The 115,343-nt window shown below is 37.1% G+C and carries 104 protein-coding genes and 1 pseudogene (1 of these 105 running past the window's edge); 30 read left to right on the forward strand and 75 right to left on the reverse strand.

The window, feature by feature from the left end:
• Positions 1 to 105: 105 nt before the first annotated feature.
• The 3 genes from ACNSTQ_RS07895 to ACNSTQ_RS07905 all read right to left on the reverse strand — a co-directional run bounded on the left by ACNSTQ_RS07895 (position 106) and on the right by ACNSTQ_RS07905 (position 2,169).
• Positions 106 to 636, reverse strand: a complete 531-nt coding sequence (locus ACNSTQ_RS07895; protein ID WP_418199314.1) for an SDR family NAD(P)-dependent oxidoreductase — start codon at positions 634 to 636, stop codon at positions 106 to 108.
• A gap of 190 nt (positions 637 to 826) precedes the next feature.
• Positions 827 to 982, reverse strand: a complete 156-nt coding sequence (locus ACNSTQ_RS07900) for a YycC family protein (RefSeq protein ID WP_418199315.1) — start codon at positions 980 to 982, stop codon at positions 827 to 829.
• 281 nt (positions 983 to 1,263) lie between these two features.
• Positions 1,264 to 2,169 (reverse strand): LysR family transcriptional regulator, encoded by a 906-nt coding sequence (locus tag ACNSTQ_RS07905; RefSeq protein ID WP_418199316.1) that lies wholly within the window; start codon positions 2,167 to 2,169, stop codon positions 1,264 to 1,266.
• A gap of 182 nt (positions 2,170 to 2,351) precedes the next feature.
• Between ACNSTQ_RS07905 and gdhA the strand changes: the two genes are divergently transcribed.
• Positions 2,352 to 3,734 carry an NADP-specific glutamate dehydrogenase gene (gdhA, locus tag ACNSTQ_RS07910; protein ID WP_418199317.1) on the forward strand — a complete coding sequence of 461 codons (1,383 nt, stop codon included), beginning with the start codon at positions 2,352 to 2,354 and terminating at the stop codon, positions 3,732 to 3,734.
• Positions 3,735 to 3,810: 76 nt separating this feature from the next.
• Here the strand turns inward: gdhA and ACNSTQ_RS07915 are convergent, their stop codons facing one another.
• Positions 3,811 to 4,029 carry a hypothetical protein gene (locus tag ACNSTQ_RS07915; RefSeq protein ID WP_418199318.1) on the reverse strand — a complete coding sequence of 73 codons (219 nt, stop codon included), beginning with the start codon at positions 4,027 to 4,029 and terminating at the stop codon, positions 3,811 to 3,813.
• Between the two features lie 266 nt (positions 4,030 to 4,295).
• Between ACNSTQ_RS07915 and ACNSTQ_RS07920 the strand changes: the two genes are divergently transcribed.
• Positions 4,296 to 4,448 (forward strand): YjcZ family sporulation protein, encoded by a 153-nt coding sequence (locus ACNSTQ_RS07920; protein ID WP_275117958.1) that lies wholly within the window; start codon positions 4,296 to 4,298, stop codon positions 4,446 to 4,448.
• 293 nt (positions 4,449 to 4,741) lie between these two features.
• Entirely contained in the window at positions 4,742 to 5,950 is a 1,209-nt protein-coding gene (locus ACNSTQ_RS07925) for a two-component system sensor histidine kinase NtrB (RefSeq protein WP_418199319.1), read from the forward strand.
• Between the two features lie 60 nt (positions 5,951 to 6,010).
• Here the strand turns inward: ACNSTQ_RS07925 and gltD are convergent, their stop codons facing one another.
• Positions 6,011 to 7,489 carry a glutamate synthase small subunit gene (gene gltD / locus ACNSTQ_RS07930; protein WP_418199320.1) on the reverse strand — a complete coding sequence of 493 codons (1,479 nt, stop codon included), beginning with the start codon at positions 7,487 to 7,489 and terminating at the stop codon, positions 6,011 to 6,013.
• A 15-nt stretch (positions 7,490 to 7,504) separates the two neighbouring features.
• Positions 7,505 to 12,067 (reverse strand): glutamate synthase large subunit, encoded by a 4,563-nt coding sequence (gene gltB, locus ACNSTQ_RS07935; RefSeq protein WP_418199321.1) that lies wholly within the window; start codon positions 12,065 to 12,067, stop codon positions 7,505 to 7,507.
• Positions 12,068 to 12,202: 135 nt separating this feature from the next.
• Here gltB and ACNSTQ_RS07940 point away from each other — a divergent pair, with 135 nt between their 5' ends.
• Positions 12,203 to 13,105, forward strand: coding sequence for a LysR family transcriptional regulator (locus tag ACNSTQ_RS07940; protein ID WP_418199322.1), 903 nt, complete (start codon positions 12,203 to 12,205; stop codon positions 13,103 to 13,105).
• A 757-nt stretch (positions 13,106 to 13,862) separates the two neighbouring features.
• Here ACNSTQ_RS07940 and ACNSTQ_RS07945 read toward each other — a convergent pair.
• Positions 13,863 to 14,411: a hypothetical protein gene (locus ACNSTQ_RS07945; protein WP_418199323.1), complete on the reverse strand. Its 549-nt coding sequence runs from the start codon at positions 14,409 to 14,411 to the stop codon at positions 13,863 to 13,865.
• A 193-nt stretch (positions 14,412 to 14,604) separates the two neighbouring features.
• Positions 14,605 to 15,006, reverse strand: coding sequence for an acyl-CoA thioesterase (locus ACNSTQ_RS07950; protein ID WP_418199324.1), 402 nt, complete (start codon positions 15,004 to 15,006; stop codon positions 14,605 to 14,607).
• A 502-nt stretch (positions 15,007 to 15,508) separates the two neighbouring features.
• Here ACNSTQ_RS07950 and ACNSTQ_RS07955 point away from each other — a divergent pair.
• Complete coding sequence (locus tag ACNSTQ_RS07955) at positions 15,509 to 15,703, forward strand: helix-turn-helix transcriptional regulator (protein ID WP_418199325.1); 195 nt, start codon at positions 15,509 to 15,511, stop codon at positions 15,701 to 15,703.
• 1 nt (position 15,704) lies between these two features.
• Complete coding sequence (locus tag ACNSTQ_RS07960) at positions 15,705 to 16,187, forward strand: DUF3278 domain-containing protein (protein ID WP_418199326.1); 483 nt, start codon at positions 15,705 to 15,707, stop codon at positions 16,185 to 16,187.
• A gap of 176 nt (positions 16,188 to 16,363) precedes the next feature.
• On the opposite strand, the gene rbsK is transcribed toward ACNSTQ_RS07960, so the two are convergent.
• From rbsK to ACNSTQ_RS08000, 8 genes are all read right to left on the reverse strand, one after another.
• Entirely contained in the window at positions 16,364 to 17,275 is a 912-nt protein-coding gene (rbsK, locus tag ACNSTQ_RS07965) for a ribokinase (protein WP_418199327.1), read from the reverse strand.
• A gap of 305 nt (positions 17,276 to 17,580) precedes the next feature.
• Positions 17,581 to 17,823 (reverse strand): hypothetical protein, encoded by a 243-nt coding sequence (locus ACNSTQ_RS07970; protein WP_418199328.1) that lies wholly within the window; start codon positions 17,821 to 17,823, stop codon positions 17,581 to 17,583.
• A 124-nt stretch (positions 17,824 to 17,947) separates the two neighbouring features.
• On the reverse strand, positions 17,948 to 18,334 hold the full coding sequence (crcB, locus tag ACNSTQ_RS07975; protein WP_418199329.1) for a fluoride efflux transporter CrcB: 387 nt from the start codon (positions 18,332 to 18,334) through the stop codon (positions 17,948 to 17,950).
• Positions 18,331 to 18,738, reverse strand: coding sequence for a fluoride efflux transporter FluC (locus tag ACNSTQ_RS07980; protein WP_418199330.1), 408 nt, complete (start codon positions 18,736 to 18,738; stop codon positions 18,331 to 18,333). Before ACNSTQ_RS07980 ends, crcB begins: the two co-directional genes overlap by 4 nt.
• A gap of 447 nt (positions 18,739 to 19,185) precedes the next feature.
• Positions 19,186 to 19,353 carry a hypothetical protein gene (locus ACNSTQ_RS07985; protein WP_418199331.1) on the reverse strand — a complete coding sequence of 56 codons (168 nt, stop codon included), beginning with the start codon at positions 19,351 to 19,353 and terminating at the stop codon, positions 19,186 to 19,188.
• Between the two features lie 289 nt (positions 19,354 to 19,642).
• On the reverse strand, positions 19,643 to 21,055 hold the full coding sequence (locus ACNSTQ_RS07990) for an aromatic amino acid lyase (protein WP_418199332.1): 1,413 nt from the start codon (positions 21,053 to 21,055) through the stop codon (positions 19,643 to 19,645).
• A gap of 2 nt (positions 21,056 to 21,057) precedes the next feature.
• Positions 21,058 to 22,494, reverse strand: a complete 1,437-nt coding sequence (locus ACNSTQ_RS07995; protein ID WP_418199333.1) for a hypothetical protein — start codon at positions 22,492 to 22,494, stop codon at positions 21,058 to 21,060.
• 230 nt (positions 22,495 to 22,724) lie between these two features.
• On the reverse strand, positions 22,725 to 24,254 hold the full coding sequence (locus tag ACNSTQ_RS08000; RefSeq protein WP_418199334.1) for a BCCT family transporter: 1,530 nt from the start codon (positions 24,252 to 24,254) through the stop codon (positions 22,725 to 22,727).
• A gap of 234 nt (positions 24,255 to 24,488) precedes the next feature.
• Between ACNSTQ_RS08000 and ACNSTQ_RS08005 the strand changes: the two genes are divergently transcribed.
• From ACNSTQ_RS08005 to ACNSTQ_RS08015, 3 genes are all read left to right on the forward strand, one after another.
• The gene (locus ACNSTQ_RS08005; RefSeq protein WP_418199335.1) at positions 24,489 to 24,947 is read left to right on the forward strand and encodes a YtxH domain-containing protein; all 459 of its coding nucleotides are present in this window, start codon (positions 24,489 to 24,491) and stop codon (positions 24,945 to 24,947) included.
• Between the two features lie 276 nt (positions 24,948 to 25,223).
• A complete protein-coding gene (locus tag ACNSTQ_RS08010; protein ID WP_418199336.1) occupies positions 25,224 to 26,696 on the forward strand; it encodes a methyl-accepting chemotaxis protein in 1,473 nt (490 codons plus the stop codon).
• Between the two features lie 232 nt (positions 26,697 to 26,928).
• Complete coding sequence (locus ACNSTQ_RS08015) at positions 26,929 to 28,455, forward strand: catalase (RefSeq protein ID WP_418199497.1); 1,527 nt, start codon at positions 26,929 to 26,931, stop codon at positions 28,453 to 28,455.
• Between the two features lie 436 nt (positions 28,456 to 28,891).
• Here ACNSTQ_RS08015 and ACNSTQ_RS08020 read toward each other — a convergent pair whose 3' ends face one another.
• Both ACNSTQ_RS08020 and ACNSTQ_RS08025 read right to left on the reverse strand, forming a co-directional pair.
• Positions 28,892 to 29,653, reverse strand: a complete 762-nt coding sequence (locus ACNSTQ_RS08020) for a carbon-nitrogen hydrolase family protein (protein WP_418199337.1) — start codon at positions 29,651 to 29,653, stop codon at positions 28,892 to 28,894.
• Between the two features lie 84 nt (positions 29,654 to 29,737).
• Positions 29,738 to 30,382: a hypothetical protein gene (locus ACNSTQ_RS08025; protein ID WP_418199338.1), complete on the reverse strand. Its 645-nt coding sequence runs from the start codon at positions 30,380 to 30,382 to the stop codon at positions 29,738 to 29,740.
• Positions 30,383 to 30,836: 454 nt separating this feature from the next.
• Between ACNSTQ_RS08025 and hpaB the strand changes: the two genes are divergently transcribed.
• Positions 30,837 to 32,279 (forward strand): 4-hydroxyphenylacetate 3-monooxygenase, oxygenase component, encoded by a 1,443-nt coding sequence (hpaB, locus tag ACNSTQ_RS08030; protein WP_418199339.1) that lies wholly within the window; start codon positions 30,837 to 30,839, stop codon positions 32,277 to 32,279.
• A gap of 139 nt (positions 32,280 to 32,418) precedes the next feature.
• Here hpaB and ACNSTQ_RS08035 read toward each other — a convergent pair whose 3' ends face one another.
• The 3 genes from ACNSTQ_RS08035 to ACNSTQ_RS08045 form a co-directional block, all read right to left on the reverse strand.
• On the reverse strand, positions 32,419 to 32,742 hold the full coding sequence (locus ACNSTQ_RS08035; protein WP_418199340.1) for a hypothetical protein: 324 nt from the start codon (positions 32,740 to 32,742) through the stop codon (positions 32,419 to 32,421).
• A 74-nt stretch (positions 32,743 to 32,816) separates the two neighbouring features.
• Positions 32,817 to 33,029, reverse strand: coding sequence for a hypothetical protein (locus tag ACNSTQ_RS08040; RefSeq protein WP_418199341.1), 213 nt, complete (start codon positions 33,027 to 33,029; stop codon positions 32,817 to 32,819).
• 139 nt (positions 33,030 to 33,168) lie between these two features.
• Complete coding sequence (locus tag ACNSTQ_RS08045) at positions 33,169 to 33,663, reverse strand: tetratricopeptide repeat protein (RefSeq protein WP_418199342.1); 495 nt, start codon at positions 33,661 to 33,663, stop codon at positions 33,169 to 33,171.
• Positions 33,664 to 33,977: 314 nt separating this feature from the next.
• Here ACNSTQ_RS08045 and ACNSTQ_RS08050 point away from each other — a divergent pair, with 314 nt between their 5' ends.
• Positions 33,978 to 34,676, forward strand: coding sequence for a DUF1287 domain-containing protein (locus ACNSTQ_RS08050; RefSeq protein ID WP_418199343.1), 699 nt, complete (start codon positions 33,978 to 33,980; stop codon positions 34,674 to 34,676).
• Between the two features lie 229 nt (positions 34,677 to 34,905).
• Here ACNSTQ_RS08050 and ACNSTQ_RS08055 read toward each other — a convergent pair whose 3' ends face one another.
• Positions 34,906 to 35,733: a CPBP family intramembrane glutamic endopeptidase gene (locus ACNSTQ_RS08055; protein ID WP_418199344.1), complete on the reverse strand. Its 828-nt coding sequence runs from the start codon at positions 35,731 to 35,733 to the stop codon at positions 34,906 to 34,908.
• A gap of 140 nt (positions 35,734 to 35,873) precedes the next feature.
• Positions 35,874 to 35,999: a hypothetical protein gene (locus ACNSTQ_RS08060; protein ID WP_418199345.1), complete on the reverse strand. Its 126-nt coding sequence runs from the start codon at positions 35,997 to 35,999 to the stop codon at positions 35,874 to 35,876.
• Between the two features lie 291 nt (positions 36,000 to 36,290).
• On the opposite strand from ACNSTQ_RS08060, the gene modA reads away from it, so the two are divergent.
• The 3 genes from modA to ACNSTQ_RS08075 are packed head-to-tail and all read left to right on the forward strand — an operon-like array spanning position 36,291 to position 38,821.
• Entirely contained in the window at positions 36,291 to 37,073 is a 783-nt protein-coding gene (gene modA, locus ACNSTQ_RS08065; RefSeq protein ID WP_418199346.1) for a molybdate ABC transporter substrate-binding protein, read from the forward strand.
• A gap of 13 nt (positions 37,074 to 37,086) precedes the next feature.
• Entirely contained in the window at positions 37,087 to 37,758 is a 672-nt protein-coding gene (gene modB, locus ACNSTQ_RS08070; protein WP_418199347.1) for a molybdate ABC transporter permease subunit, read from the forward strand.
• Between the two features lie 7 nt (positions 37,759 to 37,765).
• Positions 37,766 to 38,821 (forward strand): sulfate/molybdate ABC transporter ATP-binding protein, encoded by a 1,056-nt coding sequence (locus ACNSTQ_RS08075; RefSeq protein WP_418199348.1) that lies wholly within the window; start codon positions 37,766 to 37,768, stop codon positions 38,819 to 38,821.
• 129 nt (positions 38,822 to 38,950) lie between these two features.
• On the opposite strand, the gene ACNSTQ_RS08080 is transcribed toward ACNSTQ_RS08075, so the two are convergent.
• From ACNSTQ_RS08080 to ACNSTQ_RS08100, 5 genes are all read right to left on the reverse strand, one after another.
• Positions 38,951 to 40,630 carry a glycerol-3-phosphate dehydrogenase/oxidase gene (locus ACNSTQ_RS08080; RefSeq protein ID WP_418199349.1) on the reverse strand — a complete coding sequence of 560 codons (1,680 nt, stop codon included), beginning with the start codon at positions 40,628 to 40,630 and terminating at the stop codon, positions 38,951 to 38,953.
• Between the two features lie 171 nt (positions 40,631 to 40,801).
• Positions 40,802 to 42,295, reverse strand: coding sequence for a glycerol kinase GlpK (gene glpK, locus ACNSTQ_RS08085; RefSeq protein WP_418199350.1), 1,494 nt, complete (start codon positions 42,293 to 42,295; stop codon positions 40,802 to 40,804).
• A gap of 62 nt (positions 42,296 to 42,357) precedes the next feature.
• A complete protein-coding gene (locus ACNSTQ_RS08090) occupies positions 42,358 to 43,188 on the reverse strand; it encodes an MIP/aquaporin family protein (RefSeq protein ID WP_418199351.1) in 831 nt (276 codons plus the stop codon).
• Positions 43,189 to 43,453: 265 nt separating this feature from the next.
• Positions 43,454 to 45,334, reverse strand: coding sequence for a molecular chaperone HtpG (htpG, locus tag ACNSTQ_RS08095; RefSeq protein ID WP_418199352.1), 1,881 nt, complete (start codon positions 45,332 to 45,334; stop codon positions 43,454 to 43,456).
• A 218-nt stretch (positions 45,335 to 45,552) separates the two neighbouring features.
• Positions 45,553 to 45,699, reverse strand: coding sequence for a hypothetical protein (locus ACNSTQ_RS08100; protein ID WP_418199353.1), 147 nt, complete (start codon positions 45,697 to 45,699; stop codon positions 45,553 to 45,555).
• A 468-nt stretch (positions 45,700 to 46,167) separates the two neighbouring features.
• On the opposite strand from ACNSTQ_RS08100, the gene ACNSTQ_RS08105 reads away from it, so the two are divergent.
• Genes ACNSTQ_RS08105 through ACNSTQ_RS08125 form a run of 5 tightly spaced genes read left to right on the forward strand, consistent with a single transcriptional unit; the run spans position 46,168 to position 51,457 of the window.
• Positions 46,168 to 46,380 (forward strand): hypothetical protein, encoded by a 213-nt coding sequence (locus tag ACNSTQ_RS08105; protein WP_418199354.1) that lies wholly within the window; start codon positions 46,168 to 46,170, stop codon positions 46,378 to 46,380.
• Between the two features lie 13 nt (positions 46,381 to 46,393).
• Positions 46,394 to 47,524 carry a GerAB/ArcD/ProY family transporter gene (locus ACNSTQ_RS08110; protein WP_418199355.1) on the forward strand — a complete coding sequence of 377 codons (1,131 nt, stop codon included), beginning with the start codon at positions 46,394 to 46,396 and terminating at the stop codon, positions 47,522 to 47,524.
• Between the two features lie 36 nt (positions 47,525 to 47,560).
• On the forward strand, positions 47,561 to 48,679 hold the full coding sequence (locus tag ACNSTQ_RS08115; protein WP_418199356.1) for a GerAB/ArcD/ProY family transporter: 1,119 nt from the start codon (positions 47,561 to 47,563) through the stop codon (positions 48,677 to 48,679).
• A gap of 1 nt (position 48,680) precedes the next feature.
• Complete coding sequence (locus ACNSTQ_RS08120) at positions 48,681 to 49,907, forward strand: Ger(x)C family spore germination protein (RefSeq protein WP_418199357.1); 1,227 nt, start codon at positions 48,681 to 48,683, stop codon at positions 49,905 to 49,907.
• A 20-nt stretch (positions 49,908 to 49,927) separates the two neighbouring features.
• Positions 49,928 to 51,457, forward strand: coding sequence for a spore germination protein (locus tag ACNSTQ_RS08125; protein ID WP_418199358.1), 1,530 nt, complete (start codon positions 49,928 to 49,930; stop codon positions 51,455 to 51,457).
• Between the two features lie 146 nt (positions 51,458 to 51,603).
• Here the strand turns inward: ACNSTQ_RS08125 and ACNSTQ_RS08130 are convergent, their stop codons facing one another.
• Positions 51,604 to 52,371, reverse strand: coding sequence for a SurA N-terminal domain-containing protein (locus ACNSTQ_RS08130; protein WP_418199359.1), 768 nt, complete (start codon positions 52,369 to 52,371; stop codon positions 51,604 to 51,606).
• A 193-nt stretch (positions 52,372 to 52,564) separates the two neighbouring features.
• Entirely contained in the window at positions 52,565 to 53,698 is a 1,134-nt protein-coding gene (locus ACNSTQ_RS08135) for a M20 peptidase aminoacylase family protein (RefSeq protein WP_418199360.1), read from the reverse strand.
• Between the two features lie 207 nt (positions 53,699 to 53,905).
• Between ACNSTQ_RS08135 and ACNSTQ_RS08140 the strand changes: the two genes are divergently transcribed.
• On the forward strand, positions 53,906 to 54,397 hold the full coding sequence (locus tag ACNSTQ_RS08140) for an RDD family protein (RefSeq protein ID WP_418199361.1): 492 nt from the start codon (positions 53,906 to 53,908) through the stop codon (positions 54,395 to 54,397).
• A gap of 451 nt (positions 54,398 to 54,848) precedes the next feature.
• On the opposite strand, the gene ACNSTQ_RS08145 is transcribed toward ACNSTQ_RS08140, so the two are convergent.
• From ACNSTQ_RS08145 to ACNSTQ_RS08160, 4 genes are all read right to left on the reverse strand, one after another.
• Positions 54,849 to 56,384: a hypothetical protein gene (locus ACNSTQ_RS08145; protein ID WP_418199362.1), complete on the reverse strand. Its 1,536-nt coding sequence runs from the start codon at positions 56,382 to 56,384 to the stop codon at positions 54,849 to 54,851.
• Positions 56,385 to 56,993: 609 nt separating this feature from the next.
• The gene (locus ACNSTQ_RS08150) at positions 56,994 to 57,680 is read right to left on the reverse strand and encodes a phosphoribosylaminoimidazolesuccinocarboxamide synthase (protein WP_418199363.1); all 687 of its coding nucleotides are present in this window, start codon (positions 57,678 to 57,680) and stop codon (positions 56,994 to 56,996) included.
• Between the two features lie 232 nt (positions 57,681 to 57,912).
• A complete protein-coding gene (locus ACNSTQ_RS08155) occupies positions 57,913 to 58,542 on the reverse strand; it encodes a cell wall hydrolase (RefSeq protein WP_418199364.1) in 630 nt (209 codons plus the stop codon).
• Positions 58,543 to 58,990: 448 nt separating this feature from the next.
• Positions 58,991 to 59,743: an SDR family NAD(P)-dependent oxidoreductase gene (locus ACNSTQ_RS08160; protein ID WP_418199365.1), complete on the reverse strand. Its 753-nt coding sequence runs from the start codon at positions 59,741 to 59,743 to the stop codon at positions 58,991 to 58,993.
• Between the two features lie 184 nt (positions 59,744 to 59,927).
• Here ACNSTQ_RS08160 and ACNSTQ_RS08165 point away from each other — a divergent pair, with 184 nt between their 5' ends.
• On the forward strand, positions 59,928 to 60,107 hold the full coding sequence (locus ACNSTQ_RS08165) for a small, acid-soluble spore protein, H family (RefSeq protein WP_418199366.1): 180 nt from the start codon (positions 59,928 to 59,930) through the stop codon (positions 60,105 to 60,107).
• Positions 60,108 to 60,288: 181 nt separating this feature from the next.
• Here the strand turns inward: ACNSTQ_RS08165 and nagB are convergent, their stop codons facing one another.
• Positions 60,289 to 61,047, reverse strand: coding sequence for a glucosamine-6-phosphate deaminase (nagB, locus tag ACNSTQ_RS08170; RefSeq protein ID WP_418199367.1), 759 nt, complete (start codon positions 61,045 to 61,047; stop codon positions 60,289 to 60,291).
• Between the two features lie 5 nt (positions 61,048 to 61,052).
• Positions 61,053 to 62,222, reverse strand: a complete 1,170-nt coding sequence (gene nagA, locus ACNSTQ_RS08175) for an N-acetylglucosamine-6-phosphate deacetylase (RefSeq protein WP_418199368.1) — start codon at positions 62,220 to 62,222, stop codon at positions 61,053 to 61,055.
• Positions 62,223 to 62,602: 380 nt separating this feature from the next.
• Between nagA and ACNSTQ_RS08180 the strand changes: the two genes are divergently transcribed.
• The gene (locus tag ACNSTQ_RS08180; protein WP_418199369.1) at positions 62,603 to 63,313 is read left to right on the forward strand and encodes a hypothetical protein; all 711 of its coding nucleotides are present in this window, start codon (positions 62,603 to 62,605) and stop codon (positions 63,311 to 63,313) included.
• A gap of 111 nt (positions 63,314 to 63,424) precedes the next feature.
• Here the strand turns inward: ACNSTQ_RS08180 and ACNSTQ_RS08185 are convergent, their stop codons facing one another.
• Both ACNSTQ_RS08185 and ACNSTQ_RS08190 read right to left on the reverse strand, forming a co-directional pair.
• On the reverse strand, positions 63,425 to 64,414 hold the full coding sequence (locus tag ACNSTQ_RS08185) for a sodium-dependent bicarbonate transport family permease (RefSeq protein ID WP_418199370.1): 990 nt from the start codon (positions 64,412 to 64,414) through the stop codon (positions 63,425 to 63,427).
• 133 nt (positions 64,415 to 64,547) lie between these two features.
• Entirely contained in the window at positions 64,548 to 65,609 is a 1,062-nt protein-coding gene (locus tag ACNSTQ_RS08190) for a sulfite oxidase (protein WP_418199371.1), read from the reverse strand.
• A gap of 161 nt (positions 65,610 to 65,770) precedes the next feature.
• On the opposite strand from ACNSTQ_RS08190, the gene ACNSTQ_RS08195 reads away from it, so the two are divergent.
• Positions 65,771 to 66,112, forward strand: coding sequence for a hypothetical protein (locus ACNSTQ_RS08195; protein ID WP_418199372.1), 342 nt, complete (start codon positions 65,771 to 65,773; stop codon positions 66,110 to 66,112).
• Between the two features lie 267 nt (positions 66,113 to 66,379).
• Here the strand turns inward: ACNSTQ_RS08195 and ACNSTQ_RS08200 are convergent, their stop codons facing one another.
• From ACNSTQ_RS08200 to ACNSTQ_RS08215, 4 genes are all read right to left on the reverse strand, one after another.
• Positions 66,380 to 66,781 carry a hypothetical protein gene (locus ACNSTQ_RS08200; protein WP_418199373.1) on the reverse strand — a complete coding sequence of 134 codons (402 nt, stop codon included), beginning with the start codon at positions 66,779 to 66,781 and terminating at the stop codon, positions 66,380 to 66,382.
• Positions 66,782 to 66,791: 10 nt separating this feature from the next.
• Positions 66,792 to 68,993 carry an MMPL family transporter gene (locus ACNSTQ_RS08205; RefSeq protein WP_418199374.1) on the reverse strand — a complete coding sequence of 734 codons (2,202 nt, stop codon included), beginning with the start codon at positions 68,991 to 68,993 and terminating at the stop codon, positions 66,792 to 66,794.
• Positions 68,994 to 69,303: 310 nt separating this feature from the next.
• Positions 69,304 to 70,704, reverse strand: coding sequence for a sensor histidine kinase (locus tag ACNSTQ_RS08210; RefSeq protein WP_418199375.1), 1,401 nt, complete (start codon positions 70,702 to 70,704; stop codon positions 69,304 to 69,306).
• Positions 70,697 to 71,392, reverse strand: coding sequence for a response regulator transcription factor (locus ACNSTQ_RS08215; RefSeq protein WP_418199376.1), 696 nt, complete (start codon positions 71,390 to 71,392; stop codon positions 70,697 to 70,699). Before ACNSTQ_RS08215 ends, ACNSTQ_RS08210 begins: the two co-directional genes overlap by 8 nt.
• A 472-nt stretch (positions 71,393 to 71,864) precedes the next feature.
• On the opposite strand from ACNSTQ_RS08215, the gene ACNSTQ_RS08220 reads away from it, so the two are divergent.
• Positions 71,865 to 72,128 (forward strand): hypothetical protein, encoded by a 264-nt coding sequence (locus ACNSTQ_RS08220; RefSeq protein ID WP_418199377.1) that lies wholly within the window; start codon positions 71,865 to 71,867, stop codon positions 72,126 to 72,128.
• A gap of 57 nt (positions 72,129 to 72,185) precedes the next feature.
• On the opposite strand, the gene ACNSTQ_RS08225 is transcribed toward ACNSTQ_RS08220, so the two are convergent.
• From ACNSTQ_RS08225 to ACNSTQ_RS08295, 15 genes are all read right to left on the reverse strand, one after another.
• Positions 72,186 to 72,932: a hypothetical protein gene (locus ACNSTQ_RS08225; RefSeq protein WP_418199378.1), complete on the reverse strand. Its 747-nt coding sequence runs from the start codon at positions 72,930 to 72,932 to the stop codon at positions 72,186 to 72,188.
• A gap of 431 nt (positions 72,933 to 73,363) precedes the next feature.
• A complete protein-coding gene (locus ACNSTQ_RS08230) occupies positions 73,364 to 73,504 on the reverse strand; it encodes a hypothetical protein (protein WP_418199379.1) in 141 nt (46 codons plus the stop codon).
• A gap of 110 nt (positions 73,505 to 73,614) precedes the next feature.
• Positions 73,615 to 74,085 carry a small multi-drug export protein gene (locus ACNSTQ_RS08235; RefSeq protein ID WP_418199380.1) on the reverse strand — a complete coding sequence of 157 codons (471 nt, stop codon included), beginning with the start codon at positions 74,083 to 74,085 and terminating at the stop codon, positions 73,615 to 73,617.
• Between the two features lie 65 nt (positions 74,086 to 74,150).
• Positions 74,151 to 75,005: an ATP-binding cassette domain-containing protein gene (locus ACNSTQ_RS08240; RefSeq protein ID WP_418199381.1), complete on the reverse strand. Its 855-nt coding sequence runs from the start codon at positions 75,003 to 75,005 to the stop codon at positions 74,151 to 74,153.
• Complete coding sequence (locus tag ACNSTQ_RS08245) at positions 75,006 to 75,404, reverse strand: GntR family transcriptional regulator (RefSeq protein WP_275118027.1); 399 nt, start codon at positions 75,402 to 75,404, stop codon at positions 75,006 to 75,008.
• A gap of 27 nt (positions 75,405 to 75,431) precedes the next feature.
• Positions 75,432 to 76,160 (reverse strand): hypothetical protein, encoded by a 729-nt coding sequence (locus ACNSTQ_RS08250; RefSeq protein WP_418199382.1) that lies wholly within the window; start codon positions 76,158 to 76,160, stop codon positions 75,432 to 75,434.
• 259 nt (positions 76,161 to 76,419) lie between these two features.
• Positions 76,420 to 77,163 (reverse strand): MerR family transcriptional regulator, encoded by a 744-nt coding sequence (locus ACNSTQ_RS08255; protein WP_418199498.1) that lies wholly within the window; start codon positions 77,161 to 77,163, stop codon positions 76,420 to 76,422.
• Between the two features lie 68 nt (positions 77,164 to 77,231).
• Positions 77,232 to 78,932, reverse strand: coding sequence for a methyl-accepting chemotaxis protein (locus ACNSTQ_RS08260; protein WP_418199383.1), 1,701 nt, complete (start codon positions 78,930 to 78,932; stop codon positions 77,232 to 77,234).
• Between the two features lie 969 nt (positions 78,933 to 79,901).
• Positions 79,902 to 80,594, reverse strand: coding sequence for a CDP-diacylglycerol--serine O-phosphatidyltransferase (gene pssA / locus ACNSTQ_RS08265; RefSeq protein WP_418199384.1), 693 nt, complete (start codon positions 80,592 to 80,594; stop codon positions 79,902 to 79,904).
• Positions 80,595 to 80,852: 258 nt separating this feature from the next.
• Positions 80,853 to 82,877 carry a DUF6449 domain-containing protein gene (locus ACNSTQ_RS08270; RefSeq protein ID WP_418199385.1) on the reverse strand — a complete coding sequence of 675 codons (2,025 nt, stop codon included), beginning with the start codon at positions 82,875 to 82,877 and terminating at the stop codon, positions 80,853 to 80,855.
• A complete protein-coding gene (locus ACNSTQ_RS08275; RefSeq protein WP_418199386.1) occupies positions 82,852 to 83,751 on the reverse strand; it encodes an ABC transporter ATP-binding protein in 900 nt (299 codons plus the stop codon). Before ACNSTQ_RS08275 ends, ACNSTQ_RS08270 begins: the two co-directional genes overlap by 26 nt.
• The gene (locus ACNSTQ_RS08280; RefSeq protein ID WP_418199387.1) at positions 83,744 to 84,133 is read right to left on the reverse strand and encodes a GntR family transcriptional regulator; all 390 of its coding nucleotides are present in this window, start codon (positions 84,131 to 84,133) and stop codon (positions 83,744 to 83,746) included. Before ACNSTQ_RS08280 ends, ACNSTQ_RS08275 begins: the two co-directional genes overlap by 8 nt.
• 512 nt (positions 84,134 to 84,645) lie before the next feature.
• On the reverse strand, positions 84,646 to 85,434 hold the full coding sequence (locus tag ACNSTQ_RS08285; RefSeq protein ID WP_418199388.1) for an arylamine N-acetyltransferase: 789 nt from the start codon (positions 85,432 to 85,434) through the stop codon (positions 84,646 to 84,648).
• A gap of 104 nt (positions 85,435 to 85,538) precedes the next feature.
• The gene (locus ACNSTQ_RS08290) at positions 85,539 to 86,552 is read right to left on the reverse strand and encodes a serine hydrolase domain-containing protein (RefSeq protein ID WP_418199389.1); all 1,014 of its coding nucleotides are present in this window, start codon (positions 86,550 to 86,552) and stop codon (positions 85,539 to 85,541) included.
• 25 nt (positions 86,553 to 86,577) lie between these two features.
• The gene (locus ACNSTQ_RS08295) at positions 86,578 to 88,161 is read right to left on the reverse strand and encodes a M3 family metallopeptidase (RefSeq protein WP_418199390.1); all 1,584 of its coding nucleotides are present in this window, start codon (positions 88,159 to 88,161) and stop codon (positions 86,578 to 86,580) included.
• Between the two features lie 361 nt (positions 88,162 to 88,522).
• Here ACNSTQ_RS08295 and ACNSTQ_RS08300 point away from each other — a divergent pair, with 361 nt between their 5' ends.
• Positions 88,523 to 89,779, forward strand: a complete 1,257-nt coding sequence (locus ACNSTQ_RS08300) for an ATP-binding protein (protein WP_418199391.1) — start codon at positions 88,523 to 88,525, stop codon at positions 89,777 to 89,779.
• A gap of 247 nt (positions 89,780 to 90,026) precedes the next feature.
• Positions 90,027 to 90,296, forward strand: coding sequence for a hypothetical protein (locus ACNSTQ_RS08305; RefSeq protein WP_418199392.1), 270 nt, complete (start codon positions 90,027 to 90,029; stop codon positions 90,294 to 90,296).
• Between the two features lie 265 nt (positions 90,297 to 90,561).
• On the opposite strand, the gene ACNSTQ_RS08310 is transcribed toward ACNSTQ_RS08305, so the two are convergent.
• From ACNSTQ_RS08310 to ACNSTQ_RS08325, 4 genes are all read right to left on the reverse strand, one after another.
• Positions 90,562 to 91,758, reverse strand: coding sequence for an MFS transporter (locus ACNSTQ_RS08310; protein ID WP_418199393.1), 1,197 nt, complete (start codon positions 91,756 to 91,758; stop codon positions 90,562 to 90,564).
• Between the two features lie 175 nt (positions 91,759 to 91,933).
• Positions 91,934 to 92,476 (reverse strand): manganese efflux pump MntP family protein, encoded by a 543-nt coding sequence (locus tag ACNSTQ_RS08315; protein ID WP_418199394.1) that lies wholly within the window; start codon positions 92,474 to 92,476, stop codon positions 91,934 to 91,936.
• 46 nt (positions 92,477 to 92,522) lie between these two features.
• A complete protein-coding gene (locus ACNSTQ_RS08320) occupies positions 92,523 to 93,032 on the reverse strand; it encodes a GNAT family N-acetyltransferase (protein ID WP_418199395.1) in 510 nt (169 codons plus the stop codon).
• 248 nt (positions 93,033 to 93,280) lie between these two features.
• Positions 93,281 to 93,721 carry a hypothetical protein gene (locus tag ACNSTQ_RS08325; protein WP_418199396.1) on the reverse strand — a complete coding sequence of 147 codons (441 nt, stop codon included), beginning with the start codon at positions 93,719 to 93,721 and terminating at the stop codon, positions 93,281 to 93,283.
• Positions 93,722 to 94,220: 499 nt separating this feature from the next.
• Between ACNSTQ_RS08325 and ACNSTQ_RS08330 the strand changes: the two genes are divergently transcribed.
• From ACNSTQ_RS08330 to ACNSTQ_RS08340, 3 genes are all read left to right on the forward strand, one after another.
• Positions 94,221 to 95,351, forward strand: a complete 1,131-nt coding sequence (locus ACNSTQ_RS08330) for a YeiH family protein (RefSeq protein ID WP_418199397.1) — start codon at positions 94,221 to 94,223, stop codon at positions 95,349 to 95,351.
• Between the two features lie 93 nt (positions 95,352 to 95,444).
• Positions 95,445 to 96,338, forward strand: a complete 894-nt coding sequence (locus ACNSTQ_RS08335) for a selenium metabolism-associated LysR family transcriptional regulator (protein WP_418199398.1) — start codon at positions 95,445 to 95,447, stop codon at positions 96,336 to 96,338.
• A 125-nt stretch (positions 96,339 to 96,463) separates the two neighbouring features.
• Positions 96,464 to 97,858 (forward strand): hypothetical protein, encoded by a 1,395-nt coding sequence (locus tag ACNSTQ_RS08340; RefSeq protein ID WP_418199399.1) that lies wholly within the window; start codon positions 96,464 to 96,466, stop codon positions 97,856 to 97,858.
• Positions 97,859 to 98,220: 362 nt separating this feature from the next.
• Here the strand turns inward: ACNSTQ_RS08340 and ACNSTQ_RS08345 are convergent, their stop codons facing one another.
• The 14 genes and pseudogenes from ACNSTQ_RS08345 to ACNSTQ_RS08410 form a co-directional block, all read right to left on the reverse strand.
• The gene (locus ACNSTQ_RS08345; protein ID WP_418199400.1) at positions 98,221 to 98,574 is read right to left on the reverse strand and encodes a Rieske (2Fe-2S) protein; all 354 of its coding nucleotides are present in this window, start codon (positions 98,572 to 98,574) and stop codon (positions 98,221 to 98,223) included.
• A 139-nt stretch (positions 98,575 to 98,713) separates the two neighbouring features.
• Entirely contained in the window at positions 98,714 to 99,784 is a 1,071-nt protein-coding gene (locus ACNSTQ_RS08350) for an amidohydrolase family protein (RefSeq protein ID WP_418199401.1), read from the reverse strand.
• Positions 99,785 to 99,828: 44 nt separating this feature from the next.
• On the reverse strand, positions 99,829 to 101,058 hold the full coding sequence (locus ACNSTQ_RS08355) for an alkyl sulfatase dimerization domain-containing protein (protein WP_418199402.1): 1,230 nt from the start codon (positions 101,056 to 101,058) through the stop codon (positions 99,829 to 99,831).
• Positions 101,051 to 103,177 (reverse strand): acetate--CoA ligase family protein, encoded by a 2,127-nt coding sequence (locus ACNSTQ_RS08360; protein ID WP_418199403.1) that lies wholly within the window; start codon positions 103,175 to 103,177, stop codon positions 101,051 to 101,053. Before ACNSTQ_RS08360 ends, ACNSTQ_RS08355 begins: the two co-directional genes overlap by 8 nt.
• A 63-nt stretch (positions 103,178 to 103,240) precedes the next feature.
• Positions 103,241 to 104,212 carry a TAXI family TRAP transporter solute-binding subunit gene (locus tag ACNSTQ_RS08365; RefSeq protein ID WP_418199404.1) on the reverse strand — a complete coding sequence of 324 codons (972 nt, stop codon included), beginning with the start codon at positions 104,210 to 104,212 and terminating at the stop codon, positions 103,241 to 103,243.
• Between the two features lie 84 nt (positions 104,213 to 104,296).
• A complete protein-coding gene (locus tag ACNSTQ_RS08370; protein WP_418199405.1) occupies positions 104,297 to 106,231 on the reverse strand; it encodes a TRAP transporter permease in 1,935 nt (644 codons plus the stop codon).
• 351 nt (positions 106,232 to 106,582) lie between these two features.
• Positions 106,583 to 106,705, reverse strand: a pseudogene (locus tag ACNSTQ_RS08375) (IS3 family transposase); the annotation flags it as partial.
• A 21-nt stretch (positions 106,706 to 106,726) separates the two neighbouring features.
• Positions 106,727 to 107,227, reverse strand: a complete 501-nt coding sequence (locus ACNSTQ_RS08380; RefSeq protein WP_418199406.1) for a hypothetical protein — start codon at positions 107,225 to 107,227, stop codon at positions 106,727 to 106,729.
• 492 nt (positions 107,228 to 107,719) lie between these two features.
• On the reverse strand, positions 107,720 to 109,672 hold the full coding sequence (locus tag ACNSTQ_RS08385; RefSeq protein ID WP_418199407.1) for a DUF4910 domain-containing protein: 1,953 nt from the start codon (positions 109,670 to 109,672) through the stop codon (positions 107,720 to 107,722).
• A gap of 205 nt (positions 109,673 to 109,877) precedes the next feature.
• The gene (locus ACNSTQ_RS08390) at positions 109,878 to 110,432 is read right to left on the reverse strand and encodes a DUF3231 family protein (protein WP_418199408.1); all 555 of its coding nucleotides are present in this window, start codon (positions 110,430 to 110,432) and stop codon (positions 109,878 to 109,880) included.
• A gap of 364 nt (positions 110,433 to 110,796) precedes the next feature.
• Positions 110,797 to 111,162 (reverse strand): hypothetical protein, encoded by a 366-nt coding sequence (locus tag ACNSTQ_RS08395; protein ID WP_418199409.1) that lies wholly within the window; start codon positions 111,160 to 111,162, stop codon positions 110,797 to 110,799.
• Between the two features lie 153 nt (positions 111,163 to 111,315).
• The gene (locus ACNSTQ_RS08400) at positions 111,316 to 112,878 is read right to left on the reverse strand and encodes a long-chain-fatty-acid--CoA ligase (protein WP_418199410.1); all 1,563 of its coding nucleotides are present in this window, start codon (positions 112,876 to 112,878) and stop codon (positions 111,316 to 111,318) included.
• Positions 112,879 to 113,038: 160 nt separating this feature from the next.
• On the reverse strand, positions 113,039 to 113,464 hold the full coding sequence (locus ACNSTQ_RS08405) for a DUF1284 domain-containing protein (RefSeq protein ID WP_418199411.1): 426 nt from the start codon (positions 113,462 to 113,464) through the stop codon (positions 113,039 to 113,041).
• 553 nt (positions 113,465 to 114,017) lie between these two features.
• On the reverse strand, positions 114,018 to 114,242 hold the full coding sequence (locus ACNSTQ_RS08410; protein WP_418199412.1) for a DUF3892 domain-containing protein: 225 nt from the start codon (positions 114,240 to 114,242) through the stop codon (positions 114,018 to 114,020).
• A 176-nt stretch (positions 114,243 to 114,418) separates the two neighbouring features.
• Between ACNSTQ_RS08410 and ACNSTQ_RS08415 the strand changes: the two genes are divergently transcribed.
• Positions 114,419 to 115,343, forward strand: partial view of an amino acid permease gene (locus ACNSTQ_RS08415; RefSeq protein WP_418199413.1) — the 5' portion only. 449 nt of this gene lie beyond the right edge of the window; the window shows 925 of its 1,374 coding nt (coding positions 1-925); it begins with the start codon at positions 114,419 to 114,421; its stop codon lies off the right edge, out of view.

The raw sequence follows: 115,343 nt of genomic DNA on the forward strand, positions 1-115,343 counted from the left end.
GATCTCTCTTTTTCTGTAAATATCTTTTTACTCATTTTGCGCTTCCCCAATCCTGTTTTATCTTTAAATATAAAAATACCCTACAGAGAGACTTTTTTAAAGTGTCTACTCTATAGGGTACATTTTATTCGTTTTAAAGGTCTCTTCCCACTGTTCAATTGAAATATCTAGTAAACTCTGTTTCACATATTGAACCGCATGATTATTCACTAGTATATCAATCGTCCCATACTGTTTAACGGTTTCGTTTACGATATATTCACAATGGGTTGGTTCTTTTAAATCGGATATATAAAGAAGACATTGTTGTCCCAATTCCTCTACCCGTTTTTTCGTGCGAAAGGCGTCTTCTGTCTCATATTCTTTAAAGTAAGGAATAACGACATTTGCCCCTTCTTTCGCAAAGGCAATCGCCACCGCTGCACCAATCCCACTATCGCCTCCTGTAATAATAGCGACTTTATCCTTTAATTTTTTACTTCCTTTGTAATACGGGTTTTCTATTATCGGCTTCGGTTCCATTGGCCCTTCAATACCAGGATGAATGTCTTGTTCTTGTGGCGGAAATGAAATGAGCTGTTCCTCACACGTTTCTTCGGTACCAAAATATGGATATTTAGGGTGTTTTTCTTGCATCGTATCCCCCCTCAGATCATCGTAAATTATGGAATAAAATAGGTATTCACCTATGAACTCTATACTCTATTCAAGAGGGGTTGTCCTGTGTATAATCAGCAATCCGAGTATTTTAATTGTGTTAACTTCCATGGTAACTTCCAAATAAAAAACCTAAGCTTATTTCAAATCAGCTCAGGTTTTCCTGGTTTTATTCTTTTGTTTCTTTCTTTTTTTCAGCTGCTTCCACTTCAGCCAGTTTGGCAACAAGGATATGTTGTGGCATATGCATAATTTGTTCTAGCGGGACATTTAATGTCTTCGCTAACTTTTGTGCTGTATCTGCTGAGATTTGTAATGGTCTCATCTATAACCCTCCAAAGAAACTTCATTTTTAAAACAAAAATATGGTACTAGTATATCACCTATCATTTCACAACCAAAGTTTGAAACTGGATCATTAAAATTTCCAATTTATAACTTTTAATAACTCGGTGTACTTCTTCAAGTTCACTAGTGGAAAGATCTTGTAAGTCATCCATGATTTCTCTGAGCAACATCATCACCTATTTTCTTCTAATAATAATGGGTAATGAAAGTATTTAACAATAAAACCATATTTTCCTGTTTTTAAGCTAAACAAAATTATTATTCTCTAAATTCATTTAATCTCGCAAAGAAGTCTTGTAAAAACTCATAAAATAATTGCTCTGTTGGAAGTAACACACGTTCGGTCGGTGTAATGACGCCCACCGTTCGTGTGACATTCGGTTCAATTAACGGTAATTTAACAGTTGAGCGAGGCAGACTGTCTACTAGTGTCACTTCAGGCATTAGAGTAACGCCAAGTCCAGCTGACACTAAACCTTTTAGGGCATCGATATCGTCACCTTCAAAGGCAACATGAGGATGAAAACCGAGCTCTGTACAAGCATTAACGACTATATTTCTAAACACAAACCCTTCTGGCAGTAAAACAAAAGGATCATCTTTTAAATCTATTAATTTGATTGAGGAACGATCGGCCAGTGGATGATGGATCGGCAAAAGCGCTACAACATTTTCTGTGAATAATATTTTGCTCTTTACTTTCTTTTCTTGCATCGGTACCGGACCAATTAATGCCATATTAAATTCGCCTTTTGCTACCCCGTCAATTAAATCGCGATAAAGGGCTTGTTTTAGCTGGAATTTCGCCTCAGGATATCGCTTTCGAAATGCATAAATAGCAGTTGGTAACGTATACGCTGCTAAACTAATAGGGAAAGCCACTCGAATTGTTCCTTTTTCAGGGTCTAAATACTCAGCTACTTCTCGTGTGGCATCATCTATTACATTCATTGCGTGTTTCATTCGTTCTAAGAACATTTTTCCAATCGGTGTTAACTTTACACTGCGCCCTTCTCGAATAAACAAGTCCACCCCTAACTCATTTTCCAAATTAAAAATTTGTCGACTTACAGCAGACTGCGCAACATGCAATGCTTCCGCCGCTTCTGTTACATGTTCTCGTTTGGCCACTTCCATAAAATATTTAATTTGTCTAATTTCCACTGAAAGCCCCCCACTTTTTCTATTCATCTAAAAAAAGCATGAACTTTATCGATTTTTGATATTGTTTAGATGATTTATTTAATTATAAAATAAATTACAGAAAAAAATCTCACAAACATAAATATAAATAATTTTTATAATTTTTAGATACATATATAATTACATTTTGGGGGTAGGGGTAAATGAAAACAATGGAGAAAATGAAGCAAACGTATACAAGAGAAGTCCAAGACTATGTCGATGCAGTCTATGAAACCGTAAAAAAACGTAACCCAAATGAAGAGGAGTTTTTACAAGCGGTTAAAGAGGTTTTTGACTCTTTAATTCCCGTACTAGCTAAAAATCCACAATACATTAAACAAGCGATCCTTGAGCGCATCGTTGAACCTGAAAGACTAATTTCTTTTAGAGTACCGTGGGTTGACGATCAAGGGAATGTTCAAGTGAACCGTGGTTTCCGTGTTCAATTCAACAGTGCGATCGGTCCATATAAAGGTGGATTACGTTTTCACCCATCCGTTAATGCTAGTATCATTAAATTCTTAGGCTTCGAGCAAATTTTCAAAAACTCTTTAACAGGCCAACCAATTGGTGGTGGTAAAGGTGGATCAGACTTTGATCCGAAAGGAAAGTCTGACGCTGAGATCATGCGCTTTACTCAAAGTTTCATGTCAGAGCTTAGCCGCTATATTGGTCCAGATATTGATGTTCCAGCTGGTGATATCGGTGTAGGTGCAAGAGAAATCGGTTATATGTTTGGACAATACAAAAAGATGCGTGGCGGTTACGAAGCTGGCGTACTAACTGGAAAAGGTATTGGCTACGGCGGTAGTTTAGCACGTAAAGAAGCAACTGGATATGGAACGGTATACTTTGTTGAAGAAATGTTAAAAGACAAAGGTTTAAGTTTTAAAGATAATCTAGTCACCGTTTCAGGATCAGGGAATGTTTCTATTTATGCGATGGAAAAAGCCATGCAATTAGGTGCTAAAGTCGTTGCATGCAGTGATTCTTGCGGATACATTTATGATAAAAATGGAATTAACTTAGATACAGTAAAACAACTAAAAGAAGTTGAGAACAAACGCATTAGTGAATATGTGAAAGAACATCCGGAAGCCCTTTATTTTGAAGGCTGTACCGATATCTGGTCTATTCCATGTGACATCGCACTTCCTTGTGCAACACAAAATGAAATCGATGAAAAATCTGCAAAACTTTTAGTTTCAAATGGTGTAAAAGCTGTGGGTGAAGGTGCAAATATGCCATCGACTTTAGAAGCAATTGAAGTTTTCTTAGATCAAGACGTATTATTCGGACCTGCGAAAGCTGCGAATGCTGGTGGAGTTTCTGTTTCTGCATTAGAAATGGCTCAAAATAGCATGAGACTTTCTTGGACATTTGAAGAAGTCGATGCGAAGCTTCACGAAATCATGAAAAACATTTACCGTGAAAGCGTAAAAGCTGCTGAACAATACGATGCTCCTGGTAATCTTGTCGTCGGTGCCAACATCGCTGGGTTTGTAAAAGTAGCAGATGCAATGATCGTTCAAGGTATTATCTAATCCATATAAGTAAAGCTGATGAGATTTAAACTCTCATCAGCTTTTTTGTCTCTTCGTCTTCGGAAGTTGTAATATCCTACAACTTCCCTACTCGGATCCACTGCCATATTTTATACGTCCCAAATAAAGCTACGAAGAATACCCCGATAAGACCGATCACCCAAATGGTTAACATATTTAACTCTTGTAATCCTTCTGCATTTAAAATAATAAATATTAAAATTCCAATAAACATGAGCCATGTCATTACAATAGGAACAATGTTAATGACTCGTAAGAATCTACCTTCATTCATAATATTCCCGCTTTCTATCCATCTCAATTTTAGATCATTATATGATATTTACACTTTTTTTATCTTAACATACCTCCTCTATTGATGAACATACTTAAACGAGAAATTTGAGTACGGTTTCAAACTACTTCTAAATAATGAAAATTGAATTCCATCTTCTCTTTCTTTTCATATGAACCTATTTCACTTTTACTCCATACCGGCCTATTCACGTATTGAGCTTTTTACATAGTATGTACTATCCGCTTAAGGAAGGTGGTGAAATTATGAGTTACTACGGAGGTTACGGCTGTCACTATGGTTATGCTCCTGTAGCTGGTGTTGCTCATCACGCGCCAGGAACAGGTTTTGCGTTAATCGTAGTATTATTTATCCTACTCATTATTGTAGGAACTGCGTTTACGCACAAGAAGTATTAATTTGATGAAAAAGCTTCTCTCCTTTTAAAGAGCGTCAATGAGTGGCGCTCTTTATTTGGTGATATAAGGTTTACATTTCCACATGGTCTATTGCGGTATGTGATGATTATTCACGGGCTACATAGTATAATTTAATTATTATTTTATGGCTCTTATCTATTAAATTGAACAATTTAATTACATAGATCAAAACATTATGATACGACTTTTTGATATAAATTATGATAACACTACTATTATTACTTAAATGATATCGATACAAGAGAGTCAAATACTTCATAGGAGCTTTAAAAATGCTTAAAAAAGATTTCGATAATTGTGACATTCAGAGAATTTTAAATGCGTTGCCATTTGGTGTGCTGATCGTTGATGCAAAAGGTGAATTTTTACACATCAATTCGAAGGTTTATGAAATTTGGGGTGTTGATCCAGCGAAGTGGGACAAACAAACGGTATATGCAGAATACAAAGGATATTATAAAGACACAGGGCAAAGGATATTAAAAGGAGATTGGGCGGTCATTCGAGCAATAGAAAAAGGAGAAACATCGTTTGGTGAAGTCATCGATATCCAAACATTTGATGGAAGAAAAGCAACAATATTAAATTCAGCCATTCCTCTTTTTACAGATGAAGGACGGATTGATGGCGCAGTACTTACAATCTCAGATATTACAGAGGTAAAGCAACTTGAAATTGAATTAAATATCCATAAAAGGTACTTATCTGAACTCGTCGAGAAAAAAACAAGAGAACTAAAAGAGAAAAATGAAAAATTAAAACAGGAAATCCTTGAAAACGAACGGCTCCAAAAAGAAAAACGACAGATGGACCAATTGCATTTAGTTGGTGAAATGGCTGTCGGTTTTGCACATGAAATTCGAAATCGGATGACAACCGTTAAGATGTTTTTACAATTATTAAGTCAAACTAATATACATGCACAAGAGAAAGAACAAATGATTTCAACAGTGCTATTAGATGTTGAACAGGCTAATGCGATTATCTCAGAATTTGTTATGCTTGCTCACAATAAAAAAGTTGAGCTCCGCCCTAATAACCTTAATAAGATTGTAAGAGAAAGCATATTGAAAATACAAACAGAACTTGGAATCAACGTTAGTCGTTTCAAGTTCGTTAAAGAAGACGCAATCCCTCATATTTGTGTGGATGAAAATGAAATTACACAACTCATCATGAACATAATAAGAAATGGACTTGAGGCTATGGAGGACGACCAAGTACTAACCATTGAGACTCAATTCAAAGAAAATGAAATTTTTTTATTGATTAAAGATGAAGGTCCTGGAATACCTCCATCCATACTAGATAAAATTGCTACTCCTTTTTTCACTACAAAAGATCATCATATCGGACTAGGCTTATCAAAATGTTATAGCATTGCCGAGAGAAACCAGGCGACCATTACTTTAGATACAGGAGCTAATGGGACAACGATAACGGTTACATTTTCAAATACTTCAACCAATCGCCACTGCTAGTTTGTTAACAATTAAAAACCTAGGAGACTCGACCGCTTCCTAGGTTTTTTTATGATTAAATTATTTCGCCACAGCTGCATATAAATACTCATCAACAGCTGTTGCGACTTCTCGCCCTTCATTAATCGCCCAAACGATCAGGCTTTGCCCTCTTCGTGCATCCCCAGCTGCGAACACACCATCGACATTTGTTTTGTAGTCGCCATATGCTGCATCAATTATATTATTTTTTGTCTCGACACCGAATTGTGAAAGTAACGGTTGTTCCGTACCTTCAAATCCGATCGCAATAAAAACGTGTTGAGCCGGCCATACTTTTTCAGTACCCGGAATTTCTTCGAAGTAAAAGTTTCCGTTTTCATCTTTTAATTTTTCCATATGAATCGTGTGCAATTCTTTTACATTTCCATTCGCATCCGCAACGATTTTCTTCGTTTGAATGGAGTATTGACGTGGATCGGTCCCGAATTTTGCTGCTGCTTCCTCATATGCATACTCTAAAGTGAACACATTTGGATAAGCTGGCCACATGTTATCCGAAGTGCGTTGTTCTGGTAATCTCGGATGCTTACCAAATTGAACGACACTGCGACAATTTTGGCGAAGCGCTGTAGCGACACAGTCTGCCCCAGTATCCCCACCACCGATGACGATGACATCTTGATCTTTTGTATCAATGAACTTTCCATCTGTAAAGTTTGAATCGAGCAAGCTCTTTGTTGTGTCTGTTAAATAGTCCATCGCAAAGTGAATACCGTTTGCTTCGCGACCTTCAATCACGAGATCACGTTGCTTTTGTGCACCTGTACATAGGATAACAGCATCATATTGAACACGAAGCTCTTCAGCTGTAATGTCTTTTCCTACTTCCGTATTTGTAATAAATTCAATACCCTCTTGCGTGAGTAATTGGACACGGCGCTCAACCACTTCTTTTTCTAGCTTCATATTGGGAATACCATACATCAGCAATCCACCTGGACGATCGGCGCGTTCATAAACGGTTACGGAATGCCCTTTTTGATTGAGCATGTCGGCACTCGCTAACCCGGCTGGCCCTGATCCGACGATCGCCACTTTTTTCTTCGTACGCTTTTCTGGAATTCGCGGGGTAATCCAACCGTTTTCAAATCCTTTATCTATGATCGTACGCTCAATATTTTTAATAGAAACAGCCGGATCTGAAATCGCAAGCGTACAGGACCCCTCACAAGGAGCCGGACAAACTCTTCCTGTAAATTCCGGAAAGTTGTTTGTCATCATTAATCGGTCTAACGCTTCTCTCCATCTGCCGCGATACACTAAATCATTCCATTCTGGAATTAAGTTGTTTATCGGACACCCTGTCGTTACTCCTTGTAGTTCCGTTCCCATATGACAGAAAGGAGTGCCGCAGTCCATGCAGCGGGCTCCTTGCTGGCTTAAAAGTTCATCCGAAAAAACCGACGAATACTCTTTCCAATCACTTAATCGTGCAAGTGGATTTTTTTCTTGTGGCTTCTGGCGCGAATACTCCATAAATCCTGTTGCTTTTCCCATGTCTCCCTCTCCTTTCTATTGACCTACAACTTCTAGTTTTTTAGCAGGTATATTGGCTTTTTTCTCTTGAGCTGCATTCGCTTGGAAAGCTGTCATTACCGCTTGTTCATCTGTTAGTCCTGCATGTTTCTGCTCGCGGATACTTTCCATCATGCGTTTATAGTCTTTTGGAATCACTTTTATGAACTGTTTTACAAAATGATCCCAGTTGTTAAGAATTTCATTTGCTTTCTGACTTCCTGTGTATCCTAAATGTTTAGAAATCATTTCACGAACTTCATTTACATCTTCATCATTTGTTAACCTATCGAACTCAATCATCTCATCGTTGCAAAGTGATTTGAACTCGGCTGCATTTCCAGGTAATACATAAGCAATTCCACCAGACATCCCAGCAGCGAAGTTTTTACCGACTTCACCTAAAATGACGACGCGTCCACCTGTCATGTATTCACAGCCATGGTCACCTATTCCTTCGACAACGACATGGGCACCACTGTTGCGGACTGCAAATCGCTCTCCAGCTTTACCGTTGATATAAGCTTCTCCACTCGTTGCTCCAATAAAAGCAACATTACCCGCAATGACATTTTCTGAAGCATTGAATGTGGACTCTGCTGGTGCTTTTACAATGACCTTTCCACCGGATAAACCTTTACCGATATAGTCATTTACATCCCCTGTTAACTGCAATGTCATTCCACGTGGAACGAACGCACCAAAGCTTTGACCCGCTGAGCCTGTAAAGCGAAGTGTAATCGTATCTTCCGCAAGACCTTCTTCACCGTAACGCTTTGAAATTTCACTTCCAACAATCGTACCGACAACACGTTGTACATTCGTAATTGGGAATGAAACATCTACTGGCTTGTTAATCTCTATAGCTGACTGCACGGCAGGTAAAATTTCTTGAATGTCTAACGACTCGTCAATTTTATGGTTTTGTGATATTTGACGAATACGCGTACCTTCTGGTTGATATAAAAGTGTTGATAAATCAAGGTGTTTGGCTTTCCAATGGGATTTAGCTCGCTCGCTTACTTCTAGCACATCCGTACGCCCGACCATTTCATCCATGGTCCTAAACCCAAGTTCTGCCATTAACTCACGAACTTCTTCAGCAACAAAACGCATATAGTTCACGATATGGTCTGGGTCACCAGTGAACTTGTCTCGAAGCTCTGGATTTTGTGTTGCCACACCAACTGGACACGTGTCTAAATGACAAGCACGCATCATAATGCACCCTAAAACAACAAGTGGTGCCGTTGCAAAAGCAAATTCCTCAGCACCGAGGATCGCTGCCATCACAACATCTTTTCCTGTCATCAGCTTCCCGTCCGTTTCAAGCACCACACGGTCACGCAAGCCGTTCAACATTAACGTTTGATGAGCTTCTGCAAGTCCAAGCTCCCACGGTAACCCGGTATGCTTAATACTTGTTTTTGGCGAAGCTCCAGTACCACCGTCATATCCACTAATAACGATAACGTCTGCTGCCCCTTTTGCAACACCTGCTGCAATCGTACCAACACCCGCTTTTGATACAAGCTTGACACTAATTCTTGCATCACGGTTTGCATTTTTCAGATCATGAATTAACTGTGCTAAATCTTCAATCGAATAAATGTCATGATGAGGCGGTGGTGAAATTAAGCCAACACCTGGTGTGGAACCCCGAACTTCAGCTACCCAAGGGTACACTTTATTTCCTGGAAGCTGACCGCCCTCACCTGGCTTTGCTCCTTGGGCCATTTTAATTTGCAATTCATCGGCATTCACTAAATAATGACTTTTTACACCGAAACGACCCGATGCAATTTGTTTAATCGCACTGCGGCGGTTGTCACCTTTTTCATCCGTGGAGTAACGGCTTGGATCTTCTCCGCCTTCACCGCTATTACTTTTTCCACCGATTCGGTTCATCGCAATCGCTAACGTTTCATGGGCTTCTTTACTCAATGAACCAAAAGACATTGCGCCTGTTTTAAAACGACGCACAATCGAGTCCACTGATTCCACTTCGTCGATTGGCAACGACTGACGATTTGGATTAAAAGCAAACAAGTTGCGTAGGAAGCCGTTTCTCTCTTCATTCGCCATTTTTGAATACTTTTTAAATAAGGTATAATCCCCCTTACGACATGCCCATTGAAGGGTATGAATCGTATGCGGATTAAACGCATGGAATTCGCCGTCTTTTCTCCACTGGAAGTCACTACCTGACTCTAATGATGAATTACTCATCTCCTGGTAAGCCTTCTCATGACGAACGACAGCTTCTTTTGCAATCGTGTCTAAATCGACTCCGCTAATTTGAGATGCAGTACCTGTAAAATAACGATCGACTACTTGCGCACCAATACCAACAGCTTCAAAAATTTGAGCACCGCGGTAACTTTGTACCGTAGAGATCCCCATTTTTGACATCACTTTAACGACGCCTTCTGTTACACCTTTTACATATTTACTAACCGCTTCGTCATAACTAACTGCTAAGCTACCATCCATTACAACTTGCTTGTAAGTTTCAAATGTTAGGTAAGGATTGATCGCATCGACACCGTAACCAATTAATGCCGCAAAGTGATGAACCTCTCTCGCTTCACCTGTTTCTGCGATTAAACTTACTTTCGTGCGTAACCCTTGACGAACAAGATAATGATGAAGTGCACTTCCAGCAAGTAATGCTGGGATCGCTGCTTGCTCTTCGTTCATGTTACGATCAGACAAGATGAATAGACTTACCCCATTTTGGATCGCTTGTTCAGCTTCAGTAAACATTTGCTCTAGGGCACTTTCTAGATCGGTTGTGAAAAGTGTATCAATCGTTACACTTTGGAACTTCTGATTTTGATTCGCTTTTAATTGCTCGAGCTGACCGTTAGTTAAAACCGGCGTATCCAGTTGAATGCGATAGCAATTTTCTTGATTTGGATGGAGGATATTTCCTTCTGCACCTAAATAAGATACCGTAGCTGTGACTAGTTGCTCACGGATCGAATCAATTGGCGGGTTCGTTACCTGCGCAAACGTTTGTTTAAAATAATTAAACAAAGACTGCGGACGATCTGATAAGACCGCTAATGGACTATCATTCCCCATCGAACCAATGGGATCTTTTCCTTCGTTAATAATCGCAATTAAATATTTTTGAACTTCCTCATACGTATAACCGAAGGCTTTTTGACGTACGACCAAGTCAGAAACAGGCTGCTTATTTCCTTCTATTTTCTCATCTAACTTAACTAGCTGCTCTTCTAACCATTGTTGATACGGTTCTGCACTTGCCATTTCCGACTTGATTTCTTCATCTGAAATGATGCGCCCTTCTTCTAAATCAATGAGAAGCATTTTCCCTGGACTTAAACGATCTTTATAAACGACATTTTGTGGCTCGACATCAATGACACCAACTTCTGACGAGAAAATAATGTAGTCATCTTTTGTTACATAATAACGTGCCGGGCGCAGACCATTTCGATCTAAAATCGCTCCGATTTGCTTACCATTTGTAAATGAAATCGCTGTCGGACCATCCCACGGTTCCATTAAACAACTATGATACTCATAAAAAGCTCGCTTTTCTTTTGTCATATGCGGGTTTTCTGTCCACGGCTCTGGTATTAACATCATCGCAGCATGTGCCGGTTTGCGTCCAGCCAGTACGAAAAACTCTAATGCATTATCGAGAATAGAAGAGTCACTTCCATCTGTATCTAAGATCGGTAAGACTTTCGGTAAATCTTCACCGAACGCTTCAGAAATAAATTGTTGTTCACGAGCTTTCATCCAATTTACATTACCTTGTAACGTATTAATTTCGCCGTTATGAATAAGGTATCTGTTCGGATGCGCTCTCTCCCAGCTCGGGAACGTGTTTGTACTAAAACGGGAATGTACTAAAGCAAACGCAGACGTAAACTCCTCATCTTGCAAATCCAAATAGAAAGCATCTACTTGTTCAGGAGTTAACAAGCCTTTGTATACGATCGTCTGACTTGAAAGGCTTGCAAAGTAGAAACGCGTATTTTGTTCTCTAGCAAAGCGTTCGGCCTGTTTGCGAATAATGTATAGTTTACGTTCAAATTCAATATCTTCTTTAACGTTATCAATGGCACCGATAAACACTTGGCGGATCATCGGACAAGTTGCTTTCCCACCTTCGCCGAGTTGTGTTGGATCGACAGGAACAGTTCTCCAACCTAACAAGGTCTGACCTTCTTCTTTAATGATTTCGTTGATGCGTGCTTCGATTTCGTTTCGTTCAACATCGTTGTTTGAGAAAAAAATCATACCGACACCGTATCGCCCTTTTTCCGGTAAATTCATCTCAGGACAAACTTTTCTATAATATTGATCTGGAATTTGTACCATTAAACCAGCCCCGTCACCAGTGAGTGGGTCACTTCCTTGTCCGCCGCGGTGATCCAATTGACAAAGCATTCCTAGACCTTTTTTTACAATATCATGAGTTGCTAATCCTTTTATATGAGCGTATAGACCAATTCCGCACGCATCGTGTTCAAACTCCGGTCGATAAAGCCCTTGCGCTTTTGGCATATGATTGTATGTCATATATTCTCCCCCTTTTGTTTATTTCACGTTTGATTTTTTGTATAGTATTATTTTAGGTTTTCAAATCGATATAAACAATATATGATTTAGATAGAAACCATCTCGAATCAATATAGATAGGAGTGACAGTTATCGATGGAGTTACGTCAATTGCGTTATTTTATCGAAGTGGCAGAACGAGAACACTTCACCGAAGCAGCAGAACACCTTCATGTTGCACAGTCAGCAATAAGTTTACAAATCTCAAAACTAGAAGCTGAATTAGGCATTACATTATTTGAGCGAACCGGACGAAACATTAAATTAACGCCGATTGGGAAGACGTTCTTAATTCACACAAAAAAAGCGATCAAAGCGATCGATTATGCGAAAGAAAAAGTAGACGAATATCTAGATCCCGAAAAAGGAACGATTAAAATTGGTTATCCAACTAGTTTAGCGAACCACTTACTACCTACTGTCATCTCGGCTTTTAAAGCGAACCATCCGAATGTCTCGTATCATTTACGGCAAGGGTCATATGCTTTATTACTTGATTCTGTAAAAAACGGCGACATTGATTTAGCGTTTCTTGGGCCCGTCCCAAGTAATGATCAGGATCTTTTTACTGATATTTTGTTTTCTGAAGGAATTTCATTATTAGTCCCAGCCAACCATCCATTATCGGATCAAAAGAGTGTTTCACTTAGTGATTTACGAACGGATGACTTTGTCTTATTTCCAAAAGGATATGTTTTACATGACATTGCGGTTGAAGCGTGTAAGAAAGCTGGTTTTAAACCGAATATTACAGCTGAAGGCGAGGACATGGATGCGATCAAGGGGCTCGTTTCTGCGGGAATCGGTGTCAGTCTTTTACCTGACGGAACCTTTTACGATCGCGAATCACGATTAACGACAAAAATATCGATTTCTTCACCTGAAGTTAAGCGAACGGTCGGTATCATTACCCCTAAAAATCGTGAGCTAGCACCTACTGAAAAAGTATTTTATGAGTTTGTGAAGCAGTTCTTTTCCCGTTTAGATAAATTTCAATAAGAAAAGCGGAAGGTGCCTGCTTATCGGCGACAAGCGCTGGAGGGCCAGCAATACGTGTCTTGCTCTTTAGACACGTTTGACGGACCGAAGCGACCTCGAGCCGATGGCACCTGTAGCTAGACAAGAAAAGCGGAAGCGACCGGTTAGCGACGTACGGACTGGACTGAGCTGTAGGAGATAAAGGAAACACGACGATCGTCAGTGAGTCGATGTTGACTTATCGTACGAAGGTGAGGGAAGTCTCGCTAGGCGCTGGGAGCTGGAGCTAGACACAGAAAAGCGGAAGGTGCCTGCTTAAAAGTGATTTTTCGGTATTCACCAATCGACAACACTTTTACACGCTATGATCGTTCAGGTGCTATGTTTTACTTTTACGGCACTGAGAGGACGCTATTTTAGCAGAATTGGCCTCTTTTAAGCGTTTGGGGCACTGAGAGGCTCTTATCTCCTTAATATTAAGCAATAACATCATAAAATATAGTAAATAAGGGCTTCTGAAGTCCCTATGAATTCAAATTAGCGACTTTTTAAAGAAATAAGGGCCTGTGGAGTCCACAAATATTTTCATAGATACGTCCTGAAGACCTTTCTCTCTGCACAACTAAGGTTTGACGTATCGCACGGAAGCAAGTGCAGTCTGTGAACAAAGAGGTTAGGCACCTACTATTAAAAAACGACTTTCTCGTAAAAACAAGAAGAGCCAGGCAGCCTCCAAGTATAATGGAGAGCACCTGACTCTATTGAGATAACTTTTCTTCTATTTATTCGCGTCATTATCAACGCGTTCAACTTTATCGAGTAGTATCTTATACTTTATCTTTTCTTTTAGTATAAGTTCTTTATCTACATAGATACGGCAGTTAAGGTTTTTCCATCCGCCAATTTTCACCTTTACTTTTTTCGATGTACCGTAATCATCAATAGATCCATTCAACTGGTAGAATGACCACAACCAGTGGTACCAGCGGGTTCTTTCATTTTGATCGACTAAGTTTCCGTTAATATATAACTGTTCTTTGTTATATTCATTGTTTATTAAAATAATATTTTTACCATATTTCACATCAAACTGTTGCTTTAGGTCGGTTTTGATTTTCTCCCAATCCTCATCAAACACTTCAACTTTTTCGGGTTGATTTTTCTTTTTAATCTTACTAAACATCCATTCGAATAAAAATAGAATGATAAATAAAGAAAGTAACATCACAAAGAAATTATCAAATACAGTACCCTTTGTAATTACAGCATAATAGTAGCCAAATAAAAACATTATCCCGATATAAACTAAAAACTTAAAAAACTTCAAAATAATCGCTCCTTACTTTCATAGGAAAATCTATCCAATAATATGTCTTTACAATTTTAACATATTGGAGCAAAAATAAGTTGTTAAATATGTAAAATAAATGTAAAAAACAAAAAAGGACTTCCAACTGGAAATCCTGCTCGTCGATTGCCCCCGTTATACGTCTACTACAATTATCTCGAAATCGTTATAATCAATACGACGTATCTACTTTTACAGGTAATGTCCCATCTGTTTGAAGTAGCTCCCTAACTTGATCAGGAACCCTTACTTTTTGTCTCGTTTGTATATCAATGGTTGTAAGTACTACCTCGGATACTGAAACAAGTTGTTGGTGTACATCCACCACTCTTTGCTCCAGTGTAAAGCTAGTGTTACCTACACGTGCAACCTGTGTACGTATGTTGAGTTGGTCTTGATTAAACAATTCTTTTTTAAAATCCGTACTCAGATGGACAACTACTGCTTCTACTCCAGTTGAAATGCAATACTCATACCAAACCGACCTTGCTTCGTCCATGTATCCGATTAGTTCAACATTACTTAAATGGTTTTTCTTTGTTTCTACAACAACTTGGTATTCAGAATATGTCATGCTTTTTCCTCCTTTATATGTACAACTAAAAAATTACCCTATTAATACCTTCACTGTTCTATGCAGAATTCCCTTTATTTTTTCCACACTTTCGCAAAGTTTGGAGCAATTTGTTCTTTTTTCGATAAAGGAGGAGTTGGTGCATTTTAATGGAGTTCGCTAGGGAAAGCAGCTCAATCCACTAGTGTCTGTAGATGTGCACTAATGGTAAATCCCTGGTCGATTACCCCAGATTGACGTGCATTATAGGAATTTATTAGGTGAATGCATGGTCCATTACCGTGGTTTGGCGCATAGTGGAAGTCCAAAAAATAAAAAAACAAGGTGGCTTCTGCTAATATCCGCTAGTGACTCGTTCCTCATAAATAAAGTCTTCTCCACACATACCTATTTACCTAAAAATGGGATATAAACCAATTTTTATTGATCTTAATATCCCAATAATGTAATATATAAATTACATTTGCAATATATTACTTCTCATCTTACTGTAGGTGATCACTTGAATAACAAAGTAAAGGCGGCTCGTGTTGAACGAGCGATAACTCAGGAACAACTAGCAAAACAAGTCGGTGTAACGCGTCAGACCATTGGATTGATTGAAAACGGTAACTACAACCCAAGTCTCCAACTTTGTATCGCAATTGCCAAAACATTAGATAAAACGCTTGATGATTTATTTTGGGAGGTTGACTAGTATGGAAAAATCTTGGTTATCCGCCATATTACCCTCAGACGAATACAAACAAAAAAGGATCCTCTACTTTTTAGGTGAAGCCGCTGTTCTTAACCTCATTGTTTTACTAACATTATTCTTCTTAAATCGTTTATTTCCACACTGGAACTTAGCCTTAGAAGTTGGCTTAGGTATTAGTCTTATCGTGTTTATTTTTTATGTAGCGACAAGATATATGTTCTCAGGAATGGAGTATGCGGATGTGACTACCGAAACTTCTTTTAAGCTGGAACGAAAGAAAATACTCATACGTTCGATGACCTTCATTAGCTTGTATTTACTAGTTTATATGATTTTCATCGGGGTTCCACGAAGTGAAGGACAATGGAGTGAAATACTAGGCCTTGTGCTTCTCATTGGCATTGTCTATTCTATTTCTAGCTACATATCATTAAAACGGTCCTATAACAAAAATAGAAGTTTACTAGATGAGGAATGTGGGTAACATATACATATATCAGTCCCCTATACATTTTTTCTATACTCGCCAGGTCCAAGATGATTATGGACCTGGAATTTTTTTGTTTTTTTTTTTGAAGGTGAAGACGAAGGATAAAATCACGCTAATAGATATTTCAATATAATAAAAAACAACTAATAAAATAGTCGAAATTAATAGCCTTACTGCAACTCTTCCATTTCTTTCATCGTCGGCATACCTGCCTGAGCACCGATTTTTGTCACAGCATGGGCTGATACTTTTATAGCAAATTCAACAGCCTCATGAAGTGGTTGTTTTGATGCTGTCCCAAAAGCAAGTGCACCGTTGAACGCATCTCCGGCCCCAGTCGTATCGACGACCTCTACCTTTCTACTCGGCAGTTTCATAAGTTGTTGATCTTTTTCAAATACAACCCCTTGTTTCCCTCTAGTGAGAATTACATGCTGAATACCTTTTTGCCGAAGAGAGTGAAAGGCTGCTTCATACCCTTCTGCAGTTGAGGTTCCCGTTAAAAACATAAACTCTGTTTCATTCGGGGTGAAGTAAGTGATTTTTTCAAGAAAGTTTTCTGGTAACTCTTTTGCTGGTGCTGGGTTTAACAAAACCGGAACATCGTGTTGATCAGCAAGAGTAATAACTTCGCCCACAATAGGCAAAGGAATTTCAAGCTGAACAACTACAATATCACTATTGATGATTAATTTCTTGTTCTTTTCCACCCATCCTGCCGTTAACTCAAAATTAGCTCCTGGGACAACAATAATATGATTATCATCAGGTGTGACTGTAATTTGAGCAATACCCGTCGGCTTCTCTTTGCTTGTGTCAATTCCGGTAACATTAATACCTTCTTCTAGCAGCTTCTTTTTTAATTCACCGCCGTTCAAATCAGCACCGATACAACCGATGAAAGACACTTCAGCACCTAGCCTGGCTGCAGCAACAGCTTGATTGGCACCCTTTCCACCTGGTGAAGTGGTGTAGTTTTGACCAAGGATCGTTTCACCAGGAGACGGAAAGCGTGATGTTTCTGTAATTAAGTCCATATTAATACTACCAACTACCGTAATTTTCGGTTTGGATTGACTCATACTACCACCTCCACATTCATCCATTTAGAAGAAATCCTCTAACTTACTAGCTAAGTTCTATGGTTATTCCTCTTTTCCATATATACAATCCTTTCCTCTTATTTAATACCATAGCCTCACCATATCATACATCAGATTAATCAAAATACGTTTTTTTGAAGTATTACTGCATCATAACACTAAGTTGACATAACTCTATACTTGTAAATCAAAACAGGCCAAATCCGATTGAGATTTGACCTGTTGCTTTAATTTAAGTTGATTAACTGACTGTTTATGAAATAGGAAGTCGATAAATTTACACTTTATTGAAACTTTTCTCGCTGTGACATTGCTTCAGCCTGCTTTTGCTGCACTTTTGCTTGCGCCGCTTGAACATCCATTTGCTCTTGTTTTACTTGGTCTTTTGCTTGAAATAACTGCATTTCAGCTTGTTGTAGCTGTTGTTTTTCCATCAATAGTTCTTGCTCAGCTGCATTCATTTCTAATTGTGCCTGTTGAAGTTGTTGCTGATCTTGTTGTTGGTTTTGCTGATTTTGTTGATCCATAACCGTTCCTCCACATAATTTTTTTAAGTAGATTGATCTCAATTGTTAGGGTACACAGAATTCACATTTCTATGCTTCAACAGCGTACATTTGGACATACTACAGATAACGTTATGATGTTTCTTTAAAACAGCTGGCCAACAAATAATCCGATTATAAAAGCAGCAATACTTCCAAAAATGGAAACGATAAAGTAAACCATCGCTTTTTTCATATGTTTATTCCGTACCAGCTCAATCGTTTCCATACTAAATGTTGAAAATGTAGTGAAGGCTCCAAAAAAGCCGATCCCTAAAAATAGAAACATTCGTTCATCATAGGCAGCTGATAGAGGTATCGTCCCGTAGGCTATTGCAAAAAATAACCCTAAGCCCCAAGAACCAAGTAGATTAACCGTAAGCATAGCAACAGGAATTGGTGGATGCGGTTTTCTTTTCATTATTGCTAAGCCAAGCAAGTAACGGGATACAGCACCGAGCGCTCCTCCCAAACCTAAAATAAGCACATTCATGACCATTGCCCCTCTTTTCCATCTTCTTTTGTTTCACTCCACTTCGTTCCAAGCAGTAAGCCAACAAATGCGAAGGTTAATCCTCCAAACAAAGATACCGATAGATAAATGGCCGACTCCATTAATGACATATGTTGATATAAATACAAACTATCCGCTGCTAAAGTGGACATCGTGGTAAATCCACCGCAAAAGCCAACACCTAATCCTACCTTTACCCATTCTCGTGGTTTTCGATGGAGAAACCAACCTGTAAAAAGTCCAAGTAATAAACTTCCGACGATATTTTCAATCACCGTACCGATAGGGTAACCCACAAATAATGTATAAACATTTAAGGTATACCTCAACATCGTACCAACTGCTCCGCCGATAGCAATGGCGATTAAATTTTTATAATTCAATATGTAAGCTCCTTTCTGAAGGAGTAATTTTTATAGAAAATATGTTGAACTATATTATAATGAAGTATTGGCTTATGAGCAATGAAGTTGATACCACAAAAAACGATACTCTCTAATAAGTATCGCTCAAACATTATAGCGTATTTACATACATGAGCCACGATGCAAAAACAGACCAACTAAACAGCTAGTTAGGTCTGTATCCTTTTGCTTCCGCTACGACTAGTTCAGTCTGTTTAAAATGCATTCCAAATACTTAGAATAACTTACTATCGATTGTGTTGCATAGCCTTCTCATTACAACTGAATCGGCATCAGAATTTCTACTAATTGTTCCTCAGTGTTGTTATCAATATAAAAAAATCTCTACTGGACTGGCGTATTCAAAACTTTTTGATTTATATCCGTTTTCAGCCATCCAATTGAAAATCTTCGGATAAGTTTCACCTATCGTCTTATTAGAGCAACTAATCTTTGGTAATCCATCATGGGTAATTTTAAGCCGAGCATCCCATCTGGAATATTCTCGATCCCCGTTACCTCGACACAAACAAAGTAAGTAGCAACAATTTCATTGCACATATAAGGACTGATTAAAATATCTTTATGTACCACGTTACGAACTCGTCTACCCGACGATGAGAATTAATAGACACCTTAATCGCCACATCGGGAAATCCTTCTGGAAAATTGGCAGTAATACTTTGCCCTACTAATTGAAATTCTTTTTGAACAATTTCACACTAAAATGTAGCAATCGTCATTTATACAGCCTCCTTACTCTTTTCTAACTGGAATACTGATGCCATTATCCATAAGTATCTATATTTTTTGAAAACCAAGGAGCCGGAAGTTATGCACACCTTTAACCCCTCTCAAACATTAAGTTTATATTCACTGCTTTCTATTCATTTTCAAAATCAATCAAACTAGGAACAAATGATAATAAATCTTCTTTTGTTACTTCTGAGTAATAGTCTTCAAACTCAAGTTCTAATATAGACGGCTCAAATTGAGCCATGTAACTCTCTAGGGTTTCAAACTTTTCAGATCTCGTAAATTTATTGTAACAATACATGTAGATGACGATTTCAATCTTTAATATCTTTTCTATGTTATCTAAAACGGTATTGAGAATTTCGTCTGTTTGCAGGCCATAAGACCAAAAATCTTCAATTCCGTATGAAGTAGAACTACCGTTAGCAAAAGATCTAACTCCTCCGTATTTCCTGCTGTCTTCCAACAAAGATGTAATATATTTTGGAAGTTGAATCATCCCTAATTCATTTTCCTTATTCGTTCCATTAGCTGGAATTTTTTTATGGTTTCCGCTTAATAAATGGTGAACACGCCTTTCAATATTCCACCCGGCCATTAAGAGTGTATCGATCATTTGCGAAGTACTTAGTGTCAATTTTGGCTCTAAAAAACTAGCTTGTGATAAACCAAAGGGGTATTCTTCGTCAATTAATGGGTTATCCGACCTGTGATTCAGTACTTGCCCTAATGTATTTTTATGGTGATCCATCGAACTGCAAAAGGCATCAAGTACTTGTGGAATCGCTCTTACTGAAACAGGGTCTTGAACAGATTTGTTATGACCAACTATGTATTTGTTAAAAAGGCTTTGGATCGAATGAAAACGACTATTTTTTTTGATTGGTATTCCTTCATAAAAAACCGATTGACTTGGACGATATAAATGGGAGAACACGATTGCATTAAACAAAAGTATGTTTCTCAATTTTACTAATCGATCATAAGAAGCAATTGATAATCCGACATGAACAAAAGAGCCGTTTATTAAAGTTAAACCTTCCTTACGTTTTAATTGATACTTCTCCTTTGTGCCTAAATATGAAATAACCTCACTCGCCCAATGCGCTGCTGGAATTACATCACCACTCGAATAAGAGGACTCTTTCGGTATTTTAGGTTGAAAGCTTTCATCTTCCCCTATTCTTAGTAGATGGGAATACAAGGTAGAAGTAACCCCAGTACCACCTAAATTTAAGTGATGTAGTTTTACATATAATATGCAAGTTGCTTGAAATAGACTATAGTAGTTTCGACTAAGAGAAATTTTATGATTTTTTATTAAGTGTGATTGAAAATCTTGAATATTGTCCTGGTTTAACTTATTCTTATCCAGATGTCCGACTAATGTTGTTACTCCGTATATACTTGGCGGTGACGACTTTTGAACGAGTGAATCTAAATAAACTTCTTCTTTTTTAATCTGAGTGATATCTTTCCAAGTATCTGGTATTTCTCTTTGCTTAATTAATCTAATAAAAGAATTTAAATCCAGTCCCATTTTTACTGACCCCTTCTTTGATGAATTAAAAATAGTAAATAAACGGAGAAGAACAGAAGGAAACCACCCCACAGTACAATATTCGGTGTATAACTCAATCCAATGTTCAAAAGTCCTGGTATCCAATTATCTTGCGGGGCTAAATCAGGGTTTACGTAAATGGCCCGGCCAAATTGAGATAAACTTAAAGAAAAATCAATTAAAGCAATACCAGCGAGAGCGATTAATATTCTCTCTGTAATCTTTTGATTTCTTTTTAAATTAAGTTGAAAAATACTCTCGATTTTCTCCTTGCAAATCTCAATTTTCCCTTTAATGTTCGTAATTAAATTTTCCATACTCCATTTCTCTGAAAGTAATTGTACATAAACTTTACGGTTCGATTGCAGCTGTAATTTCGTGTCATTATATTGAATTAATAAAATGTTGATACTATCGATCATTCTTCGCAAATGTAAATTATTTTGCTGTGTTTGTCTCATGTTTGAAGTATTTGTGCTCTTACCTATTAATTTTGTTAGCGATTCGTTTATAAAGTCCAAAACGGTATAATAGTATTGAGCTAGGTTAATTGCTGCTAAAACATCATTTAATTTTTGTGGTTCACATCCCTCATTTATTAGGTTATGTCCCCAACCGACATAAATACAATCATTAGAAAATACTCGTTTTTCAACAGCCTCGTATGTTTCATCACCATATATCCAATTTTCCTTCATAATGGGAAATAGCTGTTTATCTTCTTCTTTTATTAGTAGGGAGCGATTCGTCCACAATGGTTTTCCAAAAAGGTATTCATAATTTGCTAATGAACAATTTTTCTTTTGTCCTTTCCTATAATTTGATTGATGAGTCGTATTAAGAAGTTCAATAATATCTTTATGAGAACTAGTAAATTGTTGGCCATCTTCTTTAGTGATTTCGTCAATAATCTTGCTGAGATTTGTATCGTATTCCGTTTTTAATAGTGTGTCAATAAACATATTAGACCACTCTTGGATGGTGTTTAAAAATTCCTCAAATGTATTTAATGACCTGTCAAAATTAACGTTAAAACTTAAATCAATAATACCAACTGTATTGTCATAAATGTCTATTCGTACGGTATTTAACTCAATCATAAGTTGAGTATGAAACTGTTTATTCTCCACACACTCGTTTGCAACATCTGTATAAAATTTTAATTGCTCTTGATTTATTTTAGGAAAGTACTTAAAGACCGTAGCATCTAAGTCCGTTGAATCTTCTGTAATTTTTTTATATTTATACTGAGTGTTATCTTCATCTGAAACATGATTGAAAAAGATATTAAACCCTTTTAGAGAATTTAGTTTTTCTACTCGGTCCCATAGCTTTTTATAACGATTTTCGTCTACAAATACAAGATCTGTATTTAGATTAAAATGAGTTCGGAACGGCGCAATAAAGTTAAATTTCATATTCTTCACCTTTTTCTTTAGTTACACTCATGCTACTAAATTACTAAATAAATTTCTAGGATTTTATACCAATAATAGATTTAAACAAAGCTATACTAATGGTAAATCTTTCTTGGCAACCTAGTATGTTGCCGTCCCTATTCGAGAATTCTCCCTCAATAATCAAGACATTTTTTCTTATAACTGCATGTTTCTATTCCATTTATCATAACAATTGTTCTGCTACGATTTTACCAATCCTCTTTTTCTTCCACTTTATGTTCCTTAATCCCTTCTCGTTTCAACGATTTATAAATAGCAATCATCATGATAAACATTAATAAAGTATACGGGAGAGCGATAATGATAGCTGTCGCTTGCAGCCCTTTGATCCCACCGCTCATTAAAAGAGAAGCTGCAATCGCTGAAACGAGTAATCCCCATGTCACTAACTTATATTTGCTTGGATTTAGACTGCCATCAGATGAAAACACACCTAACACATACGTAGCCGAATTAGCTGAGGTTATAAAAAAAATCGAAATCAGAATTAAAGCAGCCACACTCAAAATTAAACCAAAAGGCAGTTGTTCTAACATGAGAAATAAACCGCTTTCTGGCGTATCTCTCACCGTTGAGGCTATGCCCGCATTCTCCTTCGTTTCTTGGAATAACGCTGTTCCTCCAAAGGCGGCAAACCATAGGACACTTCCTAGAGCTGGGACAAACAGTACCCCTATAATAAACTCTCGTAAACTTCTTCCTTTTGATATTCTTGCAATAAAAGTACCTACAAATGGGCTCCAAGCAATGACCCAAGCCCAATAAAAGAACGTCCATTCCCCTAGCCAATCATTATCTGTATAAGGTGTCGTCTGGAAACTTAACGGTACGAGTTGAGAAATGTATGTTCCTAATGTCAATGTAAAATGTTCCATGATAAATAATGTCGGACCGATCACAATAACAGTCATTAGGAGCACAGCAGCCAGCGTCAGATTACCTATACTTAAATATTTCATCCCGCGATCAATTCCTGATAAAACTGAGATGAGAAAAATGATAGTAACAACTAGAATGATAGAGAGCTGAGCAACTTCTGGATTATGGATAGTAAACAATTGAGAAAGACCACCGCTTACTTGAAGGGTACTTAAACCAAACGAGGTGGCAATACCGACTGTCGTTCCAACAATGGCAATCACATCGATCGACTTGCCCCAACCACCTCTTATCCTATGCCCAATCACTGGGTAAAAAGTAGAACTAATTAATCCAGGCAACCCTTTTCTATACTTAACAAAGCCTAGTGCCAAGGCAACGATCCCATATACAGCCCAAGGATGAATTCCCCAATGAAACACTCCGTACAATAATCCTTTCTCAGCAGCCTCTTGTGTTTTCGGCTCTATCCCTTCTGGTGGATGAACATAATGAGAGAGAGGCTCTGCCACACCCCAAAAAACAAGCCCTACGCCCATACCCGCTGCAAACAGCATGCCAATCCAGGTGTAATAGGAATACTCTGGTTGATCTTCCTTTTTTCCAATCTTCATATGTTGATAGGGACCAAACCCTAGGAACAAACAGAAGCCTACAAATAAGGCTGTAGCCAATACATAAAACCAGCCAAACACATCATTTACTAAATGCAGCCCAATCGACATCGTATGCTCCATGTGACCTGGAAAGACAACTCCCCACAATGTAATAAGCAACACAATCACTGCTGAAATAGAAAATACATTAAATACATTATTTAGTTTCTTTTTGTTTTCCATCTTCGTTCCCCCTTGTTGCTATAACGTCTCAAAATATGTATTACAACTCTATTAACCTTTTAATGTCCTAAAAAAACATTTATTTACGGAACTTGTTACAGTATTTTTTATATCAAACCCTTCGACATACCCTACTTTAAACACTCAGTTTTTATCAATCAAAAGAAATCAAATGTTTAAACTTTCTCTAACTTGGTAACAGAATACTAGACACTAAAAAAGGAGTTGGTAGTAATGAAAAATCAAAAAAACTTTGCACTAGGTACTGTCGTTGGAGGAGTAGTTGGAGCTACAGCGGCATTGCTGACCGCTCCCAAATCGGGTGAAGAACTAAGAAAAGATATTCAGAATGAGCTAGCCGAAGGAAAAAACAAAACCGAAGAAGTGACAAACGAAATTAAAGAAAAGATGAGTGAACTATCCGAAATTATTAATGACAGTTCATCTAACGTATCACAAACCGTTAAACAAAAAAGTGAACAGGTCATAAACGAAGCCATCGAGTTATTAAAAAATACGGATTCACCCCATAAAATGAACATTGATCACTTAAAAGAAGTAGTTAGGGAAATCATGAAGGAGGAAATGAATGCTGGCCAAGATATAAAAAAAGTTGTAGAAGATGAGGTCAAAAAGATTGAACAGAAACTAGGGGAAGATGTAAAAGACTTAAAGCAAACTGTAAAAAAATGATTAACAACGAAAGGATGATTAAAGATGGCAACAGCAGATAAATTAATGTAATAAGCAAACCAGGTGGTACCTCCACCTGGTTTATTTATGTCATAGATGGATGTTATACAACAATCGACATAAGTTCTATATCTATTAAAAAGAACTTATTACTTTTATACCAAAAGCATGATAAAGTACCTATGTATACCTTGTCGATTTATGATAATATATTCAATAATAGTAAGTCACTAGTAGAATATAACTAACGACACTTCAAACCACGGAGGTTTTTTTATGACAGCTCTCGAATCAATGCAATTAAACGACATAAAGAAAAAGAATGTTCTTATGTTTGTTACCTTTTCTATTTCTTTAATTGTCGCAATAGGTAATACAATTACAACCGGAAATAATTATGGAATTTTACATTATTCCATTCAATTAATCGGCTTTGCTATCCTATTTGCTTTATTTCAATTTATAATCAAACGTCCTCCATTATTTGCTAAAGTAGCCATCCCTTATATCTATCTATTCGTTATTTTGAACATTTTATTACAAGGGCCAAGCTTAACCAATGTGATCATCGTATTATTTTTAACTCTTATTTCTGCTATGCACTTTAACCGTACTTTATTCGCAATTGGATATGTATTAGGGTTTATTGCGATCGTTCTTTCACTCACCCTTGATCAAAATACTTCGGAACTCATTCATTCTAGTTACGTGACTGCTATTTTAGTATATATCTTATCCGGGATTGTGCTTGGTGTCCTTATCTATTTAAATCAAAAACAATTTATGCAACTACAAGATTTTATTACTCAGGCTGAAGAAGATAGTCGTAAAAAAGAAGAACAAAAAAATAAACTAGAAGTAAGCGTTACTGGCATTATCGGTGACGTGCAAAAAGTAAATGATCAAGTAAGAAACAGTTTACAATCGCAAGACGAAATTCGCTTAGCTATTAATGAGCTTGCCTCAGGAAGTACTACGCAATCGGAACAAATAAACGATATTTCCGAAAATGCTTTTACCACAAAAGAAAAGATGGAAGAGTTACATAACGTCTCGACGGATCTTTCGGATGCATCTAAACACTCGAGCACGATTGCTAACAAAGGACATCATCAAGTGTTAGAACTTAACCAGGATATGAAACAACTTGAACAAATTATCGAAAAGTTAAATCATACGTTTACCGTCCTAACTAAAACAATAGAAGAAACGAATACTTTTACAGGTACTATTCAAGAAATCTCAGAGCAAACCAACTTACTTGCTTTAAATGCATCAATTGAAGCAGCTCGAGCTGGTGAAGCTGGCAAAGGATTTTCAGTCGTAGCACAAGAAATACGAAAACTAGCTGAATTAAGTAGAAATACAACAGATAAAATCAACCTTAATCTTTCTCAATTAAATAATAGTAATTCTGAAGCATTAGATAGAATGAAAGAAAGCAGTAATTTTATCGGCAAAGGTCTGCAATCGACAGAAGATGTCACAACCTCTCTTGGATCAATGAAAGAATTGTTAGAGTCCTTAGACGGAAAAGTTCATTTCTTGACGACACTAGCAGTGGATGTAAAACAACGATCGACCAATGTTGAAACTTCAACAAACGAATTAGCGGCGATTATTGAAGAATCTTCAGCTAGTTTAGAAGAAATGACAGCAACAATAGAAAATCTCACAAACGATAATCACTCGATTGCACACCTCATGGAAGAGACATCTAAGAAAGCTACACAAATATTAAATTCTTAACAGGAAGCTTGCACTATATTTTTTAGTGCAAGCTTCTTTTGGTTTAATCTTTAACTTACCCATGTTCTCTCCTCTGCAATTCAATATATTGTGACTTCATTTTATTTCAAACTCATACATGTTTTCAAAAAAAATTTGGCATCCTATTATTGGTAAAGGAGATTTTTCCATTAAAGGAGGCCGTAACTTGAACAACGAACAAGAACAAAACGAAAACAACCAAGCGGATGATATGTTAACGAATAGACAAGGACATCCAGTTACAAACAATCAAGACGTACGAACGGTCGGAAATCGTGGGCCGACAACACTTGATAATTATGATTTCCTTGAAAAGGTCAGTCATTTTGACCGGGAACGTACGCCTGAGCGTGTCGTACATGCTCGCGGTGCTGGTGCTCATGGGTATTTTGAGTCGTACGGTACAGTGACCGGTGAACCGATTTCAAAATATACGCGTGCTAAAGTTTTTACAAATACAGACGTCCAAACTCCTGTTTTTGTCCGGTTCTCTACTGTTGTGCACGGTGGACATTCCCCAGAAACATTAAGAGATCCTCGCGGGTTTGCGGTTAAGTTTTACACAGAGGATGGCAACTGGGATTTAGTAGGCAACAACTTAAAGATTTTCTTTATTCGTGATCCACTGAAATTCCCAGATATGGTTCACTCGTTTAAACCTGACCCGGTAACAAATGTCCAAGACCCGGAAAGAATGTTTGACTTTTTATGTCAAACGCCAGAATCGATGCACATGGTTACCTTCCTCTTTTCACCGTGGGGCATCCCTGCCAATTACCGCAACATGCAAGGATCTGGTGTCCATGCTTACAAATGGGTGAACGAAGAAGGAAAAGCTGTGTTAGTCAAGTACCACTGGGAGCCAGTCCAAGGAATTAAAAACTTGTCTCAAAAAGAAGCGGATCAAATTCAAATGACGGATTTTAACCACGCGACAATGGATTTATATGAAGCCATTGAGCGTGGAGATTATCCGGAATGGGAGCTGTATGTTCAAATTATGGAAGATGGCGAGCACCCAGAGTTAGACTTTGACCCGCTAGACCCAACAAAGTTATGGTATAAAGAAGATATCCTGTGGCACAAAGTCGGTAAAATGGTCTTAAATAAAAACCCTGAGAATTATTTTGCTGAAGTCGAACAAGTCGCTTTCGGTACAGGTGTACTCGTTGACGGGCTAGACTTTTCTGATGACAAACTTCTTCAAGGCAGAACGTTCTCCTACTCCGATACGCAGCGTTATCGAGTCGGATCCAACTATTTACAACTACCAATTAACAGACCGAAAAAGCATGTTGCTTCCAATCAAGAAGCAGGGCAAATGGATTTCAGAACGGAATTTGGCAAGCACCAAAATCCACATGTCAATTATGAACCTTCCCTTATTGGCGGATTAAAAGAAGCACAAAATCCTGGTAAAGAACATGAGCCGTATGTAGAAGGCAATGTAAAACGAGAAAAGATTTCTCGTGAAAATAACTTCGGGCAAGCAGGTGAAACGTACCGCAGATTAAATGATTGGGAACGAGATGAACTCATCTCGAATTTAACAGGGGCCCTTGCTACCTGTCGTAAAGAAATTCAAGACCGGATGGTAGACATGCTGACTCAATGTGACAAAGATTATGGTAAACGAATTGCTGAAGGTCTTAAAAAAGCCGGTGAACAACAAGATACAAAAGGTGAAGAGGCTGCTCACCAAGCAGAACAAATGGGTCATCCATCTGATCCATATTAAGTTGTTCTTTATTCATAAAATAGGAAAAGCTGAACATATGATTGTTCAGCTTTATCTTTTGCAATTTTTCTATTTCATCCATTTACGTGAATAGATATTGCATCAAAAAAAGAAGCAAATAAAATTCCTAAGCAATTTTGCGGACTCAGAGGCCTTTATATTCAAAGATTCCACCGTTTTTTAGGTGTTTATGGACTCAGTGGACCTTATTTGCTATTAATCTGTGGAAAACCGTAGATATTTTGCTAGATAACGGCTTCTCAGTCCGTTAAATCGTCAAATCATTGATTTTTTCACAAATAGAGGCCTCTCAGTCCGGATAGCAAAACTAATGGCTAGATCCTGCAATCAACAAAGTTGAGAGATATGCATCCAACATTATAAAATAAAAACGATAATGAAAAATGGTATACACTTCCTAAAGCGAGCGTACCGATTAGTTTACATACTCAACCTCAAATTTTAAGGAAAGCAGCTCCATATTATCTAAATTCCATTCAAATGTGAGGATCGCCGATTGTTCAGAATGGTGGGAAATGACTCGTTTCCCATTCACAATGACCGAACTTTCTGCTTTCCAAAAAGAAACATCCTTATCTTCGCCCGTACGGTTACAAACGATTAATGGTAACCCCGTGTCGATCGACCTTTGCTCCCACTCCCCGTCCGGTCCGTGCAGTCCAGGCCCCCAAGATGAAGGAGCGACAATCATATGTGCGCCGTTTTCTTTTAAGGTGTCAGCAATTCTTTTCGTATAAGCATCTGCACAGATTAATACCCCTACTTTAACATCTCCTATCGAAATCGGCTCTAACACGCTTCCTGGTGTTGACCATCTATCAATTTTGGCTAGCTTTCGTTGCTTCCCAATGATTTTACCTTCGCCGTTAATAACCAAAACGGAATTAAAAAGAGCACCTTCTTCTGATCTTTCGGCACACCCTAAAAACACTGTCGTATTTAATGTCTGGATAACATTCATAAAACTTGTCATCCATTCATCAGGCTGTTCATGAATCCAATCCGTCCCAATCAGATGATCAAATTGCAGACCGCTAACCGCTAACTCAGGTGTAATCACCCAATCAACGTTTTGAGCCGCAGCTTGTTTCACTGCATTTTCGATCAAAGTACGGTTGTATGTAAGATCACCGGCTATTGGTAATAGGTGTAATAGCGCAATTTTTATTTTTTTCACTAAAGCCACTCCCCATTCGCTTTATAATATATCTATCTTTCATTAAAGCAATCTTTAGACAGCCACTAACAATAGGTCCAAACTCTATTTTCTTAACCGCTCAGTAATGACCTCAAGGTTAATATCTTCCGCATGTTCAGTGTCTAAACGAATTAGATACCGCCCTTCCTCAGCGTAAAATTGTATCATTCCTTCAGCTTGTGGTGACACTTTGTCTTCCCAAACGACATCGTCTCCTTGTTCAACGACTAAGAATAAGTCCCCTTCCCCTACGCTCGTTCGGTAAGGTATACCAACTACCCCTTCTTGAGTAATTTTGACATGATCAACCGTGTAGCTTCCTTTTAATGACCCGATCGATACCATTACATGACCGTTCACTTCTGTTTTACTAGCATTTATGGCAAGATTATCTGCAAACAGCAACATCACACTGACAAAAATAATCGTGATCCCACCAACGATTCCTGCCAACAGAAAAATACCTCGTTTTCCGAAGCCTGTAAATTTCCGCATCATACTAACGTTTAAACTGTACACGATTCGGAATAGAACAGGAAATCCAATCGCTATCGCTAAAACCGATAACCACTGTCCACCAACGACAGCCTGCGTGATAAAAAGCAAAAGGACAATCATGTAAAAAAGAATTCCAGACCAATAACTAAACAGCATAAGCTTACTGTCCTTATAAGGTTGACCAAAAAGCTTTTCTATGATTTGTTGCAAAAAATCATTCCTTTCTATGATACTCCTAATTAATCGCAGTAAGTTAGACCTATTTTTCATAACATAAACTAGCTCATTTTTATATCTCATTAAAACTTTACCATTAACACGCGTTTAAGTTACAACAATATGATTTTAGGTTTTATGCCCAAGGCCTCCTCCCTTTACTCTATTATTATGGAAAGGGGACCCTTAAGCTGCTCTTTTTCTATGCTTTTGCAGTTTTTTGCCTGCACCACCCATGCTATTCTCCCCCTAAGACGGAATATCCTTGTTTCATTTTAATAAATGAAAGCATCTTACCTGTCCTTCACCTAACTGCATCTAAGAGTCCTCCGCCTAGCAGTTACAAGTTTAAAAATTATACTCATAAACAACTACTAACGAAAATAAAGTTGTAAAGATGAACAGGAAACGGTCACAAAATGGCTAACTTAGAGAGGTGATCTCAGACTTGGGAGCGATTAGGGGCAAAGACTATATTAACCGGATTGACCAGCTTAAATCCGACGTTTGGATTGACGGAAAACGGGTGGACGGAAAAATTTCTGAGCACCCTGCATTTTGTGGTGTATTAAAAAGTCAAGCTAAGCTTTACGATTTACAACATGACATTTCCAAAAAAGAGTTGTTGACCTATACATCTCCAACGAGCGGAGAACGGGTTGGTATTTCTTTTATAATGCCTAAAACCAAAAGGGATTTAAAGAAAAGAAGAATAATGATTCAAGAGTGGGCAAAGACCAATGCAGGGATGATGGGAAGAAGTCCGGACTACATGAATACGGTATTAGTTTCTTTCTTAGCTTCCAAACATATTTTAGAAGATAATGAAAATTGCTTTCCTGAACATTTAATCTCTCTTTACGAACACGCACGAGAGAAAGACCTTTCCTTTACTCATACTTTTATTAATCCACAATTTAACCGGGCACCCCTTCATTTTCTCGATGAATTTGAGCACCCTATTGCTGCAAAAGTAATAGATAAAACGAATGAAGGCATTATTATTAAAGGTGCCAAATTACTTGCTACACAAGGTGGACTGACAGATGAAATCATCGTCTATTCCACACCAAACCCTCTTGATAAATCGTATGCTTTTGCCTTTTCCATTCCTAGTAATACAAAAGGATTAAAATTCATATGTCGCCAGTCTTTTTGTTCGAGTCAATCGAAATTTAACTATCCATTGTCATCTCGTTTTGAGGAAAATGATTCGCTTGTTGTTTTTGATCATGTCCTTGTCCCATGGGAACGAGTATTTTATTACAACAATATACAAGTCGCTAATGCTTTTACGACCAAAGGACCGTTCACCCCGTTTGCGCTACATCAAGTAGTGTCTCGCCAAATAGTGAAACTAGAGTTTATTTTAGGGGTAGCACAATTGATTGTTGACTCCATTAATACGAGTGAGTACCAACATGTTCAGGAAAAAGTATCGGACATCATCATTGCCCTTGAAACGATGAAAGCTTTCCTAATTGCCTCAGAAGTGGAGGCCAAAAATGGGAAGAATGAAATTATAATTCCCGCAGTAAACCCTTTATACACCGGGATGATTATGTTTCAACGACTTTATCCAAAGCTCACCGAAATCCTTCAACTCCTCGGAGCAAGTGGAATGATTAATATACCTACGGAGGAAGATTTCGATTCTGAAATCAAGGATGATTTAGATTTATATCTTCAAGCGAAAACAAGGGATGCTAAAGAACGTGTAAAGCTGTTTCGTCTTGCTTGGGATTTGTGCATGAGTCCATTTGGTACGAGACAAACGTTGTATGAACGATTCTTTTTTGGCGACCCCGTCCGACTAACCAGCAGCTTGTTTATTAACTACAACAAAAAACCGATGATTGATAGAGTTGAGCGTTTTTTAGGTGAATACTAGAAAGCTGAACTAAAACAAAGAATTCTCCTTAAATAACCTAACTTAGTTGGCTCAGGTACATTCATCTCTACAGATCCTGAGCCTTGGCTATTATAAAGTTCATGAGCTCCAACTCTCATATGAAACTGATTTCTAAAGACTAAATGTAATGAATGATAAAAAGAATCCAATGAATGATAAAAAATAATAGAGATGAAAGAACAAACAAATTGATACGAAATGCAAACACTTCTCTTTTATACACATCATTCCCAAATGACTGTTTAGAAGCCATCACATTAGCATAGTTAGACACTAGGCCACCATTACTAGAAAAAAAGATAAATAATGCTAAAAAACCAATGGATGTAAAGAACATCGTATCTAAAAATGTCATATTAATTAGCCTGGCAATCCAAAAAGTTGCACCAAACTGTCCTGCTAATAAAAGAAGTGTAAGTAAGAGTGTGAATAAATTCCTCATAACTTCCTCCTTTCACAATAAATTAGCTTCTAGCTAAACTAGAGCTGCATATAATAAAATTTGGACGTTTACACCTATCGTTTTCTATTCATTAGAAAAACCAATCCATAGTAAACCACTGCACTCCCGAAGGTAAACACCCGAAACTCCCATAATTTAGCCGCAGAATATTTTTCTAGATAGAGGCTGGAATCAATAATTGAAGCTAATAGCATTCCACCGAATATGAAAAGACCAATCCAATACATTAATTTTTTCGTACTCATCGGTTGATTTAATTCGCCCATTAATCATTCTCCTCTCAGCCTGGTTTGATATTAGAAATCCATCTTCAAATAGAGAGTAATTCTCACCGTAACAACACTCTTCTCCCTATCATTTATCATTCTTTTAAAGTCACTTAAATATAACTAGATTTATGCTTTACTACCAAGTTTCATCCAATTTATCCGAATAAAAGTAGATCGCTTTTTTATATTTTAATATAGTTTCATCAGCAGTTGTTTCAAGCAAACTTTTTAAAAGTAATTCCATTGCCATTTTATGATCACTCGTATTGTATAATGTCATTGCATAGAAAGCTTTTATTGCATGATTTGTAGGAAACTCGTTAACCGCTCTTTGGAAAACCCGTTTTGACTTTTCATATTCTCCTAGCGTTCGATATGTACTTCCTAAACCTAATAACGCCCCTTCTAATGCTTCTCCCGGTAAACCAAGCTCGATTGCTTTTTCATAAAAAGGCACTGCGTCAGCTTCTTCACCTAAGACATCGTAGCTCCAAGCACATTGGTAGTTCACTTCTGCATTCTCAGGGTGTTCGGTGACTAATTTTAATAGTAATTGATTCGATGCCTTTAACTGTCCTTCTTTTCTTAATTCAATAGCATTATTTATTTGTTGAATTAGTTGATCATTCATCTATTATTCTCCTTTATGCTTTGGACTGTTTTAGTCATCCTTATTTCTGCCTGAGCCTTCGGGGTCGATCCCGAAATGCTTCATAATCAGATCTTGCCTCACTAAACTTTTTATTGTAGAACTAATAAAATACTGTTTTATAACGCTTGTTTACCCTTGTATTGTTATACGTATAAGAGGTTTAAGAAGTTTCAAAAAATTTAGGCCTTATTTCAAAGTCTTTCTTCCCTTTAAGACGGACATATAATACAATAATTCCATCCAATATTTGGTGTTTGTTCTTTTAATCTACTATTTATGAGGTGTGCTTGGGAATGAAAATGTTAAAAAGATGGCTTGTCTCGATATCAATTCTTTCAGTTGCCCTGCTCTCGTTTATCTATTTCTTCAAAGGTGGAATTATTCTCGATTCACTCGGCATTCATATGGAGCGTCTTTTTGTACAAACCGTCAATGTTCATGAGGAATATTCAATGGTTGACCGAAACGGAAATGGTATTCCCGACCCGCTGGATATCGTTTATACCGCTAGAAAAGAAGTCGAGCAACGGACCCATTATAAAAGTACCTACTATGCTGGGGGTTACCCACCAAATGATGAAGGTGTTTGTACTGATGTCATATGGCGAGGGTTATTAGGTGCCGATATTATTCTAAAAGATCTTATGGATGAGGATATTGCAGAACATACGGAATTATACCCTCGGGTTGATGGTAAGCCTGATCCGAATATCGATTTTCGACGTGTCCCGAATCAATACGCTTTTTTTGAGCGCCATGCTGAGTCTTTGACGACTGAACTCATTCCAGGTGACATTGAGAACTTAAAAGAATGGCAACCTGGCGATATTGTACTCTTCCTCGAAGGCTATCACCATGTAGGTATTGTTTCCGACAAACGAGCAAAAGACGGAACACCTTATTTAATTCACAATAACAGACCCTTTGCGGCCGAAGTTAAACTTTCATCCTTTTCCACCCCAATTGCCGGGCACTATCGGTGGAATTACTAAACTTCAACGAACCTACAGTAACTCTTCATATCTTCACTTAAGGGATTTTCTAGGCGATTCCTTCAACGTATACTGCTGGTTCGTGTGCACTTATGGGAATTTTTAGGTGACCCCTTCAACTAATACCGCTGGTTCGTGTGCTCAAGAGAAAAACCAATAATATTACTGCAAAAAAAGAAGCTGCGATGTCATAACCACAACTTCTTTAAGGTATCCAGATGTTTTGTTTTTAATAGAAAATCGGTATAAAGAGCAACTGCATAGAGATATGTGCAGTCATGTGACTGAATATTGCATACTCAATTCCTTTGCGCCAATATAAATAACCAAACACAACCCCGAACAGTCCATTTAAAAGCAAGGATCGAATGATTAATATGGAACTTAACTCTCCGAAAACAACCTGTGTTGTCGGGAAATGTCCGACTGCAAAAACAATCGCTGCTAGTACGATAGCAATCCAGTAAAAAGCATGAGGAATCGTTGTTTTTGCCCTCGCAAAAAGTTTGTATAAAACCCAAACGATGAAGGACATCAGAAATAGTCTAATGAGAACTTCTTCTATTACACCACCATAAAAAACTCCAGCTAGTAGACCATTTAAAGAAAAAGCAGGTGGATTTTCGGCAATGAGTGGAATTTGGTGTTGAAAATAAAAATAGTCTGCAGCAACAATTGTAAAACCACCAAGAACCCCTAACAAAACCGCGTACGCCAGCCACTTCCCTGAAACGGTCATTTTTTGATTTTTATTCACGAGGCCATCAAGAATCGGAAGCTTTAAGTTTACTTTTCTAGCCAGAATAATTCCCAAAATACTTGCTACAAACGTGGCAACCCCTAGCTGAATCGACGCTATTCCAATGAGTGCGGCCATTGGTAGCGGCAGATCTTTCGGATCAAACACTTCCGGTGATAAGTATGTACTCATCGTTTCCATTTGGTATGGAACAATGAAAACTCCGGCTAACACTCCAAACACTGCTAAAATGAGGGCGATATATAAATTTGCTTTCACTTTGTTCACTGCCTTTCTATCAGTAAATGAAGAGTCCATTTAACCCACTTGTTATTTAAAGCGTCATACCATTCTTGAGTAACAGTTGAGTCTGTTGAATTGATATAAATGTAGCGGTCTGTTCCTAAGTGACCTGTTACTTTAATTTTACCTTCTTCTATTTCTAAATGATTTGCAGATTATGTTAAATAAGTGACAAAATAGATAACGATAAAAACAAAAATGGTTAGTATAATTGAAATCCATTTGAATATACGCTTAAGACCTTCCCTTTCAATTAATGTATCCGAACCTTCTTTTGTCATCCCATGAACTCCTCGGGGCTGATCTACATTTTAATTATATCTATTTTTTGGAAATAAGATGATTTTTTACCTACTACCTACTGCCTACTGCCTACTGCACTTATTAAATTCTAATTTTACACTAATGACCCTCGAATATAATAACCTGGAGAAAATGATCTTTTTTCCGGTTGAATTAAAAGCCTACTCTCTAGTAAGACTGTGATATATTTCATTGCGAAACGAGAGACTAATGATATACTCTTATTTAGTTAGAATTACAGTTTTTATAGATAGAAAGGATCGACAAAAATGAAAGTAAAGATTTTTACTATATTACCCATCATAATTTTTATTTCAATTATAAATTCAGCTTGTGGTACGAGTGACAAAAACGGTGATGAAAAGAGCATTGAACTTAAAGTTGCGGCAGCGTCCGACTTAACCCTCGCTTTTACAGAGGTAGGTCAACTATTTGAAGAAGAAACAGGGGGCACAGTCACATTTTCTTTTGGCTCTACAGGTCAACTTGCTGACCAAATTGAAAACGGTGCTCCTTTTGATATATTTGCTGCAGCTAATATTCATTTTGTTGACCAATTGAATGAGAAAGAATTAATTATTCCGGATACACAAACGACCTATGCTTTCGGACGAATTGGGATCGCTACTCTTCCTGATCAAACGATTTCTATTGAAACACTGGATGATCTTTTAAAAGAAGAAGTTCGTAAAGTGGCCATTGCTAACCCTGATCATGCCCCCTACGGACTAGCTGCAAAACAAGCTTTAGAAGAGGCTGATCTTTGGGAAGGGTTACAAGGAAAACTCGTCTATGGCCGTAATATATCAGACACGTTAGCTTATATTGAGACAGGCAATGTGGAAGCAGGAATAATTGCCTTATCTTTATATAAGGACGATGAAGTTGACTTTCACATCATCAATGATGACATGCATGCACCCTTAGAACAATCGATCGCTGTTATCAATCGGACAACAGAAGAAGAGCTAGCACGAGAGTTTATTCAATTTATTATGGGGCCTATCGGGAAACCGATTATGGAACGCTACGGTTTTGTTGTGCCTGAGTGAGGAGAAGTAAGTTATGGCAGAAGTTAATTTATTTCCACTATTTCTTTCATTAAGAGTTGCTGCAACGGCGACTCTTTTAGCGCTTCTCATCGGCTTGCCAATTGCGTATTACCTAGCTAAATCAAAAGGGAAAATAGCTGATCTCGTTGATACGGTTATTACGCTACCAGTCGTTTTACCGCCTACCGTTCTCGGATACTATTTACTCGTTTTGCTCGGCAGACAAAGTCCAATCGGGCAGTTTGTGGAGCAACAGTTTAATATGACAATTGTATTTACACCAACAGGCGCCGTCATTGCAGCACTCGTCGTCTCGATTCCTTTTTTAATTAAATCCGCAAAAGCATCGTTTGCTAGTGTCGATCAAAATGTTGTGAATGCCGCTAAAATATTAGGCCGATCAGATCTCAATATCTTTTTTACGGTAATATTACCCCTTGCTTGGCGAGGCATTGCATCTGGTCTAACACTTTCATTCGCTCGAGCATTAGGCGATTTTGGTGCAACGTTAATGGTGGCAGGCAGTATACCTAACGAAACAATGACGATGCCGATTGCCATTTATGACGCGCTTCTCGCTGGTAATCGTGACTTAGCCAATGTACTCGTTTTGATCATGACTGCAACATCGATCACGGTACTATATGTTATTAATCGCTTAGAAAGAAAAGTTGTAAAGGGGTGAGGAAGAAGTGTTAGATGTAACCATTCAGAAACAATTGGATACCTTTAGCCTTGATGTTTCGTTTCAAGCTAAAAAAGGGATTACCGCCATTTTAGGTCCATCTGGGTGCGGAAAAAGTTTAACATTACAATGTCTTGCAGGACTCCACACCCCTAACAACGGCAAAATTGTTTTACACGACCGAACGCTCTTTGATGCTAAGACAAAAACAATGATTAAAACGAGACATCGGAACATCGGTTATGTTTTTCAAAATTACGCACTTTTCCCCCACTTGACGGTTCAAGAAAATATTGCGTTTGGATTAAAAAAATCATATCACAAACGGGAAATGAAAGAAAAAGTGGCTGCAATGATTGCAAAAATTCATCTGCAGGGATATGAGCAGCATTACCCGAGACAACTTTCCGGCGGACAACAACAACGTGTTGCTCTCGGAAGAACATTAATTACAAACCCTGATCTACTCCTGCTTGACGAACCTTTTTCCGCACTCGACCATCATGTAAAGCACATGCTCGAGCAAGAATTATTAACGATCATCCAGGAAAACTTCTCAGGGGTGGTGTTGCTCGTTACCCACAACATGGAAGAAGCGTATCGGCTGGCTGATCGAATTCTTCTTTTAAAACAGGGAAAAGTCATCCAGTTTGGTGAGAAACAAGAGTTGTTTCAACGACCAAAATCGGTGGATGCCGCTCAAATCATCGGCTGTAAAAATGTAATTCCGGTTAGCTCAGTCGATAACAGGAATGAGGAAATCGAAGTAAGTATCGGTGGTCTGCGGTTGCATGTAAGCAACAACGAGCCTATTCAACCGCCGCCGACACATGTTGGTATCCATGCTGAAAACATTGAATTTGTTAATGAGGCTACGCTGGGTCGTAATTCGTTTGATTTTGAAATTGGTGAGATCATCGGTGGCATCAATCAAACGCTCGTTTCCCTCAGATTAAGTACCCTGGATCTAAAAGCGATCGTCCCGAACAACCAATTACAAGCAGCCCTTACAAGCAAAAAAGTAACCTTACCACCTGAACATTTATTCTTACTCACTACATAATGGTACCTGGCACCTTTAGTCAACTAAAGGTGCCAGGTACCATTATTTTTCTATACATCATTTTCTTTTATTCTTTACACCCTTTTCTTTTCAACCTTCTTTCAATGCATCCACTATTTCATTTTTCTTCTATATTGCTTTTTGAACTGCTTCTTTACTCCCGTCCACTGGGTTTTCTGCGTAATAGATTTCAGACTCTAGGTAGGATACGTATTTTACGACTTGCTCGTCGGTCCATTTTAATTCTTTTTTCATGTAAGCAACAACTTCATTTTTCCATTGTTTAACCCAGTTCATATTGAAGAATAAAGCACCGGTTCTTCGGTTGAAAAAGTCGATCGGCGTTGAGACCATTTCTTCTTCCATGCCGTATTTAAGTTGAGCAAAGACCGTTATCGGTAATCGATGAAGGTCGGCATCTTTTTTATGATTTCTCATAATCTCGTAAATTTTTGTTACATTCGATCCATACAAGTGGACAAGTCGACTTGCATCCTCCTTAGATAAACCGAGTTTCTCGCCTTCTGCAACCATTTTTCTGACGTAAGGCTCAAACTGATCAGCTCCGCCAACATCACCACCGGAAAGCTTTATACGAGCGGTCGTACACGGTTGCGTATTTCCTAAGTCTTTCCCAACGATATCAACAATTCGTTCAGCCATCTTACGGTAACCTGTCAACTTCCCGCCAGCGATTGAAATGAGCCCTGTTTCAGAGAAGAAAATTTCATCTTTACGAGAAATTTCAGAAGCGCTTTTTCCTTCCTCATGAATTAATGGTCGTAATCCCGTCCAGCTTGACTCAATATCGTCTACTGTTAAATTGACAGTTGGGAACATATAATTACACGCCGCAATGATATAGTCTCGATCTTCTTCCGTCATACGCGGATGAGCAATCTCCTCATTATAAAAAGTATCCGTTGTTCCGATATACGTTTTGCCATCTCGCGGGATCGCAAATACCATTCGTTTATCGTTTGCTGTATCAAAATAGACGGCTTGCTTTAACGGAAAACGACTTCCATCAATGACAAGATGAACTCCCTTTGTTAAATGCAGATACTTGCCTTTTTTTGAGTTATCTTTTTCCCGTAGCGTATCTACCCATGGACCAGCTGCGTTCACAATCTTTTTCGCATAAATACTATATAGTTTACTAGATAAGACATCACGAACTTTAACTCCGATCACTTTTCCATTTTCATAGATAAACTCTTCTGCTTTTGCATAGTTAACAGCCTTTGTGCCACGGTGTACAGCTTCTTTTAACACTTCGAGCGTAAGACGTGCATCGTCCGTACGATATTCTACGTAAATCCCACCACCTTTGAGTTTATCGGTGCGTATTAAAGGCTCTTTTTGTAACGTCTTACTTTTAGATAACATTTTGCGCCGTTCATCTTTTTTAACTCCTGCTAAATAATCGTAGACTTTAAGACCAATTGATGTTGCTGTTTTCCCAAAGGTTCCTCCTTGGATCATCGGTAGTAGCATCCATTCAGGTGTAGTCACGTGAGGTGCATTCTCATAGACAATCGCACGTTCTTTTCCGACCTCTGCCACTAACTTAACTTCAAATTGCTTTAAATAACGTAACCCTCCATGAACGAGTTTCGTAGATCGACTTGAAGTACCTGCCGCGAAATCTTGCATTTCAATTAAACCCGTATTGATGCCTCGTACTTGTGCGTCAAGGGCAATACCTGTTCCTGTGATGCCGCCACCGATCACTAATAAATCCAATGTATGTTTTGACATTTCCTCTAAATAGGCTAATCGTTGTTTACTTGAAAAAGAACTTCCCATGGTTGATCTCCCCTTTTATTTATCTTATGAGGGCATACAAAAAGAGACCACAACCTCTCAACTTTTACGCAAACACATAAAAATTGAGTGTTGTGGCCTCTCCTATTCTCCGACCTCACTATTAACTTATCATTATTATAATACTAATCTCAATGTTTTGTAAACCTGTTTTTACTTAAATGCCATTGTTGCATGAACGGCTTTTTTCCAACCTGTATATAATTTTTCTCGATTCTCGTTATTCATTTTCACATTAAAAGTACGATCGATACTCCATTGCTTAGCAATCTCTTCACGATTGCTCCAGAAACCTACGGCCAATCCCGCTAAGTAAGCAGCTCCTAAAGCTGTTGTTTCTTGAACGAATGGACGCTCTACGGGTACACCTAACATATCACTTTGAAATTGCATTAAAAATTCATTTGCCACAGCTCCACCGTCTACACGTAATGTTTTTAGTGATATACCCGCATCCGCTTCCATTGCTGTTACTACATCTTTTGTTTGGTACGCAAGTGCCTCCAGTGTTGCGCGAATAAAGTGTTCTTTTTCTGTACCACGTGTAATTCCAAAAACCGCTCCACGAACATCGCTGTCCCAATATGGTGTTCCGAGACCGACAAATGCTGGTACCACATAAACGCCTTCTGTGGACTCTACTTTCGTTGCATAGCTTTCTGAATCACCCGCCGACTTAATCATCCGCAGTCCATCACGTAACCATTGAATGGCTGAACCGGCAACAAAAATACTGCCTTCCAATGCATATTCTACTTTTCCATCGATACCCCAGGCAAGAGTCGTAAGTAATCCGTGTTCTGACTTTACCGCTTTTTCACCTGTATTCATAAGCATGAAACAACCTGTACCATACGTATTTTTCGCCATTCCTTCTTCATAACAAGCTTGTCCGAACAATGCTGCTTGTTGGTCACCAGCTGCTCCTGCAATTGGTACTTGCTCTCCGAAGAAATGATAGTCAACCGTCATACCGTATACTTCAGACGATGGTCTAACTTCAGGTAACATACACTTTGGTACCGTTAACATTTCAAGTAGTTCATCGTCCCATTTTAATTCATGAATGTTATACATTAGCGTTCGCGATGCATTCGAGTAATCTGTTACATGGGCAATTCCACCAGAGAGCTTCCAAATGAGCCACGTGTCAATTGTTCCAAATAAAAGCTCCCCATTTTCAGCTTTCTCACGTGCACCCTCGACGTGGTCTAAGATCCATTTCACTTTGGTCCCTGAGAAATAAGCATCAATTAATAAGCCCGTTTTGTCTCGCACCACTTGAGAGTGACCTTGTTCTTTTAATTTGTCACAGATATCAGCCGTTTGACGTGATTGCCAGACGATTGCATTGTACACAGGAAGGCCCGTATTTTTATCCCAAACGACCGTTGTTTCGCGTTGATTCGTAATCCCGATCCCAGCAATCTCCTTTGCTTTAATATTTGTTTTTAATAATACTCCAGAAATGACCGATAAGACTGACGCCCATATTTCATTTGCATTGTGTTCTACCCAGCCTGGATTAGGGAAGATTTGTGTAAATTCTCTTTGCTCGACACCAACAATTTCTCCTTGTTGATTAAAAATAATTGCACGTGTACTTGTTGTACCTTGATCTAATGATAGAATATATTTCTTTTCCATCTCTTTTATCCCCCAATATTAATTTATATTTTATTGATACTGTATAGTTACTATGATTTGAACTAAGCGATTACTTTTTTATCTAATAGCACCGCTTTTAATTGTTTTTGTTTTTCTATTTGAATGGTTAGAAGCAGTACAGCAATAAAGGCTGCACTTAAATACCATAGTGCCGAATAGACTATTCCTTCGAACACAGCCGCGTAAAATAACGCTCCTAGACCTCCGCCGATAATTGGTCCTACTACTGGGATCCATGCATACCCCCAATCGGAAGAACCTTTCCCAGCTATGGGCAAAAGGAAATGAGCAATTCTCGGGCCTAAGTCACGAGCCGGGTTAATCGCATAGCCTGTCGTTCCACCTAAAGATAAACCAATGACTACGATAAGAAATCCAACAATCAATGGATTAAGCCCTTCAGTAAATTCATTGGCACCTATTGCTAATAATCCTAAGACTAACACAAATGACCCCAAAACTTCACTAAAATAGTTAGATGGTGTATGAGCAATCGCAGGACTTGTTGAGAAAACAGCTAATTTAGCTCCTTGATCTTCTGTTTCTTTCCAATGTGGATAATAGTGAAGCCATACGAGTGTTGCACCAATAAAGGCACCTATCATTTGTGCGATAATGTACAGCGGTACTTCATTCCAAGGAAACTCCCCTACTAGAGCCATCCCCACAGTTACTGCCGGATTTAGATGAGCGCCGCTGATTGATCCTACCGCATAAACAGCTGTAGCAACTCCAAGCCCCCAAGCCATCGATATAACGATCCATCCACCATTTTCGGATTTAGACCCTTTTAAGACACATCCAGCAACAACTCCTCCTCCTAGAATAATTAAAATCATCGTACCAATCATTTCACCTACAAACGGTAACATCTTTTTACCCCTTTCATTTTTACAGAGACAAAAAAAGGAGATCAGCAAATGAGCTATCATTATAAAAATGACAACTGCAAAAACTGGTCTCCTTGTCTCCTTCAGAACTATTAACTTGTAAACTATTAAATCAAAATCTGAAAACGCTGTCAATCTATTATTTCAAAAATTTTTTTTAAAAAAGGTACCTGGCACCCATTTTGGGTGCCAGGTACCTTTAACGATTTAATGTTTTAATCCGTTAAAATACATCTAATGCTCTCTTTTACACCATCACCTTACAAATGTCGTTTGTAAATTCGACTGGGTCTTCTATTGGTAGCCCTTCAATTAGCAGCGCTTGATTATAAAGAAGGTTCGTAAATAATGTTAACTTTTCTTTATCCTGCTCAAGCGCATCTTTTAATGACTTAAACACCTCATGGTTGATGTTGATTTCCAGCACTTTATCTGCTTGTACATTTTGATTGTTGGGCATCGCTTTTAGAATTTTTTCCATCTCAATGGATACATCACCTTCTGTTGAAATGCAGACAGGGTGTGATTTCAATCGTTTCGATGCACGTACATCTTTTACTTTTCCAGATAATATATCTTTCATGGTATCAAACAGTTCTTTACTTTCGTTTTGCTCGGTTTCTGATTGATCTTCTTTTTCATCCTCTATGCCTAAGTCCCCGCTAGAAACCGACTTGAACTCTGTCTCTTTATAAGACATTAACATCTTGATCGCAAACTCATCGATCTCATCAGTAAAGTATAAAATTTCATAGCCTTTATCTAATACAATTTCCGTTTGCGGTAACTTTTCAATTCGATCATGTGTTTCTCCAGAAGCATAATAGATATACTTTTGGTCTTCTGGCATCCGATCAACGTACTCAGCTAATGTGACCAATTTCTTCTCTTTTGAAGAGTAGAACATAATTAGATCTTGCAAGTCTTCTTTATGTTGTCCGAAGTCGCTATATACACCATACTTCAGCTGTCTACCAAACGTCTCGAAGAATTGCACATACTTTTCACGCTCATCTTTTAATAAACTTTGAAGTTGGCTCTTGATTTTGTTTTTAATATTTTTAGCGATAAGTTTTAGTTGACGGTCATGTTGAAGGATTTCCCTTGAGATATTAAGTGATAAATCTTCTGAATCAACCATCCCTTTAACAAAACTAAAATAATCTGGCAGCAGATCTGCGCACTTATTCATAATTAATACACCGCTTGAATAAAGCTCCAACCCTTTTTCAAATTCAGGACTATAGAAGTCAAACGGCATTTTTTCTGGGATGAAAAGAATCGCATTATATCGAATCGCACCGTCGACACTAATATGAATATGCTTGGTAGGCTTGTCAAAACCGTAATGCTTTTCTTGGTAGAAGTTTTCGTAATCTTCTTCTGTTAGTTCATTTTTATTTTTTCTCCAGATCGGCACCATACTGTTAATCGTTTGCTCTTCTGTATACTCTTCGAATTCATTATCCTCGCTGCCTTCTTTCGGTCTTTGACCGGTAACATCCATCTTAATAGGGTAACGAATAAAGTCAGAGTACTTTTTAATAATACCTTTTAGACGGTTTTCTTCTAAATATTCATCGTATGTGTCATCTTCCGTGTTTTCTTTAATTTTTAAAGTAATTTCAGTTCCAATCGTTTCTTTTGGTGCTTCTTCAATCGTATATCCATCAGCACCCTCTGATTCCCATTTGTAGGCAACTTCACTTCCGAGAGCTCTTGTCGTTACTGAGACAACATCAGCCACCATGAATGCGGAGTAGAAACCAACACCGAATTGACCGATAATGTCATGACCATCTTTCAGTTCGTTTTCGTTTTTGAAAGCTAACGATCCACTTTTCGCGATTGTACCGAGGTTGTTTTCCAACTCCTCTTTCGTCATCCCGATCCCAGTGTCTGTAATTTTAAGTGTGCGGCTCTCTTTATCCGCTTCAACTTTTATGTAGTAATTGTCATTGTCGAAATTTAACGACTCATCCGTTAAAGCTTTATAATAAATTTTATCAATCGCGTCACTTGAGTTGGAAATTAACTCTCGCAAGAAAATCTCTTTTTGTGAGTAAATAGAGTTGATCATCATTTCTAACAATCTTTTCGATTCGGCCTGAAACTGCTTTTTCGTCATGAAAAACTTCCCCTTTCAATTTCAATCATTTCTATTATGTAAGTTTACCTTAAAATTAGCACTCGCGCCAAAAGAGTGCTAACCCAATAATTTAATATCACAAAATCGAAAAAGTGTCAATAACCCGGTGCCAGGCACCTTTATCACAGCAGTGTATTAAAGGTGCCTGGCACCGGATGAACTTTGCCCATTACATAATCTATGAAGAACGTACTGCGTTATTTATAGGGGTCATAATCCTTTGTTTTCTTTTCCCACTCTTGATTAAATCTTTCTTTCTCCTTTTGCATTTTCGAATAGTGATGAATTAATATTGGTAGAAACATAACCATGATCGCAAATACAGTTAAGATCGAATAAAACACCAACGCACCTCCTTTGCAAGAAAAACTCATTCGGCTATTTCCTGATAGATGGGATGCTTCTTTAAATTTGTTAACCAAATACTTTAGTACAATCCCTTTCAGTAATATATGTATTTACATTTCATATGCTTTCTGTCTTCTTGTATTCCCACACTCGCGTATTCTTCTATACGCTCTAAAATGAATAAAGTTTCATTTTCGTAAACTTTGTTGCTATTGGAGGGTTTTATTAACATAAATCTTCCGCTTGGATAACGGTTCATAGCTAAAAACAACAACATTTTAGTAAAGAACCTTAATTTTTAATACGTGTCAAATATTCACTTAAAAGGGTAGGTCTCCAAAATTATAAGCATACAAGATGGTCAATAAGCACCAATAAATTTCCCTCCTTTATCATAATTTCCGTATTTTGAGAAAAACTAAAGAAAAATTTGATCTGCAAAACATTTAGTAAGGAGAAATACAATGGAGAATTTTCTTGATAACATATTAGGTTTTTTGCCACAGCGATCGGTATTCTGGATGGCTTTAGCTAGTGCTCTTCTGGTTTTGGGGTTTCAAAAGGGTACTCAGAAGCTCGAGGAACTAGTAAAGCTCCCCTATATGAAAGAAGAAAATCAACAGCAACGTCAAAAAATTACAGGGCAATCAGGAAAAGGTCAACAATCGAAGTTTTAAAGGAGTCAATGATATGGACCATAAGAAGAGTTATGAAATTAGTCCAATCGAGATGGGAATTTCTTTAGTGTCTTTAATATTTGCCGTAGGTATTTTAACTTTACCGAGAACTTTAGCCAATGAAATAGGAACTACCGATGGCTGGATTTCCATACTTTTAGCTGGCTTTTTATCCATTATTCTTATCTATTTATACACTCAGTTACAAAAAAATTTCCCAAATAAAACGTACCTACAATTTTTGGCTGAAGGAAAAATAGGCAAATGGGGGGCAAAATTTATTGGCCTACATTTTATCGTTTACATGGGTGTTTTATTGAGTATTCAAGCTAGGGTGCTAGCGATGGCTGTCAAAATGTACTTGATTGACCAAACCCCTGCTGAAGTAGTCGTTGCCATTACTCTTCTTCTCATTACGTACGCTGCCTCAAAAGGCATACAAGGGATTGTTCATATTCATATTATGTTTACCCCTTTTATTTTTGTCGCCTTATTTACGGTCATCTTATTTAATTTAGGTGATGCCCAGTTTGACCGACTATTGCCAGTCATGAGTGAAGGCATTATTCCTATTTTATACGGAGTATCCCCCCCCATGTTTTCGTTTGCAGGCGTCTTGCTTTTATTTTTTTTTATGGCGTATATGAAAGAGTCTGATTTACGCTCAGGTCTATTGAATGTATTTATGCTCGCAACAGTTATTATTTATACTTTCCTTACGATTATAACGTACGCTGTTTTTGGGCTTGAAATGGCGAAGGTCGTTACGTTTCCTGGGATTGAATTAGCGAAGGAAATTGAAATAATCGGTGCCTTTATTGAGCGATTAGAATCGATTTTCCTAACAATTTATATCATGGCTATTTTTACAACAATGGCGAACATTCTGTTTATTATTCAGCAAATATTTTATGAGCAATTTATTGATACTCAAAAGATCCGATTCGGACTTCCAGCGACCCTAATTTTTATTGTTTTTCTCGTCACATTTATCCCGAATTCAATCATCGAGGTAGAAACGCTTGGCAAATACGTCGCTCTATTAGGGGATGGATTAATCGTTAGTACATATATTATAGGTTTTTTAACCGTTTGGCTCCGAAATCGAAGCAACTCTTCTAGTGAGCAAAGTAGAACCATGTAAAAAACAACAACTGTTTCTGTATAGGAGGGGCAAAGAATGAATACTGAAGAACCATTTGAAATTGCCCCGCTAGAGATGGCAATAATCTTAATGTCTATCATCATTGGGGTTGGAATTTTGACGATTCCCAGGGGACTTACTTCAGCCTTAGAAACAGCTGATGGATGGATTTCCATTGCAATTACTGGGGTGCTTTCCATGCTTCTCATATACCTTTATGTCCGCTTGCAGCAACATTATCCAGGGCAATCTTTTATGGGTTTTCTCCAACAAGGAAAAGCTGGTAGAGTCGTCGCTTCCTTTCTAACTTTAGGGTTTCTTGTTTATTTTATTTCATTGTTAGCGTTTGAAGCCCGTGTCTTATCCCTTGTTGTAAAAATGTACTTGCTCGACCGGACACCTTCTGAAGTACTTGCTGCGATTATCCTTTTAACAACGACATATGCCGTTACAAAAGGAATTCAAGGTGTTGTACACCTCAGTTTATTATTTATGCCAATTATATTTATTTTAGCTATTACTCTTTTAATAGCAAATGGACCTAACATTGACTTAGACCGAATACTTCCGGTTTTGGGTGAAGGTATAGCTCCAGTCTTTAAAGGGGTGTCAGAAATCTCATTATCCTTCTTAGGTATAGAAGTTCTCCTCTTTTGGATGACTTATATGAAAAGCAGTTCTATTCGTGCATTGCCGTTAAACATTTCGATTGGAATTATTACAATTATTTACATTTTCACTTTTATAATTGTCGTTTCTATTTTTGGAGTAGATGGCACTCAAACCATTACATTCCCTACAGTGGAAGCAGTAAAAGAAATTGAATTACCCGGAGCGTTTTTTGAAAGGCTAGAGTCGTTAATGATTACGATCTGGATAATGACCATCTTTAACACCATGTCCATTGCCCAGTTAATTACGTATCAATTGATTACACATACTTTTTCTTTTAAAAAGAACAACACCGTCTTAGCTTCTATCTTTTTCGTAACATTTATTGTTGCTTTTATCCCCAATTCGCTATCCGAATTATTTACATTTGCTGATTGGATTGGTTGGTTAGGAGTAAGCCTAATTTTAAGTAGTATCATCATCGGTCATTTTACTATTTGGTTGAGAAAACAAAAAAATAACCAGATGACAAGGGGGATCTAGAATGAGAAAACCAATTCAGCTTACCCTCCTCCTACTTTTCTGTTGTCCTTTGTTAATAGGTTGCTGGGATCTTACTGAAATTGAAGAATTGGGATTTGTGGTAGCGCTCGGATTGGATCCAACCGAAAGTGAAGAAGATAAATTAAAACAGATCGAGCGAGAAAGAGGACAACGAATTTCACGAAAAAAAGGACATCCCCAGTTATTTGATGCCACATTTAATGTTGCTATTCCGAGTAAAATAGAGGCACAAGAAGGGGGCAGAACCGGGCGCGCTTATTTTAATATTACCACTACCGATTTAACGAACTTTAACACCATTAGACAAGTTAGTGCAAGAAGAAGTAGACGTCTCAATTTTGAGCATTTAAAAGTAATCATCATAAATGAGGACTTAGTAAGAGGCGGACCCATGCTTAAACATCTAGCGGACTTGTATATTCGTGATCATGAAATGAGGAGACGGTCTTATGTTTATATAACAAGTGAGAGTACTAAAGATATTTTGAATATTAAGTTGCCACTTGAAGAATTAATAGCTACTTCCATTGGGGACATTACCGAAAATCACGAGGCAAATCTTTCTATGCCAACTCCAACAACGATCGGTGAGGTTGCTACTCATATTACCGGTGATACAAGCTTCATCATCCCAAGAATTACACCTGTTGGTAATGACTTAAGGATCTCAGGCGCAGCCGTTTTTCTTGGGCGTGAAAATACAATGCTGGGCTGGCTCAATGATGAAGAGATAAAAGGCTATAACTGGGTTATGGGTGATGCTGAAAATGTAATTATCGAAGTGGAATACGAGGAAGGTGAAGGAGAATATTTTGTGTTTGAGGTCATTTCAATGGCAACCACCATCGATTATAGACGAGAAAATAATAAGAATACATTTGATATTAAAATAAAAGCGGAAGGAACCTTTGCAGAAAGTTGGTTACATGATGTGGAGATTAGTGATGAGGAGACGATACGTGAACTCGAAGCACTTATTGAAAAAGAGATTATACGACAAGTTAATCAGAATATCGAAAAAGTCAAGAAAGATCTTCCAGCCGATATTTTCGGGTTCCACAAGAAAGTTCGTCAGAAAGATTATGATTATTGGAAAAGCATAAAAGAAAACTGGGATGGTGAAGGCGGCGTGTTCCAAGAAGCAGAATTCAACGTGTCAGCCATCGTTAAAATACGTCATTATATGTTAAACGAGCGCTTGGAATAGACCGTATTGGAGGTGAAGTAATGTATAAAAAATTATTAAGAAAGTTAAATGCAAATAAAGTCCGTAAAAAAGATGAATATAAACTTGAAGTATCCCCTGTTTTAGATGAGATGGTCACCTCTATAAAAAACATCATTGGTGAGAGTGATGACGTCGTCCAGCGTGATTTTCTAATCGGTAGAAAAGTGAAAGCGACTTTATACTACATCGACGGATTAGCTGATGAAAATGGGATCGAAACAAAAATAATTAAACCACTTTTATTCTTTTCTGAAGACGGAATTGAACAATTAGAAGGGGATGCCCTATTAAACCATCTAAAAAACGAAGTAACAAATTTTATTGAATTAACGATTGAAACTACTTTTGACGATGCCATCTTACCTCTCATGTCGGGGGAAACGTTACTTGTCATTGACGGAATCCCCAAATTTATTCTTTTTGAAACAAGAAGCTTTAATCAGCGTTCAATTGAAGAGCCTGACAGTGAAATTGTTGTCCGTGGTCCACGCGACGGGTTCAATGAGGTTCTTCATACGAATGTTATGCTACTACGTAGACGAATTAGAGACCCAAATTTGACGGTCCAATTCGGGCAAATTGGACGAAGGGCTAAAAGTGATTTTGCCCTTATTTATGTGAAAGGTATTGCAAATATGGATGTAGTAGAAGAAATGCGCTATAGGATTTCTTGTATTGATGTAGATAATATAGAAGGGACAGGTGGTTTAGAACAATTTGTTGAAGATAATGTATTATCACCTTTCCCGCAATTAATTCGAACCGAACGACCTGACAAAACAACTTCCTATCTTTTGAATGGAAAAGTTGTGATCGTATTGGATGGTACGCCGTTTGCTTTAACAGCACCACTAACATTTGAAGAATATTTTAAGTCACCAGAAGACAACTACGATCGCTGGCAGATTAGCTCATTGTACCGTATGCTCCGGTATGCTGGTGCATTTATTGCGATGTTCCTACCTGCACTTTATATAGCAATGGTTTCGTATCATCAAGGGATGATCCCAACTACGTTAGCCCTATCAATTGCAGGTTCACGAGAAGGGGTTCCATTCCCCGCCTTTATTGAAGCTCTCTTAATGGAATTTACGATTGAGTTACTGCGTGAAGCCGGGGTTCGATTGCCACGACCTGTTGGTCAAACGATTGGAATTGTTGGGGGACTCGTCATTGGTGATGCCGCGGTTCGTGCAGGCATTGTAAGCCCTATCATGGTCATCGTCGTCGCCTTGACAGCGATTGCTTCTTTCTCATTACCAGCCTATAATATAAGTATTACATTTCGGATGTTACGATTTGGTATTATGTTAGCCGCCGCTGCATTCGGCCTGTTCGGTATCGTTATCACTTACATTTTAATTAACATTCATCTTGTCGGTTTACGTAGTTTCGGCAGCTATTATACATCACCGTATGCACCCTATCACTTTGCAAATTGGCTTGACCTGGTAATTAGGGCACCTATCTCCGTAATTAAAAAAAGAAAAGCAGAACCAAAGACAGAAGACCCAAACCGGAAAGCGTAATATTTTCTAAATTTCGATGCTACTGGGTTTGACTTCTTAATGGCATCCATAAAATGAGGTTGTCTCAAAACAGTGCCAAACACGTTAGCCAGCATGTGAACTACCGTGAACTGGACACTTGAGCCAACCTCATTCGTACTTATTAACTATTGTATGATTTGTATATCACTTTCTGCTTTTAACTCAGCAAGAAGCTCGTTTAGCAACTCTCCACGCCTCTTTTGAATTACGCTCGCTTCAATCGTTGGTCTTACCTGTTCTATATCAATTTCGCCTTCGGTAAAACCATTATATTGGTGAAGTAATGCATCGATTTCATCCTCAGATACTTCGAGTTCCTCTAAGTAGTGTTCAACAAAGAGATCGATTTTTAACATTGCCTCTAAATCTTTGACCGTCAATTGATTTGCTTTTAATTCCTTTAAAAATTCTGATTCATCTTCATAGTTTTGTCTAATGTCATTCATGTGCTCTTCTATATACGCGTCATTGATCCCATCACGTTCAGCAGCTTGAAGTAACAGCACCTTACTGATTAAATCCTCTAAAATCTGTTCTTCAATTTGACCAACAAAGTGGGGGTCATCCGTATCGAGCCCATCCTCTTCATACATTCTTTTTCTTTGTTCTACTAATTCTTGAAATTCTGATCTATGTATTTTCTCATCATTTATAATCGCAACAATGGTCATTCCATCATTTGGCAGTTGAACTTCTTCTTGTTCTAATTTTTCGCTGCCCGAACATCCAGCCAGTCCAATAAAGAAAATAGCTGTTAAGAAAATATAAACATAACGAAACACGGAATCATCCTCTCTATTCATTTTTCCAATAGTAAGGATTTTAAAACGGATCGGGGATAATGTAAAGAATCTTACCTGAGTTTGTATGACATGTAGTGTAAAAAACAGCATTAAAAATAGCCCTCAAGCTTAATTTGTAAAATTATGTACTGCATCTCTAAAACCATACGGTAAGCTAAAACTATTAAAGGAATGGAAGGTAGCTCCTCCATTACGATGACTTTACTTAGGACCGTTCATGTGTAATTGACTCTCTTGCTTTGTGCAGTAAGAGCTTTTACATAGTTACAATCATTGTTTAGGACTACTCGTTGTCAGGTTTATTGATCGTGCTCAACACTACTTTTGTTAAAATTTCAGTGCCTTTCAATAGAGCTTCCTTATCAAAGGTCATATGCGGGTGATGAAGTCCAGGCTTTAAATCACACCCTAATCCTAGCATCGTTGCTTTTAGGTGGGGGCGTTTTAAAGTATAAAAATGAAAGTCATCTCCACCAGTTGTAATAATAGGTGCTTTATGTTTCTCCTCACCTAAAATTTCCTTGATCGTTTGGCTCATCATTTCTGTCGCCTCAGCATTCACTTCGGCAGCAGCGATATAAGCTGCCTGAGACAATTGAATGTCCACATCATAATAGTTTGCCAATGTGTTAGCGATCTTTTCAACACGTGAAGTCAATTTTTTCATCCCTTCATTTGATTGTGCTCGTAAATCTAGACTAAAACGAGCATTACCTGGGATAATGTTTGCGCTGTCCCCACCTGCCATAAATTTGGTCACTTTAGCCGAATACGGAACCATAGGGTCGAGATGGATGCCTTGTAAAAGAGAAACCAGTTCGGCTCCGACTTCAATTGCATTAGCACCAAGATGTGGTCTTGCACCGTGTACGTCTGTTCCTTTGATTTCCCCTTCGATAAATCGGGCTGACCCGTGATGGATAGCTGGAGTTGCGAAGCCATTATCTAATTCTTGAAACGGCCTTAGATGAACTCCATATAAAAAATCTACATCGTCGATCACTCCCTTCTCCACAAATTTTAAGGCACCCGTTCCTTTTTCCTCTGCAGGTTGAAAAATTAATTTAATAGTACCTTTTGGCTCATAGTTCATTTCCTTGAGTGCGAACATCACCCCAAGAACAATTGTCATATGGGCATCATGTCCACACGAATGGTTAGCACAGAATATACCGTTAACTTCTTGCCATAAAGCATCCATATCGGCACGGACCGCTACAACAGGTCTTCCACTACCTATTTCGCCGATGACACCTGTACAATCTTCAAATGACGTTGTTTTCCAACCATTTTCTCTTAACATGTTTACTATGTATTCTGTCGTATTTACTTCTTGCCAGCTAATTTCGGGATGATGATGCAAGTGATTAAACACTTGCATCACTGTCGGTTTGATTTTCTCAATGATTTTGTTCAATGAAATTAACCCTTCCTCTGTTTTGATTATAAGTAATTGCTTTCTATATCGCTAGATTCCAGTACAATACAACTTTGCGTTTTTTCAAAATATTGCCATTTTGTATTTGACCAATAAAAAAAGTATCGATATAATAAATATTTAGGAAATATAAACAATTTTACAAAAATTTAACCAGGAAATCAAATCGTGCAAGGGGGAAACAATTTGGAACTAAGAGACGATCCAGAATTACAAGAACGATTTCTACACCCAAATTTACGAGCGGGTGGTTGGATACGTTCGATCGCATTATTTTACGATCTAGTCATCCTTACGATGGTACTATATATGACGTCTGCCCTTACAACAATATGGATGATGACGACAACTAAGTCGTTGTTTATTGGAGATCCTGAACGAGCACGACAGGATATCTGGGAAAACGAACCGCATTTATTTATCATTAATTATGCCATTTTAGGAGCCGTTTTTCTCATTTATCAAGTCATTTACCCTGCTTTTAAACGTCGTTCAATCGGAATGATGATTGCTGACTTAACGTTAGTAGATGAACAACGTCAGGAATTAACGAAGTGGCATTATATTAGAAGAGAATGTTGGAAACTCCTCTTGTTCCCTACCTTCTTCCTCTCTTTTGGTAAAAACAGACGAACACTATATGACAAAATGAGTAAGACCTACTTAATGAAATACTAATTCTAGCATTACTGGAACACGATGAACATCATTCTATTACTATACTTAAAATACTTAGCTATAAACGCATGATTATCCTGCTTTACATTACATTTACATAGAAAGAGAGAAAAATAATATGAGCTTCTTAGTTTAGAAAATTGAGCTATCCATTTTTATAGATCGACTTTAGTCTTAGATCTAGTTTAGGGCGTCAATTCCCCTTTGACGCCCTGTTTACGTTTCCTTCTATTTTTCGGGAATCATCACTCGCTTTGATGACCGATTTTACGCTTCTTACCTATTTTCGGTCTTCGTCACCGCTTTGATGCCGGTTTTCCGCTTCCTACCTATTTTCGGGCATCATCGTACCCTTTAGCTCCTGTTTTCTACTCGCTCTAGTTAACTAACCCAAAACTGATTTTCACCGAATAATCTAGCCCACATGTACTCTCCTCTGATCGTCAACATCTCACAAGAACAGCGCCACAATCATTCCTACTAGACCAATAACTGTCATTACATAAACAGGTTTTACTGCCATGTCACCGTTATTTTCCATCGCACGACCGAACATTAAAAACACTAAAGGATGAACTAAAAACGGCATCGAAAATATGAATGGAATGAGTAGAGCGGCTTCCATACCAAACATTCCTCCCTGGATTGCTGCAAACAACCCAAAGTGTGAAATCGCAGAAGCTTGTGCCATCGCAGCATAATCCATGGCTAGTGGACTTAATGAAAGAAAAGCAAGCCCTCCAAACACTGCACAAATCTGCCAACCGAATGAAAATTGCATTAGGGCAGTGACTTCATAACGATCTTCTCCTTTCGCTTTACGCAAATTTATCAAGGATAAAACGGTTAGGAAAACACCAACTAAAACGAGCAGAAACGTTGGAATGAACCATAAGCTGCCACGGTCTGCACTTACGGCTAAAATTGAGAAAACAAAAATGTGACCAAAAAAAGGAATGTTAATCATAATCGGCGCACGAGTTGCAGCAATTTTCCCGAAGTCACCAGCGGTACAAGCACCTGTTAACCCCGAGTGAGAAAGGGCTCCAGCCATACCTGGTGCCAAGTTTCTGACATTAGCAGTTCGTGCAAAGTACATTAGCAAAGCTATGCCACCAAACATCCAAAGTAATTGCCCAAAGAAACTATAGACGAGCACAGCATTTACACCTGGGATTCCAAATGCATCTCCTATTCGCGATCCACCAATTAAAAAGTTGGCCGCAAGCACAATCGGAATACCTGCAAATAAGAGGGCACGTAACGTCGGTCCAAACGCCCAGCGATAAAACACGGCACCAAGAGCTGCTGCAATCATCATCGCAAAGAAGATTTGTGGCAGTGCGATAATGGGTGATACCAATTGTGCAACGTAATAAGAACAAATTAAAATACCGATAATCGCAATCATTTCCATTAGACCTTTTCGTAAATAAAGATGTTTGTTCGAAATTTCCGCCTTATTGTCGATCAGAATAACCGAGCCAACGAGACCAATATAAGCAACAACAGGATAGTACGATGCCAGCATGTCCTCCGGATGCGTTCCAAGTAATACTCGACCAACGCCTTCAATACCGAGTAACAGGAAAAACGCTCGGACGATAAAGAATAATTGGGTCCGGCTCGTCCCAAGTACCAATTCTTCATCTGATGGAACCATCATATCGTCTTCATCCAACGGCTTTTTGCCGATGATTTTACGAAGCTCTTGACCACCAACAAAAAAGGAAACGGTAAGAGCAATGATCGTCGTTTTAGCCATTAAGTCAATGAGTGGAAATTCATCAAGGCCTGGTGTCGATACCCCGCTGTACTCAAGTATGTAACCCATTGCTAATCCAAAAATAACGATAATTAATATCGGTGAATACCTCGTCCCCGCTACCACTGTTCTTGCAATGAGAACCATAGGCACGAGGAATAAAAAAATAATCCAAAACTGATTAATTAACTGCAAATTTGTAAGCTGTTCTGAGATGTCCATTAACGTCTCCTTTTTCATATTAAATAGCGCTTTTAAAGAGTATTGATGATTTTGGGCTCATTCCTGGGAAAATAACATGAAATTATTGGAGAAAATGCATTTTCTCGTTCATTTCATGTTATTTTTTCAACCTTTCAGTTCCTGAAAGGCGTGTGAAATTAACATTTCACACGATGAGCCCAAAATCAACGGATATCCACAGTATTATTTAACATAGCTTATTAAATAAATCTTCTGATATCCTGTATAACTTCATATTTTATTTTGAATTAACGAGTTCTTTCTCATACATTAAAATGAAATTTAGGAAGGTTTGACTTTCATTCTAGAAGTGGACTTTTACTAATACGCCCAAATTAAATGAGGAAAGTGAACTGAACATAGAGTGTAGTGCTGATTTAGAAAAGTACTACTTAGAAATAGTTTTAACACCTGCTCTAAAAAAGGCTCTCTTCTAAAAGATTCTTGCTCTTACTACTGTGGACCATAACTAAGCTAAAGCTTGGTTCTTCACGCTTTAGCGTGAAACGGTCCAATAGCAACAAAGTATACGAAAACAGCTTAAAAAGAAGAGTTGTCCGAAACGACAACTCCTGCTTAAATGATTACTTATTGTTCTAACATTAATTTTTCTAACTGTAATGGCTCGATGTATTCACCATTTTTGTAGGCTCTCATATTGCCACCTGAAATTTCATCGATAAGAACGATTTCTTTATTTTCACCTACACGACCAAATTCAAACTTAATATCATATATTTCAATCTCTTTTTTAGCTAATTCTACTTTTACGACATTACCAATTTTCTTCGTTAAGTCTTTTAACACACTATATTCGTCTTTTGAAAGTATGCCTAACATATCAAGAGCATCTTCTGATATAGGAGGATCTTGACGGTCGTCATCTTTTAACGTCACTTCTACAAATGCGTCTAACTCTTGTCCATTCTCTGCATACATACCGTAGCGACGTAAAAAACTTCCAACTGCTCGGTAACGACAGATGACTTCTAGCCCCTTTCCAAACACCTCAGCAGGTTTTACCGTCATCGTGCCTTCCTCGATGTTTGAATCGATGTAGTGCGTTGGAATCTCTTTCTCTTTTAGTGCTTCAAAAAAGAATGCTGTTAATCTTAGTCCAGCTTTTCCTGCACCTTCAATCGAAAGTCCAACCGTATTGGCACCTGGATCAAATACTCCATTCTCTCCCGTTACATCATCCTTGAATTTTAATAAATAGTTGCCATTCTCTAATTCATATACATCTTTTGTCTTCCCTGTATATGTAAGCTTCATCCATACTACACCCTTTCCCCATTTAATAACTGCCTATGAAGTATTATGCAGTAAAATGTCAGATAAGCCAATGTCTTGTCGGTGAGTATTTTATGAAAACTTTTTAAGTAATTACATTGGAATACTGTGATTTATAAGAAAATAGCACTATCTTTTAACTAATTAACCTAAGAAGTCATGCCATATGTATTATGCCGTGATAAAACCCATTCACTATGTAAATTCATGAAATCTAGTCAGCAAAGAGATGTCTTCCTATCGTTAGCTTCGGTGTTGTATTATTAAAAATCCACTGAGATGTTGCTATTCGGGGATTGTAATAATAAGTTGATCCATAAGTAGGGTCCCACCCTAACCAAGCATCCTTCACCGCTCGATACGCAATATACGTTGGAGTCAGATCGTATTGACCGTCTTGAACCGCTGTAAATGCATTTCTCTGATAGATGACACCTTCAACTGTTGAAGGAAATTCTGAGGAGTATAAGCGGTTTTTGATAACAGCCGCAACAGCCACTTGACCTTTGTACGCTTCTCCACGTGCTTCTCCGTGAACAATTTTAGCCATCTTCTCAATCTCCATTAGTCGATGCAATGTTCTCGGACCTGAGATTCCGTCAACAGAAAGTCGAAAGTCTTCTTGCAGTTGTCGAACGGCATTCTCTGTTAAAGTTCCATAGTAGCCCGTTGGAGCGACATGGAGATAACCCAATTGCACTAGCTTTTCTTGTAATTGAAAAACTTGTTGACCCCGATCTTCTTTTTGCAGTGTGGATTTATAAGCATGGGACTCCTTAGGGAACAGCGACACGATCAATAGACAAACAAACAAAGGAAGAAAAAGTTTGGATTTTTTTGACATATAACCACCTCCTTTTCATCCATTCAAACATGAAAATAACTTTTTTAAAATAAAATTCTATTAATTCAGGAATATCCTCCTGTAAAGTTCAGAAAATAGCACTAGAGAAAAACGAAATACTGATAGTTATAAAATCCTTGTTTTCATACATTTTATCTCATATGAACAACTGGAGTACGAACTAAATAGACGACAATAATTAAAGCCGTCCCAATCGCAGATCCTAAAAAGATCAAATCGCCTATATCCCATTGTTTCATCGCAGCCACCATGTCCAAGTGAACCAAGCATCACCACTTTCAGGCGTCACCCTCGAATCGTACGGCAAAGTAAGCTACAAGAAGTTATGGTTCAAAACTTAACAAATCTTTTTATGGTGCCATTTTATGGTGCCAGGCACCTTTAGTACAGCAGTGAACTAAAGGTGCCTGGCACCGAATATTTTAGTTTATTCTTCGTAGATCATCTTTCTTGTCATTCCGCCATCGACGACTAAGTTCACACCTGTTACGAAATCATTGTCAGCAGCGGATAGATACATACATGCTTTAGCGACATCATTTGGTTTTCCCACACGCTTGGCCAAGTGTTGTTTATGGTCAACCTCACGTAACTCGCTATAATCTCCGGTTTCAATCCAACCTGGAGAAACAGCGTTTACCGTAATGTTATACTCACTCAATGACGCGGCAAGAGCATGCGTCAAAGCAACAATACCTCCTTTAGAAGCAGCGTACGCCTCTGAATGAGGTTCTGACATCATCGCACGAGTCGATGCAATATTGACAATCGCTCCTCCCGCTTCATTCTCACGCATCACTTTCGAAGCTTCCTTTGAACATAAAAACGCACTACGTACATTCGTGCTCATCACCCGATCCCAATCGTCCACTGAACATTCAAACAATGGTTTAAACTCACTAATTCCTGCGTTGTTAATGAGTACATTAATTGTTCCATATGTACTTCTCGTTAGCTCCACTAGGTGAATAATATCTTTTTCTTGTGTTACATCTGTTCTGACAAAACAAACGTCATTACCGGCCCCTCTCCATTCATTCGCCACCTGATCACCTCGCTCTTCTTCAATATCAGCTAAAACAACGGCACACCCTTTTTCTGCATAAGCTCGTGCGACTGCTAATCCTATTCCATTGGCCGCACCCGTGACGATAACGACCTCTTTTTTGAGTTTATTCATGAATGACACTCCTTTTCCATTCTAATCTTATGAATCTCATGATTTCTGCTCGTTTTCTTTTCTCATATATGTGGCTACTTCTCGCTCTTGAACGTCAAGCAATCAGATTTACCAATACTTAGTATAATACATAAAAATCTTCTGCTTTCACAAAATATAGTGACGAAGATTGGGGGTGAATGGAATGGATCAAAACCGTGTGAAACAAATTCTTTCTTCTTCTGCTGACATCGACGTTAAATATAACGGGGCTTCTGTATGGATTGATGAATTAAAGGAAGACGGAAAAACGGCAACTGTTCATTTAAGAGGACCGATGGAAGAACGTTCAGATGTTGATATCTCTGAGTTAGTAGAGGATTAATTTCAATAAAAAATAAAGGTGCCCTAATACTTGCAGTACAAAAGAAAAAGAGCCTGTTTAATAAATGAATCAGGCTCTCATTGTGTTGCACATATTCCATTTCATTAATTTACTATTTTGACTCACCTTACTAAAATCACTTTTGACAAGTAGCTCATGTTCAACTTTCCCCTGATTACTACTACCTCTTACTATTGACAGCAAATTGCTCATCTTCTTGCAACTGTAATGCCGCTTTGTCCGCAATAATCGTGACATCTTGATGTTGCTTCAACACTGAAGCTGGAAAGTCCTCCGAAACTTCCCCATTCAACAGTCTTTGCAATGCTGTTGCTTTTTGTTCCCCAGACACTAATAAAATAATCTGCTTACTTTCTAAAATGGTCTCAATACCCATTGTAATGGCTTGCGTGGGCACTTCTTTTTTACTTTTGAAAAAGCGAGCATTTGCCTCACGAGTTGTACGCTCCAAATCGACCACATGTGTTCTGGAGGAAAATAGCGTACCTGGTTCATTAAAGCCAATATGTCCATTATGACCAAGTCCTAATATTTGGAAGTCAATGCCACCAGCCTCTTTAATCAATTTCTCATAGCGCTGGCACTCCTGCTCTAACTGACTTGCCATCCCATTTGGAATATGATTTTCCCCCTCTTTAAAATTCACTTCACTAAACAAGTGATGATTCATATAATACTGATAACTGTTTTTATCATTTTCCGATAAGCCCACATACTCATCCAAATTAAACGTTTTTACATGAGAAAAAGAAACTAACTTTTGTTTATATTCTTCAATTAACATCTCGTACAAACGTTCAGGCGTTGACCCAGTAGCCAGTCCAAGAACAGGAGAAGATAATGATTGGACTTTACTTACAATTAGTTGACACGCATGTTTGCTCATTTCTTCATGATTTTCCATGACTACCAATTTCACTTATCTCACCTCCTGTACGCAATCTGTCCTTGGCAGATCGTGTAATGTATATTTAAATCTTCATCCACTAATAAAATATCTGCATCCTTTCCAACAGCTAAGCTTCCCTTTCGATCATCAAGCTTTAGTTGTTTTGCCGGATTGTAACTCGCCATCTTTACTAAATCTTCAATCAATGCCCCTGTTATTTCTCGAATATTCTTAACAGCATCAATCATTCTTAACACACTGCCAGCTAATGTTCCATCTGCTAATTCAGCTTTATTCTCACCAACAGTTACCCTTTGGCCGCCTAAATCATAATGACCTGGTGCAAGACCTTTTGCTCGTATTGCATCCGTAATGAGTATTAACCTATTGGGTCCTATATTTTGATAGATAACCTCAATCATTTCTGGAGAAACATGAATACCGTCAGCGATTAGTTCACTTCTTAGTTCCTTTAGTAAAAAAGCTGCGCCAACGACACCAATATCTCGGTGATGAAGTCCAGTCATTGCATTACATAAATGAGTGACTTGATTTACCCCAGCCTCCACGGCTTTTTTCATCTCAGCGAACCCTGCACCAGTATGTCCTGCCGATATATTTATTCCTTCAGTAAATAAATTTGTAATTAATATATGATCCTTGTCCTTCTCTGGTGCAAGCGTAATCGTTTTGATCTTATTACCAGAAATCGCTTGCCATTTGTTAAACAATTCAATCGATGGCAGTGCCACAAACTCTACTGGTTGAGCTCCTGCCTTATTTTTTTCTATAAAAGGTCCCTCTAAATGCACACCTAGTAACTCGGAACAGTTTACTTTATTGCTATAGTCGGCAACATTCGCTAAAGCCCTTTCAATGGTATCAGTTGATTGAGTAATGGTTGTCGCCAAAAAACTAGTCGTTCCTTCTTCTGGCAACTTTCTAGCTATTGTTTCAAGTGCTTCAGGAGTAGCATCCATCACATCGGCTCCGTGGGTTCCATGGATATGCCCGTCAATGAATCCTGGAATCGCTTGTAAACCGTCTCCATCTATCGTCATCTCTTTGGAGAACGCCTCTTGAAGTCTATTCGCTTTTTCGATTGCATTAATTGTTTTTCCTTTTACGAGCAAACAGCCCTTTTCTATAACACCTGTTTCTGTATATAAACGAACATTTTTTATAAAAATGGTATGATCATTCAAAGCCTCCACTCCTCTCAGATCTTGGTTTCTATTTGTGCCATACTTTGCGTTCGTCTAGTCAAATCCTTTATCCATAAACTAAAAACGCCTTGATCAGTATATGTTGAAAAACACCTCACTTTAGGCATTAGCCGTTTCAAATCGTGGCTCAAATCATAGGTATATGTCTAAGAGAGGCAGGTGAAATGCTATGTATTACAATTACTCCAATTACCGAAATCATGTTTTACCACCTGGGTATTATATCCATTCTAATCAATTAAAAGAAACGATGAAAGCCACAAGACCTACTTATTCCATTAATTTTGAACCTTTTCTGTAACCTTTTCTTCTAATCCTCGTCTAATCTTTAAACCGAAAGATTCAGGGAGTGTATTAGAATGTTATTAACCTTTACAAAAGCAAGGTGCTACTTATTGACTGGAACGATTATTACTTCATGTTTCTTGTCTACGACTTTCGCAACAGCTAATGAAAATCAGGATCAAACGATTGAGCGGATTATGGCAGAAGTTGAGGAAAGTGGTATCGATATCAACCATACCGAGTCCATTGAAAGAGTTCGTAATTATATAATGGAGCATGTCGATCGAAAATTGTTTTCAAGCTTGCATATTGACCGTGATGAAGATCCTTTAGGAACTATCGTATTATCCTTTACGACCGATCTTCCCCCAAAAATGAAAGACGATCTGATGTCACTCGTAGAAGAACCTACGAAATTATCGTTTCGAGTGGTCTCTTACACCCAAGATGAATTGATTGAAAAGCAAAAAAGCGTGGATCAATCGGTATTTCAAGAAAAAGTATTTGAAACCGAAGGCATTAACGTGTATTATACATCACCTGATATTATAAACAATAAAGTAGAAATTGGAATAGCTCCTTTTAATGAACAGACTGCGCAACTGGTTTATAAGTATTTCGGACCTGAAATGATTAATGTCGTTGAGGCGAATGAAGTCCATATCCTAACCGAAGACACCGCTTCTACAAAAGGTATAACTCCATATGGTGATGAAGATCGAGACAAAAAGGACGGATTTTTTTCATCCATCTGGAATTGGATTAGAGGGTTGTTCACTAAGTAATCCCTCAAGGAGCAAGTTATAAACCCTTGAAAAAAGCATAGACCTAAACAGCTCCGATTTAGCTGGTATAGGTCTATTTCTTTCCTGTATTAAATCTTAGATCGCACCAAATTAATAAACAACACTAGCCAACCAATAAAAATAAGGAATACCAACAATCAAATTAAAAGGCAGTGTTAACCCAAGAGCCGATCCAATATATATACCAGAATTCGCTTCTGGGATCGCTTGACCGACTGCGGCAGGCGCTGCAATATACGAAGCACTTCCCGTTAAAAACGCAAGAACAACAGCTCCTCCCACTGATAACCCGATAAAATAACCGGCTAACACGCCTAGCGTTCCACCGACAACAGGAAGAATAAAGGCAAAAAGGAATGAGGTCGGCTTTACGTTTTTTAGTTGACGAATACTTTGCGTTGCCACCATCCCCATGTGAAGTAAGAAGATACAAAGGATACCATAAAACAAATCACCAAATAATGGCCTAATTTGTAAGAGTCCGTCTGTATGAGCAACATACCCAATAAAGATCCCACCTAATAACAGGAAAATACTTTTACCGAAAAAAGCTTCTTTTATGACATGCTTTAAACTAGCATCCGGATTTTCGTTAGCTTCATTTTTTTGTTGAGTAAATACCTTATAAAGAACGATCGCTAAAATAATAGCCGGGCCTTCCATAATGACAAGAATCGCCGACATATACGCTTCATAATAAACACCGACTTTCTCTAAAAAAGCAATACCTGCTATGAACGTCACCGCACTCACTGAACCGTAATGGGCGGAAATGGCAAACGAATCCGTTAACGAGAACTTAAATATCCCTTTTACAGTAACAAAAGCTATTCCAAACATTACAATACTCAGTACAATTGAAGTAATGATCGTTGGAAGCATGTCCATTAACGTTACATTTCGTAACTCTACCCCACCCTTAATCCCGATGGTAAGAAGAATAATCATCGTGTAACCTGTATAAAAGGCACCTGGCACTTTAAGGTCTGAGTTAACGATGACAGCAACAATGCCTATAAGGAAAAATAAGATCATTGGTGATAATAAATTGGTATAGGCAATTTCATAAATTAACTCCATTACGTTCCACCTCTAATCCCAACTTTTGTTATTCTATTAACTTAACCCATTGTGTATTAGTGTATGAAAAAACCTCACTACATCCTTGTTTACAACGTCCAAGCTGAAAGTGAGTTCGTGAAAAATCAAACGATTATTTGACTTTTACATCAATACGGTGAATAGCATTATACCCATATCCTTTTCGATTCCAGTACTCTCGCTCAGGTTGGACATTTCCATTTGAATCTTTTGCTCTCGTTTGTATCGGATACGTTCCCTTACTTGGCGTCTTCCAGATATACTGCCACTCTGTCCAAGCAAAACGCTTGGTTCGATCCTGGGCGAGTGTTACAGCCTCCCAGGTGTTTCCTTTATCAAAGGAAATTTCAACTTCTTCAATCTGCCCTTCACCACTCCAAGCAAGCCCAACTATAACATGAGCTCCTTCATCGATAATTGAATAATCTAAAGGCTGCTGAATAATTGAATTGACTCGGATCGTTGTCACAGGTGATTTCCCCTCATCTGTATGAGGGTGCGGATAATAGACATAGTCATCGGTTTGAAAAGGACCTTCATAAGGTTGATCTACAACGGTAATTTGTTGAAGCCATTTGACCGATGCCATCCCGTACCAATTCGGAACAATCAATCGCAGCGGATATCCATGTTTATAGGGTATCGGCTGACCATTGTACTCGTAAGCAACTAGCGTATCGGGGTGGAGCGCCTTGTTCATAGGTAAACTTCTTTCATACGGAACGACTTCGTCCACATTCGGTGTCGTACCTCGATCTTCCCCAGTAAATACAACTTCGAGCGCATCTTCTTTCAGGCCTGCAATGCTCAGCAATTCTTTAAGTGGAACACCCGTCCAAACCCCTTGGCTCACTGCCCCTTCTTCCCATTGCTCACCGTACACTTTAGGGCGAAACTCGGCTCGCTGATTTCCAGCGCAAATAAGCGGCACAGTGATTGTTTGACTTGGTAGTCTCTTTAGATCCTCAAGTTTTATAACAAAGGCTTTACTGACAGCACCACCAATAAGTAAATTCCCACTAGCACTTGTAAGATCGGGATACTGAAAATGATTTCGTAAAAACCAATATCCTTCGTCATAAATGGAACCTCTTAAAAAAAGAATAGGTGTTTCTTGAATTTCAGGAATTAAACCCCTTGTCGTAAAATGAGGGCGCACTCTTCCATCGCTCATCCCATCGCCACCTTCCCATAAAAAACATATTAAGGAGGACGATTGATTAGACCTTCTCACCGACAGTTATAAAAAATAATACAATAAGAAAACTACGGCAGTGAAGAATGCAGATGAAGAATAGAGTTAAACTAATGATAATCATAAAGGGGGAATTCAAATTGCAGAAAAAAATATTAACGCTTCAATCTTCTTTTTATGTTGATAGCCCGTATGCTAAGTACATAGCAAACGAAGAGCACGATGACTCTTACGGGTTAATTTATTATGAGTTTCTACATGAAATTGGGACGCTTCTTGAAGTCGACATCATTTTTGACCAACTGAATGCAACCAACTGGTTAATTGCCGACAATCGCCATATGCAAATTGTTTATCATAAAGATGCTGATAATAATGACCAAATCGAGTTTATCCCTAAAACAACGGACGGCGAACAATCCATTCAAAAAATGCAGGAAGAGCTTTTACAAAATAATTCAAGATACTTAAACTTTGATTGATTTTACCCTAGACCCTAGTTTGTTCATTTTTTGGACAATAAAAATTGATTTCAGAAAATAAATATTTCAAAACAGACAATAAATTTTGAAATCGGATAATAAATTTTGAAATCGGATAATATATTGGTGACCTGGACAATAAAACTAAAAAAAAGCTAAGAAAACTGCGCGCAAATCAGTGTTTTCGACTTTACTCACTCTTTTCTTGGCCACTTTCAGAAAAAAAGATAAAAAAACAGGACCCCATTGGACCCTGTTTTTACCTTATTATTGCTTATCAGTTAGTTGCTTACCGTAAACAAACGTCAAAATTAAGAAAGCGAAAAAACTAATCATTAAAACGGAGCCACCAGCGATGTAAAAAATAAGGTTAAACAATCCTGGTGCCCACTCTGGCTGAAAATAGTACATCCACATTCCGGCTGTTAATCCAAAACTACCAAAGACAGCAGACCACACTTGTACCATTGCTAATTTTGATTTTTTTGGAATAGCAAATAGCGCATAGAAAACAGCAAATGCAAACAAAGACAGCCAACCGACGACTAATATGTGAGCATGAATCGCACGGAACATATATGATCCTGCTCCAGCCATATGCCCTCCCATAAATACACCGATAACAGCATATATAGCAGACGTTCGAAGTAAAAATTTCGTTCTATTCAACATAACCACCTCAACTATTTGATTTTCTAGATGCAAATGGCCACCAGTTCCATCGATCTAATAGCGTAACGATTGCTGGAACGAGCATGCCTCGGACTAAAAAGGCGTCCATTAAAATCCCTATACAAACAATAAAGCCAAACATAAACAATTCTAAAATCGGTTGGGTCATTAAAACGCCAAACGTTGCTGCTAAAATGAGGCCTGCGGAAGAAATCACACCACCTGTTAATGCAACTCCTCTTTGGACCGACTCACGGATCATAAAATGACGGTTTTCCTCTCGTATTCTCGAAATTAACATTATATTGTAATCGACTCCCAAAGCTACTAGGAATACGAACGCATAAAGAGGAATGCGATAACTCATTGCTTCAAAACCAAACATTTTTTCAAAGATAAACCAACTTAAACCTAGTGCTGATAAATAAGAAAGAAGAATTGTAGCCATCATATAAATAGGTGCTACTAAAGAGCGAGTATGGAAAATCAGCATGAAAAAGATTACTAATGTGACGACAATGACAACGATACGAGTATCCCGTTCATTTATCGCTCGAATATCAGCTTGTTTCGCTGTTTCACCCGCAAAATAAAGGTTCGTCTGATGACTCCCCAAACCACTTTCATCTAGTAATCTTTCTTTATTACTATTTAACAAATCTAGTTGATCGAGGGCTTCCGGGTCATAGGGATTCATCTCTAATATTATATCAAATTTTACTGCCTGTCCTGTTTCAGATAACCAACGATTGCCATGCGCTTCTCTTTCTGCTATCGTATCGGATCCCGGTAATGTTGTGGACTGTATTCCTTTTTCTTCTACTAACTGGCGATTTAATTTTTCAAGGGCGATCCATTCTTTTTCAGAAAACGTAAAGCCCTCTTCTTTCTCAACAAGAACAGTTATTGGAGCAAGATCTCCTGCCGGAAAACTTCTTTCAAGTTGCTCAAAGCCAACACGAGAGTTCATATCTTCTGGAAACGATTTGATTAAGTTAAACGAATATTGAATGTTGGTCACATTAAGCCCGTTAATAATCAAGAAAAGAAGAACAAGGCCACCTGCAACGATCGGCTTTTTCGTTACTGTTGATCCGATTTTACCCCAAAAGCGATTTTTCTCTAACGTTTCTTCACCCACTTGTGGAATCGCAGGCCAGAATGAACGGCGCCCTACAATCGTAAATAGGGCCGGTATTAACGTAAGCCCTGCTAATAAAACAATGACAATCGTAATCGCAAACACAGGTGCAAAACTTTGGTAAGGACCGTAATCTGCTAAAAATAGGACTAGCATTGCAGCAAATACCGTACCACCACTAAAGAAGATTGGAGAGGCCACTTCCTTCACTGCTTCTTCCATCGCTTGGTACTTACTCTCGTATTTTCGTAACTCCTCGCGATATCGTGAGAAAACAAATAAACTATAATCCGTCGTTGCTCCAAATAATAGAATCATAGCGATCGATAAAGATTGAGACTCAATTATAAACACATCATTGGCCGCAAAAATGCCTAGCACACGGTCAATGACTTGATAAACGATCGCTACAGCTGCTAGTGGAATAATCGCTAATAACGGGGAACGATAAATGACAATCAATAAAACTAATACAAGACCAATCGTAGAGAATAGCAAAACAAGATCGGCATTAGAAAATATTGCAATCGTATCCGAAGCAATTCCTGCTGGCCCCGTAATCATTAAAGATCCAAACTCTAACTGCTCATCCCCAAACGCCTGAATAGCACTAATCGTGTCATTAATTTCTGACATCTCTATACGATCCGTTAAAGTGAGAGATAGAACCAAAGTCGTTCCATCATCTGATTGAAACGTTTGTTTCGCATGATCAGGAAAGTCGTGAAAAGGAACAATTGACTCTATTGTAACAAGATCTGTTTCATCCGTTAACCATTTACTGACGTTCTCCACTTGTGAAATATTGGAGTCGTTCCATCCCTCTTCTTCATGGAAAACTAATAACGCGAGGATTCCTTCTTGCGAAAAGTAAGATTTTACTTTTTCATTGGCTATAACCGATTGTGCTTGTTTCGGTAAATCATCCTCTCCTGTATTGACTGTATAATCATTAGCTGAAGGTGCCACACTCAAAGCACCCGCCACTACAATCCATACCATTAGAATAATCCAAACCCATTTACGGTCTGATGTATATTGGGCTAACTTACTCACTTCTCTCTTCATCTCCTATACTCTTTTTTTCTGCATAATGAACGAATAACTCCTCTTAAATTCCTCCTCCTCTTCCATACCTACCTGACATGTGTGGATAACCTCACAACGAAATTCTACCGATGTTATATGAACACAAGATGAACAAAATTAAAATGAGCAACATGACCCTTTTAAATTAGTTCATTAAATACTGTTCCTCACAGCTGCACTCCTGAAAAACAGCCAAACCAATAGACACTCAAACAAAAAAGTACCTGGCACCAACCAATTGTTAACTGGGTGCCAGGTACCTGCTTTACGTTACTTTACTTTGCTTTACTCATTTACGAGTTGGTAGTGTAAGTTCGAATTTCGTTCCTTTTCCTACTTCGCTTTGGACGGTTATAGACGACTGATGCAAATCAATGATTGATTTCACGATGGATAAACCAATCCCCGTTCCAACTCTTTTCGAACGAGCTTTATCCGCTTTGTAAAATCGGTCCCAAATATGCACTAATTCATTTTCAGGAATTCCTTCCCCTCTATCCTCAACACAAATACTAACCTTGTCATTACCAGAAGTTAAAACCACTTGAATGGTACTTTTTTGTGGAGAAAAGTATAGGGCATTCTGCAATAAGTTTATTAACACTTGTTCAATTCGATCACGATCCGCATAAACGGTTATATCGTCTTCTTCCCCAACGATCTCTACTTCAATTTGTTTTTTAGCCAATTCAGGTTCCATCTTTGCAACCGTCAGCCTAATTTGCTCGGATATATTATAAAACATCGGGTGAATGGTGATTTTCCCAGCCTCTAATTGAGACAAACTTAATAAATCATTGACCAACTTAATGAGACGATCTGTTTCATTTTTCATAATCGAATAATAATGGTTGGTTCGTTCTTTCGGAATTGTCCCATCAGTTAATGCGACTAAGAAACCTTTAATTGACGTCAATGGTGATCGTAAATCATGAGATACGTTGGCTACAAAATCCTTTCTCATCTGCTCTAAACGATCTAATTCTTGAGCCATGAAATTAAAAGTTAATCCTAACTGTCCTACTTCATCTTCTGTTTTCACCTCAACGTTTTGAGAAAAATCTCCTTTTGCATATTGCAGTGCGATATCATTCATATGACGAAGAGGAGCAGTAATCTTTCTAGAAATGAACCAAATGGCTACTCCTGTTAGAGCGATCGTGATAAGCATCGTTACAACAATAAGAAAGATCATTTGTCTGGACTCGTGATTGTATTCATGAAAAACCATGACCATTGAATACGTATGTTCATTTTCAAGATCAATTTCGATTGGACTTGCCATTAAATAGATAAGATAATCGTTCATTCTCATCGGCTCAGTTATCACTTCTCCACCTAATGAGGCTTCAACAATCACAGGGTCAACCTTCGTTAATTGTGCATGTGGAAATTCTGATTGATAATGGACTTGACCAGTTTCGTCGTAAATCGTAACGATCGTATTCGGTTGATTTAAACTCATTTGAAGAGATGACTTAACAACCTCTTGATCCCACCCTTTCTCATGAGCCAGTTGCAAATGATCAACGATTTGATCTCTTTGGTGATAAAAAACTTCTTCATAATTGCTGTATAAGTAATGGTGGAACAAGTAAATAAAGATTGAGCTAAACATTAAAAAGGCTAACAGGACAATAACTGAGTAACTTAAAAATAATTTCGAAAATATTCCTTTTCCCTTAATCACCTGTAGTCACCTCAAACTTATAGCCTACTCCTCGAATTGTTTTTAATGCCCATTGGATAGTCGGTTGCCCTAATTTTTCCCGAAGCCGTTTAACATGAACATCAATGGTACGTGGATCACCATCAAAGTCAAATCCCCATACTTGATCTAATAGCTGCAGACGAGAAAATACTTGATTTGGATGCGTAGCCAAAAAATAAAGTAAATCTAATTCTTTAGGTGGCATCGTAATTTCCTTACCATTTACTAAAACTTGATACTGTTTCATATCAATCGATAGATAAGGCCATTCAATCATTTCATTTTCATCAAATAGTGGATTCACTCTTCTCATGACTGCTTTCATTCGGGCAATAAGCTCATTTGGGTCAAAAGGCTTGACGATATAATCATCCGCACCTAAGTCAAGCCCACGAATTTTATCGTAACTCTCTCCCATTCCTGTAAGCATAATAATTGGGATCGTTGAATTCTCCCGCCGGATATCTTTACAAACTTGCCACCCATCTAGCTTTGGAAGCATAATATCTAAGATAATTATGTCTGGTTGTTCATCATAAAACTTTGATAAACCATCCTCTCCATCCGTAGATAAAATGGCAATATGTCCTTGTTTTTCAATGTATAGAGAAATAAGTTCACAAATATTTGCATCATCTTCAATAATTAGCACCTTCCATTTTTTCATGCTGTTCTTCCTTTCAAATCTCCTAAAACTTTCAATTTATTAGGCTGTTTTCTTAAAATTTGTTGCTATTGGACCGTTTTTTGAATATAAATCAGCCCTAATGGATAAATTCATTTATCCATCTGGCTGATTTATATTCAAAAGCTTCACGCTAAAGCGTGAAGAACCAAGCTTTCGCTTGGTTACGGTCCAATAGCTAAAAGCAACAATCTCTTAGAAAAGAGCCATTAATTATGAACTACTATCTTGTAACTTAGCATGGATATATGAACACAGTATGAACAAAAAGAACATGACTTAATATCCATTTCGTCGATCATGAAAGAGGCCTACCTTTAAAATATTGGCTGGCTCCTATTATTTCGGCAAGCTTAAAAGCTGATTAATTACACCTTTGAAAATTCATCCTTCATCATTTTGTTTTCTTTGGACATACTTTAAATATTCCTAGAAATGAATTGGAGGATTTTTTATGGTGGACGAAAGCATTCAGGCAAGAGTTGAAGACAACTTTATGATAACTTGTGAGTCTTGGCAGAATTGTAATGAAGCAAATATTCAATCGTTCTTAGCTGAATGCTATGGACAAAGTATCGACCCGCAGTTTTGTATGAGGTGGCTTGAACAAAATAAAGAGCAATTACCTAACTGGTCCTCTCTCTCTAAGTTTGCACAAGAATGGGTCAATGAGCACACATCTACTGGATCACCACTTTCCATGGACAACCAATCATAAGCTACTTACATACAGAAAAGCTTCGAACAAAAAAATTCTTGTTCGAAGCTTTTCTAATTATAGTTTTTCTTCAATTAAACGATGGCCAATAAACCTTTTAAGTTCATTGATTTCATCTAAATCTATGATATGGGTTGTTTCACCAATCATTACTAATTGAATTCCTACTAATGCTAACAAATGATATCCTTCTTGTACTGCATCATTCAACGCTACTTTAATTTGCGGATCATCCATTTCATTTTTAATATCCATCAAATGCTCTCCAATGGATTGTATTGCATCGTGGTGAACGATCATAGCCTCTAGGTAATAATTCCGCACAAAATCGACTTCATTCGTATGCAGTTGCAATTCTTTTAAGTTATGAATACGCTTTGGAACAACGTCCATAAATAAGTTGTAATGAGTTGAAAATTCATTACCTTGTTCAAATGCTAGTAATACATTATGTAAATAAAACGTATAATCTATTGTATAGTCTGGGAGTTCTTTCTTTTCAAGTGCACTATAAAATAGATCTAATTCGGTTAACAGACTCTCACGAGAAGATACGATATCTACCCCTAAATCGTCCCAGCTCTTACCATTAAGATAGTCTTCTAACGCCTCGTTTGCATCTTCTTCATACTCCAAGTAGTGCTTTCTTTCACTAGCACTCAAATTGGATACTGTTGGTTCCAAACGTTGTACTTCATCTATATCTGTATCATCATTCGATTGAACCGTATCGCTTAGACCACAGGCGCTGGTCAAAACAACCATTACTAAAATAGGAACCAACTTTTTAAATATTATTTTCATAAGAACCCCCTACTACCAATAAAAAACCATAGTTAGACACATTCCTATGATACATTAATGTCGATTTGTGTAATATAATGAGAAAATACTAAAAAATGTTTGCTAAATATCTCATTCGTTCAATCGAACCAATCCTATAGTAATGAAGAAAGATAAAAAAGAAATATCATTCACGAATTACATACTAACGATCCATATAGAAACGATATTCAGAGACTATATTGAAAAAATTAACAAAATATCACACCTTTAGAATACCTTAGCATGAGCAAATTGAAATAAGGACAAAATAAAAAAGCCGACTAAAATGCCTTTCTTCTACACTAGACTCTACTAAATGAAAATCATATTTTAGCAGTTAGTTGAAGCTTTGACACTGTTATAAGCCAGCTCTATAGAGAGTTTACTATAATTTTAAATAGGTTTTATATCTAAACTTGTAATCTTGGAGGCTTTTGAACAATCGATGCATCGATCCCTTTTTTTATAAGATCGCTCACAATTTGCTGGATAGGATTTACGATTTTCTTATCTTCTCTTAAATGAATAATCGATTTCTCACTCTTTTTCATTTGAAACCCTCACCTTTTTCCTATGCTAACTAAACAATAGCATACAAATATGAACTGAATATGAATAAACGAATTTATTTCCTACCTACTTATTCAATATTCCTATTCGTTTACCCCCACCAATTTCCATCAAACATAAAAAATTCTACACCTAGATGCGTTCCAACAGCTGTTACAACCGCCCACAGCAGTAAGCTTCCAGTCATATAAACCGTCATTTTCTTTTTCGTTCCGCCAAAACTCATTGCCATAATGACCGCCAGATGACTACCAATTAGTATCGGCCCTATTAGTGCTAACCCAAATAATCCGTAACGTTGCCAAATTTGTTTTGCCCGATTTTCCCTTTTTGTTGAGCCTTCCTTTCCTTTCGCTTCACGTCTTCTTTTTAACCAAGCTTTAATTTTAGTCATCATTAGTATGACGATGATAACCGTTAACAAGTTACCTAAAAAGGCAACAATAGTTACAGGAATTGTATTAAGCCCACTAATAACACCCAGCGGGATCACTGCTACCATTTCAAAAAAGGGTGTTGCTGCTAATATAAACGCCATCACATAACCAATTGTTTCATTCACTATAAATTCCTCCTTACCGTACTTTTCAAACCTTAAAGTTTATTCCGTTTATGACAATTCATGATTCATCTAGGTTGTACTAATAACAGTGTAATTATTTCTTCAATTTGTAATGACTCTTTTTCCATCCAACTTATTTGATGGGCTGTAAAATATTTCTCCGCTTCTTCAGCACTATTTGTAACGACAATCCGTTTACCTTTTCGCTCTAATTCTCCTGGAATTTTCTCCTGTAAGGGTCTTTCCAGCCAATACCTGCAATATTGTTCAGTTAATTCTTCCTTTTCAAAACTACCGATATGTTCACCTTGCCTTAAGATGACGAGATAGTCTGCAAGTTTTCGAATATCTTCTGCATCGTGACTGGCAATTAAGATGGCTTTATCACCACTGTCCATCCATTCGACTAATATATTCATTAACTTCTGCTTAGACGGAATATCCATATGCGCCGTCGGTTCATCTAAAATAAGAATATCGGTTCCTTTTGCTAATGTCAGGGCTAAACTTAATTTTTTTTGAACGCCTTGCGATAACTTACCATATCGTTTCTTTAATGGGATATCCAACGTTTCAACCATACTTTCAAAAAGACTTTGGTTCCAACGAGGGTACCATTTGGATACGAGTTCAACAAGCTGCCGGCCTGTAAATGCATTACATCCGATCAGTTCCTGTGGTTGGTAGGCAATATCGACTTTCCAATGTTCACCATTAGCTAATGGTGTCCCAAAATATTCTATTGAGCCTTCGTCAGACTTAACTAAATTCATCATGATCTTAATTAAAGTACTCTTTCCTGCCCCGTTATCACCCACAAGAGCCGTGACGGTACCTGGTACCATTTCGAAATCAACTGGACCAAGTTGGAAGTCTGCGATTGTTTTTTGGACTTGCTTCACTTTAACAAATGGACCCATCTATTTTTCTCCCCTCTTTTTCTTATCCGTGATAATCTGCTTAAAAATGTCTTCGATTTGAGTAATCGTATAATCATGGCGTATTGCAGTTTCAATCGCTTTTTCTAACGCTTCATAAACGGTCGATGTTTTCACTTGTTCTTTAATGCCCTCATCGACCTCAGCTACAAATGTTCCTTTTCCTTGTGTAGTTCGGATAAACCCCTGCCTCTCTAAATCTTGATAAGCTCTTCTTGTCGTGATCACACTGACCTCCAAATCTTTTGATATTGCCCGAATAGAAGGAAGAGCCGTACCCGCTGGTAACTGACCTCCAGCAATTAGAGCTTTTATTTGATTTTCAATTTGATGATAAATCGGTTCTCTCGATTCCTTCGATAGACGAATTGGCAGCTCCATAAGGGCTTCACCTACTTTCCGTACGACTTATTTAAAATAGTCCATCTTTTCAATTTTCCTACTCATATAAGATTTCCAATAGAAGACGCTAGTGATTGCTAACAAGAGGGATATAACAACAGTTAGAAGCGGCCACTTACTAGCCAGTACAAGTGTCGCATGAACAAGAGACATTCCTGTAAAGAGGTGAAATAATGTTAGACCCCCAATGAAAACGATAAAAAGAACGACACCCCATATGATCATTCCCACGATCGTTATTTTGTCGCCGGGATCACTTGCTGAAAAAAGTCCCGCTGCAAAGATACCAAAACAGATCCATATAAGAGAAAAAACAAAATACGTTCCAATGGGTGCTTCTTGTCTTGCTTCTGGACTTAAAATATAAATAAACAAAAGAAGAAAACTATGGAATGGAATCGTATATACGAAGTTAACGATAAAGCGACTTTGTATTAATACCTTCTTTGGAATTGGTAATTGTAAAAGGTTCATAAAATACGGGGAAGCCCATAAACCATCTTCCACCTTTTGATATTGAAATTCCTTCGGTTTGCAGTAAACCGCAAAGGCACCAAATACAAGAATAACTAAAAGATCTAAACCTACATTTCCCTCAACAAAAATAAACGGTGACGCTGTAACGATAATGAACAATAAAAGCGCTAAAAATAATAGAAGTGATAAGAAACCTTGAATTGAAGCTTTCAATTCAAATTTAGCCAACCATAAAGCTTCCTTAAAATGATTCATCATTATGAACCTCCTGAACTGTTATACTGTATATATCTATATACACACTATAACATATATGATCCATTTTCAAGCCTAAATTTTAACAATCACTCAATTCCCTCCAACCTTTTACGTCACAAACATTGAAAGATCATGCGTTCATGTTGGATAAAATTGTTGTAAAAAACGTTTTCCACAACCACTGAGAAAGCCCTTTGTATAAACAAAGAACTGCCTCACGGGATTACGCCCAAACATGAGTCAGTTCTTTTTATATCGTTTATTTTCTATTGTTGTCAGCATAAATGGCCATCGCATCACACATGAATTGCGCTAAACCTGATCCGTATTGGTCAATTGTTTGAGTGAAACGTTCATCCTGCATATATAATTGACCGAGTCCTTTGAATGCATCTAATGAATAGGATGTAAAATTATCGTTCAAAAAGTCAAACCATTCTTTTATCGCTAGTTGCGCCTCTTCTGATGACGGTGAACCATCTTTGAGGTCAGCTAACTTTTTATAAATCACAGCCGATTGTTCTGTCAATCCTTTTTGTTCATCTTTCGACAGTTTTTTTACCTTAGCATTTGCTTCATTAACTTTTTCATTTCCCCAACGTTCGCGTGCTTCTTGTTCAAATGGATTTTCAGTAAAATCAAACCCCGCAAATTTATCTTGATTCGTCATTTCAACTTCTCCTCTCGTATACGCAATCGTTTGGTCAAGCGTTTCAATCATTCGGTCGAGGCGTCTCCTCTTCTCTAACAGCATGTTCCTTTGTAACTCTAATGCTTCCTTTTGATTAAAGGCTGGACTATGAAGGATTTCTTTAATTTCCTTTAAAGGAAAATCCAGTTCTTTAAAAAATAAGATTTGTTGGAGGATGTCTAGGTTTTGTTGGGAATACAAACGATACCCTGTATCACTCGTTTCTTCAGGAGATAATAATCCAATCGCATCATAATGATGCAGCGTTCTTACACTAATTCCTACCAAATCCGCTACTTCTTTTACCCGCATCATCCGCCTTACCCCTCCTTTCAATTCTTACTTTAAAGTATCACGCAACGAGAGAGTCAATATAAATCTTACTTATTTAATTTAAACTTGCTCACTAACTCTTGTAGGTTCATTGCCATTTCCGATAAGGAATTCGATGAAGCTAGTATTTCCTCCATCGAAGCTAACTGTTCTTCTGTTGATGCTGCTACAGTTTGTGTGTGCATCGACGTTTCTCTTGAAACAGTTGAGATGCCATTTACGGTTGCTGAAACCTCTTGTGCACTAGCAGAGATCTGTTCAGCAGTTGCTGCCATTTCATCAATCTGATCGCCCATTGCTTCCATCGAACGAAGAATTTCTTTAAAGCTACCTTCCGTTTTTTCAGTAATCCCTAAACCTACTTGTACATCTTCTTTCACTTGATCCATCGCCTCATTTGAAAGGGTCATATCATTTTGTATTTCCGTAATGAGGGAAGAAATTTGAGTCGATGATTGTTGGGATTGTTCTGCTAATATTCGAACTTCATCGGCAACAACAGCAAACCCCTTTCCATGTTCTCCCGCACGTGCAGCTTCAATCGCTGCATTCAAAGCTAGTAAGTTCGTTTGATTTGCAATGTCTGTAATAACCTTAGTAATATCACCAATTTGCTGTGATCGCTTTTCTAATAGTTTAATAACGTCACTACTGTCATTTACAGAAGAGTGGATCGTATTCATTTGCTGAACCGTTTGCTCAACATACTGTCCACCTTGTCTTGCCCGTTCACTTGTCTGATTTCCAGCTTCAGCAATCGAAGAAGCATTTTCAGCTATAGTATTAATTCCTGCTGATACTTCTTCTATGGCCCTTGCACTTTCTTCAACACTTACCGTTTGCCCGTCAGCACCATCTGCAACACGCTGAATCGATTCCGTAATTTGTTCTGTCGCTTTACTCGTTTGTTCAGCCCCTGCTGTTAATTGTTGCGAAGATGCAGCCACTTGTTGAGATGTTTCAATAACTTGTTCAATCATTTCACTTAAATTATCTTTCATCGTATTATAACTATCTGTAAGATCACTTAATTCATCACCACTGTTGTCAGTGACTTCAATTGTGAAGTCTCCTTGTCCTGCTTTTTCCATGCTCGTTGAAAGGTGAGCTAAACGTTTTTTAAGCCCCTTCGTGAACCACAATGAAATAAGACTAGCAATAGCAATAATAGCGATTAATACGATAAAGAAAATCTTTAAAAAAGAAGTAATTGTTTGATCAATAATGTATTGAGATGCGCCAACATAGAAAATTCCAATCGCGTTACCACTTTGGTCTTTAATTGGCATATAAGCCGTTTGGTACATATGCCCGGCTACTTCAGCTTCGCCGTAATAATTATTTCCTTCATTTAAAACAGCCTGGGCTACCTGGGCGGACACTTGAGTACCAATGGCTCGTTGTCCATCAACCATTACGTTAGTAGCAATTCGTGTGTCACCTTGAAAGATGGTGACAGTATCCCCTGTTTCATTTCCAATCTCATCGACAACATCATAATTCTCATTCATAACGGTTGTGCCTTTATATAATTGATCGTTTTGGATCGACCATTCCCCAGGGTACAAGGCATCAATGTAGCGATAACCCATATACATGTCTCCACGAGCTTTTTCGATTGCAAACTCTTTGATCCCTTGTGTGACTTGTTGTACGACAACAACTCCTACAGCCACTGATAGCATAAAAATAACACTAAATACTAAAACATTAATTTTTGTTCCTAATTTCAATTTAAGATTTCGCATTCCTTCTTCTCCTCACTAATATCCTATAAAATTGCATTAAAAAAACGCTTCTTAAATAAAGCTAACACGGCTCTATTTCAAAGAAAGCGTCTAGACTATCGGCAGGTCCTCTACCAAAATCATCTTCATCTTCTTGACCAACAATAAATATATGCAGACTGGATAACAGGTTCGCTGTCCCACATCTTACAAATATTTAGCAAAAGCATATGATTTTTTTACTACTTGTTTTATAGTTCCAAGTAAATTATACCTAGTATTTTTTTAATTTCAATAGTAAATCCACTAAATTTCGACAAAATTTTAATAAATTCGAATACTATAATAGCAAATATTTAACTATATTTTGGACTTTATAGTTTGGTATATATTTTTCAGCAGAATCTTAGGTAATTCAATCTCATCTACAGAATTTAAAGTACTTTATTACCGCAAAACAATTTTCACGAAAAAAAAGTGACCCCACAAGTTCAATGCACTCAGGGTCACCTTTTTTTGAGAATATCGTACTCAAATAATCCAATAGTGTGCTCAAGAAAAGGGTTAGGGTTTTCATAAGATTTACCCCACCCTTTTTGATTTTAATGTGTATTGCGTTTATAAAATTTAAACAACCGTCCATTCGTCATCCATATGAAAATCATTTTCCTTCCTTTTTCATTTGTTTGTCCTTCATCTGCTTTATGAAGGACACTTCGCTTGATGTTCTTCCCCGTTTTGTCCTTCATCAGCTCTATGAAGGACATTTTGTCTTTGTTGCAATAAATCTGTCTTGTTCCGTAAGAGTATCTTTTTCATATGAAATGGTAGCCCTCCTGTACATACCAATTACATACTTCTGCATCAAATATCCAGAAATAATACTTGCTATTCCACCTGTTACACCTACAAGTAGTGTAAGTAACTAAAAAAGCTAACAGCAGATTTTTAGCTGTTAGCCTTTTTCATCATCTCATTCGATACCATGTTCTATTCAATATCCTTTTTACTCTTACCTTTCACCAACCGATACGTTACGTAAGCAATGTACAAAGGAGTAGCAATATAGATCAAGTATGGAAATTGACCATAAAACCCTTTGTAAATGACAAATAGTGCGCACCCAAAAAAGATCGTCACAATTGTCCCATATTTCGGTAACGGGATTTCTTTTAAGCTTGGTATACGTAACTTACTAACCATTAAAAAGCACAGTCCTGTAAATACGACCGATGTAATAATATTAGGGATTAGTTCTCCAAATAAAGTGAGGATTGCTAAAATTCCACCAGCAGCAGTAATTGGGACACCGATAAAATAATTCATCGATGATTTCGTACTCACATTAAACCGAGCTAAGCGATAAGCCCCAAACAGCGGAAATAAACCAGCAACCATAAAGCCTATTAACCCAAATTGATAAAAGGATGTATAATACACTAAAAAGGAAGGGGCAACACCGAACGTCACGATATCAGCTAATGAGTCTAACTCTTTTCCTAAAGCACTTTCTGCTTTTAACATTCGGGCTACTCGTCCATCCATACTGTCTAACATCATTCCGATAATAATTAAGATGGCTGCATTTTTGTATTGCCCTGTTGCAGCATACCCGATCGATAGGAAACCACAATACAAATTCCCTAACGTAAAAAGGTTCGGGATGCTTTTTGTAAATCGCATATGTTGTCACCACGCTACTTAAGTTAATTTTCCTTATGAACCAATCCATACTTCTGATCGTTCATTAACAATTACATCATTGTTCTTATTAATAAGAGGAATGTGTATCTTAATAAAAGCAAAAATAACCTGTTCTGTCAAAGATTTATTTGTTAATTTTCCAATAATCTCCATAAAACAAACATTTCGTCGAATTATAAAACTAAGTAAAAAGAGGCTGTATCTGATTGATACAGCCTTATTCTAGTATTCACTTTATTACTCAAAATACTCTTTAACAAACTTCGGCTCCTTGCCTTCAGCAAATGTATAGAAGTCAGGGTATGAATGTTGATGATAGTAGTATCCAATAATGTATCTTCCGTCACCACCCCACTGTGACAATTGTAACGCTTCTTCTAATTGTTCAGGCCCTTCAATTTTTAATCCCTTTTGTTGCATTTTGATGTTTTCCTCTAATTCATATTTGCGTATATAATCATACATATCCATATGCTCATCCATCTTAAAAACAATCGCATGTGAAATGTCATCAGGTGTCACTCTCGCTTGGTCTCGTAAGCCTTTTTGTTCGAGCCAACGATCCATTTCATCGTAGGATTTTTTCCATACGGTATTAATTCTCTTTTCATTTGCCCATAAATATTCAATATAAGCCCAAGGTTCACGTCTATCATTCATATCTTCGTACGTTTCTGCTTCAATTTCAGATGTGAGTACTTGATGGAACTCTTTCAATTCTTCAGGATCAGTTAAGACCACTCTTTTCCCTAAATGCGTGTGTAATGAGATTCGATCGAGCGTGGATAAATCATCATCAACGGTCAACACTGGATTTTGATTACGCCTATGTTCTTTTGTTTGATAAATTGGCTTGTAGAATTCATCGTATACTTCCATGGGGATACGATACTGTCTTACAAGGGTCTTACCGCTTTCTAAGTCATATCCGAACACAACAAACCCTGTGTCTCCACTATAATTTTCAATCATAGCCTGGTCACGAACAATTTGTTCGTGTAAGCGACGAATGTTTTTTATATTCTCTTCTTCCTTATAGGAATAGGACAGTCTAATATCTGATTCTTTGTCACGCCTAGAATTATTTGACTCCTCTTGCCCTTCCATTTTCAGCTCATCTAATAGAGGGTATATACCATTAGACATGTAGATTTGATTAACATTCGCTAAATCTGGAACTTTTTTCTCGTATCCTAAAATATCAAACTGCATGATAAAAGCTACTAAAATGATAGCAACCGTATAAATTGCATAGCCTTTCCATTTCGCAAACACTCGCCACGACTTTTCTAAGATCATTTCAGCAATAAAATAACCAATAATGGATCCTGCGATATAACCAAAGATAATCCATCCTATTTGTTGATGTTGCATTGCTCCAAAATAGAGCCCACCAACTAACATGGAACAAACCGTAACTCCATATTTAAATATTGGGCGCAGTGAACGGAAGGCAATCGCCTGCGTCGCACTTTCCACACTTCGATTTTTATAAACGAATAACGCGGTTACATAGAAAAAGGTGATAAACAAAAGATAGGCGATGATCTCTAGTCCAGTTAAAGGTGTATGAATAACTTCAACAATCCGTACAAACGGTAGTATTCTTTCGATGTTTTGCATTAAATAATATTCACCGGCAAAACCAAACAAGAAGAACTCAAGATTCATGAGGAAGAGTACCGTTATTCCAGTTGGGAAGATTAGCATGATATAAATAAGTGCCCCATGTAATACAGACATCCCTGTGAGCATGGCAACAAAAACACCTGCTAAGAAAACAAAAACACTAAATAACAATGATACTCCCATCCAACTAAAAACAGAAGAAAACGATAATAATTCTCCAGCTGGTAAGACATTTCCTAAAATCCAAGCAATTAATCCTGTTAAAAAAATCGGGACAAATAGAATGACAATCCCTAATAAAACATGTTGGTTATATAAACTTTCTCTTTTTACCGGTAAGCTATGTACAAAGTCACTTGATGCTTTAACTTGAATATAGCGAAAGATAAAAATTGAAAGTAATACAGGCATTAAAAACATTAAGAAGATTTGGAACTCGATAGAAACCTCAAATAAACTCGTGATAGGCCTCGTAAAAAAGGGATGCTCATGTCCATCTCTCGTATAGGCCATTAAGAGCTGCAACGGCAATGCAAATAATAAGCATATAAAGTACGCAATTCCAACCCAGCCGACACTTCTTAAATCTTGGATGAATATACCTCGATTAAACGATAATGTTTTCGATAGCATAACCGACATCCCTCATTTCATATATAAAAATCTCTTCAAGCGTTAAAGGTAAAACGTCAAAAATAGCCGGTTTGAACGATTGAATATGAGACGCCACCTTTTTCTGATTGCCTCTTACAATATAAAGGCGTACACTGCCGCGTTCTTCTTTATACAACACATCAAATCCATGTAAAAAGATCGGTGGTACTTCATGTTTGAAGGCGACTTGGATTTTATGAATATCTGATTTTAAATCATCTAGGTCTTTTTCAATCATCAGCTCCCCGTGATGAAGTATTCCAATTTGATCACACAGGTCCTCTACTTCTCTCAGGTTATGTGAAGAAATCATAATCGTCATTTCTCGATCAGCTACATCCTGTATCAGGAGATTTTTTACTTTATTCCTCATAACCGCATCGAGCCCATCGAGCGGTTCATCCAATATGAGCACCTCAGGCATTGTTGATAAAACTAACCAAAATGCTACTTGTCGCTGCATCCCCTTGGATAAACGATGGATTTTTTTATCGACATCAATCGGAAACACTTCTTGTAATCTTTGAAAACGCTCTTCGTTCCAGTTAACATACATACTTTTATAGAAATCAGCAGCCTGCTTAATGGTCGTGTTTGGAAAGAAAAATAAAGAATCTGCTAAAAAAATAACGGATTGCTTCCGGTCTACATTTTCAAAAATAGGCTCACCGTTAATGAGAACTTCTCCTGAATCTTGTTTGTAAATACCCGCAATCATTTTCATTAAGGTCGTCTTCCCTGCACCATTAGAACCGAGAAGCCCGTAGATGGAACCTTTTGAGATTCGTAGATTTAAATTCTTAACCGCTTCTGTTCCCTCAAATTCTTTGCAAAGTTTTTTCACTTCAATCACTTTCTTCTCCCCCCTTCACTGTCTCCTCAGCGATTGCAACTAGAGATAAAATATCCTCTTTTTTCATTCCTAGATACATAGCTTCTGATAAAAGCTTCACCAATTCTTCTTTCATCTTCTTCACCTTTTCATCATTTTTCGTTTCTGATTGAGGAGCAACATACTTTCCCTTGCCTGGAACCGAGTAGATGTATCCTTGGTGTTCTAACTCACGGTATGCTTTTTGAATCGTATTTGGGTTAATCGTTAATTCTTGTGCTAAAGCTCTAACTGAAGGTAGTTGTTGATCAGCTACAAACACCTCATGGATAATCAACTCTTTCAATTTTTCAACTAACTGCTCATAAATGGGTTTTCTACTTCGGATGTCTAATTGAAACATGACTTCCTCCTTTCTAGGAAGCTTACTTTTATAGCTGTTGTAACTTTCTTATTTAAACCATTTAACGTATTATGATCACTAACTGTACTATTTACCCTATTACAGTTCTAATTATATATGACAAAATTGAGTTTGCAACCATTTTTTTCTAATATTTTGTTCATGTTCGGAGTGAACACAAAATAGAGATGCCAATTACATGATGATTAGCACCTCTTTTTGTATGGAGACAGCAGCTTGTACTTAGTTTTTTCATAGAATGATAACTTTTGATAAGAAAAGCAAAAGGGGACTCCAGAAGCCCTTATTTGTGATAAAACCAATGATTTTTACAGTTTAGGGACCCCACAGGCCCTTATTTACTAAAAAGACAGTCTTTTGCTCAAAGAATACTACAAATAAGGTCCTCTCAGTGCCCTAACATTGTTAAAATGCTAGATCCCAAGAAAATAAGGTCTTCTCAGTGCCATAAAAAGGTTAGTACTTAAATTCCAACCGGATCGACTTCACAATCATGACAGTACTCCTCGATGGTATTTTTGATAGGTAGCTAAAGCTTTTTTATATAATGCCGCGTCCATGCCAAACCGTTCTGTTACCCAATACTCCATTTCTTTTTTAGTAAGCTCATTTTGCGTAGTTCCTGTTTTGATATGTTGTTTAAGCGTTTGATTTTTTATTGAAGTGGGAACGCCATCAATGTATCCAAAAATTTGGATTTCTTTTAAAACGGGTGAGACCTTCCAGTCATTTGAACGGTTGATGTGCACCTTCATCTCATCTATACGAACCAAGTCTGTTCGAAGAATTTTCGTTGGCCCTGGAGTTCTAGTGATCGTAATTTCGTTTTCTTCGACTTTATACACAAATAGTTCCCGTTCATTTTTTACCTGAAATGACTGAGAGATGGGATAGGCTTGAAACAATGGTGCACCAAAACCGACATCTACATAATAGGGTTGATCTAAATCAACTCGTAAACATAAATGACCAGAGTCCATATACATATAATTCACTTCATATCCGAGATGGGTCAGTAGCCAATGAAGCACAACGGAATGTGACCAACACGTTCCTCCCATTCCTTGATGAATAATCCGCTTAAAGTATCGTTCAATAGGCGGTAAAAACTGTTCTGTCTCATTTCCTTCTTCCCAGTCAAGCACCTTCGAAAGCGTTTCCCATTTAATTTTCAGTTGATAATTTTTAATCATCTCATTTAAGAATGCTAGATTTGCATCTTGTCTTTCAACAGATAAAAAGTCTAATATTTGGTCCGCTAGCTTCATTTGTTCATTCATATTTTCAAGCCCCTCTCCCAAGTTCTTATCCTTAGTTTATCAAGGAAGAACACAAATTCCGCCGATCAGAAGATGGATCATTTCTACAACTTTTGATGTAGGATTTACAAACATCTCATCACCGTATCTCCAAAACTACGAATATCAGCTAGATAGTCATATCCTTTAGGAGAGCCGAAGCTATTTAACATCCGCACGACAACTATATCATGTTTGGGTATGACCAATAGAGCAACATTCGTATACCCTAAAATTTGATAGGCCCCTTTCGGAATAAGCGGACCAAGTTCAGACTGTAAAGCAGGCAAGTCTTTTACAAACCATAGAAAGCCGTTTTGTGGTAGATCTCGGTCTACTAACCGTGGGGATTGAAGAGCTGTTGCGAGTTCAATTATTTCTTTTACTACCTTTTGTTCTCCATTTATTTCTCCCTGTTTTAAATGAAGGTACCCCCAGTAGGCAAGTTCCCGGGTAGACACATACATATTCATCTTATCGCCTTCAGTACTTTCACTTGTCACCCAATTTCGATCATTCGGTTCACGGATTACATCGACTAGCTTTTCATTTGACTTAACATACCAGCCAGTTTCATGAAAATCGACTCGTTTAAACACTTCTTTCTGGAGAATTTCCGCTATCGTTTTACCAGTTGTCACCTTAATTACCGCTGCTAAAAGATCTATACTAACCATACGGTACGCCCAGCTGGTACCAGCAGGAAATTCACGAAAAAGAGTTCCGTCTTTCATATGAAGTCCATGTGTATGGGTTAGGAGAAGCCGAATCGTTGTTCCTTCTAAAACATTTCTATCATGGTCGCTCAGATAGATTGTTACGAGATCATCCATTGAATGAATGTACCCATTATAAACCGCATAGGCAACCGCAAATCCGATATAGCTTTTCCGCACCGAAGCTACATGAAATTGGGAGTCTGCTTGAATCGGTCTCGCTAACGGACCAATGGAATGGTTTCCCCAATACTGTTCTGTTACGATCTTGTCCTTAGAAATAACGATACACGCCGAACCAGACCAATTGACAGCCTTTTGCGTTTTTTCAATATGTTTCAGCACAGGGGTAAATCGATCGGTTAATTGTTTTCGCAAATTCATGACATTACCTTCTTTCTAAACATCATCAACTTAAAAATTGCTTTATAAAATAGCGAGGATTTAAGTATTCCCCTGTTGCTCTTTTGATTTTTTCATTCCAATGCAATGAAGCTCCAGGTCGAATGAACTCATGAACTAAATACGATCCAACCTCTTCCGTAAACAAATCATTTGATATATTCTTTTCAATAAAACAATGCAGCTGAGATGCGGTTAATTCGCCTAATAAATAGTCTTGATACGAAGCAGGGGCAAGGGAGAAGTGCATTTTAGCTGCCCAATCTGGGAAATGAGTCTGCTCTGGTGGATTCATGAATTGAATGTCTTGAACGAGCTTCCACCACAATTGATTTAAGTTTTGATTTGGATTTTCATACAATTTTCTTTCAAAAGTCGAAAATGTTATAATCCAGCGAGCCGAGACGAGCATTTGACGCTGAAGCATCTTATTAGCAAACGGCTTCATCTCTTCTAGTTGGCTTGGCTTAAGGCCCAGAAACCGTTTCTGCCAACGGTCCATTTTACTCATGCGACCAAAGAATAATGCAACCGCCTCAGTTGTTAACGTATGCGAATGAAAGCGAAGAACAAATGGTAATTGACGATCAATGTTTTTAAAATACACTGCATGACCGAGCTCATGCAGTAAAGCCGTACACCAAAATAGACTCTTATCCAAGTTTACTAGTATTCTGACATCTCCTTCTCGATTGATATCCGAGCAAAACCCAAATGGATTTTTATTTACTCGAGGGTATAAATCACTCCGCTTCAAAACGTCCTCAATGTCTAGTCCTATTGCCTGAAAGGTTTGGTTAGCCATTTCCACTACATTTTTTCCTTTAAAATAACTATCTATATCTATTCCTTGAACAGCAGGCGCTTCTTGAAAGAAAGGATCTGTATAATGCCATGGTCGAATATCACCTACCGAAATTCCCCACTTTTTTGCTAATTCTTCATCGATTTCTTGTTTCAATTTCTCAAATGGAGCATCAGATTGTTCCTTTAAGTCTTCTAATATCTGAAAAACATTATTAATATCTAACTCTTGTGTTTCCATAGACATCTGATAAAAATTATCATATCCTAACACCCTTGCATCTTCATTACGTTTATGTACCAATTGCAAGACTTGCGCTTCGATTTTTTTACTAATTTGCTTGCTGGCAAGCCATGCTTCTTCTCTTTGAACAAGGTCGTGACTATTCTTAAGAATGTCATTGATCTCATTATTTGTTACTTCGTTGCCTTGCAAAATGGGACGAAAAGCAGTAAACGTTTGTGAGATTTCCTTTTCAAGTTCCAACGTTTTACCTAGCGACTCAGCACTGAGTTGATTTTTGAGCATTTTTCGATAGATATCATCTAATTGTCGTTGTTGTTTGTATTCTAAGCCCTGTGCGCCTCGAAAATATAACACCTGATCCATCAATTCTTTGCCGGAAAAATGACTATAATATGTATTTAAAGCTTTTTCATGCTGTTCACTCCACTTTTTGTCTCCTGTTGTTGCAGCCATCCAGTGATTCGTAAGTACCGATTCGTAAAGATCTTTTATCGTCTCATTTTGGTCTTTCAAGAACTCTTCTATATTTTTTACACTCATTTTATCCCTCCTCCTGCACTAAAAACGGTATACTGCCATACTAACAGATTGACCAGTCAATTACTTTGAACATTCAAATAATCAAGTAATTTTCAAAATTAACAGGGTAACTACAAACCACAATAGTTTAACAAAAGGCTCATTTCTCAAAGATTGTTGCTTCACGCTTTTATGTGAAGCTTTTGAACAAAAACGATCCCATAGCAACAAAAATTTATAAAACACCCTACTAAAAGTAATTAACCTAGTTTATGGAAAATAATAGATATAATAGTAGGAGTTGGTTAATAACTAGAGGAAATTTAACCATTTTCTAGAACTATACGGTAGTAAGTATAGAAAAAGAGGAGAATATATATTCATGCTGCAGCAATTATTATTACAAGGCGTTTTTATTTTATTTCCAACCTTACTCTATTACACGATACTAAAAAACAACAAATACCTAAAAAAATATAATAATTTAATCGTAGGATTTTTAAGCGGCCTGGCTATTTTTTTATGTATGTCTTTTCCCGTTTCCTTCAGTAGTGGAAACATGATGGATTTACGGACGATTCCTTGGATCCTCTCTTTCTTATATGGGAGCTTTCCTATCGGAATTTTCGTGACCATCATGATGTTTGCCTTTCGTTTGGTTATTGGTGGAATTGGTATATACTCCGTTTTACTAGTCTATTCATTATCGTTGATCCTTTTATTTATGTACTTTAGAAATTACGAAGCCTTTTCATACAATAAAAAAATTAAATCAACGTTAGTACTTACTTCCATTAATACGATCCTTATTATTTTAACCATTCAAATAATTTTTGGATTTTCATCGAACGATGTCTATATTTTCTATTTGTTCTTTATAGTCATGCACATATTGATGATGTGGGTCTGTATTTATGTGATAGAAACGATACGAGAGCATGGACAATTACAAGTCAAACTAGAAAAGTCAGAAAAACTTAATATTGTCGGGCAAATGGCTGCAAGTGTTGCTCATGAAATAAGAAATCCAATGACCGTCGTCAACGGTTTTGTTCAAATTTTAAAACAAGATATAGATACTCCTGAAAAACACCGCGAACACTATGCAATTATTACAAATGAATTAAGTCGGGCTGAAACGATCCTCAACGATTATCTAACATTAGCAAAACCACAAGCTGGAAAGCTCGAAACGATCAATATTCAGGAACAAATCAATCGGATCACTCACACCCTGTCATCTTACGCACTCATGAAAGGTGTGGGGGTCGAGTATTACTTACCTCCTGAGAAAAACTATTTAATAAAAGGCTACCCTGAGAAATTCCAACAAGTGCTTATAAATATCATCAAGAATGCGATCGAGGTTTCCACAAAAGGAGAAGTAGTTACCGTCACCGTATCAAAAAATCGAAACTTCTACTACATCTTTATAAAAGATAACGGTTGCGGGATGTCGAAAGACGAATTGCAAGCTTTGGGTACTCCTTTTTATTCTTTAAAAGAACGAGGTACTGGACTCGGCTTAACGATTTCATACAGTATTATCCACTCGATGGAAGGTACCATTGAAGTCACAAGTCAAAAAGGAAAAGGAACGACATTCATTATTAGCCTACCTGTAATAAAAGAAGCGTAGTTTAACCTAGAGGCGATTACATACGAACTTATAGAGAACCTGTCACAAACTACTGACATGCTGCATACGTTGAAATTAAGTTAGTAGGTACCAACCCTTTTTATATTGTTGAAAATAAGTTTAGGTTAAAAGTTTGAGCCACCTGTTAATTCATCTACTCTGATAAAAAATAGGACTTACATCCCAAACTCTTCATCCTATTAAAACATTGTATTGGAAAGTGGTTGGCTTTGGAGGGAGGGATTATATGCCTAAATACAGAAAAATACCGGTCGTCGTAGAAGCGGTAAAACTGAAAAGATCGATTACTATAGAAACAGCAGAAGGTACAGTAAGAGGTTTACCAGGTGACTATTTAATTACTGAACCAAGTGGAGAGCAATACCCGATTCGATCTGAAGAGTTTGAAGCAACCTATGAACGAGTAAAATCGTCAAAGGATCTGGGTGACTTTCTAAAGAGAGCTCTGGGGAAACTGAAGAATAAATCTACGGCTTATTTTATGAAAAATCAATAATTGCCATCCGTACTTCTAGAAAGGAATGAACAGAACTTATAATGACGAAATGATTGGCCTACTATGAAAAGTGGTGTTCCCTTAAAATCCCCTTTTCAGTAGGTTTGTTTTTTGGATCATTTCATTCTTCTTATAAAGAAAAAAATACGTTCCTCAATTACCAACTACTTTGTAAATGGTTAGTTATGAAACACTGACTCAAACGACAACCCTCCCTCAATCACTAGTTATGAGTTCCCATTTGAGCAGGCTACAACTTGCATCATTACTTAACTTTAATATACATAGATACGATCCACCCTATAAATAGAATAGCCCCAAGTACGATGAAACTTATTGTATAATTCAAAACATCTAACAGAAAAATCGCTATAACCGGCCCTGCACTTGCCCCCACAAATAAAATAAAGGCATTAAATGTAACCGCAGTCCCTCTTACTTTTTCTCCTAAGATACTGACCATAGATATTGTGACGGGACAAACTAATGCAATGCCTGCAACAAATACAACACTCATAAGAACAATCAAAATTAAATTGGAGAAGATACCTATCATCGCCACTCCTAAGGTTGCAAGAACCATTCCCACACGTAATACATTTGAAATACCGTATCTATTAGAAAGCTTTCCAGCAAAAGGAGCTAATATAATGCCAAAAATCCCGACTGCTCGAACCGTTAAAATTTCTTGGCTCGACAACCCAAACGTATTTATACTTAAATAGCTGCCCAATATCGTATACATGGCCACGAGTGAAAAGAGTGTTAGAAACGTAATGAAAAATGTAAGCAGTAACTGTTTATTTTTCAGCAAGACCGCCATTTGTTTAAAAATATCCCACACGCGTACTCCGTTCGAGTTTCGTTCCTCTCGAGGAAGTACGAAAATAACAAGAAGACTGGAAATAAAATACAACGCTGTGAGAGTAAAAAAGATAACTGGCCAGCTCCAAAGCTCATGGATCGCACTGCTCAACACCTGCCCGAAAATAGCTGCCGTCAAAAAACCTGAGGTAATAAATCCGATGGTCGTCAATCGCTTCTCAGTAGGATACACTTCCCCTACGTAAACAAGAGAGATAGGGGCATACACAGAAGCAACGGCTCCTTGAATCGCTCTTAAGATCAGTAACCAATAAAAACTTTCGACAAATCCAATCAAAAGAGTAACAATTGTAATGGAGCAAATTCCAATTATTAAAAAGGCTTTGCGTCCAAATCGATCAGATAGTGCCCCAGAAATTAAACAACCGAGTGCGTAGAAAAGGGAGAAAACACTTCCTGTTAGAGCTGCTTGTTGTAATGAAACTTCAAAAGTTGAACTAAATACTGAAATAAGCGGGATCGTAATATACATGCTTGATAATACTACGAGTCCACACCACACTAATACTCCAGTCATTAAAGAAAATGACTGCTTGGTTGGGTTAACTTTTACCTCATTTAGTTGAATTCCACTCATAGAAGCCCTCCTTTTAGTAACTCCCCCTTTAGGTCCTATCCTGCTTCCTATTTATCGAATATATATGATTATGCCACCCTTTTTTTATATAGAAGTTGTTTGACTTATTTGTTTCGTATCAAAAACACAAGTAAACCAAAAACACTTGATCGCAGAACAACTGCGACCAAGTGAATTAAATTAACATTATAAAGATAGCCAGAATAATGAATAACCATCCAGATATCAAGCTTGCATGATTTTTAAATATATTTAGCGCCACTAAATGACCAAATTTGGATCCACCCCATATAAAGAGAAAACTAGTCACAAAAGCCAATACACTTGAAAGTATAATTGGAAAACCTGCCAACCCACCTGAAAAGCCTGCGGCTAAAGAGTCAATACCTAATGCAACTCCTAAAACGACCGCGGCTTTTAAGCTGAGATCTAGCTTTTTTTCTCCGGTCTCTTTTTGATTCGATTTTCTAGCATCCCATAAAAACCATAAGCCAATGAGAAGAAAAACAAAGGAAGCTAAATATAATAATAAATGCTCTGGTAACACATGAGCGATTATGTCTCCAAAATATAACCCCGTGCCCATCGTTAGTCCCGAAAAGATAGCAATGGTGAATATAACCTTTAGAGGGATTTTCCCTCTCATACCGAGTGAAAAACCTACCGCTAAATCATCTAGATTAGACGCAATAACGAGAATTAGTATATGCCAAATCAAAAGGTACCTCCTTCATGAAACCTATTAATCGCTCCCCCAAACATCCCTACCTTACTTTCAAATTAACGGAATAAATGAAGGTAGGTCGATCTTTAATATTCGTTTCCTTCACGAAGACCATTCCTATTCGTTCGGCAACTTTGATCGAAGGGGTATTGTATTTATAGATCATCGAGATTAAACGAGACAATTGAAGCTTATTCCAACCATAGTCCCGAACAGCGCTTGCTGCTTCCGTTGCAAATCCTTCTCCCCAGTAGTCTCGAACAAATAAATAACCAATTTCCATTTCTTCTTGACCATCTACGATCTGCGGAACAATCCCACACTGACCAACGAATGTTCCTGTATCTTTTAACTCACACATCCAAAGCCCCGACTGATGTTTTTCGTAATTCTTTATATTCCAGTTTATCCATTTTCGTGCATCTTCTCTCGTCTTAGTTGATGTATAGTACTGCATCGCAATGGGATCGGAAAATATTTTCATAAGATGATCTTCGTCTTGATCAGTCATCTTTCGTAATATTAACCGTTCGGTTCCTAGTATAGTCATCTCTTTCCTCCTCAAGGGTCCCCTTATTAACAAGAGCGCGCTATATCATCGTTTAAGCCAAGTATGCCCTGCACAATATCCAAAATACTGTCTGCATGAAGCTCATGTACTGTTCATGAGAAATGATGCAGGAACCATCTTCATCGTACAACTATCCTTTTTCTATGGATATCCAAAACTCATTTATCTACACAATTCAAACAAAAATACCCGCATGGGGTTGCTGTCTGCGAGTATCTAATCGTGCGTTAATTTGCTTGTCTTATTTCAACATGCTCACTCAATTTAATATTGAGTTTGTCAAAGTCTCTTATTTTTAATAAGTCCAAATTAATCTCAACTTCTTTTCCGTTCGTCAATAGTAAGATTAGTTTATTGTCACTAATTCTACTTTCTTCAATATCATCATAGTTAATTTGCCGCTTCAAACGAATAAGGCCTTTATGAACTAACAACCTGTCATTTTCCAGTTGTATATATGTAATGTCATTTAAACGTAAATAATAAATTCCTATAACTATACTTAATGCCACATTACAGCTAATAATAATCGCGACAATAACTGTATAGGCACTAAACCCTAACCCAATAAAGAGAAATACTAGACAAATAAGATTTAGAACAGCAACTCCTAACCATAACATCCCTGTTGTTTTCCATACGCTATTTTCTCTATATTTCAAATCCACTCCATCCATCTCCCCATCACTTCTGTACCACTACTATACTATTTTTCGGTTTTTTTGTAAAAGTGAGTGCGGTACAATAAAAACAGAAGCTGTTTCATAGGAACAGCCTCTGCTTCGTCTTCCAATTATCAGTTACCCTTGAACTCCTCATGTGTGATCCGCATAATTTGATTATCTTTATATTCGCCGTCGTGTAATTCCCGTTTAGGAAGTACTTTTACTTTTTGAAAGCCACATTTCTCGTAACAAGTAATCGCCCTTTCGTTCCATGTCTTTGCTTGCAGTTAACTCAATAAATTATCTAGCTTGTTTGCTCCTATTTCTTCCACTAGTTTTATATATGATAGTTCCCTAAATATATTTGAAAAGTGTTATAACATTTGGTGTTATAACATTTGTTAATAATTCAAATTAAACATTACAATAACTATTTTACTTAAAACTCTATAAAAATGTAATATCAACTATTTTAGTATTAAATTATATTGGAGGAAATATAATGAAAAAAACATTATCTATTCTACCAGGAGTTATATTATGTTTAATAATAATGTTATGTGGTGAATTATTGTCTAAATGGCTAGGGATTGGTATTAATTATTTACAGAACCTCCCCAAAGAAAGCACGAGTCCGATCTCTGGAATTTTCCTATCTATAATATTAGGTCTAATAATTAGAAATGTCATCGGACTGCATAAAGTTTTTAAAGATGGTGTTGCCTTCTCTGTAAAATATTTATTGAAGTTAGGCATTATTCTTTTAGGAATTCGATTAAGCTTTTTTGATGTCATTACATTAGGAGCTTGGGGATTACCAATAATCCTAGTTTGTGTGATTTGTGGTTTGATCATTACTTTATGGTTTACAAATAAAATGAACCAATCACATCGACTTGGCACACTCACAGCAATAGGAACAGGAATCTGTGGTGTTACAGCTATCGTTGGGACAGCTCCTGCAATTAAAGCAAATGATGAAGAAACAGCTTATGCTATCGCTAATATCACAGTCTTTGGTATTATCGCAATGTTTTTTTATCCGTACTTAGCTTACTATCTATTTGAAAACGATCCCATTAAAGCAGGTTTGTTTTTGGGTGCCTCAATCCACGAAACCGCACAGGTAGCTGGTGCTGCACTTATTTACAGTCAGGCATTTAATATGCCACAAATCATTGATGTTGCAACTATTACGAAGCTCACCAGAAATGCTCTACTTATTATAGTTGTTCCAATTATGTCGTACTATTATATAAATAGAGTTACCAAAGAAAATCAAGAAAACTTCACTAGTCCTAAATGGTACTCTTTGATACCTCTTTTTGTTGTAGGCTTTATAGTAATGGCAATCATTCGTACAATTGGTGATTCTACTTCAGTTAATCAAGGTTTAGCCTTTGGTCTATTGGATCCTAATAAATGGGAAACCTTATGGCAAACTTTGAATTTGCTAGGGTCAAAATATATTATGGTGATTGCAATGGCTGGAGTTGGATTAACAACAAACATAAAAGTCTTTAAAGGTCTTGGTATCAAACCTTTCTACATTGGAATTGCTGCATCATTTTCTATTACCGTTATTGCACTATTAATGGTTTACTTATTAGGTGGTTTCATTACACTAAGGTAATCATCACTGTATTGATAAAATCCTTAATCAAATAACCTGGTAGCTCTTATTTTAAAGGTTTAAGTAAAATACTCGGTATAAAGGATGTATGCTATGAATTATGAGCAATTAAGAACCTTTATTTTAGTTGCTGAGAAAAGAAGTTTTTCAGCTGTTGCAAAAGTTCTATACCTATCTCAACCTACAATTACGTCTCAAATTAAATCACTGGAAAAGCATTTAAATACAACTCTGTTTGAAAGAACCACAAAACGAGTTACATTAACACCGTCTGCTAAAATTTTTTATCAATATGCCAAAGACATAATTCATTTATTTGAAACTGCTCAAAACGAAATATTAAGAATTTCAAAAAAGATACACGGTCAATTAAATATTGCTTGTAGTTTAACTATCGGAGAAAATATTTTACCGCAAATATTAGGTAAATTCAAAGAAAATTATCCATTAATACAACTGACCGTTGATATTAGTAATAGTCGTCAAATCGCATCTAAAATAAAAGATCACGTGCTTGACATAGGGTTAATTGAAGCTCCTATTTATAATCAAGAACTAATATTAGAGCCTTTTATGGAAGACGAGCTCGTTGTAATAGCAAATCCTGAATTTTTCGACCCAACTAAAACTCAAATAACGTTAAACGAATTAAAATGTTTACCAATGATATTACGAGAAGAAGGTTCTGGGACTCGAACGGTAATGGCTGAATATATGTCAAAGGCCGGTCTCAACCCTAAGGAACTAAATATTATTCTAGAATTGGGAAGTACGGAAGCCATAAAATCAACTGTTAATTCTGGTTTAGGGATATCAATAATCTCTAAAAATGCAATAAAAAAAGAAATACAGCTAGGTTTATTAAAACCTTATAATATTAAAAACCTTAAAATATCACGTCATTTTTATATAATTTTTCACCGAGAAACTGTTATGAAGCCAAAAGATAAGGCTTTTCTAAAGTTAATTAATAGTTGCACTATTTGATTTACTTGCTGGTCATGAAAATATAATTGAATCAAAAACTATTAGACAAGGTTGCAACGTCTGTGAATTCCCCTTTCAATACTTTCGAGGTTTTAATATCTTTATAAGATTTTGAGGTGCTGAGTATGAAAAAAGGGATTGATAACATATTTGTTTGGACTGTAATCTCCTTTATTTTCATTCACTTTATGTTTAAAATTCCATGGATACCATCAGTTGATGTTCTCCTATCCTTAACAGGCCTAATAATTCTACTTTCTAGCATTCCCTCTCTTAGCAAAAAAACATTAATTATGCCTTCTATCTTAATCGTTTTTTCCTTAGGAATATTGTTTATAACCAGATCAAGTTTCAAAATTCTCTGGATTGGCCTACAAGAAATGAGAGAAATTATACCTCTAGTTATTTTAATATCATTGATAAATTGGATTATAAGTTATAAACCCTACGTATCCACATTAACTCATTTTCTACAAAGAAAAGAAAAAAAACAAAAGACTAGAAAACTCATTCATGTATATTCCCTCTCTAATATAATATCCTTCTTTTCTGCATTCTTTATGGGAATAGCATCAATTGCTTTTGTATTTCAACTATTCAAAAGGGGAGAAAAGTCTCAAATAAATTCTCTTGCATGGGATTTCACATTAAGTTCAGCTATAATGAGAGGCTTTGCCTTATCAGTATTTTGGACGACAATTAATCCAGCTTTTGCTTACGGGATTGCAGGAACTAACGCACCTCTTTTTTCAACAATGGTAAAAGGACTAGGTTTATCCATGATTGGCTTAGTTATTGGTCTATTTATCTATCTAATACAAATAAAGAGATTAAACGTAACAACTAGATTTGAAACTACTATAAATAATGAAAAATATGATAAAAAGTTATTATACGATTTTTTCTTTTGGATTGGATTATTAATTAGTTTAATATTTTTCTTACATCAGATAGCTAATATAGAAATTCTTGTTGTTGTCCCTCTCGTAACACTATTCGTTACCCTAATTTATTTTACTTATAATCGTGATATTATTCGGTATATCAAGCTATGGAAGATATTCACAAGTTATGAAATGAAAAATAAACAACAAGAAATGACACTACTTATTTCTGTTGGTATATTAGTTTCAACTTTAAAGTATACTGGCATTGGTGATGTGTTGTTTAATAAATATTTGTTGATAATTGAATGGTTAAAATTAGATTTATTAGTTGGATTAACAATTATGATCTTATTACTCGGATTTTCAGGTTTGCCACCAATTTCCGCTATGGTTTTGTTATCTGGTATTATTATAGATATACCTTCAGGTTACTCACCTGAATTAATAACACTCTCACTTTTATTAGGTGTATCGATAACTTTCATAACAGGCCCAATTACAATGCCCTTATTTATAGCTAGCAGCCAAAATGGTAGGAGTTTACACCAAAATGGATTTGTTTGGAACATTTTTTTTGGGATTACCTTATTAATTATAGGGCAAATATATCTACAACTATTACGATTGCTATAAAAACAAATACTTAGCGCCCCAATATTTACTGCAGTTGAATTTAATATCTATAATAGTTAGCCAATATTAAAATGCTCCCCTCTAGGTAGACAGGTTAAAAAATAAAACCTATATACTGAAGGGGAGTATTATTGTTATGGCTAAAAGGGTGTTCACTGTTGAATATAAATATAAAGTGATACTAGTCTGTTAGTGCCTTTAGATATTTTACATAAAAAATTTCAGCTATTCCTAGTGTTTGAAAAAGCTTTTAATTGTGTATTTAAAAAAACTCCACCGAAGTGCTATATATTTTTGGGTTCACCAAATAATATATAGCAAACGGAAGAGCTTTATTGCTTTTTGTATTTCTTATTCCTAATTTATAGTTCTATCAAAAGGTTGTCATCCTCTTTAACCACTTTATAATTCTTGATACGTGTCTTATCACTAAACAATGAACAACCGGTATTTACATCAAATTCCCAACGATGCCAGGGACAAGCAATAACTTCTCCTTCTTTTGCCCAGATATGCTCTCCAAGCTTATCTGTACATAAGGTCGTTCCACTTACTCGCCCATCGCTTAATCTTGTACCTTGATGCGGACAGAAATCACGAAATGCATAAAATCTATCATTATTATCACGGATAACTACAACTTCTCTTTTACCTAGAGAAACTGCTTTCATTCCATTCGGTTTGATATCTTCTATCTTGCATACAAATTGTTTCATCCTTTTCCTCCTTATAACTTTGGGTTTCTTCCATCTTTCAATCAATTAGTATTCTTATTAAAATTAAACGTATTAACATAGACTAATATTAAACATTATATTAAGAGTTCCTTTTAACCCAACCTCATTATAATAACTTCTAATCAAAACCATAAAATCTCTTTGCATTATCATATAGAACTTTTTGCTTAAACTCTTTTGAGAAACTTGTAGGAAGAGAACGAGTTGGTGAGTCAAAATCCCAGTGTGCGTAATCTGTTGCAAACACTAGCATTTGATCACTCTCCATCATATCAACAATTTGTTTCAAATATTTAGGGTTAGGATCTTCAATGGGCTGAGTAGAAAACACAAAATGGTCTCTAATATAGTCACTTGGCATACGTTTAACCCAAGGTACTTCGGAGCGCAGTGATTTATAATTTTGGTCCATTCGCCACATCACATGAGGTACCCATGTAAATCCACCTTCTAACATAATTACCTTTATCCCTGGATACTTATCAAATACTCCATTAAATATTAAACTACCAACTTGAGCCATAAATGCCTGAGTAAACATTGAGTGCCATTCTATATAATAGTTTGGATGACCATACGCCGGAGATGTTTTATCACTTTGATGGAAGGCAATTCGTAAATTATGACGTTCAGCAGCCTCAAAGATAGGATGAAATTGAGGCTCTCCCCATCTCCAGGCTGACACTGGTAACATAACCTGCACCATATCAGGATGTGGTCCTAAACGGTCAATTTCTCTAACTGAAGCAGGAACATCTTGCCCTGTTATTTGGATTGAAGCTTTAAATCGTGAATCCTTACTCAACCATTCATCGATCACCCAATCGTTGTATGCACTAGCCAGTGCGGATGCTAGTTCCCGTTGACAGTCTAATTGAGAAGGATAAAATAATCCAGTTAAAATCGCATACTCTACATTGTATTCGTCTAAAACCTGTCTTTTTACTAATTCATAATCAGAACCAGGCAACCCCTTATCCGGGTATGAATCTAAACGAAGACCACCAATTGGATGTGCATATCGAAGCCCTCCTGGCCTCCATCCATATTTAATCCATTTCTTATAAGGTTCTTTTAGATAAGGGAATAGCTGTTTCACGGATTTCAACATTTCATGAATATCACAATCTATGACCTTTGTTTTAACTCCTTCATTTTTTTGATTTAATTCTTTCTCGTTAATTGACATATTAAACCCTCCATTTTTTAAATATTCTGGATATTTTAAAAGGACTATCTATTTGAAAGTTCTTTATAAATATTTCTCATAATAAAATTGTCACTTGCATCTGCACACTTCCTTACTACTTCTCTCTTAAGTTTCTTTGCCATTGGATGCTGCTCGGAAAGAACTAAAAGATCAAGTAAATGCAATGCCATTTGGTAATTTCCGTCATTTACTAAGGTTTTAGACCTTTTTATGATGATATCTGGATCATTAATCAATGAACATATTTCAACTGCAACTTGATAACTTTTTTTCGGTCTTAAATTTGTTGCATTTCCATCAAACCATCCAGCATACCTTCTGTAAGTTCCCCTAATTGCAAATTCAAGACATCCATAAGAAGGTCGAACATATTTACTTTTTTGTAAATTTTCAGGAAGTTTAATTAGTTCTAACATATCTTCCAAGGAGGTCCCTTTGTTCAAATGTAATATAACTTCTTCATGTATAAAACGAAGAGTATCAATAACATCGGATAAGGCAATTTGGATCTCCTCTTTTCCATATAATACCTCTCCATGTCCAGGAACTAAAATTTTTGGTTGTAACTGCATAATTTTTTCTAATGCTTCAAACCACTCCCGTTCATAACGAATAACTTTTAGAGGGTTCCCTATATTAGGGAACGACCAGATAAAAAAGTCACCACAATAAACCAGATGATCATCTGGTAAATAAACGAAACAATGGTCGTCCGTTTCACCTTTACCATGAGTAATGTAGATGTCTTTTCCACCTAAACATAAATGATATTGATCGTTGAAAATAATATCGGGATATATAAAGTCAAAGTTCTTTTTATTATCTGTTTTATTTTGAAATTGGACTGCATTGATACGAGTGGTATGTTCCATCAGACTATTGTAAGTTTGAAACCGTTTAATAACATTCTCATGTGCAATTACTTGTGTATCCTTTTCTTTAAATACATGCGCTGAATTTACATGATCAAAGTGACCATGGGTATAAATGATATGTTTGATAGGCGCAATTGTATTCCGACGAATTTCCATGTAGATCTTTTCGGCATACTCAGTATTTAACCCTGAATCTACAATAATTACTCCTTCATTAGTCATAATAACCCCAACGTTTCCAAAGCTTGGGAATACATAATTATGTTCAGTCACCTTAATAAATTTTAAATCATTTGCAGAATTGGAGGCTATTCTATTTAATTGAGCATCAATTTCTTTCATTTTATTAAAAGTATAATCTTTTCTGCTTTCACTCATTACAGTTGATATCCCTCCCCTTTCCTATTAGTAATGCATCCAGGGCCGTTACACCTTTTCCTTCTTCATGTAAAATTAATGGGTTTATATCAAGTTCTTCAAGCCAACTTCTTTGATCCCAGCAAAGTTCAGACACCCTTACTAACGACTCTGCAAGTGCAGTAATATCACCTTGATTTCTTCCTCTAATTCCTTGTAAAATAGGATATGCTTTAATACCTCTAATCATTTCAAAAGCACCTTCTATACTAAGAGGAGCAGGTTTTACTACTACATCATTTAGTATCTCGACAAAAATACCTCCTAGACCAAACATAATACATGGGCCAAAAATAGGATCTTTATAGGATCCAATGAGAATTTCAGTTCCCCCTTCTATCATCTCTTCTATAAGGACACCCTCTATTTTAGCAGTTGGGTCATATCTTTCTACTTTTAGATAAACCTCTTTAAGACTATTAATTAATTCCTCTACATTGCGTATATTTATTTTCACTCCTCCAGCATCACTTTTATGACTAATGTGAGGAGATACAACTTTTAAGACTACAGGAAAACCAATTTTCTCCGCTATATTAATTGCCTCTTCCTGTGACTTCGCCAGTTCACCTTTTGGTGTACTTATCCCATACTGTCTTAGTAGTTCTTTTCCAACAGTTTCAACTATAGGCCCTTCTTCCCCCTTTAAGACAATAGGTTTAGTCAATCTAATACTTTGATGTGAGCGATTCGACAATCGAATTTTGTTATTATTATAGGATAGGACATTCTGAACCGCTTTTATTGTCCGAGTAGGTGTTGGTAACCAACATACACCACTATCTAATAAACTTTCTTTTGTTTTTGAGGAGGCACCGCCCCAACAAACAACAAATGTCTTCTGAGCATTTTTTGAAATATTTGTTAACACGGGAACGATTAAGTGCGCAATACCATCCGAAACTTGTGTATAGAACACTACGACTTCAACACTTTCATCATCTAACAATATATTTGTACATTCTTCTAATTTGTCTAAGCTTTGTATTGCTTGTGCAGTAACGTCTATTGGATTTTTTACAGAAGCAAATGGAGGTAATAGCTCTGTTAATTTATTTATTGTCTCATCACTTAACTTCGCCATCTCCACTCCATATTCTTCACACTTATCAGCCATTACAATTCCTGCACCTCCAGAAACCGAAATAATCCCTATTCCTCCCCGATTAGGTGACGACCTTGCTCTATTAAACAAAGTCATTGTGTCTACCAATTCATCTTCATTTGATACTTGTATGACATTATTTTGTTTATAGTAGCTATCATAAACTTTTTGGTTCCCAGCTAAAGAAGCAGTATGAGAAGTTGCCGCCTTTGCACCTAAATCAGACTTTCCAACTTTTAGTAGAATAAGTGGTTTTTCTTTCTCTTGGCAAACTTTTATTGCCTGATCCATTTTATTAAAATTCCTTGCCCCCTCTAAATAACCCCCTATAACGTTTATATCTTCTTGTTTAGCAAAGTAATCAACGTAATCAAAAAAATCTACGGATGCTTCATTACCTGACGAAACAAAATAGTTATAACCTATTCCTAGCTCGTTTGCCATCACAGAAGTCAATGAACCAAACGCACCACTTTGTGTAATAAACGCAACAGGATCTGCTTTGTCTATTCGATCTACCATAGCAAATGATGCATAAACCCCGTCTTTTTTATTTAAGAAGCCAACAGAATTAGGTCCACATATTGGAATATTATTTCTTTTGCTAAATTCAGTTAATTTTCTTTGGAGCTCCTCTCCTTCTGCCCCAATTTCAGAAAAACCTGAACTAAAAACAACAGCACTTTTTATTGAACGCTCTGCTAGTCGTTCTAGCGTAAATAAAACATTACTAGCTTTAACAATTATTATTGCAAGGTCAATGTCCATGGGCAAACTTTCAATTGTACTAAAACAAGGATAACCACCAATTTCCTTATACTTCGGATTTACTGGATATATCTTGCCTTTATACCCACTTTTTTTTAGATTAACTAAAGGCCTTGCACTGATTTTAGCTTCTGCCTCTGCCGATGCACCAATAATTGTAATTGATTTCGGTGACAGCATTGGCTCTAAATTAACTAGAGTATCCATATTCACGCCCCTCTATAATTAGTTAAAAACGAGAAAAATTCTTCTAATAAACTAATTTCAACATTACTCTTCAATTACCCCAATTTCTTTCAGATACTTTTCTGCACCTGGATGTAATGGTAAATTAACCCCTCTTAACGCATTCTCCATTGAGATTTCAGAAGCAGTTGGATGATATTCGGATAATTGTTCGACATTCTCTAGAAGCAATTTTGTAAAGTAATAAACAGTTTCATCATCTACTTCCTTATTTGTTAAGAACACTTTTCCTCCACCAGTTGTAAGAACATCCTTAGTCTGACCGTTATATTCACCAGCCTTAATCGTTACAGGAAACCCTGTAGGATCCCACTTATCAAACATTAAATCAAGGACCTCTTCCTTCAACGGTAGTATCTTTATTGGTGTTGTTGTATCTAGATTAGAGTAGACAGGAGAAGGAACAGACGTCCAAGTGACAAACATATCAATATTACCATCCGCCATCTGATCTGCCATTTCTTGGGCTGTTAATGTTTCTAATGTATAATCCACATCTTTTTTCATCCCATATAACTCTAAAACATCCTCAATAACTAACATTCCTGTACCCTGAAAGGAAGCAATTCGAATTTTGCCCGTAAAATCATCAATTGTATCAATACCAGAATTTGCTCTTACGATAAACTGCATAATTTGGGACGGTGCACCTAGAACAGCCCTTAAATCAGTTAAATCTTCCCCTTCAAAATTTGCCCTACCCTCGTAAGCTAATATTGCATTTACCGATGTTCCTAAAGCAAAATCAGCGTTTTTTTGACCAACTCTACGAAACCCTTCTACATGTCCACCAACTTCTTGAATTGTTATTCTCAACGGTAAATCTTGATCTGAAGCAAGCTTCGCTAAACCTGATGCAATAAAATAATCACTTCCAGATGAGGTCACTTGAAGACTGACCTGATCAACCTGCCTTACTTCATCCCCTGAGTTTCCACACCCGGCCATAATGATTACAATTGACAATAAGCAAACACAAATCCAAACCTTTTTCACTTCCTCACTCCCCTTTTATGGTTTATAAAAACAAAGGCTAGAAACTAACCAAATCGTATTCCGTAGGATTTTTATTTTATAAGGTTATTCAATGTTTAATTTATTACTAGATTTTTGTACGATAATGTACTCTGATAAAACTATAATTGTAAACAAGCCATAGCCTAATATATCAGTTAAAATGTTAGAGTATACAAGCAATATACCAGTGCTAAACAAGAGTAAGCGCTTCCAAATGTTAATTTGCTTAAAAACAAACCCTTGAACAGCCATTGATATTGCAGTAATTCCTATTAAGGCTGAAAAAATAGCCAACACTATATCCTTTTTTTCCCCGATTAGTAGTAATTCTGGGCTATAAACAAACATAAATGGTAAAATGAAAGCACTGATTGCCAATTTACTTGATGTGATAGCGGTCTTCATTGGATTCGCGCCTGCAATAGCAGCACCAGCATAAGCTGCAAAAGCTATAGGTGGAGTTACATATGACAATACTCCAAAAAATAAGACAAACATATGAGCTGCCATTGGTTCAATCCCCATATTGATCAAAGTAGGTGCAACTAGGACTGATAAAACCATATAGGTAATTATTGTTGGAAGTGCCATCCCCATTATTATTGAAGCGATCATAGTCATCAAAAGCAAAGGTAATAAATACCCTTGTGATAAATCAACTAGAATCGAGGATAATCGTGGGCCAAAACCTGTTATTGAGAAAGTTCCCATAATAATTCCTGCGGTAGCACAAGCAGCAGCTATCTCCATTGTAGTATAAGAACTTCTTTCTAGAATTTTTAAAAACCTCTTTACTGTAAAGCGGTTACTCTTACTAAAAATATTAATGATGATAATTGAAACTATAGCAAAAAATCCAGCACGTACTGGTGAATAACCTACAATAACTAGAAGATATAATAGTAGAAGTAACGGAAGAGCGTGGAACCACCCTTCCTTCAAAACTTTTATTAAAGAAGGTAATTGTTTTTTCGCTACTCCCTTTAATTGATTTCTCACTGATTCAATATCAACCATTATTAGGAGAGCTGAAAAGTATAAAAATGCAGGAATTATTGCAGCAATAACTACCTCTCGATATGGTACGCCCATTACCTCCGCCATAACAAAAGCTGTTGCTCCCATAATTGGAGGCATAAACTGTCCACCGGTAGAAGCTGCTGCCTCTACCCCACCTGCAAAATGGGGTCTATAACCTAATCCCTTCATCATTCTAATCGTAACTGACCCAGTACTAACAACATTTGCAGCAGGACTTCCAGTAATACTGCCAAAGAAAGCACTACTTATGACTGCCATTTTTGCAGGTCCTCCCCTAACCCATCCAATTAACGCTGTCGCTAAGTCCATAAAGAATTTTGCAGCACCTGAAGCAATTAGAAAGTAAGATAACATGATAAAGATGACAATCAGTGTTGCTGAGATACCTAAGGCTACACCGTATATTCCATTTAAAGATAAAAATAAATAACTAATTATTTGATCAAGATCATTACCTGCGTGGGAAAACATTAAAGGCCAATGATGTCCAGTGTAAGCATATATTAGGAGGAATACAGCAACAACTGGTAGTACCCAGCCAAAAACTCTTCTAGTAGCTTCTAAAATTAATAGTATTGCTAAACCACCAAAAATATAATCCGTAATAATTGGTAGCCCCGCTCTGTTAGTAAGTACATCTGCGTTAAAATAGACGTATATACCAATACTAATACTTCCTAATGCTAGTATTAAATCAATAATAAAACCCCATTTACTTTCTTTAAATTTAATTGAGGCTGGAACTAAAATAAATACTAGTGTTAGAGCTAAAGTTAGATGGATACTTCTATGAATCAATACATGAATAGACCCAAAATAAGATGTATACAAGTGAAACAATGCCCAACAAATAGCTATAGTGGAAACTAAAAATGCTAAAAATCCTTTAAACTTTCTATGTTTTTTAGTTGTAAAGCTTTCTAACTCGTTATCATTAAATTCATTTACTTTTGTCATAATACCCCCCCATCAACAAGATATATTTTAATCAGTTTTTACAATGGTTGTATCTTAAAAATTATTAGTAATTCTATTTAACCTTTCTACTATATTTATACAAGTTTTTTTCTCAAATAAGAACTATTATTTTCAGAATTTAATTTAAATTCTGAATAAATATAATTGAAATTTATAATTAATTAAAGTCAAACTAAACTTATTCACTTTATATAGTATTTAATCGAAATAGTTAATATAGTTAATTTTTTAAGGTATGTGCTAATATAATAAGTAAGTTTTTCTTTTTCAACAAAAAAGGAGTGCCTAAAATAAACTGGCCCCCATGTCAATGACACTATAAAAAAGAGATTAAGCAACTAGAAGGTGATCCCTATATTGAATAGGGGTCATCCTTTTTAAATTCCACTGATAGCGATAATTGTTATAGTAAACCATATAATGATTTGTCTTTGCCTTTAACTCTTTTAATGTTCTGGCGATTGGTAATCTACATCATCTTTTAAATGCCTTTAATATAAATTCTTTCACTTCTAAGTCTAATTGTTCTTTTGCTTCTCTACTATTTAATGCTTTTACGTTGCTATAATACCCAGAACGTGAAACCTTTAAAAGGTCACAAAAATATTTAGTCATTCGTTTAAAGTGATTTTGTTCAATCGTTTCATATATCACCTGATACACACTACATGGATTTAAATTTTTTCTTGCGTTTAGCAGCCTCCTTTCTGTCGCTTCTAGCTTTTTTAATAGCTCTACTTGTCCTTCGAGAAGCTTGATTCTTGCTTCCTGCCTCTCAATCACTTCTGAAGGTGTAAGTTCCCGTTTCAATAGTCTACCTGAACTTGTTTTCCTCGAATCGGTCAGTCCAATCAGCCCATTCTTTTCATAGGCTTTCTTCCATCTATAAGCTGATTGTTCGATTGGCTTTATTCCTATAACGTCCACACATTGAAACCGTTCTCTGCAAAGATTTGCGAGAGAGTTTTCCTGCAAGGTACTCATCCATAAATCTATTTTTAAAGGAGTCCGTATATGTAATAGCCTGCTCACTAACTCGTTGTACATTTAGATTTGTTGAAGTGTATTTACTTCTTTGGTTGAAAAAAATATTTTGCTCATCCTGTTCTCCTAATCCCATATCATGAATTCAAGTATATAAAAAAATACCTGTAGATAAAACACTCTTTTTCAAGTGTCCTAACTACAGGTACCAGTTTAAAACTCCTACACTCTTTACTATCTTAGCTCTAATATTCGTTTAATAATTTTTCTAAATCCGATGGTTTGTTAAATTATAGTTAATCTATTAGATAAGTGAGTCCTGATCTTAGCCACGTTAAGTACAATATATATATCGAATCGCTTTCAGGAATGGATCGAGAAACAATTACCGTTTTCCACCAAATTCTAACCGTTCTTCAACGTCCTGTAATATAATATATTACTCTTTCAAAAATGATACACATTCTACTATCAATTTTTGCTTTATATTTTAAGCAAACATAACCGCTCACATAGCTGTAAATAATTTTGGGCATATTCCAAATCATATGATCCTGACTCATTATGAACTAACGCCAAAACCTCTCGTACTGAACGAGTACCATCGATCCAATATTGTAAAAACACTTCATACCCTGCTGGTGGCTTGGCTTGCTTTTTATATTCATACCACTCTAAGCGATCTTCTAACGGTAAACGTTCTAATTCAAACGTTAAGTCAAAAGGACCCTCATAGGTTCTTTTATAAACCTTATCCGCAAACTCTGATGTTGGACGAGCCGCTTTTGTTTCAGTAGCTACAAATTGTTCGCTTCCATCTGCATGCAGTTGTAATACTTTTATTTGTTCACCTAGTAACTCTTTTGCTCGATCTACTTGCTGGGCGATGCTAGCAAACTTGCGAATATTCGCATACTGTCGATAGCTGTCCAATGCACTTCTTTCATAGTCACAGTAAAATTCAAAGGCTTCTGCCCAATTATTGTTAAGGCGCTGATCATTAAATATTGTTGTAAGCGCCTGTTGTAAGTCTGTGTATCTTGTAGCAGTATCATTGTTTAATAGTAACGACCAGTCTTGTTCACTACCGTTGGCTAAACCATAGGCATATAAAGATGTCGTCAGTGCAACCATTTTCATCAAGTTTGGATCTAGATTATTCGTCGAATCTTCAGTCGTATGGTAATGCTTATCTGGCCACTGGATCAGCATCGGACATGGAATCCCAATCGTCGGGTCAGCAATAATATAATGATCACTTCCTCCAGAAAACCGTGTTCTTAAGAAATGGGTTGTACTGTAGCTGAAGGTCCCTGTTAAATTGCTCGTATTCTGACTTGCTTGCTGAAACAAGTTATAAGCAAAACGATCAACAAAAGTCGGCGTTGCCATTGGAGGTTGTTCAATACATAACGGACCTCCACCTTTCGTCTGATCTGCTCCCACCATATCTAAGTTCAGCGCTGCAATTGTAGTGTCTTTCCGCTCCGGGTGTTGAGCAAAGTACGCATACGTTCCTGTCATTTCAGGCATCATTAAAAACCGAATACCTAAATCAGGTTGCGGTAGCTTTCTTTCACTGATCAGTCGCTGTAATGCTCGCATTGTTTCCATTAATGTACCTGGGCCTGATGCATTATCTTGTCCCCCAGGGTACGGATGACATAAGTGACTGACTATAAGTATTTCCTCTTGTTGTTTTCCAGGAATAAAAAACTCGATATTCTCGTATTGACCATCATACAGCTCTGCATCTACTTTTGCTTTCAAACGAACCGTTCCTTGTTTACACTTTGCGCGTAATTCCTCTCCTACTCTTGGAGAAACCGCAAAACCAAATGCTTTTTGTTCGTCTCCCTGCCACCAGAATGACGTATACTGGATAGCATCAGGCATATCTAACCGCGTTCGGATCGGTGCATATTCATTTAAATTATCAAAAACAAGTCCGATTGCCCCATGCTTAACAACGGCTAGATCATGAATTAAAAATTGGTTTCCGCGAACAAGCGCAATTTTGCCTTTTAGATTGTGCCCCTCATAACTTTTCGGGTCTTCTGCCTGTTCAACGACAACAAGTTCCGCCTCAACTCCTTCTGGAGGTGTGGACACACTCCGTTGTACAACAGAAATTTCTTCTTCTTCAAACCTCGCTATCCGCTTCCGATCTTCTCCTTCAATCCATAACTCAGCATGATTACAATGCCATTCTTGAAAGGTCCGATGAGCTAAAAATCGGCTGCCCGCTTCAGCTGAATAGGATATTAATTCGGCATCAACCCCATCACGTTTTAATAATTTGACAACTGCTTCTGCAGCCTCACGATAACCTGTTGAAGCTTGGATCCGATGAAACTGCGCAATCCGATCTGCATATCGAAACGCTTGTCTTCCTGAAAGTTCCTCTTGTAAAACTTTTCGCCAGGTCGAAAACATATTCATTTCCCCTTTTTCTGAGCTATGTATTGTAATTATTATTTTTAGACTATTCGGTTATTATTGTACCAAAATGAAGGGAGCTTTTGGCGGTCCCTGATAAATTTATTTAGAGATACGTAATATTTTTTTCAAACAAAAAAATACCTCCTGCAACATTACAGAAAGTATTTTAAAAGGTGTATGTTTAAAACCAATGATTTCGTTAACTATGCTCTCTTGGGACGCCAGGAGGAGAGTATGGTGGCGGACTTTTCAACCAACCTCTGGCTTTCATTAAATTTTTAAGCGGTGAGGCAAATTTCATAAGTTGCACTTGGATTTGAAAAAACATCAGACCGACATCACTTCTAATACATTGAGACATGGATGTTGCACAAAATGAGATGGATGCAGCTACTTTTGCTGAAATTAAATTCGCAATTTCATCATTTGTTAATCTTACACCTTCAGGAACTGCAGCAGGGTCTGAGTGCGGCTTATCTTCATTTACAGCAGGTAATTGAACCCCCTCTTTAATTAAGAACTCCTTAATCATTTCGTAATCTTTTTTAGATCCTTGTATCGCATTTTCTAATGTATGTTTTAAATCAGAATCAGTCGTTGTGTTAAGTGCGGCTTGGTAAAGGGCTCGTGCCTCTTGAAATGCAGTGACAGCCGTCCATAAGCTCATTACCTCACCTACATGTAACGGTGGTTTGGGTTCATTATCTATAAAAGATTGTAACAACTCCGTTACCGCTTCTATCGCTCTTGTCATCGCTTCCACCCCATGGTTGGTTAGATTTATGAACTGTATTATGTAAAACTAGTGCATTCGGAAGGCACTAGTTTTCTAATTACACTTTTACTGTTCTCATCAAATTCGGCTGGTTCGAACCGTCAGGAGGTAAGTTAAACTAATCAAAAACACGTGAATATTGTTCATTCTTTGGATTAGTTTCGACAACAAATCTTTAAACAATACGCCAAGTCGATTGATCATTTTCATCCCCTCCATCCATTATTATTAGCTATTGAAACGGAAATTTTATTATAAAATTTTTTCCAATTTATTTGTTGAACATGAATTTTAAGTAATAAAGAAAGACCAAACGGAATATCCATTTGGTCTCATTACGGTATTACCATTCATCACAGCACGATCTACGCTTCGGTCTAACAATCCATGGTCGATCATCAACTTTTCTACGTTTATTGGAATGTTTGTGTTTAAAATCATGCTTCCGTTTATCCTCATCGTCTTTCTTCTTCTTTTTTTCCACTTCTTTGCAGACAAGGACCACTTTGTCATCTTTTCTTTTGTCCTTCACTTTACATTCCAAGAAGAGTTTATCTTCATGTTTCTTTTTCTTTTTCTTTTTTTCTATCTCTTTGCAAACTAAGAACTTTTTGTCATCATCTTTCTTTTTTCGATGACCGTCCCTCTTTTTATGATGTTCAATTAAATCTGCCAGGTCATGAAGTAATTCTCGATAGTGGTCAAACATCTTCTCCCTCCTTCCTATCAAGAGATGTTATATTATATTTAGGAAGAAGGAGTTATGGAAAGGCGCTTGTCTTACGATAGATGACTGTTTTTTTCTTTTAATTCTAAACTTATTCTCAATCTAATTGCCTTATTCCCCTCCATTAATAGAGTACTAGTTCACGTTCCGCTCAATAGTACCCCAGTATTTTGCCCGTAATGCCTTCTTATCGAGCTTTCCATATGGTGTTAAAGGAAACTCCTTGACGAATTCGATTTCTTTAGGACGTTTATATTTGGATAATAGCTTGGAACAATGAAGGAAAATATCATCTTTCTTTACATCCTCATGCGTAGGAATAATAAGTGCTAGAACTGATTCGCCCCAATCCTCATGAGGTACACCTATAACTGCAACCTGACTTATATCTGGATGTTTTTGAAGTACATTTTCAACTTCTGTTGTATAAACATTCATTCCCCCAGTAATAATCATATCTTTTTTCCGGTCTAATAAATAAACGTAGCCATCCTCATCAATTTTTCCAACATCGCCTGTAAATAACCACCCATTTTGTATTGTCTCGCTGGTCTTGTCCGGCAATTTATAATACTCATTCATGACATAAGGAGACTGAACGACAATTTCTCCCTCTTCTCCAGCAGCCAGCATTTCTCCAATAGAATTAACAACTTTTACATTACACATTAAGACAGGACGGCCACAACTTTTTAATCGGTGAACGCGGTCTCGATCCAAGCTGTGGTCTTGTTTGGAAAGCTTAGTGATAAAATTTGGACACTCAGTCTGTCCAAAAAATTGGAGAAAAACTGAACCGAACCGATCCATTCCCTCTTTTAACCGCTGTTCCGTAATAGGTGCTGCTCCATAAACAATGGTTTTTAGAGATGAAACCTCATAGGTGGTATTTTTTAATTCGTCAAGCATCCTATAAATCATCGTTGGAACCATAAACGTAAATGTAACTTTTTCTTGTTCAATGATTTTTAAGATTTCATTCGGATCAAATTTTTGTTCAATAATAATTGTAGCACCTTGAAGTAACCCAGTTTGTGTAAACAAACCTGCTGAATGGGAAAGTGGAGTCGAAAATAACATTTTCTCTACATCATTTATTTCAGTTTCAATCATATGTGAGCACATATTAATAAAACCGTTTTTTTGACTATGAAAAACACCTTTTGGTAATCCTGTTGTACCACCTGTATAAGCGAGCAAATATAAATCTTCTGGTTGTACTTTGCTTTGAGGGTTTTCACTAGGTTGAAGTGCAATAAATTGGGACCATGGAATGAATTCTGCAGGACATTTTTTTTGATCACAAATAGCTACGATGTATTTTAGATGAGGGAGATTTTTTTTAATGTTGAGGATCACTTCGAAAAAGTCAGGTCCAACAAATAATATCTTTGCTTCAGAGTCTTGTAAAATATATTGAATCTCTTTTTCAACTAACATATCATTTAACGGAACCTTACCAGAACCCGCTTTCATAATTGCTAAGTCAGCCATAATAAATTCTGGACAGTTAGACATGAGTAGTGCAGACCGTTCACCAGGTCCGATGCCTAATTCAATCATCGACCAACTACAACGATTTGCATTTAGTTCAATTTGTTCATAAGTATATTCTTTATCTTGAAACTTAATCGCCGTTCGGTCCTTATAATTAGCAAAAGCTTGTTCAAATAAAGATTGCATTGTTTCTCTATACATAAGTAGCCTCCCTAATATAAACTCTACTATAATTGTATATATTTTTTCTGAAAATTTCAAATATTAAACGTACTTTTTAGTTGAGTTTTTGGAGTTAGCGCTAGTATATATTCACATATAAGTATTTTAATTTTATAAGACTACTTAATTATCTTCATATTTAAATATTGCTAATTTCTATTTCTTTTAATTGCCGAATAGCTGCTTTACAAACCCCGTATGAGAGCCATTTACAGCCTTTGCATAAAACGTCTAAATCATCAGGTTCAATATTCTCTCGGATCCGTCGAAAAATGGTTTTCTTGGAATAATAAAAGCCAGGGCGAACTTGTAATTTTTCATTGATTCTTCGATCCAGTTCTCTGATTTCATAATCCACTTTTTCAAATGTCGTGCAGTTGTTCCTTTCCATTGCCGGGCAATGCTTACAAATTTCGTCCGTATGCTCATTCACAAAGATCTCAAAATCGAGATCTAATTTACGATAAATTGGCGCGAGGTGCTCCATTTTATTGATAAAAGAAGGAGAATAACCATGTCCACTATAGCCTAATAAACATAATAAATGATGCCCCCGTAAATTCATTTGACCTCCCCCTTATAAATCTAGTCATATCTTCAAGCCAGCACCAAAAATCAAAGATATATTGTACAAATTATTTTAAAGTACGTTTACATTTCACTTATCTTTTATAAATATTCAGTATCACTAAAGGATAATCCTTTTTCATTAAACTTAATGTAAACCTATCTTGTTTTTATGTTAACATATAAACTTAAAAATAGCATGTGACAATGTCTGTTGTATTCTTGGGAATTTGGATGGGAATTCAAAGCAATTTGAAGCTACTATGAGGAAAGTAAAGGGTTAATACCATTTCAGACTAAAGATGTACTTGCATGAACGAGGGAGTTATTGCAACAAAAAAATAACCTACAAAATGCTGATCAAAGTCAAAAGCAATAAGGTTGGGCAATTTAAGAAAACCCAACCTTTTTGTATGCTAATTATACTGTTTTTTATGTTGCTAACTTATCTGGATTTTAATCTGTGATTTCAAATTTCTCCACGTTATTGGAACTACTGAACTTCATGAAGTATTCTTCTTTTTGTTCATTATTTAAATTTTTACTTTATATTAGAAAGTTGGTAAGTTGTCTAAGTTATTCGTTGGATCTCCATCTGCGTCACTGCGCAAATGCATGTCTCCATCTCGTCCTTTGAATACATTGACGTGTTCAATTTCACCGTTTTGTGCCATCATTTGAGCTTGCTTATAATCAACAATTTGTCCACTAGATAATTTTAATTCTACGATATCACCTTCATTATTTTTTCTGACAGCTACAACTTGTTGATTCATCAGATAGCCTCCTTTATCGTGGTGAACTATTTTATTTCTAACTTAGTATTACACAAACTATAAACTTTATCCTTGAGAAGCTTGTAAATCTCTCAAAAAGGATTACGTTATTTCTTACATAAAGTAACCGTCCTTATCGAACAATACAATCAAGATCAAGGGAGTGGTGATGGGACATGAAATCAAATTCCGCTGAACAAAAAGAAAAACCGTTACAGTGGTGGCAACTCTCATTATTAGGTGTTGCTTGTACGATAGGAACAGGTTTTTTCCTCGGCTCAAGTATCGCTATTAATATGGCTGGTCCATCTGTTATTTTTTCATATATTCTAGCTGCCATAGGAACATACTTTGTTTACGAAGCACTAGCTAAATTAATGATCAATGATCCTCAAAAAGGGTCTTTTCGTACATATGCCAAGCATGCTTACGGGCGTTGGGCTGGTTTTTCGAGCGGATGGGTATATTTCCTATCTGAATTGTTGATTATTGGTAGCCAAATGACTGCCCTATCAATTTTTTCACGGTTTTGGTTTCCCAATATTCCGTTATGGGTATTTGCAACGATTTATTCCGTTCTCGGTTTGCTCGTCATCCTGATGGGACCTTCTGGCTTTGACCGCGTTGAAAACTTATTAGCCGTGCTCAAAATTGCAGCAATTTTAATGTTTATCATTCTAGCGCTCCTTGCTTTATTTGGAGTGTTAGGGGCTGGAGACGGTGACGCATTTCGTATTCCAAGAACGTATGACACTGTCTTTCCCAATGGTTTAACAGGCCTGCTGCCATCGCTAATTTATGGATTTTACGGATATGCCGGGATTGAAATTATGGGGCTATTAGCTGTGCGTTTAAAAGATATGAAAGAAGCTCCCAAATCAGGGAAGGTCATGCTGTTATTATTAGCTATTATTTATGTATCTTCCATCGGACTCGCATTACTCATGGTATCATGGGATCGATTTACGACAGAAAAAAGTCCGTTTGTAACCGCACTTAATCAATATGACTTAGCCTTTGTTCCTCATGTCTTTAATGCGGTCTTTATCATCGCAGGTTTCTCTACGATGGTTGCCTCTTTGTTTGCGATCATTCGTATTC

It is taken from the genome of Alkalihalobacterium sp. APHAB7 (assembly GCF_048323755.1).
GTDB lineage: Bacteria > Bacillota > Bacilli > Bacillales > Bacillaceae_F > Alkalihalobacterium.

Bases quoted from the DNA above. Each gene is read 5' to 3' on its own strand.
- ACNSTQ_RS07895 (WP_418199314.1), bottom strand. From the start codon at position 636: ATGCAAGAAAAACACCCTAAATATCCATATTTTGGTACCGAAGAAACG.
- ACNSTQ_RS07900 (WP_418199315.1), bottom strand. From the start codon at position 982: ATGAGACCATTACAAATCTCAGCAGATACAGCACAAAAGTTAGCGAAG.
- gdhA (WP_418199317.1), top strand. From the start codon at position 2,352: ATGAAAACAATGGAGAAAATGAAGCAAACGTATACAAGAGAAGTCCAA.
- ACNSTQ_RS07915 (WP_418199318.1), bottom strand. From the start codon at position 4,029: ATGAATGAAGGTAGATTCTTACGAGTCATTAACATTGTTCCTATTGTA.
- ACNSTQ_RS07920 (WP_275117958.1), top strand. From the start codon at position 4,296: ATGAGTTACTACGGAGGTTACGGCTGTCACTATGGTTATGCTCCTGTA.
- ACNSTQ_RS07925 (WP_418199319.1), top strand. From the start codon at position 4,742: ATGCTTAAAAAAGATTTCGATAATTGTGACATTCAGAGAATTTTAAAT.
- gltD (WP_418199320.1), bottom strand. From the start codon at position 7,489: ATGGGAAAAGCAACAGGATTTATGGAGTATTCGCGCCAGAAGCCACAA.
- gltB (WP_418199321.1), bottom strand. From the start codon at position 12,067: ATGACATACAATCATATGCCAAAAGCGCAAGGGCTTTATCGACCGGAG.
- ACNSTQ_RS07940 (WP_418199322.1), top strand. From the start codon at position 12,203: ATGGAGTTACGTCAATTGCGTTATTTTATCGAAGTGGCAGAACGAGAA.
- ACNSTQ_RS07950 (WP_418199324.1), bottom strand. From the start codon at position 15,006: ATGACATATTCTGAATACCAAGTTGTTGTAGAAACAAAGAAAAACCAT.
- ACNSTQ_RS07960 (WP_418199326.1), top strand. From the start codon at position 15,705: ATGGAAAAATCTTGGTTATCCGCCATATTACCCTCAGACGAATACAAA.
- rbsK (WP_418199327.1), bottom strand. From the start codon at position 17,275: ATGAGTCAATCCAAACCGAAAATTACGGTAGTTGGTAGTATTAATATG.
- ACNSTQ_RS07970 (WP_418199328.1), bottom strand. From the start codon at position 17,823: ATGGATCAACAAAATCAGCAAAACCAACAACAAGATCAGCAACAACTT.
- crcB (WP_418199329.1), bottom strand. From the start codon at position 18,334: ATGAATGTGCTTATTTTAGGTTTGGGAGGAGCGCTCGGTGCTGTATCC.
- ACNSTQ_RS07990 (WP_418199332.1), bottom strand. From the start codon at position 21,055: ATGGGACTGGATTTAAATTCTTTTATTAGATTAATTAAGCAAAGAGAA.
- ACNSTQ_RS07995 (WP_418199333.1), bottom strand. From the start codon at position 22,494: ATGAAATTTAACTTTATTGCGCCGTTCCGAACTCATTTTAATCTAAAT.
- ACNSTQ_RS08000 (WP_418199334.1), bottom strand. From the start codon at position 24,254: ATGGAAAACAAAAAGAAACTAAATAATGTATTTAATGTATTTTCTATT.
- ACNSTQ_RS08005 (WP_418199335.1), top strand. From the start codon at position 24,489: ATGAAAAATCAAAAAAACTTTGCACTAGGTACTGTCGTTGGAGGAGTA.
- ACNSTQ_RS08010 (WP_418199336.1), top strand. From the start codon at position 25,224: ATGACAGCTCTCGAATCAATGCAATTAAACGACATAAAGAAAAAGAAT.
- ACNSTQ_RS08015 (WP_418199497.1), top strand. From the start codon at position 26,929: ATGTTAACGAATAGACAAGGACATCCAGTTACAAACAATCAAGACGTA.
- ACNSTQ_RS08035 (WP_418199340.1), bottom strand. From the start codon at position 32,742: ATGAGGAATTTATTCACACTCTTACTTACACTTCTTTTATTAGCAGGA.
- ACNSTQ_RS08040 (WP_418199341.1), bottom strand. From the start codon at position 33,029: ATGGGCGAATTAAATCAACCGATGAGTACGAAAAAATTAATGTATTGG.
- ACNSTQ_RS08045 (WP_418199342.1), bottom strand. From the start codon at position 33,663: ATGAATGATCAACTAATTCAACAAATAAATAATGCTATTGAATTAAGA.
- ACNSTQ_RS08050 (WP_418199343.1), top strand. From the start codon at position 33,978: ATGAAAATGTTAAAAAGATGGCTTGTCTCGATATCAATTCTTTCAGTT.
- ACNSTQ_RS08055 (WP_418199344.1), bottom strand. From the start codon at position 35,733: ATGGACTCTTCATTTACTGATAGAAAGGCAGTGAACAAAGTGAAAGCA.
- ACNSTQ_RS08060 (WP_418199345.1), bottom strand. From the start codon at position 35,999: ATGACAAAAGAAGGTTCGGATACATTAATTGAAAGGGAAGGTCTTAAG.
- modA (WP_418199346.1), top strand. From the start codon at position 36,291: ATGAAAGTAAAGATTTTTACTATATTACCCATCATAATTTTTATTTCA.
- modB (WP_418199347.1), top strand. From the start codon at position 37,087: ATGGCAGAAGTTAATTTATTTCCACTATTTCTTTCATTAAGAGTTGCT.
- ACNSTQ_RS08080 (WP_418199349.1), bottom strand. From the start codon at position 40,630: ATGGGAAGTTCTTTTTCAAGTAAACAACGATTAGCCTATTTAGAGGAA.
- glpK (WP_418199350.1), bottom strand. From the start codon at position 42,295: ATGGAAAAGAAATATATTCTATCATTAGATCAAGGTACAACAAGTACA.
- ACNSTQ_RS08090 (WP_418199351.1), bottom strand. From the start codon at position 43,188: ATGTTACCGTTTGTAGGTGAAATGATTGGTACGATGATTTTAATTATT.
- htpG (WP_418199352.1), bottom strand. From the start codon at position 45,334: ATGACGAAAAAGCAGTTTCAGGCCGAATCGAAAAGATTGTTAGAAATG.
- ACNSTQ_RS08105 (WP_418199354.1), top strand. From the start codon at position 46,168: ATGGAGAATTTTCTTGATAACATATTAGGTTTTTTGCCACAGCGATCG.
- ACNSTQ_RS08110 (WP_418199355.1), top strand. From the start codon at position 46,394: ATGGACCATAAGAAGAGTTATGAAATTAGTCCAATCGAGATGGGAATT.
- ACNSTQ_RS08115 (WP_418199356.1), top strand. From the start codon at position 47,561: ATGAATACTGAAGAACCATTTGAAATTGCCCCGCTAGAGATGGCAATA.
- ACNSTQ_RS08120 (WP_418199357.1), top strand. From the start codon at position 48,681: ATGAGAAAACCAATTCAGCTTACCCTCCTCCTACTTTTCTGTTGTCCT.
- ACNSTQ_RS08125 (WP_418199358.1), top strand. From the start codon at position 49,928: ATGTATAAAAAATTATTAAGAAAGTTAAATGCAAATAAAGTCCGTAAA.
- ACNSTQ_RS08130 (WP_418199359.1), bottom strand. From the start codon at position 52,371: ATGCTGTTTTTTACACTACATGTCATACAAACTCAGGTAAGATTCTTT.
- ACNSTQ_RS08145 (WP_418199362.1), bottom strand. From the start codon at position 56,384: ATGGACATCTCAGAACAGCTTACAAATTTGCAGTTAATTAATCAGTTT.
- ACNSTQ_RS08150 (WP_418199363.1), bottom strand. From the start codon at position 57,680: ATGAAGCTTACATATACAGGGAAGACAAAAGATGTATATGAATTAGAG.
- ACNSTQ_RS08155 (WP_418199364.1), bottom strand. From the start codon at position 58,542: ATGTCAAAAAAATCCAAACTTTTTCTTCCTTTGTTTGTTTGTCTATTG.
- ACNSTQ_RS08160 (WP_418199365.1), bottom strand. From the start codon at position 59,743: ATGAATAAACTCAAAAAAGAGGTCGTTATCGTCACGGGTGCGGCCAAT.
- ACNSTQ_RS08165 (WP_418199366.1), top strand. From the start codon at position 59,928: ATGGATCAAAACCGTGTGAAACAAATTCTTTCTTCTTCTGCTGACATC.
- ACNSTQ_RS08180 (WP_418199369.1), top strand. From the start codon at position 62,603: ATGTTATTAACCTTTACAAAAGCAAGGTGCTACTTATTGACTGGAACG.
- ACNSTQ_RS08185 (WP_418199370.1), bottom strand. From the start codon at position 64,414: ATGGAGTTAATTTATGAAATTGCCTATACCAATTTATTATCACCAATG.
- ACNSTQ_RS08190 (WP_418199371.1), bottom strand. From the start codon at position 65,609: ATGAGCGATGGAAGAGTGCGCCCTCATTTTACGACAAGGGGTTTAATT.
- ACNSTQ_RS08205 (WP_418199374.1), bottom strand. From the start codon at position 68,993: ATGAAGAGAGAAGTGAGTAAGTTAGCCCAATATACATCAGACCGTAAA.
- ACNSTQ_RS08215 (WP_418199376.1), bottom strand. From the start codon at position 71,392: ATGAAAAAATGGAAGGTGCTAATTATTGAAGATGATGCAAATATTTGT.
- ACNSTQ_RS08220 (WP_418199377.1), top strand. From the start codon at position 71,865: ATGGTGGACGAAAGCATTCAGGCAAGAGTTGAAGACAACTTTATGATA.
- ACNSTQ_RS08225 (WP_418199378.1), bottom strand. From the start codon at position 72,932: ATGAAAATAATATTTAAAAAGTTGGTTCCTATTTTAGTAATGGTTGTT.
- ACNSTQ_RS08230 (WP_418199379.1), bottom strand. From the start codon at position 73,504: ATGAAAAAGAGTGAGAAATCGATTATTCATTTAAGAGAAGATAAGAAA.
- ACNSTQ_RS08240 (WP_418199381.1), bottom strand. From the start codon at position 75,005: ATGGGTCCATTTGTTAAAGTGAAGCAAGTCCAAAAAACAATCGCAGAC.
- ACNSTQ_RS08245 (WP_275118027.1), bottom strand. From the start codon at position 75,404: ATGGAGCTGCCAATTCGTCTATCGAAGGAATCGAGAGAACCGATTTAT.
- ACNSTQ_RS08250 (WP_418199382.1), bottom strand. From the start codon at position 76,160: ATGATGAATCATTTTAAGGAAGCTTTATGGTTGGCTAAATTTGAATTG.
- ACNSTQ_RS08255 (WP_418199498.1), bottom strand. From the start codon at position 77,163: ATGCGGGTAAAAGAAGTAGCGGATTTGGTAGGAATTAGTGTAAGAACG.
- ACNSTQ_RS08260 (WP_418199383.1), bottom strand. From the start codon at position 78,932: ATGCGAAATCTTAAATTGAAATTAGGAACAAAAATTAATGTTTTAGTA.
- pssA (WP_418199384.1), bottom strand. From the start codon at position 80,594: ATGCGATTTACAAAAAGCATCCCGAACCTTTTTACGTTAGGGAATTTG.
- ACNSTQ_RS08270 (WP_418199385.1), bottom strand. From the start codon at position 82,877: ATGCTATCGAAAACATTATCGTTTAATCGAGGTATATTCATCCAAGAT.
- ACNSTQ_RS08280 (WP_418199387.1), bottom strand. From the start codon at position 84,133: ATGTTTCAATTAGACATCCGAAGTAGAAAACCCATTTATGAGCAGTTA.
- ACNSTQ_RS08285 (WP_418199388.1), bottom strand. From the start codon at position 85,434: ATGAATGAACAAATGAAGCTAGCGGACCAAATATTAGACTTTTTATCT.
- ACNSTQ_RS08290 (WP_418199389.1), bottom strand. From the start codon at position 86,552: ATGAATTTGCGAAAACAATTAACCGATCGATTTACCCCTGTGCTGAAA.
- ACNSTQ_RS08295 (WP_418199390.1), bottom strand. From the start codon at position 88,161: ATGAGTGTAAAAAATATAGAAGAGTTCTTGAAAGACCAAAATGAGACG.
- ACNSTQ_RS08300 (WP_418199391.1), top strand. From the start codon at position 88,523: ATGCTGCAGCAATTATTATTACAAGGCGTTTTTATTTTATTTCCAACC.
- ACNSTQ_RS08305 (WP_418199392.1), top strand. From the start codon at position 90,027: ATGCCTAAATACAGAAAAATACCGGTCGTCGTAGAAGCGGTAAAACTG.
- ACNSTQ_RS08310 (WP_418199393.1), bottom strand. From the start codon at position 91,758: ATGAGTGGAATTCAACTAAATGAGGTAAAAGTTAACCCAACCAAGCAG.
- ACNSTQ_RS08320 (WP_418199395.1), bottom strand. From the start codon at position 93,032: ATGACTATACTAGGAACCGAACGGTTAATATTACGAAAGATGACTGAT.
- ACNSTQ_RS08330 (WP_418199397.1), top strand. From the start codon at position 94,221: ATGAAAAAAACATTATCTATTCTACCAGGAGTTATATTATGTTTAATA.
- ACNSTQ_RS08335 (WP_418199398.1), top strand. From the start codon at position 95,445: ATGAATTATGAGCAATTAAGAACCTTTATTTTAGTTGCTGAGAAAAGA.
- ACNSTQ_RS08340 (WP_418199399.1), top strand. From the start codon at position 96,464: ATGAAAAAAGGGATTGATAACATATTTGTTTGGACTGTAATCTCCTTT.
- ACNSTQ_RS08345 (WP_418199400.1), bottom strand. From the start codon at position 98,574: ATGAAACAATTTGTATGCAAGATAGAAGATATCAAACCGAATGGAATG.
- ACNSTQ_RS08350 (WP_418199401.1), bottom strand. From the start codon at position 99,784: ATGTCAATTAACGAGAAAGAATTAAATCAAAAAAATGAAGGAGTTAAA.
- ACNSTQ_RS08355 (WP_418199402.1), bottom strand. From the start codon at position 101,058: ATGAGTGAAAGCAGAAAAGATTATACTTTTAATAAAATGAAAGAAATT.
- ACNSTQ_RS08360 (WP_418199403.1), bottom strand. From the start codon at position 103,177: ATGGATACTCTAGTTAATTTAGAGCCAATGCTGTCACCGAAATCAATT.
- ACNSTQ_RS08370 (WP_418199405.1), bottom strand. From the start codon at position 106,231: ATGACAAAAGTAAATGAATTTAATGATAACGAGTTAGAAAGCTTTACA.
- ACNSTQ_RS08385 (WP_418199407.1), bottom strand. From the start codon at position 109,672: ATGTTTTCGACCTGGCGAAAAGTTTTACAAGAGGAACTTTCAGGAAGA.
- ACNSTQ_RS08390 (WP_418199408.1), bottom strand. From the start codon at position 110,432: ATGACAAGAGCGATAGAAGCGGTAACGGAGTTGTTACAATCTTTTATA.
- ACNSTQ_RS08395 (WP_418199409.1), bottom strand. From the start codon at position 111,162: ATGTTTGACCACTATCGAGAATTACTTCATGACCTGGCAGATTTAATT.
- ACNSTQ_RS08400 (WP_418199410.1), bottom strand. From the start codon at position 112,878: ATGTATAGAGAAACAATGCAATCTTTATTTGAACAAGCTTTTGCTAAT.
- ACNSTQ_RS08405 (WP_418199411.1), bottom strand. From the start codon at position 113,464: ATGAATTTACGGGGGCATCATTTATTATGTTTATTAGGCTATAGTGGA.
- ACNSTQ_RS08410 (WP_418199412.1), bottom strand. From the start codon at position 114,242: ATGAATCAACAAGTTGTAGCTGTCAGAAAAAATAATGAAGGTGATATC.